The organism is Peribacillus sp. B65 (assembly GCF_058513295.1).
This window is the reverse complement of sequence record NZ_CP195840.1, coordinates 173,014-288,356: the sequence shown is the minus strand read 5'-3', so window position 1 is coordinate 288,356 and position 115,343 is coordinate 173,014. Positions and strand designations below refer to the sequence as shown.

Sequence of the window (115,343 nt, the reverse complement as noted above, 5' to 3'; positions counted from 1 at the left end):
GACAGGGGTGATGATGATTGGATTATCAAGTTTCCTCCCGACATTCGTTCAGGGCGTGATGGAGCGCTCACCCACGGTAGCTGGTTTTACATTGACAGCCATGTCGATTGGCTGGCCGATCGCATCAATGATCTCAGGCAGGTTATTGATGAAAATAGGATTCAAATCAACCTCCCTCCTTGGAGGGTGCTCATTGGTCCTTGGGAGTTTGATCCTAGTATGGATGAAGCCGGAGGCCGGGCCACTGATTGCTGCCATGGGATCATTCTTTGTCGGTGTAGGCATGGGGTTGACTTCTACCTCATTCATTGTCGTCATTCAAAAAACAGTTAGCTGGGAACGCAGGGGCATTGCGACAGCTTCCAATATGTTTATGCGTAATTTAGGTAATACGGTAGGTGCCGCATTGCTTGGAGGAATCATGAATATGAGACTTCAAGCTTATTTGAACGAGCATGCGCCTTCCGGCTCGGGAGTGACGATAAATACGGCTAACCAACTGTTGAACAGTGAAGAACGCATGTCGCTTCCTGAAAATGTGGTGAAGGTTTTACAGGAAGGACTTACATTGTCACTGCAGACGATTTATCTCATTGTTCTAGTCTTCTCTATAATCAGCTTCCTGTTACTTACGAGATTAAGAAAAAATAAGAAGGCATAGGAAAAAAAAGGCAGACTCTTTAAATGGAGTTTGCCTTTTTTTAAGGAAACGCGACTCTGATGATCAATTGAATCAATAATGCAATCGTGACCGAATGTAAAATGAATTTCAATTGTCGAGTGGAGATTTTTTGAGCCACCCGCAGGGCCAGCTGTGATCCGATCAGGGAACCTATCGTGTAATAAATGGCGATCTCCCAGGCAATGTTACCGGCAAGGAAATAGGTGATGAATGCAGCTGTACAGCTAATGAAAGTTTGGAATCTAGTAAAAGCCAGGGATTGAAGGTAGGTGGCCCCATTTCTTAAAAAGGTATACATGAGCATGGTTGCCTGTCCCGGTCCGAACATACCGTCATAAACACTGATTCCGAATAGGGATGGGTAAACCTTTTTTGGGAGATGCCAATCCGCTTCACCGGAAGGTTTCGGTTTTTTTATGAAATTCATGATCAAAGCGACAGTCAAAAGACAGATGGCCAATAGATTCATCGCCTTTTCAGAGAATGAATTAGCAAGCAGCCCGCCACAGAAGCCACCGAAAAGGGCAAATGGGATTAACTGGAGGCCATCCTTCAGTTTTAACTGTTTCTTCTTGAATAAAATATAAAAACTGGAAAAAGAAGAAAACTTATTGGAAAACTTGACTGAACCAATAACCTGGTGGATGGGTAAACCTATCAACAAAAGGGATGGCATGCCGATAAGACCGCCGCTCCCGGCCAATGTGCCGACAAAGGATGCTGCAAAACTGATGACAAGCAATAAAATGATCGTCAAAGGATATCCACTCCGTTTCTTTTCACTTGTATTATAAGCCGACTTTGTTGATAATAAAATTTAAATAAATTAATTCATCATGATAAGATTTGATTATCAAGAGGTTGGTGTGTATGTCATTTTCAGAATTTCATTTATTATCCGTGCTTGCTCAGGAAATGAATATGAGAAAAGCGGCTGAGCGGCTGTTCGTTTCCCAGCCTGCTTTATCTCAGCGTTTACAATCAATAGAAAAGGATTGGGGCTCGAAACTGTTTTTGCGTTCACAAAAAGGGCTGTCACTGACGCCAGCAGGCGAAGCGGTAATTCGTTTGGCCAATGAAGTCATAGAAAAAGAAGAAAAGGTCAGGGAAAGTATCCAAGCTATGGACCATGAAGTATATGGGACCTTGAAGATAGCCTGCGCCTCGATTGTCGGTCAAAATTGGCTGCCGCAAGTATTGAAAAAGTTCGTCCAAAAATACCCGTATGCCAAAATTTCCTTGATCACTGGCTGGAGCAGTGAGATTTTAAAGTCTTTGTATGAAGGGCAAGTGCATATTGGCATCATAAGGGGAGCCCCGGATTGGAAAGGGGTAAAACAGCATTTATTCACGGATATGCTTTATTTGGTGGATACTGAAATGAAGGAACTGAATCAAGTGTTCGAAACGGACCGGCCATTCATTCAGTTTAAAAGCGATTCGAATTATTACCAGGAAATCCAGGACTGGTGGCATCGGCAATTTAAAACGACACCAAAAAACACCATAGTCGTGGATCAAATCGAAACATGCAAACAAATGGTGTTTAATGGTATAGGATATGCAATCCTGCCAGCCATCACTTTACATGATAAAGATACGAATGTTTTTAAAATCCCTCTACTGGATGGGCATAACCACTCAATCGAACGTGATACATGGCTTTGCGGTTATGAATCTGCCTTTCAGTTAAAGCAAGTCCAGGCATTCACGGAAGTGGTGAAAGAGCATATTCGTGACCAAGGAATGTTATAGGTCCGCCTACGAAAATGTCAATAGGGCAGAATAATATATAAGAGTGACATTCAACTTGTCTTGCCGGCTGTTGTCTGGTAAATTTAAAACGAGTAATGATACATATTTAGGAGGTTTACCCGGAATGAATAAAATGGATGCACACGAAATTATTTCTTTTATCTCAAATAGTAAAAAATCTACACCTGTAAAGGTATATGTGAAAGGCGATTTAGAAGGCATGGATTTTGGTCCAGCTTCTAAAACTTTCATTACAGGAAATACAGGGGTTGTATTCGGTGAGTGGTCTGAAGTCGAAGAAGCAATCAAGGCAGCAGGAACAAAAATCGAGGATTATGTAGTTGAAAATGATCGTCGTAACTCTGCCATTCCTTTATTGGACCTAAAAGGCATCAAAGCCCGTATCGAGCCTGGTGCAATAATCCGTGACCAAGTATCCATTGGAGACAACGCAGTCATCATGATGGGTGCATCAATCAATATTGGTTCTGTTATCGGTGAAGGTACAATGATCGACATGAACGCAATACTGGGCGGACGTGCAACAGTGGGCAAAAACTGTCACGTAGGTGCAGGTGCCGTTTTAGCAGGTGTGATCGAGCCGCCTTCCGCACAACCGGTCATTTTGGAAGATGATGTGTTAATCGGAGCCAATGCGGTCGTACTGGAAGGTGTCAAAATCGGTGAAGGTTCCGTTGTGGCTGCTGGTGCAGTTGTAACGAAAGACGTTCCTCCATATTCCGTGGCTGCTGGTATCCCGGCGAGGGTCATTAAACAAATTGACGAAAAAACAAAATCAAAAACAGAAATCATGCAAGAACTTCGTCAACTTTAATTTCTTTAGTGAATATTGCCTGAAGCGTGGATAACTATATCCACGCTTTCTGTATAGGGAGGGAATAACGTGAAAATAAATCCTTTTGCCGAGATCCGGCGTGATTTGCATCAAATACCGGAGATAGGATTCAAGGAATTCAAGACGCAGCAATACCTACTGAATTACATAACGAACCTTGCCCAGGAGCGAATGGAAATCGAAACTTGGCGGACTGGGATATTCGTGAAAGTGAAGGGAAGGAATCCGCGAAAAACTATTGGCTACCGGGCTGATATTGACGGTCTGCCGATAAAAGAGGAAACCGGATTGCCGTTCACATCCAACCACGAGGAATATATGCATGCCTGCGGTCATGATTTTCATATGAGCATAGGTTTGGGGTTATTGACATATTTCACTGAAAATCCGATTGATGATGACTTGCTATTCATTTTCCAGCCTGCAGAAGAGGGGCCTGGAGGAGCTGAACCAATGCTTAAATCGGAAACCATGAAAAAATGGAAGCCGGACATGATCCTTGCTTTACATATTGCTCCAGAGTATCCAGTTGGTACGATTGCCGTAAAAGAAGGGCTTCTATTTGCCAATACATCTGAATTATTCATCGATTTGAGGGGGAAAGGGGGGCATGCAGCCTATCCGCATGAAACAAATGACATGGTCATTGCGGCCTGCTCGCTTGTAGGGCAGCTGCAAACAATCGTTTCAAGGAATGTCAATCCACTTGATTCAGCTGTCATTACAGTTGGGAAGATTACTGGAGGCACCGTTCAAAACATTATTGCGGAGACAGCACGGTTAGAAGGCACAATACGCACCCTTAACCCCGAATCGATGGTAAAGGTCAAGTCAAGAATAAAAGCGCTTGTGGATGGTATACAAGTGGGATATGAGTGCTTGGCTGATATCGACTATGGAGCGATGTATCACCAGGTATATAATGAAGAACGGTTGACCAGGGAATTCATGGAATTTACAGAGAAGTCAAACGCTGTCCATTTGCATTGTTGTACTGAAGCGATGACCGGTGAAGATTTTGGATATATGTTAAAGGAGATTCCAGGATTCATGTTCTGGCTGGGGGTTTCATCGGAATACGGATTGCACCACGCCAAGTTAAGTCCTGATGAAAAAGCGATTGAACTCGCGATCAATCACTTGACGGAATATATAACGTTTAAAGGAAGCGAAGCGTAAAAATGCTTTTCAGTACAGAACATGCTCTAAAGAGAGAACGAATCACGTTGGAGGGCTTATTGTGAAAAAAGAATTTGCGGTGATTGGACTTGGCCGTTTTGGAGGCAGCATAGTCAGGACATTAGCTGAAGAAGGATTAGGGGTTCTGGCCATCGATGCTGACGAAGATCGAGTGAATGAATTTGCCAGGATAGCTTCACATGCCGTTGTAGGGGATACTACGGATGAAAATGTGCTGAGAAACATAGGTATTCGTAATTTTGATCACGTCATTGTAGCGATTGGCGAGAATATTCAAGCTAGTATATTGACGACCCTCATGCTTAAGGAATTGGGTGTCGGAAATGTAACGGTTAAAGCGCAAAATGATTATCATGAGAAGGTTCTCCGAAAAATCGGGGCCGATTTTGTCGTGCATCCCGAACGAGATATGGGAAGAAGGATTGCCCATAATATCGTCTCCAATAATATTCTCGATTATTTGGAGCTTTCTGATGAACACTCCATCGTCGAAATTGTTGCCAGCCAAAAGATGAATGGAAACTCGATATTTGACCTTGATATCCGTGCTCACTATGGGCTGAATATCGTCGCGATCAAAAGAGGGAACGAAATAAATGTCTCCCCGCAGGCGAGCGATTTAATTCATAAGGGTGATATATTGATCGTCATCGGCGCGGATTCGGACATCAATCGCTTTGAAAAAAAAATTGTGGAATAAGCAAGCGTCCTGCTAAAATCGAGCAGCGCTTTTATCAAAGGAAAACAAAAAGGTTTCGGAATGGTCTCATTCCGAAACCTTTTTTGTTTTTTAAATTGGATTTGAAGTAGTTATAGAGAAATAGCCTGCATCGACATTTTTTAATTCCCTTAAGTAGTCCTACGAAAACCATTCTTTTCTTTTACATCTGCAATTACACGCAATATTGTTTCTTTGCGTTTCGCATATATAGATTTTACATCGACATAATGATCTTTACTTTCTGTACACTGTGATAAAAGTGAACAAGTCGTACAAATGGGTTTGGATGATTTATACTCTCTATTTTGGTTTATTTCTTCTTGAAGGCGTACTGATAGGCTCGTGTTTCCGGCACTGCTTTCCACAGTGTGGAATCAACAAATACATGCTTCTTATCAGTTTACTTTCGGAAGCTTTCCATTAAGATGCGATAGAAAATCTATTCAAGCATCCTTATCACCTCAAGTTTTAATACTGTTTTTTTAAAACAAAAAAGACTGTAGGCAAAAAGAGTTCTATCTAACTGTTAAAACAAAGTTGATTGGTGCGGGGGTTCGAGACTCCTGCGAGAATACGCGGCCAAAGGGAGACCCCACAGGCGCTAAGACGCCGAGAAGGCTCCCGGACCGCCCGCGGAAAGCGAGTGCCTGTAGTGGAATTCAACGTTCGATATTTACACAGCTAAACAAAAAAAGCCCAGCCAAATGATGGCTGGGCTTCTATTATTTATTGCACTTCCATGATGATTGGTAGGATCATCGGACGGCGTTTAGTTTTTTCATATAGGAATGGAGATAGAGTGTCTGTAATTTCATTTTTGATTTCAGACCATTGTGTAGTTTTGCGATCCATCACCTTATTTAGATGCTTGGTGATCAAGGATTGAGCATCGCTGATCAGGTCTCCTGATTCTCTCATATAAACAAATCCGCGTGAAATGATGTCAGGACCCGATGCGATTTTGAATTCCTTCATATTGATGCTGACAACAACGACGACAAGACCTTCCTCGGAAAGAATCCGACGATCTCGGAGAACGATATTACCGATATCCCCGATGCCGCTTCCATCGATATAAACCGAACCTGAAGGGATTTTACCAGCGATTTGTGCTGTGTTTTCACTTAAGGAAAGAACTTCACCATTATCCATGATAAAGCAATTTTCTTCCGGAACTCCGCAATCGACTGCATGGCGGGCATGAAGTTTTTGCATACGGTATTCACCATGGATTGGCATGAAGAATTTTGGTTTTATCAGGCGAAGCATTAGCTTTTGTTCCTGCTGTCCTCCATGCCCCGATGTATGAATGTCATTCAAAGGACCTGAAATGACGTCTGCTCCTGCACGATATAATTGATTGATCGTTCTGGAAACACTGATTGTGTTACCTGGGATAGGTGAAGAAGAAAATACGACAGTATCACCAGGGATGATTTGAATTTGGCGGTGAGTGCCATTCGCTATGCGCGACAGCGCTGCCATTGGTTCACCTTGGCTGCCTGTACAAAGGATGGTTACTTTATTCGCAGGCATGCGATTCAATTGCTGTACATCAATAAATGTATCTTTAGGCGCTACGATATAACCAAGATCTTGTCCAATTGATATGGCTGAATCCATGCTCCGGCCAAAAACGGCTATTTTACGTCCATTAGCCACGGCTGCTTCCACAACTTGCTGAAGGCGATGGATGTTCGATGCAAACGTTGCAAAAATGATCCGGCCGTCAACCTTACGGAAAATGTCTTGAATGGTATCGCCGACACGGCTTTCGGACATAGTAAAGTTCTGCACTTCACTATTTGTGCTATCCGAGAGTAAGCACAATACGCCTTCTTTACCGATTTCCGCCATCTTGGTCAGGTTAGCAGGCTCGCCCACTGGTGTGAAGTCAAATTTAAAATCACCAGTATGGACAATTTGTCCAGGTGGCGTTTTAACGACGATCCCATAAGAATCAGGGATACTGTGAGTTGTGCGGAAGAAAGAAACGGACGTCTTCCGGAACTTGATCACTTCATCTTCACTGATTTCAATCATGGTTGTCTGACGTAAAAGGCCGTGTTCCTCCAATTTATTACGAAGCAGTCCAAGTGCCAGCTTCCCGCCGTATACAGGGACATTCACTTTTCTAAGTAAATAAGGAATCCCGCCAATATGGTCTTCATGACCATGGGTAATGAAAACACCTTTAATTTTATCTACATTTTTCTCTAAATAGCTGTAATCTGGAATCACATAGTCAATACCGAGAAGTTCATCTTCAGGAAATTTAATTCCAGCATCAATGATGATGATTTCATCTTGAAACTGAACAGCATATGTGTTCTTACCGATTTCGCCTAAACCGCCCAGGGCGAATACAGCTGTTTGATCGTTTTTTACAAATTTCATAAATTATAGCTCCAATACTTTGTAATCTTCATTTTGTTTTTCATATTCTAAATATGCTCCGGTTACGGGTAGTACGATTTCTACGTTATAAGGTTCTTTTTTTAGTTTTAAACGGACGTCACGAACGGATTCACCTTCGACAAACATTGTTTTAGTATTCTCCCTGATGGGAACCTCTGATATGGTTACTTGATAGTATACCTTAAAAACCATTTTAATCTCTCCTCACTTGTTTGCATTGCTTTTTTCATTATATATAAAAACAACAATTTTTTCATGTTTTTCAACATCATGTAAAAATAAACCCAGCTCCGCCATAAAAACGGAAGGGGTTTGATGAATTAAATATACCAATGTCTAAAAGTATATAAAAAAATAGATGGCAGATTTGGTATCAACCCGATTGTAGCTTCCTCTATCTTATATCCTATCCGTTTTTGCCATGTGTAAAACTTAAATCATCTGATCTTTTTTTCGCAAACGATTTCTTTCTAAATTAATATAGTATCACTGTGTACAGCGTTTCATGAAAAGACAACGACTCATATTTTGATTGAAATATGTATTCACCTGACCATATAAAAGCCAAGAAAGAATGCTTAACAAGAACTTTACAACAAGGAAGAAGCCCTCCGCAAGTTTTTGAAGGGCTGTCCGAAAAAAATTCGCATATGGATGACGGCCAAGGCAGGAATGAGTGGCAAATCATGCGATAGATTTTTTTCTTAAAAGATCATTCCACTGTTTAACAAGCTTTTTACGAAGCTTTTTTAACATGGCGATCACGCTCCCTTAGTTATTATTGTATAGGATTATTCAATAATGTAAATACGTCTTTACAGGTACTTGGCCCATTTTTGAAAAAAAAGGCTCATTCAAACAAGCAACTGGGATTTTAGAGGCAAGAAGGGTGGGAGAAGTGTAATCTGGAAAGCCTTAGCTGGTTTCTAATTAAGAATAGTATATGCCCATTCCTGAATAAAAAACGTAACTTTGAGTTGGATACGGTAGAGTTACTTGACTTATCTTGATGACAATTATTAAATGGGTACATATTAAAAAAGGAAAAAATGAATGAATTGGAAGTGAATCGTTAGTGAAAATCGTATTCTTTGATATTGACGGAACATTGCTTGATCATGAAAAAAAGTTACCTGCTTCAACAAAAAAAGCCATAAAGCAACTGCAGGATAGCGGGGTTTTTGTAGCGATTGCCACAGGAAGGGCTCCCTTCATGTTCGAGTCCTTAAGGGAAGAGCTTGGCATCGATACATTCGTAAGTTTCAATGGACAATATGTTGTTTTTGAAGGGAAAGTCGTTTATAAAAACCCTTTGAGCATACCTGAAATAAAACGGCTCCACGAACATGCTGAAAAAAATGAAATCCCGATCGTTTTCATGAATGAGGAGACAATGAAATCGAGTGTTCCTCATCATAGCCGAATTGAAGAGGCATTAAGCAGCCTGAAGTTTCCCCATCCTGAACATGTGGCAGATTTTTATGAGGACCATGATATATACCAAGCGTTATTATTCTGCTCGGAAGATGAAGAAGGGAACTTTGTTGGGAATTATGATGACTTTCACTTCATTAGATGGCATGAGTATTCGACGGATGTACTTCCATTCGGGGGTTCGAAAGCTGAAGGCATTAAAATATTAATGGAAAAAGTCGGGTTTGCTCTGGAGGATGTTTACGCTTTTGGAGATGGCTTAAATGATATAGAGATGTTAAAAGTAGCGGGATATGGCGTGGCAATGGGGAATGCCGGTCAACTTGTGAAGCAAGAGGCCGACTTTGTAACGAAGGATGTCGATGATGATGGCATACTTTTTGGTTTGAAGGAGCTTGAATTGATATAAAAAAAACAAAACCCCCGTCCACCAACAGGCGGGGGTTTTGCTTATTACGTTACCTTTCCACCGCAATGGAATTTTCCGGAATGGCATAAGGGTCTTCCGGGTTGATATGATCATAGAACATGATTCCATTAAGGTGGTCGATTTCATGTTGAAAACAAATTGCTGCGATGCCTTTCAGGCGGAGTTGAACCGATTTTCCTTCCAGGTCCGTACCCACAACCGTTATTCGAGCATAACGTGGCACGTAGCCAGAAACGGGACGATTTACGGAAAGGCAGCCTTCTCCGGATGTCAAGTATGCTTTTTCCACTGAATGGCTAATGAGTTTAGGGTTGAAAAGTGCATAGCTATACAGTTGATCATCTTTTTCTTTCAAATGTACTGCAATCATCCTTTTTGAAACATTCACTTGAGGTGCAGCCAGGCCAATTCCTGCCCTTAACCCATATATAGCAGCAATATCGGGCTTCTGGCTGTTTTGGACATATTCCATCAGGCTGGCTAAAAGTTGTTTATCTTCAAATGATGCCGGAAGCGGAACCTCTACCGCGACTTGCCTTAAGATTGGGTCGTCTTCATTAACAAAATCATCCATGGTTAGCATAATCTCTCACCCCATAAAAATTCTAATAATATGTATAGGGTTATTTTAACAAAAAAAATGCTGAAAGTTAATGGATGGCCTAATTAAAGAAAAATGGAAGGAATGGAATCAAATCGATTAATTCCTATTCCAACCATTATTTTATTGCCTGTTGAGGTCTATTTAAAAAAATAAATCATTTTTTGTGAATCAGGGTAAATAGTTAACATTTTCGGGTAAAGGTAATAGTAATTACCTGCTTAGCATAAACACGCGCCGACAATGATTAGCAGAATGAACAGGACAATGATTATTGCGAAGCCGCTTCCAAAGCCGCAGCCTCCACCATCACCATAACCATAGCTGGGTGCAACGGAAACCGGATAACAACATTCCTGGTTGGAACCTCCATACATAATTTCATACCTCCGTTTTTGTATTATTAAAATGCTGACCACTCTGATTTGAAACGGTCCCTACAGCCTATGCAGTATGGTTTAAAGGGTGTAGGCTAGCGCCCAGTAATGAAAAAAACCTGTTCGGAATATTATTGTAACAAGTGTCAGCGGCTTATAAGGGAATTTAGGGAAATATGAATCTTCGAAGAATTATCAGAAGGAGCTGTCTATTTTGAATCGTTTTGGCCCATATGTTATTTTACTTCTTGCTTTAGTGGTTTTGACTGGTTGTTTCAATGGTTCGCCGGAAGAAAGAATCCACAAAATCCTAGAGAAAACTGCAGAAAAGGAAAGTGATTTCACCGAGAATCAAGAGCCTCTTAATGATTTGGAGAAAAAAGAAAAAGAAAAATATGAGAAAATCATTAAACTTGGATTGGATGATTATGAACAGATCGTCGAGCTATCAGATGAAGCAACCAAGAATATCGACCAAAGGGAAGAAATAATTGAAAAGGAACAAAGCAGTATGCAATCCTCAAAAGAACAATTCAATCAGATTGACGAACAAATCGGGAAAATAGATGATGAAAAGATAAAAAAAGAAGCTACTGAAATGAAAAAGGTCATGAGTGAGCGCTATAGCACCTACGATAATTTATATGATGCCTATCAACAAAGTCTGGCTTATGATCGTGAATTATATGAACTGTTTAAAAAAGAGGATTTGAAAATGGATGAATTACAAGTGCAAATCGAGAAAATCAATACTTCTTATACAAAAGTTTTGAAAGCGAATGAGGAATTTAATGCATTAACGGAAAAATCAAATCAAAAAAAAGAAAGTTTTTATGATAGTTCCGGCATAGAAATGGCTGATTCAACAAAATAATATAAATAATGATGGGCTGTGATCCTCAATCACAGCCCATATTTTATTCCATCCAGTCCGATTATGGACTGAAAATTTCTAGAATGATCTTTTTTTGTGTAACCGGATTGATGTGAGCTTTTATACCTGTACTAAAAAAAATCGATAATTAAAAATCTAACAGCAGCGTTATATGAAAGCGTTTGAACATTTTTTTGGAATATTATTCCGATGCCTCTAATGCCTTTAGTTAAAGCGGTTTTGGAATCGATGGGATATGCGGGGGAATTGAAATGTTATCCTTCGCCAACCTTAAATCGATAAAGACGTGAATTTTAATAGTACAGTTGTAAAGTGAAAACTAATACAGAGAAGAAGTATGAGTGCTGGAAATTGTATTAAATCAAAATTATAAGGAACTCCAAGTGATTGACTTGATGTTAATTCATCTTGTAAACTTAATCTATAAAAATTCTTGTATCATTTTCCTTGATTTTTTTTATGGTACAGAATAAGATTGAGACATATTAAGCATATCCACGTTTGAGGGATTGGTCTTAAGGGGAAAATAAAAGAATGCATTGTGGAAGAAACTAAAAAGCAAACTTTTTTTGCTTTATAGAATAATAATAGCAAACCTTTTTAATGAAAGGATGAGGTGCCAAATGGCTCAAAAAACTAAGCAAGCTAAAATTAATGTTCAAGATCAGCTTAAAAAAGTAGAAGAACAATTTGAAACTTTTCAAATTTTAAATGAAGAGGGAGAAGTCGTTAATGAAGCGGCTATGCCTGAATTAAGTGATGAACAATTGCAAGAATTAATGCGTCGTATGGTTTATACACGTATCTTGGATCAACGTTCCATATCACTGAACCGCCAAGGCAGATTAGGTTTCTATGCACCGACTGCCGGTCAAGAAGCGTCTCAAATCGCTTCCCAGTATGCTTTGGAAAAAGAAGATTTCATTCTGCCTGGTTACCGTGATGTTCCGCAAATCGTTTGGCATGGTCTGCCGCTTTGGCAAGCATTCTTATTCTCCCGGGGACACTTTAAAGGAAATCAAATTCCTGAAGACGTCAATGTCATTTCCCCTCAAATCATTATCGGCGCTCAATATATCCAAGCTGCCGGAGTGGCTCTTGGGTTGAAGAAACGCGGGAAAAAAGCTGTTGCCGTTACATATACGGGTGACGGTGGAACCTCACAAGGTGACTTCTATGAGGGAATTAACTTTGCAGGTGCATTTAAAGCGCCAGCTATCTTCATCGTGCAAAATAACCGTTTCGCGATCTCGACACCGGTTGATTTGCAATCAGCAGCTAAAACATTGGCTCAAAAGGGTGTGGCTGCAGGTATTCCTGGAATCCAGGTTGATGGTATGGATGCGTTGGCCGTTTATACAGCCGTTAAAGAAGCACGTGAACGTGCAATCAATGGTGAAGGCCCTACATTGATTGAAACATTAACTTACCGTTATGGTCCGCATACGATGGCTGGGGATGACCCGACACGTTACCGTACTTCCGAAATGGATAACGAGTGGGAACTGAAAGATCCATTGGTTCGTTTCCGCAAGTTCTTGGAAAACAAAAAGCTTTGGAATGAAGAATTAGAAAACGAAACGATAGAAAAAGCAAAAGACGATATTAAAGAAGCAATCAAATTGGCTGATGCAGAACCTAAACAAAAGGTTACAGACCTAATTGAAAACATGTATGAAGAAATGCCTTATAACTTAAAAGAACAATATGAAATTTATAAAGAGAAGGAGTCGAAGTAAGCCATGGCTCAATTGACGATGATTCAAGCAATTACAGAAGCATTACGTACAGAACTTAAAAATGACGAGAATGTACTCGTTTTTGGGGAAGATGTTGGTCTTAATGGAGGGGTTTTCCGTGCAACGGAAAATCTTCAAAAAGAATTCGGTGAAGATCGTGTATTCGATACACCTCTTGCTGAATCTGGAATCGGTGGATTAGCGGTCGGTCTTTCTTTACAAGGTTTCCGTCCTGTTCCTGAAATTCAATTCTTCGGATTTGTATATGAAGTAATGGATTCCGTAAGCGGTCAGCTTGCTCGTATGCGCTACCGTTCAGGCGGACGTTACAGTGCACCTGTTACAATTCGCTCACCTTTTGGAGGAGGAGTGCATACACCGGAAATGCATGCTGATAGCTTAGAAGGTTTAATGGCTCAGCAACCAGGGTTAAAAGTAGTTATCCCTTCCACTCCTTACGATGCAAAAGGCTTATTGATTTCTGCGATTCGTGATAATGACCCTGTCATTTTCCTTGAGCACATGAAATTGTACCGCTCTTTCCGTCAGGAAGTTCCTGAAGAAGAATATACAATTCCATTAGGAAAAGCGGATGTGAAAAGAGAAGGAACGGATTTATCCATTATTACGTATGGTGCGATGGTGCAGGAATCCATCAAGGCAGCTGAGGAATTGGCTAAGGATGGTCATTCCGTCGAAGTGGTCGACTTACGTACTGTATCTCCATTGGATATCGATACAATCATTGCTTCTGTAGAAAAAACAGGACGCGCTATCGTTGTTCAAGAAGCACAAAAGCAAGCTGGTATAGCAGCGAATGTTGTAGCGGAAATTAACGAACGTGCCATTTTGAGCTTGGATGCTCCAGTACTGCGAGTGGCGGCAGCTGATACGGTATTCCCGTTTTCACAAGCTGAAACAGTATGGCTCCCTAATTATAAAGACATTATTGAAACGGCGACTAAAGTCTTGAAGTTTTAACAATCTTAAGTAATGGAATGAATGTCCTGCTTGGGAAAGTAGTTTTGCATTAACGGTAATGCAAGATAAAGGACTTTATTCAAAGCACTAAGTATGATTTAATATAGGAGGTTGAACTCAGTGGCATTCCAATTTAGACTCCCTGATATCGGAGAAGGTATACACGAAGGTGAAATAGTGAAATGGTTTGTAAAACCAGGAGATAAGATTCAAGAGGATGACGTGCTTTGCGAGGTTCAAAACGATAAGGCCGTCGTTGAAATCCCATCACCGGTGGAAGGTACCGTTGAAGAAATCCTTGTACAAGAAGGAACGGTTGCCGTTGTTGGCGATGTACTTGTAACATTCGATGCTCCAGGTTATGAAAATCTTCAGTTTAAAGGGGATCATGGAGAAGAAGCGAAGGCAGAAGGCGAGAAGAATACGGAGGCCCAGGTTCAAGCAACTGCTGAAGCTGGACAGGAAGTCAAGAAAGAGGCTGCTCCGGTTCAAGAAAATAGCGGAGTAACGGGCGCAGGAGCACAACCACAGGTTGAGGCAGATCCTTCACGACGTATTATCGCCATGCCTTCTGTCAGGAAATATGCACGCGAACAAGGGGTAAACATTCGCGAGATCTCTGGTTCTGGGGATAACGGCCGCATCATGAAAGAAGACATAGATGCTTTCAAAAACGGCAAAACAGCTCCACAGCAACCAGCAGCTCAAAGTGAAGCTTCACAACAAAATGATACGGAAACAACCGAAAAACAAAAAGTTTCAATTCCAGAAGGGCAATATCCTGAAACTCGCGAGAAAATGAGCGGTATGAGAAAAGCGATCGCAAAAGCAATGGTTAAATCCAAGCAGACAGCTCCGCATGTAACATTAATGGATGAAGTCGATGTGACGCTATTGGTTGCTCACCGTAAGAAATTCAAGGAAATTGCTGCAGAAAAAGGAATCAAGCTTACATTCCTACCTTATGTTGTTAAAGCGTTAACAAGTGCATTACGTGAATTCCCTATGCTTAACACATCATTTGATGATGAAGCTAGTGAGATTATCCATAAACACTATTACAATATCGGAATTGCGGCAGACACAGATAAAGGACTGCTCGTTCCAGTTGTAAAAGATGCAGATCGTAAATCAACTTTTGCTATTTCACAAGAAATTAACGAATTAGCGACAAAAGCCCGTGACGGCAAATTGGCTCCTAACGAAATGAAAGGTGCTTCTTGCTCCATTACGAATATCGGTTCCGCAGGCGGTCAATGGTTCACACCTGTAATCAATCATCCAGAAGTTGCCATTCTAGGGATTGGACGCATTGCCGAAAAAGCAATTGTACGCGACGGGGAAATTATCGCCGCTCCAGTTCTGGCATTATCACTGAGCTTTGATCACCGCATGATTGATGGAGCAACAGCTCAACATGCATTGAATCATATCAAAAAGTTATTGAACGACCCAGAATTATTGTTAATGGAGGCGTAAACAATGGTAGTAGGAGATTTTCCAATCGAAACAGATACTTTAGTAATCGGTTCAGGCCCAGGGGGATATGTTGCCGCAATTCGCGCAGCGCAGCTTGGACAGAAAGTAACGGTCGTTGAAAAAGGAACAATCGGCGGAGTTTGTTTGAATGTAGGCTGTATCCCATCGAAAGCTTTGATTTCGGCTGGACACCGTTTCCATGAAGCTCAGCATTCAGAAGATATGGGTATCTTTGCAGAAAAGGTTACTGTTGATTTTTCTAAAGTACAAGCTTGGAAAGGTTCTGTTGTAAAAAAATTAACAGGCGGTGTAAGCAGCCTGTTAAAAGGTAATAATGTTGATGTTGTAACTGGCGAAGCTTATTTCGTTGATGAAAACAGCATCCGTGTTATGAATGAAGACTCAGCCCAAACATATACATTTAAAAACGCAATCATCGCCACTGGTTCATCGCCAATCGAGATTCCGTCATTTAAATATACGAAACGTGTACTTAATTCAACTGGCGCTCTTGCTTTGGAAGAAGTTCCAAGTTCGATCGTTGTAATCGGCGGAGGTTACATTGGAACTGAGCTAGGCGGAGCATTCGCTAGCTTTGGCACTAAAGTGACCATCCTTGAAGGTACGGAAGAAATCCTTTCTGCAGGCTTTGAAAAACAAATGGCAGCACTTGTTAAGCGTAACCTTAAAAACAAAGGTGCTGAAATTGTAACTAAAGCTAATGCTAAAGGCGTGGAAGAAACTGAAACAGGCGTTACAGTTACTTATGAAGTAAAAGGCGAAGAGAAAAAAGTTGAAGCCGATTACGTTTTAGTAACAGTTGGACGTCGTCCAAATACTGCAGAAATCGGCCTGGAACAAGTCGGAATCAAAATGACTGACCGCGGTTTGATCGAAACGGATAAACAATGCCGTACAAGCGTGAAAAACATTTACGCAATCGGTGATATCGTTTCTGGACCTCAGTTGGCTCATAAAGCTTCTTATGAAGGTAAAATTGCAGCTGAAGCCATTGCAGGACATTCATCTGAAATCGACTATCTTGCTATTCCGGCTGTTGTATTCTCTGAACCGGAACTTGCTTCTGTCGGTTACAATGAAAAAGAAGCGAAGGAAGCTGGAATCGAAGCGCTTGCTTCCAAATTCCCATTCGCTGCAAATGGACGTGCTCTTTCCTTAAATAATACGGACGGATTTGTGAAGCTTATCACTCGCAAAGAAGACGGATTGGTTATTGGAGCACAAATTGCAGGACCAAACGCTTCTGATATGATTGCAGAACTTGGTTTGGCTATCGAAGCAGGAATGACTGCCGAAGATATTGCAATGACAATCCATGCACATCCAACTTTAGGGGAAATCACAATGGAAGCTGCTGAAGTTGCCCTTGGAACTCCTATTCACATCATTAAATAATTGTTTTATAAAAGCGTACTGCTAATGCAGTACGCTTTTTTTTGTATTGATTTGATATACAAAAATGAAGGTTTACTGGCCATTCATGATTTTCTTCACACTTGTTAAATGAAAAGGACAAAAAGGGCATAAGCTATAAAAAGGACTTCTTACTTTTTTCCTTGAAAGGGTTTGAAAAAGTTAATAGAGGATAAAAAATAAGATGAGCGATTTGCTATACGAATATTTTTTGCCAATAAAAAGATCATGGCTGATATATTCATATTAAAATGAGGTGGATCACTTGAAAAACTATCTGGTAATCCTCTTTCAACTAATCGTTTGGAGCGGGTATACATTAGTTGAATGGCTGTCTGTTAACGATCGATTCGTTTTTAAAGTATTCATGTTTCTGGTCTTTTCCTATTTAGCCATCTATATTGGAAAGATGATTTTAAAATCCAATAGACGAACCATGCTTGTTACCGTGATAAGTCTATTATGTTACGGGATTTTACAAATCCTTTTAGAAACGCTGGTACCCGTTTATTGAATTTTTAAGTAAGCCGCAATGACACAAGCAACCACGGAGGAGTCATGATTAACAAAGTAGTAGCAATATTTACATTTGTATCATTTTTGTTGATGGCTTGTAATGATCCGAGTTTCGGTCAAACTGAAAATGAGAATCAAAAAAGTGTTGAAACGGCAACAACGATCCAAGATGAAAGCCATCAAGAGAAAGATTTGAAAAAAGAAACGTCAAAAACAATTGGCGAAAGGAATGTAAAGGCAAAATATCGGGTGGATAAAGAGAATTGGTCATTTAAACCCAATGGGGATGCAAATCCGAAAGTTGTGTTGTTAACATTTGATGATGCACCTGATAAATATTCCCTGGCAATCGCCCAAACCCTGAAGCGACTTAAAGTACCTGCAATATTTTTCGTGAACGGTCACTTTCTTGAAAATGATAAAAATAAAGCAATGTTAAAAGAAATTCATGAAATGGGTTTTTCTATCGGCAATCATACTTATTCCCATGTGAATTTAAAAGAGTTGACCGAAAAGGAACAGGAGCGGGAAATCATAAAATTGAACAATTTGGTTGAGGGCATTACAGGGGTACGCCCTAAGTACTTCAGGGCGCCATTTGGATCGAATACCGAGCATTCAAAAAAAGTCGCTGAGAAAGAAAAAATGTTGGTCATGAACTGGACATACGGATATGACTGGGAAAAAGAGTATCAGGATAAAAAAGCTTTACCGGAAATCATGTTGAACAGCCCTTATTTAGGAAATGGCGCGAACTTACTGATGCATGACCGGAAATGGACGAGTGAAGCGATAGAGGATATCGTGAAAGGTTTTCAAAAGAAAGGTTATGAGATCCTTGATCCAAAATTAATTGAAACGCCTGCATGAGCCAATTTCGGCATCTGCAGGTTTTTTTTATTTCCTTGGATAATAATACATCACCCGTTTATTGAAGAGGTGAAGCTGTGCCCGTAATTTCTTTGCAAGGAACTTGCACAATTCATTTGCTTTTCCCTTATCACCGAAAGTGGCTGTTTCAGGGAGGGTGAATTGGATATAGGATTGAATCCGCTCAGATCCATCTTCATCCTTAACGACCTCTTGGTCGACGCCTATCAATATCATGTGATATCGATCTTCTTTGGATTGGAGGTATATTGCCTTATCTTTCATTCTTTCCGGTTCTTTCATTTCATAAGGAAATGCCTTCTTATCGTAGTCCCAATCCAGCTGCTTTCCGGTTTTCGCTGTGATCATTCGATAATAGTTCAGTAATTCTTTCACGTCTTCGATGGTTACAGTCCCTTTCGCGGACTCAGGAACAAGTTTGATATAGGCATTTTCAGTCATGTGGATCCCCCTTAAATAGATAGAATGTAAGAATATATTAACATTTTATGGATGTATTATATACTTATCTATATGTAAATGAAAAGGCGAAATTCCTTTTTCACCTTGCTATGCTGAAGCAAGGCGTGTGATGAAATATGTAAAAGCAGCTACAGGGGGCCCTTCGTTTATAAAAAAATCTCGTGTATTAATAAAAAAGAATATGTCTAACGAACGATTGAAATCGATTTAATCCAACATGAGGTTTCATTAAATGGGAAAAAGTATATATGTTATACTTTTTAGCTTGAAATAATAAATGTGTTATATTATAATTCATGTAAAGCGGTTACATTACGTCATTGATGCATACAATATAGGGGAAGGGGTTGTAAAAATGGGAACTATCGTATGTCAAACTTGCAATAGCACGATTGAACATTTTGAAGATGAAAAAGTAAGTGTACTATATACACATAATCACAACTGCCAAAGCTGTGATACAGCTGCCTCTGAAAAATAAATCGAAAAAAGGTTTTCAAGATTAATAGAATTTAAGGGTGTTTCAGGATTGTAACCTGGAGCACCCTTTTTATAGAAGCCAGTGCTTAATAATAAAAGGTTCAAAAAAACCAGAGCAGTACTCTGCCCTGGTTTGATGGAATCGATCAATTCTTAATAATGCGTAAATATTTTATTTCTGGGTCTTCTGGGCCTTGAACAGGAAGGCCGGCCTCGATGTTTTTCCGGATGTAATTGATATTATCTTCAGTAATCAATTCACCTGGAATGAAGATCGGGATTCCAGGCGGGTAAACCATGATGAATTCAGCGCTGATTTTGCCGACCGATTCCTCAATGGGCACCACTTCGGTTTCTGCATAAAATGCCTCCCTGGGTGATAAAGCCAGTGGTGGTGTATCAGGAAGCAGGACTTCAATTTTTTCATGTTCAGCAGCCATTTCCTTAAACTCATCCGATAAGTCTCTAAGTGCAGCGATCAGCAGATCCGCTTCTGTTTTTGAGTCTCCAGGTGTTATCAGGCAAAGGATATTGTACAAGTCAGAAAGTTCCACTTCGATATTATGCTTTTCACGAAGCCATTTTTCAACGTCGTATCCGGTGATATTCAATTCCTTAATGGATATGATCAATTTAGTCGGATCATAACTATATGCTGCCTTACTCTCGAGAATTTCGCTGCCAACACAGTATAGATAAGGAATCTCATTAACGGCCTCACGGATATACCCTGCGAGATTGATCGCTTCATCGACCATTTTCCTTCCTACCGTCGCAAGTTGTCTTCTAGCCGTATCCAGTGAAGCCAGAAGGATATAGGAGGTTGAGGTGGTTGTGAGCATGCTCAATATGGCTTGAACACGATTTGCGGAAACCAATCCAGTCTTAACATTTAATATGGAACTTCCCGTCAGTGAACCTCCCAGTTTATGAACACTGGTTGCAGCCATATCTGCTCCAGCTTGCATGGCTGACATCGGCAAGTCTTCGTGGAAGTGAATATGGACACCATGCGCTTCATCTACGAGTACTGGGATTTGGTGGGAATGAGCCACTTCCACTATTTTCTGCAAATCAGCCGAAATGCCGAAATAAGTGGGGTTGATGACAAGCAATCCTTTTGCATCGCTATGTTCGCTTAAAGTTTTTTCAACGGCCTCGACGGTGATACCGTGTGATATGCCCAAATCTTTGTCTATTTCAGGAGTGATGAAAATGGGAACGGCTCCAGAAAATACAATGGCAGACATTACGGATTTATGTACATTCCTTGGAACGATGATTTTGTCCCCAGGTCCGCATACTGTCATGACCATCGTCATGATTGCTCCACTTGTTCCTTGAACGGAAAAGAAGGTGTGATCTGCCCCAAAAGCTTCAGCGGCAAGATCCTGAGCTTGTTTAATGATCCCTTTTGGCTGATGGAGATCATCGAGTGGAGCGATATTGATTAAATCTATGGACAATGCATTTTCTCCAATGAAATTACGGAAATCAGCGTCCATTCCTTTTCCTTTTTTATGACCTGGAATATGAAATTGAACGGGATTTCTTTTTGCATGCTGCAATAAGGCAGTGTATAAGGGTGTTTCATTCTGTGACAATTCTTTGTGGCCCCTTTTCAATAAAATAGGTACGAAATATTTGGGAGCATATACTCCCTTTCTATTAACGATCGTATGTTTCTCCGATTCCATTCAAATGGTTTGTAAGCTTGTGGATAGACATAAAACATATGAATTATAGCACGTCTTATAATAAATGCCTAGAGTGACTTTAATGTCCTGACTTAATCAATTTATATATGACTTTGTTGTTAAGGGCTCAATAAAATTATCTGCAGTTTATAAATGTCCATTTTCCTAGTATTTACTGGATTTACTCAAGAATTCTTCTTTTATTAATTTGTATGTGTGAGTTTAAAAATTGAACGGGTAAACAATATTTGCCATAATGAAGCTAATGATCATTCAGCTAAATAAACAAACGACCAGAATGAAAAGGGAGATGAGGAGTTTGAAGTGGAAAACGCGTGTGACCGATTTATTAGGCATTCAATACCCAATCGTACAAGGGGGATTGGCTCATTTGGCATATGCAGACCTGGCTGCGGCAGTATCGAATGCAGGGGGGCTAGGGCAGGTAACGGCCATGTCCTTGGACAACCCGGAGCAATTGGTAGATGAAATTAGAAAAACGAAATCATTGACGGATAAACCATTTGGTGTGAACTTTGCAATCGGTCAGCATGGAAGGCCTTATGAACACATGCTGGAAGCAGCTTTGAAAGAGGATATAGCAGCTGTTTCCGTAACCGGCGGCAATCCTGGCCCATTTCTTGATTACGTCAATGGCACCCAGGTTAAAAAACTCGTGCTTGTTGCTGCAAGAAGGCAGGCAATGAAGGCTGAACAGCTTGGGGCAGATGCAGTGATGGTGGTTGGTCAGGAGGGAGGAGGACATTTAGGCCGTGATGATATTGGAACTTCTGTGTTAATTCCTCAAGTTGTGGACTCCGTTAAAATTCCAGTCATCGCCTCGGGTGGTTTTGGAGATGGACGCGGTTTGATGGCAGCAATGGCACTTGGTGCAGAAGGAATCGAGATGGGGACAAGATTCATAGCAGTCAAGGAATGTGTTCATGCACATGAATTATATAAAAATGCCTTGGTTTCCGGCACGGAAAATGATACCGTTATCATCAAGCGGTCCATTGGTGCACCAGCAAGGGTAATTGCTAACAGCTGGACCGATAAGATCCTTGATATAGAAAAAGAAAACGGCGGATATGAACAATTGAAGGATTACATAAGTGGAAAAGCGAACCAGCGTTATATCCATGACGGTATTGAGGCTGAAGGCTTTGCCTGGGCTGGACAAGTGATGGGGCTGATACATGATGTACCATCGACTGCTGAACTATTCAGTCGGATTATCGACCAGGCGGAAGCAATTCGTTCAAAATGGGCAGACTGATATTAATGGTCTGCCGGACAACATGAAAAACTATCCAGAAGGAGCGTGTTTAGGGTATGGATTATCAATATCCAATGGATCTTGATTGGTCTACCGACGAAATCGTAGATGTGATTAAATTCTTCGAAGCGGTAGAAAAGGCTTATGAAAATAAAATACAAAAGGAAGAATTCATGAAGGCTTACCGAAGGTTCAAGGAAATAGTCCCCGGTAAGGCAGATGAAAAAAAGTATACGGATGAGTTCGAGTCAGTCAGCACCTATTCAGCCTATCTTGTTATAAAGAAGGCAAAAGGAATCGATGACGGAGAATGGATAAAAATGAAAAATTAAAAATATAATTTTTAGAAAACTCCATTGACTTACTGAAAAGATTGTTTTAACATAATAAACAAGAAAAAGATAAAGGCAGTGACGAAGAAGAGTACCTTAATGATGTTCTGCAGAGAGCCAGTGGTTGCTGAAAACTGGTGAACGAATTTAAGCGAATGGACTTCCGAGCCCCAAACCGAAACGGATGAACGGAGTAGGCTTTGGCGATTATCTCATCGTTAATGGAGATAGGCATGTTAATGCCGTAAAGTGAGCTAATTTAGCTAATTAAGGTGGTACCACGGGTTCCTCGTCCTTTGGATGAGGGCCCTTTTTGCGTTTTTTTGGAAATGATAATTAAATCTATGAATGAGAGTAGTAATCTTTTTAGATGCGTCACAGAGAGCCGGAAAAGGTGGAAACCGGTACGATATAAGAAGATGAATGGACTTATGAGTGGTTTCTTGAAATAAGTAGGGAAACTCGGCTGCCACCGTTAAAGGGTAATCGCAAGAATTTTTCATTCTTGCTTGAGAGGGAAAAATGATGCATTTTTCCAACTTGAGGTGGCACCGCGGTATACCGTCCTCTGCAGACACATATTTGTGTTTGCGGGGGATTTTTTTATTGGAATTTCAATATATATACCTTTTAGAGAAGCATCAAAAAATATCCAGAGGAACTGAAAACTCCGGCACTTGGCCAAAAGGGTTTTCCCTTCGGAGGTTTACAAAAAACGTATAAGAATCGGGAGGGAATTGAGATGAATAATTTGGATGAAAAAAAAATACTCCGTTTTAAAATGGACACAATTGAAGGGGATATCCACACACCCATTGCCATATTTCAGAAATTGGATGGTGACCAAAAGTTTTTATTGGAAAGTTCAAATTCGCATCATGACAACGGCCGCTACTCTTATCTAGGTTCAAAACCGTACTTGGAGGTGACATCACTTGCTGACCAAGTATATGTAAAAGACACCGAAACAGGTGACCAAATCGTAAAGAACATCAATATCATCGAGTTTCTAAAAAACGAATTATTAGTGGAAATAGGAGAGGCTCCCATAAATCTTCCTCCTTTTAACGGCGGCGCAATCGGATATATGGGCTATGATATCATTCGTCTATATGAAAATATAGGTCCGGTTCCTCCTGATTCTCTGCAAATGCCTGATGCTCATTTTCTTTTTTATAAAGAATTGTATATATTCGATCATGTTCTGCAGAAAATCCATCTATTGACTGCGGAAGAAGATAGTGAAAAAAGTTTATTGGAGATGAAGGGAAAAATCAATCAGGCAAGCAAGCCGTCAAAGGAAATATCGTCGGAATATTTGGAATTCGATTCGAATTTCAGTCAGGATGAATTCGAGAAAATGGTCCTTGAAGTCAAAGCGGCGATTGTAGCTGGTGAAGTGTTCCAAGTCGTTTTATCACAAAGGTTTAAAGCGGACTTCGATGGGGAGCCCTTCGATGCTTACCGACGTTTGCGATTAGCCAACCCGTCTCCGTATATGTTTTATATAGAATTTGGCGATTATACAATCATTGGGTCGTCTCCAGAAAGTTTAATCAGTGTTTCATCAGGAATGGTTCATGTTAATCCCATCGCCGGCACACGGCCGAGAGGGAAAACGGATGAAGAAGATAAGGGCTTCGAAAAAAGCCTGCTGATGGATGAAAAGGAACTTGCCGAGCATAAGATGCTTGTTGATTTAGGTAGAAATGATCTTGGCAGGGTTTGCGAAATCGGTTCAATCCACCTTACTGAGGAAATGGAAATTCAAAGATATCAGCACGTCATGCATATTGCTTCGAAGGTTAGCGGAAAGCTTAGGGAAGGGTACACGAGTTTAGATGCCCTTACGGTCTGCCTCCCTGCCGGAACAGTTTCAGGTGCTCCTAAAATCAGGGCAATGGAGCTGATCAATGAACTTGAAAATTGTAAACGGGGGATGTATTCGGGCTCGATAGGCTACATAGGTTTTGGAGGGGATCTTGATATGGCTTTAGCCATTCGGACGATGATCATTAAAGATGGCAAGGCCTATGTACAGGCAGGGGCTGGAATTGTATATGATTCAGATCCCAAAACGGAATATGAAGAAACACAAAATAAAGCACGCGCTTTAATGGAGGTTCACACTAAATGATTTTATTAATTGATAATTATGACTCGTTCACTTACAACCTTTATCAATATTTAGGGGAAGTGGAAAAAGAAATCGTAGTGAAAAGGAATGACGAAATCACCCTTGCGGAAATTGAGGAACTGAATCCAATGGCAATCGTCATTTCCCCGGGACCCGGCAGGCCGGAAGATGCTGGTATCAGTATGGAGATCATCCGCAATTTCTATGAGAAGGTTCCGCTTTTAGGCATTTGTCTGGGGCATCAGGCCATTGGTGCAGTTTTTGGTGCGAATGTGGTTGGAGCGAAACAAATCATGCATGGGAAAACATCGGTAATCGAACATGATGGAACAGGTGTATTTGCTAAACAGGACTTACAATTCCATGTAATGCGTTATCATTCCCTTGTTGTTGAAAGGGCGAGTTTACCAGACGAACTGACTGTGACGGCAGTAGCACTGGATGATGGGGAAATCATGGCCCTGAAACATCAGGAATTCCCGCTCTACGGTTTACAGTTCCACCCTGAATCTATAGGGACGAAAATCGGCAAGGAATTATTACATCAATTTTATGAGATTGCCGGAACCTTTCAATCAAAGAAGCAACAATCCATTTTATAAAACAAAAAACGACTGGGGGAGTTAGCGGTGAAGGAATATTTAGCGAAGTTAGCAGAGCGTCAAACATTGACGGAAGAAGAGATGAGCAGAGCAGCCCAATCGTTATTTTCTAAAGATATCACCGAAAGCGAAATGGCAGCATTCATCATTGCCCTAAAATCCAAAGGGGAAACGGCAGGTGAAATAGCGAGCCTTGTCAGGGTCATGAGAAAAGAAGCAAGAAGTGTTCAAACAAGCTCCCTTAATGTAATGGATAATTGCGGAACGGGAGGAGATGGATCACAAAGCTTCAATATAAGTACAGCATCGGCCTTCGTGCTGGCAGGTGCCGGTGTCAAGGTTGCAAAACATGGAAACCGTAGCATTTCAAGCAAAACGGGCAGTGCGGATGTATTGGAAGAGCTAGGTGTTAATTTGTACTTGGAGCCAGACATGTTAAAAGAACTGTTGGAGGTAAATGGGATCGCATTCTTATTTGCCCCATCGGTCCACCCTAATATTGCACGGATAATGAAAGTGAGAAAAGAGCTGAAAATCCCGACGATATTTAATCTCATCGGACCTTTAACGAATCCAGTCCAACTCGATACGCAATTAATGGGAATCAATCGACGCGATATGCTCGAGCTTTTTGCGGAAGTCCTGCATAAATTAGGCAGGAAACGCGCGGTAGTGATAAATGGTGCCGGATTCATGGATGAAGCGAGCCTGCAGGGTGAAAATTCACTCGTGCTATTGGAGCAGGGGGATATTATCCCATTTACGCTGCATCCTGAAGAAGTGGATCTTCCGGTTTATGGAAATGATGCCATTCGCGGCGGTGACGCCAAACAAAATGCCGATATCATGCTCAGGCTTCTCAAGGGGGAAAAAGGGGCCTATCGTGATACCGTTTTATTGAATGCTGGATTGGGATTATTCGCACATGGAACGGCAGCAACGATCAAAACAGGAATCTCTATGGCCAAGGAAAGCCTTGATAGCGGATCGGCTCTTGCAAAGTTAGAAAATCTGATTGCTTATGGCAATAGAAATAAGGTGGTCATGTAATGGAAAATATTTTAACGAAAATCATCGAACAGAAAAAGGTGGAAGTCGCAAATTTAAAAGAAAGGGGCTTAGGTGATTCGGTCATGGTCAACATAGTCAGACCATCTTTGGTGGATCATTTGAAAACGGCGAAATCGATGGCTGTTATCGCGGAAATAAAACGGGCTTCCCCTTCAAAAGGGGACATTAAAATCAATGTTAATCCGATCGAACAGGCCCTTTCATATGAAAGCGGCGGAGCGGCAGCGATATCCGTATTGACGGATGAGGTTTTCTTTAAAGGATCAATTGCAGATTTGAGAAACGTAAGCGGGGCCATACGGATTCCCAGGCTGTGCAAAGATTTCATCATCGATGAAATCCAAATCGATCGTGCCCATCAAGCTGGTGCAACTATCATTCTATTGATTGTGGCAGCACTTTCTAAAGAACGACTTCATGAATTATATCAATATGCAAAAAAGAGTGGGCTTGAAGTATTGACGGAAGTCCATGATGAAGCCGAACTAAAACAGGCTCTCCAGCTGAATGCAGAGCTCATAGGGATCAATAATCGGAATTTAAAGACTTTCAAAGTGGATTTGGCTGTAACTGAACGACTGGCAAAGTTACTTGATCCAACACGCCATATCATTATCAGTGAAAGTGGGATCAAGACAAAAGAAGACGTGATGCGTGTGAAGGAAGCTGGTGCAAAAGCGATTTTAGTCGGGGAGACGCTGATGACTGCATCAAATCTTCCGCACACGATGGCTGAACTGCAAATGAGTATATAAGGAGATTAATATGTTAGTGAAAATCTGTGGGATAAAGACATTGGCTGCCGCTCAGACTGCTGTTGAATCAGGGGCAGACTTCATTGGTTTCATTTTTGCCGAGAGCAGCAGGAAGGTTGAGCCAGAGATAGTGGGAGAATTCGGAGCCAAACTAGCTGGACATGTTAAAAAAGTCGGAGTGTTTGCCAATCAAACTGAACAAGAAGTGATAAAAAATGCCGAAATTGCAGGATTGGATTATATTCAGCTTCACGGTAACGAGTCTGCCAGCTTCGCCCGCAGAATGCCCTTACCGGTGATCAAGGCCTTTGCCGTCAATTCAGAGAAAGACCTTGAAAACCTTCATGAATACCCAGCAGATTATCTATTAGTTGATCTTCCTAAGAGTTCATCTGGAAAGGGATTGACTTTGGATTGGGAAATGATAAGAAAAGCGGAACTGCCACTGGGGAAGGTGATTCTAGCGGGTGGGCTGACTCCGGAAAATGTCGGAAAAGCGATTGATGCCGTATCACCGTTCGCAGTTGACGTAGCCAGTGGTGTTGAAACAAACGGATTAAAAGATGCTGCAAAAATAAAAGCATTTATTAATGAGGCAAAATATACAGCCGGAAAAGAGGAATGAATAGATGAACACTTATACACAGCCTGATAAAACTGGACATTTTGGAGCATATGGAGGCCGTTTCGTTCCGGAAACTTTAATGGCGGCGATTACGGAGCTTGAAGAAGTATATGAACAATCTAAAAATGATCCTGAATTCCAAAGTCAGCTAAGCTATTACCTGAAACAATATATCGGTCGGGAAACACCACTTTATTTTGCGGAGAACTTAACGAGACTGGCTGGTGGTGCAAATATTTACCTGAAGCGCGAAGACCTGAATCATACTGGGGCCCACAAAATAAATAATACGATCGGTCAAGCTTTGCTGACTCAGAAAATGGGCAAGAAAAAGGTGATTGCCGAAACGGGTGCAGGACAGCATGGGGTAGCAACGGCGACTGTGTGTGCATTGCTGAAGTTGGAATGCATCATCTTTATGGGAGAAGAAGATATCAGGAGACAGAAATTAAATGTATTCAGGATGGAGCTTTTGGGAGCCAAGGTCATATCTGTTTCACAAGGAAGCGGGACACTGAAGGATGCTGTGAATGAGGCGTTACGATATTGGGTGGCGAATGTGGATGACACCCATTATATAATGGGATCGGTTCTTGGACCGCATCCATTCCCCGTTATAGTTCGTGATTTTCAAAGCGTGATAGGAAATGAAACAAAGCGTCAATATTCGGAGGCGGTACATTCCCTGCCGGATGCAGTAGTCGCTTGCATAGGCGGAGGAAGTAATGCAATGGGAATGTTTTATCCCTTCATTGAGGATGAAACGGTAAAATTATACGGAGTGGAAGCGGCAGGGCATGGACTTGAAACGCCATTGCATGCTTCAAGTTTGACGAAGGGGAAACCTGGGGTGCTCCACGGGGCATTCATGTATGTGTTGCAGAACGAGGACGGTCAGATCCAAGAGGCGCATTCAATTTCAGCAGGGCTGGATTATCCAGGGGTAGGGCCTGAACATAGTTACTTAAAAGATACAAATCGGGTGGAATATACTTCGGTAACCGATGCGGAAGCCTTAGAAGCTCTAACGTTGCTTTCAAGGGAGGAAGGGATCATCCCTGCTTTAGAAAGTTCACATGCGATTTCCTACGGTTTAAAGCTTGCTAAAGAAATGGAGAAAGGAACAGGACTGGTGATTTGCCTGTCCGGCCGTGGTGATAAGGATGTTGAAACGGTCCAATCGTTGATGGGAGGTAGTAAACATGAATAAATTAACAAACGCGCTTCAAGAATGTCAAACAAAACAGGAAAAAGCATTCATCCCATATATTATGGCAGGAGATGGAGGTCTTGAACGGTTAAAGAGCCAGCTTCTTTTCCTTGAAAACAGCGGGGCGACTGCTGTTGAACTAGGTATCCCATTCTCTGACCCTGTCGCAGATGGACCTGTTATCCAACAAGCTGGCATCCGTTCTTTGGAAAATGGAACAACTTTAAAAGATGTCCTGAAAAAAGTAATGGAAATCAAAAATGATGTGACCATCCCAATTATTTTAATGGGATATACGAATTCAATCCTTGCATATGGACTTAAAGAGTTTACCAATGATTGTCTACAAGCAGGGATTTCCGGGTGCATCATCCCCGATTTACCGATTGAAGAAGAAGCTATCTTTTCATCAATCAAAACAGCAGGAATCGTTCTTATCCGCCTTGTGACACTCACGTCATCGAAAGAGCGTATCACTGAGATTACCGCAGGGGCGGAGGGTTTTATCTACGCAGTTACAGTCAAAGGGATTACAGGTGCCCGTGACGCCTTTGGGGAAGAACTTGGAGGCTATTTAAAGAAGGTAAAAGAGATAAGTCCGGTTCCCGTTCTTGCTGGGTTCGGCATATCAACGCCAAATCATGTACGTGATGCTATACAATACTGCGATGGTGTCATAGTCGGCAGCAAGATCATCGATTGCTTCGAAACAGGTAAGGAAGATCAAATTAGTGACTTGATACAAGCAAGTAAAGGGGTAGTGCAAAAATAGGAATGGAGAGACTCCCAGGCTGCCCGCTGCTGAAAGAGAGTGTCTGGAGGCAACGGTCATATTTTAAAAACCTAAAAAAACTGTAGACAAACTCTATAATGATCGAGTTTGCCTACAGTCTGAGGAGAGCCTTAAGGCTCTCCTTTTATCTTAACCGGTTTTTTGTTGGATCCGAATACAAATCAAATGTGTTTAATTTAATTTATATAAGGGTAAAAGATGTTCAAACGCATCTTGAATGGTTTTAATGAAATCATCATCTTTTAACTTTATGGCGTCATCACGGGAAATTTTTATACCGCATAGAATTTCGGCTTTCTTTACCGTTTGCAAACGAGTGAACATTGAATTCAAATCATCTACTCCAAGACCTTCATGATGGATGACATCAGGTTTTGTATGGTCCATTGACCAAACATAATGGGAGGGAATGCTATTCACCAATCGGTCTGCCTGCTGCTCCAGATGCTTTCCGATTTCCGTTTTATTAGGGGCTTCATAAATGACGGCATACCAGATGAACATATGCGTTTCCCATAAACCGATTTGGAAATGCGGCATCATTTTATATCCTCTGCTGTTGGCAGCGAAGGCAACCCATGTATCATTAGGTGGATTCACTGTCCGTCTAGCATGCTTTGCAACGTGAGGGTACATTTCATCGCCGGTCATAACTGACAGTTTTTGAGAAAAGTGCTCTCCTAGGGCTTGTAATTTGGGCTGGATCCGTTCTTTTAAAGCATCCATGCGGGATTCCAATCCATCAATTTTAAAAACATCAAAATCACTTGCTGTAAAACTTGCTATATTCATTTTCATCTCTCCTACCGTAATATCTGCACATATTGTAGCATAAGTAAAAGTAAAATTTAAAAAATACGATTTGGGTTGGCGATGTAAAATTACTTATAGGTTAAAGCACAAATTAGTTGCTATTTGTTGTAGGAAATCATATGATAATATAAATTCAGAAAATTACGTTAATTGATGAAGGGAGAATGTTAATTATGAAACAAGTCATGAACCAAGCATTAAAAGCTAAAGAAGTTGAAAGACATAGAGCTGCAGTGTTAAGAATGGAAATGGACTATGAATTAGCAACCCTTTTTGAAGCAATTGGTGAAGAGAATGACCAAAAGAGGTCACAATGCAAGCAAAGGCTTGAACGTATCCGCTTGGAATTGTTAAAACTGAAAGCCTTGTAAATGATTGGCTGCAGAGATCTTGAAGGAGAATGAATAAAGGAAATGAATCAATTTCAATACAAGGAATTTTATTATAGATGAACGGACACTTTATTTTATAAAAAATATTGTGTCCGTTTTTCATTAAATGTCCAAAATATATAAGGTGGGTATTTTATTTTGGTTCGGTCCCATTTAATAAGGAAGGGAGACGTTAAGGTAAAGTGGTTTGAAAAGTATTTCCGCGGGCTAACTCTTTATTGCGAAACCGATTAATGGATGGATGGTCAAGGAACCTTCTTTCCACATATGTTTTTAAAAAATGGAAAATTTAAGATGTTAAAAACTTGAAGGCAAGCTATATTTGCTTTAATCTTTAGAAGTGGATCATTTTAATGTAGTTTCTGATCATAAAGGACGGGGATATTATAATGGCATCGGTCAAGGAAATGGATACATATGCTAAGTTATGGATGAAAGAAGCGGGTACTAGGCTTAGGGCGTCCTTTAAAACCAAGTTGAATATTGAAATGAAAACGAATCCGAATGATTTGGTCACTAATATGGATAAGGGGATAGAAAAGTTTTTTTGCGAAAAAATCGGCGAAGTCTTTCCTGAACACCGCATTTTTGGCGAAGAGGGAATGGGCCATGATATTAAAGACCTAAAAGGTACGGTGTGGATCATCGATCCAATTGATGGAACTTTGAATTTCATTCATCAACAGCGGAATTTTGCAATTTCTCTAGGGGTTTATGTGGATGGCATTGGAAAGATTGGCATGGTTTATGATGTCTTCAGTGATGAATTATATCATGCGGTCAAGGGGCAGGGAGCATTTCTGAATGATCAAAGGCTCCCATCACTTGAAGAGGCATCAGTAAGCAAAGCGATCATTTCCATTAATGCTAGCTGGGTAACGGAAAACCGGAGGATTGACCCGAGTCTTTTGGCACCGCTGGTTCGGGATGCAAGAGGGACACGTTCTTATGGCTCGGCAGCATTGGAGCTGGCATTCGTGGCAGCTGGAAGGATTGATGCATACATTACCATGAGACTCATGCCTTGGGACTTTGCCGGGGGAGTTTTGCTGGTTGAGGAAGTGGGCGGGGAAGTTAGTAATATTAAAGGTGACAAATTGAATTATTTAGAAGGCGACTCACTTTTCGTATCTAAACCCGGGCTTCACAAAGAAGTATTCGATAAATACTTGTCAGGAAACTCCAGCCGTTAGCATCAAGGGCCTTATTGCATACAGGATAAATATCTTGCACGGATGGAATCAAATACTCATTTTGAAATAATTAACAAAAAAACTCGCTGTATGTCAGCGAGTTTTTTTTATATTATAATTTCCCGGCTTCGCGTAATTTCTTCTTCTGAGTGAAACCGAACCCCATTATTCCGCAAAGAATAACGATTGCAGCCAATATTCCAATCAAGCTTTTTTCAGCAATGAAGATGCCAATGGAGCCAATGCTGGATGTTGCCAATACCGCTAATATTAAGAAATTCCATTTAATGTTCATTAATATCACCCCTAATATATCTATTGTACATAATTTCTGTATTTGTTTCTAGTATGTTTGTGATATAATATGTAAGTTAATACTAGTGATACGTTATACACAAACTTTTTTAGGAGTGAATTTTTTGAAATTAAGAGAAAATATTCGTAATATAGCCATCATTGCCCACGTTGACCATGGTAAAACAACGTTAGTGGATCAGTTGCTTAAGCAATCTGGTACTTTCCGTGAAAATGAACATGTGGAAGAACGTGCGATGGATTCTAATGCGATTGAAAAAGAACGCGGAATTACGATTCTTGCGAAAAATACAGCAGTTCAATACCAAGATACAAGGATCAATATTTTGGATACACCTGGTCATGCCGACTTTGGTGGTGAAGTGGAACGGATCATGAAAATGGTTGATGGCGTTCTTCTTGTTGTTGATGCATATGAAGGCTGTATGCCGCAAACTCGCTTCGTGTTGAAAAAAGCATTGGAACAAAAGATCACGCCAATCGTTGTCGTGAACAAAATCGATAAAGATTCTGCTCGTCCAAATGAAGTGGTCGATGAAGTAATTGACTTATTCATCGAGCTAGGAGCTGAAGAAGAACAATTAGACTTCCCAGTTGTCTTCACTTCAGGTATTGCTGGTACTGCAAGCTTGGATTCAGATCCTGCTAAACAAGAAGAAGACATGACCCCACTTTTCGAAACAATCGTTGAAACGATCCCTGCACCAATCGATAACTCAGATGAACCGCTTCAATTCCAAGTGGCTTTACTTGACTATAATGATTATGTAGGACGTATTGGCGTTGGCCGTGTATTCCGCGGTAAAATGCATGTAGGTCAACAAGTTTCATTAATGAAACTTGATGGGAAGGTTAAACAATTCCGTGTAACGAAAATCTTTGGTTATATCGGCTTGAAGAAAGTTGAAATCCAAGAAGCTGTTGCCGGTGATTTGATTGCCGTTTCTGGTATGGAGGATATTAACGTAGGGGAAACAGTTTGTCCGACTGAACACCCTGAAGCTCTACCTATCCTGCGTATTGACGAGCCAACATTACAAATGACTTTCCTTGTAAATAACAGCCCATTCGCAGGCCGTGAAGGTAAATTCGTTACAGCTCGTAAAATTGAAGAGCGTTTGAGAAACCAATTGCAGACTGATGTCAGCTTAAGAGTCGAAAATACTGATTCTCCGGATGTCTGGATTGTTTCAGGTCGTGGGGAGCTTCACCTTTCCATCCTGATCGAAAACATGAGACGTGAAGGTTATGAACTGCAAGTTTCTAAACCGGAAGTTATCGTTCGTTTGATTGATGGTGTCCGTTGTGAGCCGGTTGAACGTGTACAAATCGACGTACCTGAGGAGCACACTGGTTCGATCATGGAATCAATGGGAGCCCGTAAAGGTGAATTATTGGATATGATCAACAGCGGAAGCGGTCAAGTTCGTTTACTGTTCACGATCCCAGCTCGCGGACTTATTGGCTATTCAACTGAGTTCTTAACGATTACACGCGGATATGGTATCATGAACCATTCATTTGACAGCTACCAACCAATGGCCCAAGGTCAAGTCGGCGGAAGACGTCAAGGTGTACTTGTATCCATGGAATCAGGAAAAACTACACAATATGGTATTATGCAAGTAGAAGACCGCGGTGTTATTTTCGTTGAGCCAGGTACGGATATTTACGAAGGCATGATCGTCGGGGAACATAACCGTGATAGCGATTTGACAGTTAATATCGTTAAAGCGAAACAAATGACAAATATGCGTTCAGCAAATAAAGACCAAACTTCTTCCATGAAAAAACCAAGAATCATGTCCCTTGAAGAAGCTCTGGAATATTTGAACGATGACGAGTACTGTGAAGTAACTCCGGATTCAATCCGTCTTCGTAAAAAAATTCTAGATAAAAACGAGCGTGAAAGAGCAGCTAAAAGAAAAAAAGTTGCTGTTGAAGAAAAATAAATAGCAAGAGGAGGAGAAAAGATTGGATATCCAAGAGCGATTATCATTTTTTGCAGCATTGTACAGAGTGGATGAAAATCCTGAAGCAGGAATGTGGTATTTATATTTGACGGTCTTTGGATTATGCATCCTTGTCTATCAGTTAGGTTTTGCCAAAAAGTTACCATTGCTAAAAAATGTGGTCATTTATGTGGTAATGGCACTTGGATGTACCCTTCTTTCTTTCTTTGCGGTGTTTCTTCCTATGGGGGAAGCATTAGTCATCGCTTCGCTTGTTCTGGGGATTTATAGGATCCGTCTTCATAATTCGAGAAAAGAAGAACAGGCTTAAGATGATGAAATCATTACAGGATGCTTTATACAATTGGTTGACGATCAAAGTTGTCTGTGATGCAAGGCCTGATGATACAGCTGCACGCGATACAGAAATGTTTTTCATGCAGATGCTGAAAGACGATCATCAGGTGATAATCGATTCGGTTACAAAGACAGAACCTTTTTATTTCGTCGAGTACCTTTTGGGAGACGAAATGAAAAAGCAACGTTATCCGATTGAATTGATTGATATCATGTTAGACCAAATTCAGTTAGAGCCAGAAAAGTATAAAAATATCGAGTAATGATAAAAAGAACCGTGCGATTTACGCACGGTTCTTTTTTTTATATGGCTTTAGGGAGGAAAAGTCCGTAAAAAAGATGTAAGATTGTCCACAAAAAGAAAGCTGTCAAATCAGAAGGAAGGACAACTTCTGTTTTAGACAGCGCAGATAGTGGGAAGTAAAGCATGATGGCGGGAATGATCGTGATAAAAGCAAGTGCGTATTCGTTCCATCTCCTGAAAATTTTCAAAGGATGAAGAATATAAGCGTAAATAAACGTAATGGCAAGTGAAAAAAGGAGATGGAAAAAGAACAATGATGTCTCACTCCAGGAAACAGCTCCAATTAGAGGAAGGAAATCCACATTCAATAAAAGCTTATACACTTGCTTGCCGGAAAACATTTCTACCCACTTCATTATCAATCCAAGCAGAACTCCATTGATGAGACCAATCAGGCAAACTTTATAAAATATTCTACCATTCATCTTCATTTTTGATCGTCCGGTACAGACGGAAGTTTCCGGTTGCAATCCGTTCGTTCGTACGCTCTTCTATGCGTTGGTTGCATGTATTGCACATATAGGTATGTATAGGACGGTTTCGAAGTTTCTTTGCTTCTGGGCTATCGTCAGGTATAGATTCAATTTGATCGCATATTACACATTTAACCTTCATATTAGTTGAACCTCACTTCAATTCGAATATGCTTTTAAGTATACCAATATTTTTATGGTAAAACGAGGATAAAGTGAAACTGACATTTGAAAGTTAATGTTACTTGGTGCATGGCGGGTATAGACAAAAAACCCGAAGATTCACTTCGGGTCAGGAAAATTCATTCTTTAAAGTGATTGGATTGATCATTTTGCTCTTTATCGAGTTCTTTTCTTTCCGTTTCATCATCAAGTTTATTTTTTTCATTTTCAATGTTCTTGGACGGCGTTGGGGTTAAAATATCACCAGGAACCTCAGGAATGACTCGACTTGTGATGTCAGCCAGTTCATTTAGTATCCCGGTTACCGGTTTACCGTCTTTAATGTCTCTGGCCACCTCCCTGATCCGCTCATTTATATCCGGGTCAGCGACGATGAGGGCATTTGCACCTTCAGGATCATGTTTTAAAGTTTCTCCAACAGAGTACTTTATCGTTCCGACCTGTGAACGCTCAATATCTTGGTCAATATCTATTCCGACGATGGCATATTTGCCAAGTACGACTGCGGTGGCATCGTTCACCTCCGGAATGGATTTAGCCAAACCGGTGAGTCTTTCCGCTGTTTGCTGGCCGGTATTTCTGTCTGCCTCCTTAATGGTCGTATTATTGACTTTCGTTATATTGTTTTTCGTGTTATTTTCAGACACTTCGTTATTATTATCCATTGTGCAACCTGACATCAACAGAACCGCAGCGAGCGGCAATATGATTTTTCGCAATGTAAAACCTCCTTAATGCTCTTTTTTTGTTCCAGCCTGTCCATCACTACCAAGTCTGATGCATATAAGTATAAAATGCAGTGAAACATGGTGTTATCAATGTTGGGGATTGCATTCTTTGCTGGAAGTTTTCTTTATAGTCTGTAAATGTTCTTCTATCTTTATGCAAAGGAACATATATTTTATCAACAGTCTCGTCCGCTACATAAATGCTGAGTGTAGTAAATGGTAAGGCATATCCTATAGAGCAGGCAGGAGGCGTCATATTGGGGAAAAAAATCTATGTTTTAGATACGAATGTCCTGTTGCAGGATCCGTATTCGATTTATTCATTCGAAGATAATGAAGTTGTCATTCCAGCAGTCGTATTAGAAGAATTGGATTCGAAAAAAAGGTACATGGATGAAATCGGAAGGAATGCCAGGCAAGTATCGAAATTGATCGATGGCTTTCGGGAAAAAGGGAAGCTTCATCAGAGCATTCCGCTTCATAATGGAGGCAGCATAAGGATTGAACTCAACCATCGTTCATTTCATAAGCTTCAGGAAATTTTTGTGGAGAAAACGAATGATAACAGGATATTGGCAGTCGCGAAAAATTTATCATTGGAAGAAGAGACGAAGGAAGCAGGAAAAACGGTCATTTTGGTTAGTAAAGATACACTCGTCAGGGTCAAGGCTGATGCAATCGGTCTTGAGGCAGAGGACTTTTTAAATGACCGTGTCGTAGAACTGGACCATATTTACGCTGGGCACAAAGAAGTGTTTGTATCGATTGATAATCTGAATAAGTTTTATGAAAAAAGTTTTCTGGCATTGGAAGAACTTACAAAAGATTCATATTATCCAAATCAATTCCTGTTGATGAAGGACACGCTGGGCAGTTCAGCTTCTGCGATAGGGATTGTGGATGAGAATTGCAGGTTCGTTAAGAAATTGATGTATGAAGGGGAACATATTTGGGGAATAAAACCGAGAAATGTCCAGCAGACGATGGCCCTAGATTTGTTGCTCCGTTCGGACATCAAGCTTGTGACGCTCATTGGTAAGGCTGGGACAGGTAAGACTTTATTGGCATTGGCGACAGGATTGATGCAAACTGAAGATTTGTCACAATATAAGAAACTTTTGGTTGCCAGGCCCATTGTTCCGGTTGGTAAAGATATTGGTTATCTGCCAGGGGAAAAAGAAGAAAAATTAAGACCATGGATGCAGCCTATTTTTGATAATCTCGAATTTTTGTTCAATACGAAAAAACCTGGGGAATTGGATGCCATTTTAGCAGGCATGAGTTCGATCGAAGTGGAAGCCCTCACCTATATCAGGGGAAGGAGCATCCCGGATCAGTTCATCATCATCGATGAAGCGCAGAACTTAACGAAACATGAGGTCAAGACCATTTTGACGAGGGTCGGGGAGCGAAGCAAAATTGTGTTAATGGGAGATCCGGAACAAATAGATCATCCGTATTTAGATGAATATAATAATGGTTTGACATATGTGGTGGAAAAATTCAAGACCGAGCGTATTGCAGGCCACGTTAAATTGATAAAAGGGGAAAGATCTGGATTGGCCCAGCTGGCAGCTACGCTTTTATAATGCAATCGGCAAGGGATATCCCTTGCCGATTGCTCTAAAGTTTTTGGCGAGAATGGACTAATTCTTATTTAACAGTGAAAGACCGAACATTTTTTATCGGATCATTGATGTTGGAAGCGTCTCCGAAATAAATTTCCAAAGGACCGCCCTCGGATATTTTAAGCGGCTTTCCTTCCTTGGAAAAGCCCAGGAAAAATTCAAGTGCCGTTTCCAATGGGAATGTAAGCTCCTCATCATCGGTTGTAACGATGACTTCAGTTACCCCATTTTCAGGTTCGGCATTTTTTAAAAAAGGTTCAAAAGGGATGCCGAAAGTCCCTTCCAGCAATCTTTGCTTCTCGAACTTTCGTTCCGTTTTTAATGTGGGTGGCATTATTGCGCCTTCCTGTATTTCTTTTTGCCAATGTTTGGAGGCAGCAATCGTATATTCTTCTAATTCATTGACTTGGACTCTTTCTGCGTGGAAATATGTATTTATTTCAACTTTACGGTCATCAAAAATCCATACTCCGGGATCTAGTGTAATTGGATATTTCACTTTTCCATTTATAAATACGATGGGTTCCAAATATCTCATTCCTTTCTGTTGCTCTTTAATGATTATAATCAATTATAATTGAATTGTCACATCTTCACGATGGTGAACAATTTTCATGGCTGGGTATATTCATTTGAGAGGTGATAGTGTTATCTCAATGGCAAATTGTTTGTCAATGTCCTTGCTTTTTCACAAAACTAAAGGTAGAATTTAAAGATAAGATTTAATCGCTCTGAGCGGGGGGATTTAACATGGCATCTGATATGCTTGTCAATCATCGAGAAAAAGCTTATGCTTTATTAAAAGCAGATGCTGACAAGATTCTAAAACTGATAAAAGTTCAAATGGAAAATCTCACTATGCCTCAATGTCCTTTATATGAAGAGGTCCTTGATACACAAATGTTCGGTCTATCAAGAGAAATTGATTTTGCCGTACGCTTAGGTTTGGTAGAGGAAACCGAGGGTAAATCCCTTTTGGAAACCCTTGAACAGGAATTGTCAGTTTTGCATGAAGCATCATTAAAAAAATAATAGATAAAACATACTAACTCAAACAAATCTCGATGATTGTTTGAGTTTTTTATTTATGTACATAATTAATCAATAGTGTTATACTATATCCAATAGTGACATACTAATTGGTCCTCGGAAGCTCAATTTGAGTTTTTTAATTATTTTGAATTTTTATTTTGAAATTGGCAATTTATGGTCCTGTTCCTTTGCTGCGGCATTGGAGCCTTGGTGGGAAATCAGATTTAATTCCTTGTTTTTATATACGAATATATGCAATTTTTTATTTTTTTATTGTATTCAGTTAATTTTAGTATTATTGTTATATTAATTGAATGTTAAATTAAATTGATAATATATTATTATAGCTAAATTTTCATTTGTTAATGGTATAGGGCTCTTTTTAAACTTTATCGAATGTAAAAATCGAAAATATAAAATATATCGAAATAATTACATCAGCGATAAAATGAGCTTAATCAGATTGGACTCCTTATTTGGGAAATCAATTCATGAATAAAAAGTGGTGGAAATCTTTCACGCTTTTTTTCTATATATTCAATAAAAATACATATTGATTAGGGTGGTAGCAATGGCGAAACGTATAGAAAAAGTACTTGCGGCAAATCGTGGGGAAATAGCGATAAGGATTTTTCGTGCATGTACGGAATTAGACATTCACACAGTTGCAATCTATTCAAAGGAAGATTATGGTTCTTATCACAGATATAAAGCGGATGAGGCATATTTGGTCGGGGAAGGCAAAAAGCCGATTGATGCATATCTGGATATTGAAGGCATAATTGCGATTGCCAAAATGAGCGGAGTCGATGCGATTCATCCAGGTTATGGTTTTCTTTCAGAAAATATTGATTTTGCGAAACGTTGTGAGGAAGAGGGCATAATCTTCATCGGACCAGAATCAAGACACCTAGATATGTTTGGTGACAAAGTGAAAGCCAGAACACAAGCTGAACTGGCTGATATTCCGGTTATCCCTGGTAGCGATGGACCGGTGACCAGTGTTGAAGAAGTCAAGGAATTTGGTGAACAATATGGTTTTCCAATTATTATAAAAGCCTCTTTAGGCGGCGGCGGACGCGGAATGCGGATCGTCGAAAAAATCGAAGAAGTTGAAGAGGCTTATGATCGCGCAAAATCAGAAGCTAAAGCAGCTTTTGGTAATGATGAAGTCTATGTAGAGAGATTCATACAAAATCCGAAGCATATCGAAGTTCAGATTTTGGCTGATACTCATGGGAATATCGTCCATTTATATGAACGTGACTGTTCCGTTCAGAGACGGCATCAAAAAGTTGTGGAAGTGGCACCTTCCGTTTCCCTTTCCGAAGATTTAAGGGAAAGGATTTGTGAGGCAGCCGTCAAGTTGGCGAAAAATATTGATTATGTGAACGCTGGTACGGTCGAGTTCCTTGTCGCAAATGGCGAATTTTACTTTATTGAAGTCAATCCACGGGTTCAGGTTGAGCATACCATTACTGAAATGATTACGGGCATTGATATCGTTCAATCTCAAATCATGGTAGCTGAAGGGCATGAACTCCATGGCAAAAAGATCGGGATTCCCGAACAAGCGGGAATTAAAACTCATGGATATGCGATTCAATCAAGGGTGACGACTGAGGACCCATTGAATAATTTCATGCCCGATACCGGGAAAATGATGGTTTACCGTTCCGGTGGGGGATTCGGTGTTCGTCTGGACGCAGGGAATGGGTTCCAAGGTGCGGTCATCACACCATATTATGATTCCCTTCTCGTTAAACTTTCGACTCATGCGCTTTCATTTGAGCAGGCAGCTTCCAAAATGGTTCGTAACCTTAAGGAATTCAGGATTCGTGGAATTAAAACTAATATTCCCTTCCTTGAAAATGTTGTTAAACATGAAAAATTCATAAATGGGGAATATGATACATCATTCATTGATACAACACCGGAATTATTTAGCTTCCCAATCAGGAAAGACCGTGGGACAAAAATGCTTTCATATATCGGAAATGTGACCGTGAATGGATTCCCGGGAGTCGAGAAAAAGAAAAAGCCGGTTTTTGATCCAGCTCCGATTCCGAATGTTGGTGGTCTGCCGCTTATCTCTGGTACAAAAAATATACTTGAAGAGCAAGGTGCAGAGGGACTGGTCAAATGGATTAAAGAACAGAAAGAGGTATTGATCACCGATACGACTTTCCGTGATGCACATCAATCTTTACTGGCGACGAGAATCAGGTCGAAAGATATCCTTGATATCGCTGAGCCTACAGCAAAACTCCTTCCTGATTTATTTTCAATGGAGATGTGGGGCGGGGCAACTTTTGATGTCGCATATCGCTTCTTGAAAGAAGATCCATGGGACAGGCTGTTAAGTTTCAGGAAAAAAGCTCCGAATGTCCTTTTGCAAATGCTATTAAGGGCTTCAAATGCAGTTGGTTACAAAAATTACCCTGATAATGTCATTCGTGAATTCGTAGAGAAATCAGCGGATGCAGGCATTGACGTTTTCCGTATCTTCGATAGTTTAAACTGGGTTAAAGGAATGGAATTGGCTATTGATGCAGTCCGTCAATCAGGCAAAATTGCGGAAGCTGCCATTTGTTATACAGGGGATTTGAATGACCCATCACGCAGCAAGTATAATATCGAATACTATAAAAATATGGCGGTGGAATTAGAACAAGCCGGTGCCCATATTTTAGCGATCAAGGATATGGCCGGCCTCTTGAAACCTGAAGCTGCTTACCGCCTTGTATCGGAACTGAAAGAATCGACATCCCTTCCGATCCATCTGCATACTCATGATACAAGCGGAAATGGAATTTACATGTATTCTAAAGCGATCGAAGCTGGTGTGGATATCGTTGATACGGCGATTGGTTCTTTGGCTGGACTGACTTCACAGCCAAGTGTACAAACACTTCATTATGCATTGGAGGGGTCAAGCAGACAGCCTAAATTGGAAGTCGATTCTCTAGAGCGTTTAGGAGAATACTGGGGAGAGGTCAGGAAATTCTATCATGACTTCGAAAGCGGCATGAATGCACCTCATACCGAGGTTTACAAACACGAGATGCCAGGCGGTCAATATAGTAATCTGCAGCAGCAAGCCAAAGCAGTGGGGCTGGGAGACCGCTGGCATGAAGTGAAAGAGATGTACCAGCGCGTCAATGTAATGTTCGGCGATATCGTTAAAGTAACTCCTTCATCCAAAGTTGTTGGGGATATGGCTTTATTCATGGTACAAAATAACCTGTCTGAAGAAGATGTTCTGACAAAAGGAAATTCCATCGATTTCCCTGATTCAGTCATAGAGTTATTCGAAGGCTATCTAGGTCAGCCAGTTGGGGGATTCCCTAAAGAGCTTCAGGAAGTTATCCTGAAAGGGAAGAAACCTATAATAGTAAGACCGGGTGAATTATTGGAAGAAGTGGACTTTGCAGCACTTAAAGAAGAATTATTCAAGGAATTGGGACGGGCAGTCACTGATTTCGATGTGCTTGCATATGCCCTATATCCAAAAGTATTCCTGGAGTACAATAAAACGATTGAGCTGTTTGGAGATGTTTCCAACCTCGATACCGCTACTTTCTTATATGGCATGAGGCTAGGGGAAGAAATCGAAGTTGAAATTGAAAAGGGTAAAACGCTCATCGTAAAATTGGTTTCAATCGGTCAGCCATTGGCTGATGGAACAAGGGTCGTTTATTTTGAGTTGAATGGTCAATCACGTGAAGTGATCATCAAGGATGAAAACATTAAATCTTCCGTTGTATCAAAAATGAAAGCAGACCCAAAAAATAAAGAACAACTCGGTGCGACAATGCCAGGTACGGTTATTCGCGTAGTTGTCGAGAAAGGCGATCAGGTCAAGCAGGGTGATCACCTAATCATTACGGAAGCGATGAAAATGGAAACTACCGTGCAAGCACCATTCTCCGGGACCATTAAAGATATTTATGTTAAAGATGGAGAAGCGATCAGTACTGGAGACTTATTGATTGAAATAACTAAGTAATCTAGCTGACTGTGACCTTGTAATGATTTGGGGTATATGGGGTATGCTTGAGATTTCAAGCTGCTCTGTACCCTCTTTTTAGGCAATGTACGGTCATCTTGAGACAAAACAAAAACCACCATTCCCGGGAATGGTGGTTTTTGTTTTGTCTATTTGGATTTGATTGAACAATCAGACATTAACGGGCGGGTACCGTTGGTGTTATATCCTGTTCATCCTGTCCTTTGACTGCGTGCGTGGAGTTCCCTTTTTGCTGAGCTAGGGAATTTTTTTTACTTCTTGATGTCAATAGCATCAAATAGCTCATTACACCAAAAAAGCAGGCAATGAACAATGCGTGTGTCAATGCGATATATAAGTTTTGCCTTGAGAAAATGATAAAGGCTCCAGCGGTGACCTGTAAAAATACGAGAATGAATGCAGCAATCCAACCGCCATATAAAACTTTTTGATTTTTGTAATGTTTTTTGGCGATATAAGCCACATATGATACCCAAATGAAAATAGCGCCTGCCATTGCACGGTGCCCCATCTGAATCCATTCATAAAGGTTGGAGGGGAGTGCAGCGCTGTCATTTACACATAAAGGCCAATCCTTACAGATAAGACTGGATTCTGTATGCCTTACAAGAGCACCCGTATAGACGACTGCCAGACAAAAAATCAATACGCCAATAATATGGAATTTCATACGTTTGTCAACTATAAGTTTTTCGGCTTCGAACTTCTTGTCTACTTCAAAAATCAACAATGTCAGTAAAAAGACGGAAGCAAAGGAAATGAGCGATATGCCAAAATGAAGGGCAAGGACGAAATCGGATTGTGACCAAATGACGGCAGCGGCTCCAATCAACCCTTGCAGTAACAGAAAACCAAAAGAAAGGACGGATAAGAAACGCGCTTCACGAATATGGCCGATTTTTTTCCAAGACATATACGATAAAATTAAAACCAAGAATCCTCCAGCACCTGAAACGAGCCGATGGGAAAGCTCAATGACCAATTCAATCGTGATTTTGTCCGGGATCAATTGGCCATTGCACAATGGCCAGGACCTGCCGCAACCCATGCCGGAATCCGTCTTCGTGACTAAAGCTCCACCAAGTAAGATGAAAAGCATTACAATCGTTGTTAAAACAGCAAACCATTTAAGAGACGATTTCACTAGTAGTCCCACCTTTTTCTCTGTAGCAAATAGGATTGTTCTTAAAATTAATAATAGCATAAGGTTTTTCATAATATTTGTCGAACTTCCTCGATATTACACAAAATAGAATGATTTTACAAGTTCAGTTTATATTATAGCTATTAATTAAAATGCCTGAAATAGTTGAAAGTTGCAAAAGACTTTGATAGAAATAAAGGGAGTGTAAACCTTCAAGTAGGAGCAAAATAGGGATAGAGCCTAGGGGATGATGATAACAGCATACTATTCATGTTCTTGATGAACATCTAATTAACAGCAGTAAATTATTGAGACACAAATTGGTCAAAAATTATCCGAAAAATTTTCACAAAAGCTTCCAAAAATGTGTTTTAATATATTGAAGAAATGATTTTACTAAATTTTACTGTTATTAAGCATGATATTAAGAATGATAGCTCTCGATGGATTCCATTGACAACGGTCATTGGTAAATAATTTACTTTTTGTTTACGCTTCCTTGGTTACAAATATCGAAAAGTATGAAATAATGTTCTATAGCATATGTAAGTATTTTTTTGCATTTGCGTCTGTGCTGAATGATTTAAAGGAGGAAAACAAATGTCAGAAACAAGGGGTTTGTCAGAAGCTGTCATGGAGGACAGTAAAGCCGCCCTTCAATCGGATATACCTGAAACAACAGCTTGGAAGGATTTTCTCGCACTTATAAAAGTGGGGATTGTCAATTCAAATATAATTACAGCTTTTACCGGCGTGTGGTTAGCTCTTCATTTTTCGGGGCTTAGCTTCTTAAACAATCTAGATGTAGTGTTTTATACACTTGCAGGTTCGGCGCTCATTATGGCTGGATCTTGCAGTTTCAATAATTATTATGACCGAGATATCGATCATTTAATGGAAAGAACGAAAAACCGTCCAACGGTAACTGGAAAAGTACAGCCTTCAAAGGTATTGGCGTTAAGTTTCGGCTTAATTGCTGCAGGGCTGATTTTACTTGCATTGACTAATATGACAACTGCCATACTAGGTGCATTCGGCGTCTTCGCCTATGTTGTTTTATATACCATGGTTTTCAAGCGTAGATTTGTATCGAATACGATTATAGGCAGTATATCCGGAGCTGTGCCTCCACTTATCGGGTGGGCTGCAGTCGACCCGGGCCTTGATAAGATCGCCTGGGTCCTGTTCGCGATCATGTTCTTGTGGCAGCCGCCTCATTTTTATGCACTAGCAATGAGGCGTGTCGAAGAATATCGTGCAGCCGGGGTACCTATGCTTCCGGTCGTAAAAGGCTTCAAGGCCGCAAAAAGGTCGATCATGCTATGGATCGTCTGTTTAATGTTTGTACCTTTCTTTTTAACTCCATTAGGAACACCGCTAGTTATTCTTGCTGCATTATTGAGTACGGGGTGGCTTATTTTGGGAATTAAGGGGTATAAAAAGAAAGATGATGTTAAATGGGCAACATCCATGTTTGTATATTCTTTAAATTATATGACCATTTTATTTGTAGCGATGGTTATTGTCACTCTCATCTAGTTTTGGTTAAAATAAGCTGGCGGCCTGTTCTTTTACAGGCTCCAGCTTACTGATATATATTGCACTGACCGCGACTCATACATATTAACGGAACCAACGGGGTCATACATAAGAGCGGTTACATGGATCATCTTAATAATTCCTTAGTTTAGGGATTCTTTCTTTTTAGAAATTGACATAGAGAGAATATTCGCAATTGCGCCCATTTTTATTTTTGTGAGAAAATTTTGACGAAAGAGGGGTTTCTGAAGCTATGAAAAAAAGGCTGCACAAATGGCGCCTAATTGCTCTGCTGGGTATTGTAGGACTTGTCCTTTCGGGCTGCGGCGAACCATTTCTATCCGCGCTGAAGCCAGCTGGCGATGTTGCGCAATCTCAGTATGACTTACTGATATTGAGTACACTAATCATGGTACTGGTTATTATTGTTGTGATTATTTTGTTCGTTGTAGTTTTACTACGCTTCCGTCGGAAGGAAGGCGACGAAACAATACCGAAACAAATTGAAGGAAGTCATAAACTCGAAATTATCTGGACTGTTATTCCTATCCTTCTTTTAATTGTTCTGGCTGTTCCAACCGTCGTCACGACTTTCGACTTAGCCGACACAAAGGCAATGGATAAGAAAGATAAGGATGGAAAAACAAAGGATGCACTTGTCGTGAATGTCAGGGCGAACCTTTATTGGTGGGAGTTTGAATATCCGGACCTTGGCGTTGTAACAAGTCAGGATTTGGTTGTGCCAACCGATCAAAAAGTGTATTTCAATCTAACTGCTTCAGATGTTAAGCATTCATTCTGGGTACCGTCTGCCGGAGGAAAGATGGATACCAATACAGAAGGGGTCAATCAGTTTTTCTTAGAATTCGATAGTAAAAAGGCTGAAGATTCAAACAACTTGTTTTACGGAAAATGTGCTGAACTTTGCGGTCCTTCACATGCTTTGATGGATTTTAAGGTCGTACCGAAGTCCAAAAGCGATTTTGAAGCTTGGACTAAAGATATGAAAGCCGCGAAGGAACCTGTCGTTGAAGGTGATCTAGCCAAACAGGGTGAAGATGTCTTTAATCAAAGTTGTATAGGCTGCCATGCGGTGACACCAAATGACAGCAGGCCTGAAGCTGCTCGTCAGGCTCCGAATCTCGCTACATTCGGTGAACGCCAAAAAGTGGCTGGCGTATTGGATCATACGGAAGAGAATGTGAAAAAATGGATCAAGGATCCTGAGAAGTATAAACCGGGCAACACGATGACCGGTACTTACGGCGAACTTTCGGATTCAGATATTAATGCACTGGCAGCTTATCTATTAGAGCTTAAGGTGGAAGACAAATAGAACATTGATTAAGGAGGTTAAATCGTGAGTACGTACGCTAATAAAAAAGGATTTGGCGCTACGCTTTGGGATTATCTGACGACGGTGGACCATAAGAAAATCGCCATTTTATATCTTATCTCTGGCGGATTATTCTTTGTAATCGGCGGTTTGGAAGCGATGTTTATCCGTATCCAGCTTGCAATCCCAAATAATGATTTCGTAAGTGCCGGATTTTATAATGAAATATTGACCATGCACGGTACAACTATGATATTTCTGGCAGCCATGCCATTGGTGTTTGCTGTAATGAATGCGGTTGTACCCTTACAGATAGGGGCACGTGATGTCGCGTTCCCATTTTTGAACTCGTTAGGTTTTTGGTTGTTTTTCTTTGGAGGAGTCTTTCTGAATCTTTCTTGGTTTTTAGGGGGGGCTCCTGATGCAGGCTGGACATCATATGCATCACTTTCCCTGCATTCCGAAGGCCATGGTATTGATTTTTACGTCCTGGGATTACAGATATCAGGATTGGGAACATTAATTGCGGGGATCAATTTCCTTGTAACCATTATTAATATGCGTACGCCTGGTATGACATATATGCGTATGCCGCTGTTCACATGGTCAACTTTCGTTGTTTCCGCATTGATATTATTCGCTTTTCCTCCGCTTACCGTAGGATTGGTGTTAATGATGTTCGACAGGATGTTCGGCTCGAATTTCTTTGATGTAGCAGCGGGCGGGAATACGATCATTTGGGAGCATTTATTCTGGATATTCGGTCACCCGGAAGTATATATCCTGATTCTTCCAGCTTTCGGTATTTTTTCCGAAATTTTCGCTACATTCTCAAGAAAAAGATTATTCGGATATTCATCGATGGTATTTGCAACCGTTTTAATCGGTTTCTTAGGTTTCATGGTTTGGGCGCATCACATGTTTACGACTGGTTTGGGACCTATCGCGAATGCGATTTTTGCCGTGGCTACCATGGCTATTGCGGTGCCGACAGGTATTAAGATATTCAACTGGATTTTTACGATGTGGGGCGGAAGCGTCAAGTTCACGGTACCGATGCTTTATGCAGTTGCCTTTATCCCTACATTTACCATGGGTGGCGTGACAGGTATCATGCTCGCATCAGCACCAGCTGATTATCAATACCATGATAGTTATTTCGTTGTTGCCCATTTCCACTATGTAATCGTTGGTGGGGTTGTATTGGGCTTACTGGCTGGAATCAATTTTTATTGGCCGAAAATGTTTGGAACGATGTTAAGTGAAAAATTGGGACAAATCACATTTTGGACGTTCTTGATCGGTTTCCATTTAACATTCTTCATTCAACATTTCTTAGGTTTGATGGGGATGCCTCGTCGCGTATTTACATTCTTGGACGATCAAGGTCTTAATACAGGTAATATGATTAGTACAGTTGGAGCCTTCTTAATGGCATTTGGGGTCTTGGTTATGGTCATCAATATAATCATTACATCCGTGAAGAATGAGAAGGTCGGCAATGATCCATGGGGAGACGGCCGTACGCTGGAATGGGCCATCCCATCACCACCGCCGTTTTATAATTTCAAACAACTTCCGCTTGTCCGCGGATTAGATCCTTACTGGGTTGAGAAAATGGAAGGGAAAAAGGAAATGACTCCTGCAGAACCACTGGGGGATATCCATATGCCGAATTCATCCATACTACCTTTAACGATTGCCTTGGGTTTATTTGTTGCCGCATTCGGTGCTTTATATAATATGGATGATAAGACATGGACCCTGCCAATAATTATTGTTGGACTTTTGATCACATTCGGTTCAATGCTTATCCGTTCCGTTAAAGACGATCATGGTTACCACATTCATAAAGAAGACCTTATGGACAATAAAGACAAGGGAGGTAAGGCATAATGCAAGCAGATGAAAGATTCACGGATGCCACTTGGCCTGCTTCTCCCGAGAAAGCGACTTTAGAAGGTAAAAATAAGTATTTGGGATTCTGGTTGTTTCTTGGTGGAGAGACGGTACTATTCGCCTCACTTTTTGCAACTTACCTTGCATTGAAGGATAAAGTTCCAAATGGTGATGCAGCCCTAGCTAAAGACTTATTCGAATTACCGCTGACTTTTGTAGCAACCATGCTTTTATTGACCAGTTCATTAACCAGTGTATATGCGATGTACCATATGAAAAATAACCATTTTAAACAAATGCAAGCATGGCTTGTGATTACAGTTGCACTTGGCTTTGCTTTTCTAGGTCTCGAGATTTATGAATTTAATCACTATGTTCATGAATTCCATCATACATTTACGAGCAGTGCATTCGGCTCCGCGTTTTATACGTTAGTTGGTTTTCATGGAGGACACGTTGCTTTCGGTCTGGTTTGGATCATATCTCTTATGGTTCGTAATGCAAGAAGGGGCTTGAATTTATATAACGCTCCTAAATTTTATGTCGCGAGTCTTTATTGGCATTTCATTGACGTAGTCTGGGTGTTTATCTTTACTGTCGTATACTTAATGGGAATGGTGGGATAACTGATGGCGAATGAACAATCAAATTCAGCGAACCCGAATGTCGATTTAAAATATCGCCGTAAGAAAAATGCTGAAGAGATGAAACACCAAGTGATATCATTTACACTTATGATTTTCTTTACATTACTTGCTTTTGCTGCTGTAGGAATCGAGGGTTTTTCACATTGGTTCATTAAACCAGTCATTTTGCTGCTGGCAGTTGTACAGGTGATTTTCCAATTGTATTATTTCATGCATATGAAGCATAAAGGGCATGGCACCATTGCATTGTTTTTATTTTCGGGCCTTGCAGTCGGCTTGATAACTGTCCTTGTGTTCACAACGATTGTTTGGTTATAAACCATAAAGGAAATCGGCTATTGAATGATAGCCGGTTTTCTTTATGTGTTGATTAGCTAGAAAAAGAATCCAAGTTTATCTATATTTGTTACCATGTTTCATTTTAGGTATAATGAAAGTAAGAAAAAGTTTATGAACGAGGTGATTTTTTTGTCTATTGATATTTTCGGATTTCGCGCTTTGTGGAGTCCTTATTATTTTGCCGTCCTCGTACTTATAACCGTTGGCTATTTTTGGCTGGTGACAAAAAAAAGGGAGAAGTTTTCGGGCAGTTCAGTCCTATCCGTTAAACAGGCAACTTATTTTTTGATAGCCATGTTCCTTCTATATGCAGTAAAAGGATCACCACTGGATTTATTGAGCCATATCATGTTCAGTGCGCACATGTTTCAAATGGCACTGCTCTATCTCGTGATTCCGCCTTTATTTATCATAGCGATTCCAGATTGGCTTATGAGAACTTTCATAAACTCAAGGGGAGTGAAGCCGTTATTTCAATTTTTCACGAAACCTCTTGTCGCCCTTTTACTGTTTAATGTTCTTTTCTCGTTGTACCATATCCCGTTAGTGTTCGACTTTATCAAAACGGGGATGTGGTTTCATGCCGGATACACGGTCCTTTTATTTACCACTGCTGTTTTGATGTGGTTCCCGCTTGTCAATCAACTTCCGGAACGTGAAAGTCTATCAGGTGTGAAAAAAGTAGCTTATATTTTCGGCAGTGGCATTCTAATGACCCCTGCTTGCGCTTTGATCATTTTTGCTAATGATCCGATGTATGATACATTCACCAATGCGGAATCTTGGGCGAGTGCCATGGAGCTTTGCGTTCCGGCTTCAGCACTGTCCGGCTTAACGCTCAGTGGCCCGGAAATGTTCAATGGACTGCCATTGCTTGAGGATCAACAGCTTGGTGGGGTTCTGATGAAGGTGATCCAAGAAATTGTTTTAGGCTATGTATTAGGTGTCATTTTCTTTGCTTGGTTCAAAAAGGAGAATGGCGGCCAAAATGATATCGATCCGATACCTTCGGATTTTCAGACTGTAGAATAATTGTACGATAAAAGACTTGTCTTGGGACGGACAAGTCTTTTATCTGCCTTGCCTGTTTTTTGATTTAAAACAAATAGCCAGTGATTCGACTTGGCTATTCTATAAAAGTGAGCATTCTGTTAATAATCCTTGATTTTATTGAATTTTATGATTGCCTCTTATAAAATGGTAGTTGATTAATAAATATAGAGAGGACTACAATACATATGTCTTTACCAATCCTTCCAACGATAAGTACAGCTTTCATTGTATTAAGTGCAATCACTGTTGCAATAGGCTGGTATCAAATTAAACAACGCAAAATCGAGACTCATAAAAAAACCATGATGGCAGCTGCGGTTTTTGCGGTAATCTTTTTCACTATATATCTTTCCCGGACGGTCTTCATTGGCAGTACGTCATTTGGCGGACCCGATGACATTAAAATTTATTATACAATTTTTTTGATCTTCCATATAACGCTTGCGACAACTGGAGCAGTTTTGGGGATCATCATGCTTACCACTGGTTTTAAAGGTAAATTCGCCATTCATAAAAAAATCGGACCTGCTACAAGCATCATTTGGTTTTTCACTGGGATTACAGGTGTAGCTGTTTACATCCTGCTTTATGTCATTTATCATGGCGGCGAAACAACATCTTTAATAAAGGCGATCCTAGGATTTTAAAATAACGAAAAAGCCTGGTGCAAAAAAGCATCAGGCTTTTGTAATGGATACGAAAAAAAGAGAGCATCACACATGATCCTCTCTCTTTGTACCTCACTTTTAACTTACGGCTTTTACAGGCCGTTGAATTGTGTAAGTTCTTCTTTGATTTGAGAGAGGATTTTTTCACTTTGTTTAACTAGTGATGCAGGGAAATCCTCTCCTTCTCCATATTCAACTCCGTGTGGATAATAGTGTTTTCCTAATAGAGGGACCATAAGTTTAATGACGGCCCTGTGAGAGCCTACATCGCCCTCTGTAGCATAGCCAAGTATTCTCAGGTAAAACGTGCCTTCTTTTAATTCGAACTTACGATCGTAACTGACTCTTTCGTAATCCCATTGTTCTGCACGTATTAAACCATATTGCGGCATTAGGTCATCTAATCGGTTTAAGTCGGCTGTGATGTTTTCGATTCCAAAGCTTTCAAATTTCACGAGTAGTACCTCCTATGTTTACTATTGGGAATTAAAATGACATACCGGGAAAATATTATGTACATGAATATATTAAAAATCTCCAAGTATGTTTATAATATACCATTTTATCCTATATTTTATAATAGTACGAAATGGTGGAAGTTGCAATGAACTCAACCATGGTATTTCAATCATTCACAAAAGTTCCATTTTTAAAATAAATTTAATGAAGGGGCAGTCTATCGTAAATTAGAAAATTATGATTGAACAGTGATATAATCAGGAAAGAAAGGTTTTTTGCATTGGATACATAAATTAGATAGAGAGAGGGAGTGTTCCTCTGCGCAATTTAGGTAAGGTGTTGGTGTTGATCGTTATTTTTTTCGTAATCGGTATTTATCTTAATATCGGCGATGAAGATGAAGGGAACCCTCTTATTGATGGTAACAAAGGTGTTAACCCCAATGGACATATAAATGAAAAAAGCCCTTCCTCTGAAAAGGAAGGGGTTACTAAAGTGACAGAAGGTCTGGCAGTAACAATCGGGAAAAATGCAAAAGAGATAGAAAAGGAATACGGTAAGCCAGATCGAATTGATATGTCCGCATATGGATATGAATGGTGGGTATATAAAAAGAATTATAATAATTATTTTCAATTAGCCGTTGAAAATGGAAAAGTGGTATCTGCTTATGGGATCGGTGATGAGGTCAATGTCGCTCCTTTTAAAATTGGACAATCGATTGATGCCATCTATTCCAGCTTATATGTGGAACCTACTGTTGATATTGAAGTGGGTGACAGTTCCTATCGTTTCGAATTGTCGGAGGAAGACATGAACATGAGACCGTTGATTGATTTAGGGAATATCAATGTTCAGCTTTATTTGGATAAATTCACAGGGACTGTTTCAAGCATCCGATTTTTGAATGATTCGGCCCTATTGAAACAACAGCCGTATGAGTTGACCTATCATGGTGAGCTTGTGACAATTAAGGATCTTTCTGAGGAAGACATGGCGAAAGTGGAAGATGGCAATGAGCAGCAAATATTCGATATTACGAATATAATGCGCAGCCGGTTTGATTTGGAGCCTTTAGAATGGGATGCTCCAACAGCAAGGGTTGCCTACCTTCATAGCCGTGAAATGACGGACACACCTGAAGGAACCCATGTTTCTGAAACAAATGGGGATTTGGAAAAGCGTCTCGATGCAGGTCATGTAAAATACAGGGCAGCAGGTGAAAATATAGCGGCTAATTATGTGGACGCAGCTGCAGTCATGGAAGGCTGGCTAAATAGCAAAGGTCATCGGGATGCGATGCTGAACGAGGAATTTACAGGTCTGGGCGTCGGGGTATATAAAAAGTATTACACTCAGAATTTCATAAAGAGATAAAAAAAACGGATCCGTTTGGGTCCGTTTTCTTGTTCTGGAAATAGCGCAAAGTTCCCCATCCATCCTCGCGCTGGACCTTCCCCTCTATGATAAGTTTGCCTACGTCAATTTGCATTTGCACGCAAACGGCAATGGAAGGTATTACGTAACGAACTTGGATATCCGCAGTAACGGAAGGTTGCCACCATGCCTTCATGAGTCTTGTTCAATCAAGAGGTGTGTCAGGCATGGCCATCGTGAGTGTCGTCCCCTGTTCGCTTACATCCTTATTTAATTGCAGCGGGATTGAAAAATAAGAGCGGTTCCCTTGCTCTACTTTGGCTTTTAACCCTGAAACAATTCCCGATGAATCAGATAACTCTATTTCATCAGCAGCTTCAGCCAGGTTCTGGATGTCATTGATTAAGTCACATTCACGCGCATGAAAATACATCCTTTTTTGCTTTGGAACATCCAATTGGATTTAAAATGGAATGTGATGCACTTTTTATTTACCTTTAGCATATGGTGCAATAGGCGATGTCTAAGTGTGAGGTGAGAGTAATGGCAAAAAGAAAACGGCCCTCCGTGGATCGATTTCGGGAGTTTGTAAAGGAGCATCCTCATTTAGTGAATGAAGTGAGAAGCAAACAAGCAACATGGCAGGAACTTTTTGAAGAGTGGTATTTACTCGGGGATGATCATCCACGCTGGCAGGCTGAAGGCAGTGTGGGTGAGACCAAAGTGTATACAGAATCCCCATCACCGCCGGACGAAAAGGGGGACCAAAGCACTGAGTTGATCGGTTCGTTAATGAGTGCAGTTAAAAATATGGATATGGGGCAGATTCAACAATATATTACGAATGCCAATCAGGCCATCGGTGCAATCCAAGGAGTGCTATCTGCTTTCCAAGGGAATAAATCAGGTGATACAAGTCCTCCCCCAAAAGAAAAAGAGCAGAGAGCTAACCCTTTTTTATTCACAAAAGATTAAGGAGGGTTTTTCATGCGTCAGAATATATATGAATTCATCCAAACAAACGAAGATATGCGAAATTACTTGAGGGTTCAGCCTGGATGGTACAGAAGGTTAATGCGTAATCCCCATGAAGTGGATGTGTTTGAAACCGAGGCGAAATATTATTTTGAAAAGTCGATTCCGCATCGGGTCTCTAAATTTTCGGAAAGCGTTCAGGTCGCCTCCATGATGCTTCATATGTTTCAAGCGATGAATGTTTCAGGTGAATGAAGAAAAAAAGAGTAAATTACTCCTTTTGGCGAACAATAAAGGCAAAAGGGGGACGATGGAATGAGAAAGTTGATATTGGCTCTAACAGTGTTGATGGCAGCGTCGGGTTGTGGGAAGAAAATACCGGAACCTGAGAATTCAGGAGTAGCCATACAAAGTGTTTCTACACTTAAAGCTGCCACCACTGTATCGGGCATCCGAAATTCAGATGAGGACTTTCGGGTAAAAACTTTTGTAAAAGGCAACTCTGTCTATGTAGAGTGCTACTTGAAAAACTATGGTTTTTCTGAATCAAATCCAGAACAGTTGGCAACTGTGTCCGTATTTATTGATAATCAAAAGAAAGTCGATATGAAAACGGCAGCATTTATCTTAAAGGAAGTCCCGAATGGCAAGCATAAAATCAAGCTGGAGATTTTGAATGGTTCAGGTGAAAAAACAGGGCTGCAAAAAGAGATTGAGGTACATATCACTTCCTCGATTTAATCAAACCATTAGCATCTAACAGGGAGAAATGGTAAAATGGTTGTGGAGGTGAGCTTGTTAATGCTTGCTACTATGGAAATCATCGACATTTTACAACAGGCTGATGGATTAGCTGAAATGATCCTTCAATCTGAAATAGGGGAAGAATACCTCCTTAGTTTATATAAATTACAAAGCGACAAAGAGGCTCAGCGGAAAATTTCCAAGTTTACTTCGCTAAAGGATCTATTTGAAGATGTTCAAAGGTTCGGTAAATATCATCCGGATTATAAACGCATCAATTTAGAAACCAGGCAAGCTAAACGAGACATGGATATGCATCCTGCCGTTGCTGAGTTTAAGCGGGCTGAGACCGAATTGCAATCCGTTCTTGATGAAATAAGCGGAAGGATTGGCCGAGCTGTTTCTGAACAGGTCAAAACTCCAGCGGGGAATCCATTTTTTGTTTCATCCGGTGGATGTTCAACGGGAAGCTGCGGAACCGGCGGAAGCTGCGGATGCTCTGCTTAAGGTAATGGCCATATTGTGAACAATAGGCCGGTATATTGAATGCAGCCATCGAAATTCGAAATTACTACGGAGTTCGGTGGCTGTGTCATGTAAGGAACCTTCGTCGAGACATTGTTCAATGAACCGATGAATGTATAAAGATTTTCTTGTTATTTATATTCCGGATACGTGACAAAGGGATTAACTGCGATATAAAATACAATCCGGACATAGGTTGCCGCAGCAAAACATCTTTTGCTGCGGCACATAAAAACGGTGCCGGAATACATATAAATGTTCTTCCTGCCGTACGAAAATGGTTTCACAATGAAGCTGCTTGCCACGCATTGAAAGGCTTGCGGCTTTTTTTATTAAAAAAGAAAGCTTACTATTATTATTTTGAGCCGGATGATAATGGATATATAAAAATGGTATACCTGTGAACTTTTTTATCGAAGCTTGGGTAATTTCTTCATTATCTAATAGATGATCAATAAATTGATGCCAAATTTGGTTTAAATCCATCGTTTGTTAGGCTCCCTTCACAGTGTTTATATTCATAATAGTGAGAGAATTTCGTTTATAATCTTTTTTCTTGGTTGAAAGTAAAGATTCTGCTATGCTACACTTAGTTAAAACCTTTATAAAAGGGAGTTATTGATATGCTTGGAGCGAGACAGGGAATCATCGTCTATTTACATACATTAAAACAAGCCAAAATGCTTAGGAAATTTGGAAATATCCATTATGTTTCAAAAAAGTTGAAATATGTGGTGCTTTATACGAATATGGATGAAGTGGAGCCACTAGTGGAAAAGCTGAATAATTATTCGTTCGTTAAAAAAGTGGACCTTTCTTACAAGCCTTTTTTGAAGGTGGAGTTCGAAAACTCCAAACCGGATAAAGCGAAAGAATATGATTATAAAATGGGAATTTAAAAAAAGCTGACTCATGCGGAGTCAGCCTTTTTCATTTCAGGGCATCAACATTTCTCAACCTAATGGGGGCAGATATCTATTCATTCGCAAAATGCCGATTAAGTGTTGGTAGTACAACTCGATTTCTGCAAAGAGCACCGAAGGTTTCACGTCGATTTCAATAATCGGTCTATCCAGTTCCTCCGCCAAGCTCTCAAAAAGCTCATAGCGTTTGTTTTTGGTGGCATGAGGGTTCGGTATACCTTCGCGGCAAATGTAAAGCGGCTGGAATTTCCCGGGATCTGTTGGGTGCATGACGATTACCAATGACGTTACCTTTTTATCATTTATAGTAGTATGCATGGCCAAAAGCCTTGCAACTCGATGTTTCTGATTGCGTCCTACTTCCAGCAACTCATATATATCGGAATATCCTTGTCCAATTTCAATAAAACGTTGAATCAATTAAACCTCTCCTAACTAACTTATTATTCATTACTTTATCATTATCCCTCATAAAAGAGAAGGACAACTTCATTGATGAAGCATGACAAAGACACTTAGATATCAGAGATTTAACAAAAAAAAGCCCTGCAAAAATATGCAGGGTCCTTCTATGTCTAACTAAGGACCAGAAGGCAAAGGGAGAGGAGAAACCGGAGGAAGAGCTTATGGGGAAACGTAAGCCTTCTCCGCGGTTGGCAACAACACCTAAAAAGGAATGTTGTTATTCACATTATTGCCAAAAACCACATTATTATTCAAAATGTCAAAGATTTATAAAAAGAATCCATGGTCCGAAATGATACTTTGATTTTCATCTTGGAAATGAAGCCAAATGGGTTTAAATATTGGCTAGCTTTTTCTAATATGTTAGGATAGGAAAGTAACAGAAATTTGTCATAAAATGTGGTGAGGATTATGAGGGTCGTTTCCGGAATTTGCAAAGGAAGACCACTTAAGGCTGTACCGGGTACAGGAACCCGGCCGACTACTGATAAAGTCAAGGAATCCATTTTCAATATGATTGGTCCTTATTTCGAAGGAGGGCTGGTCCTCGACTTGTTTGCCGGGAGCGGTGGACTGGGAATTGAAGCGTTAAGCAGAGGCATGGATAAAGCCATATTTGTCGACCGGGATTTTAAAGCAAATCAAACGGTTAAGGCCAATTTGGAACTATGCAAGTTTTCAGACCGTGCAGAAGTTTATAAAAATGATTCAGAGCGTGCACTGAAGGCTTTGGTGAAAAGGGAAATGACTTTTGAATTGATTTTTCTTGATCCACCTTATAAGAAACAAAAGCTAGTCGAGATTCTTGAAGAAATACATAAATACCGATTGCTGAACGATATGGGATACATTGTTTGTGAGCATGGCCATGATGTTACATTGCCAGAAAAAGTTGGTGACTTTACCGTTAAGAGAAAAGAAGTTTATGGCGTCATTGCCGTTACGATTTATCAATGGGGAAATGTACACGAACAGGGGGAACTATGAATGTCCAAAATAGCGATTTGTCCGGGGAGTTTTGATCCAATAACATTTGGTCATCTTGATATCATTCAAAGGGGAGCGAATGTTTTTGATGAGGTATATGTGGTCATCGTGAACAATTCAGCGAAAAATTCACTTTTTACAGTGGAGGAGAGACTGGAATTGATTACTGAGGCGACTGCCCATATGCCGAATGTTAAAGTGGATTTCTATCAGGGATTGACGGTCGACTATGCTGAAAGCGTTTCCGCGAATGCCATTATCAGGGGATTGAGGGCGACTTCCGACTTTGAATATGAAATGCAGGGAACTTCGATGAACCGATTCCTAAACAATAAAATAGAGTCATTCTTTATCATGACGAAAAATCAATATTCTTTCTTGAGTTCAAGTATCGTGAAAGAGGTAGCGAAGTATGGCGGAGATATCTCCGAACTAGTGCCAAACGTCGTCCAGAAAGCCCTGGCCAAAAAGTACGAGGAACTGAAAGGATAGAAAAAAGAGCATTGCCTACGCGCAATGCTCTTTTTTTCGGTTTAAGAAAGGCCTTTGAATAGCCTTTTGGTAAATATGATGATGTATAGGATCAAGAACAAGAGTGTTAAAATGGGGCCGAAATCAAGCATGTTCTGATATAGGGAATTCACGTGTTCACCGGATCCGCTGACTGGGAATGCGTTTAACGGGCTGCCGCTGTACATATTGCCTTTATAGAATGGCTCCCAAAGCAAGATGGTAATAATGGATGCCAAAAGGCCATGTGCTATCCTAGCAAGAAAAAAGGGAGTGAAACGAATGTCTGTTGCGGCTATGATGCTGGCAACCTGCGCTTGAATGCTGAAACCGTTGAAAGCTAAGATGAAACTAGTCATCACAGTTTGCTGAAAGAGTGTCGCATCTTCGACCGTACTGGTTAATTTTGAACCAAGAGTCATTTCAAACATGCCTGATATGAAGGGGAGGCTTAAGGAATCCGGGAAATTAAAAATATGTAAAATTCCTCCGACCCACGATGCTAGCAATCCGGTAATGTTCATGTGAAATAAAAGCTTGTTCACCACCGAAAAGAGAATGATGAATCCCCCGATCATTAATAGGGTTTGGATGGATGAGAGTACCGCATCTCCAAGTAAACTGCCAAATGGTCTTGTTTCTTTTATTCTGGTTCGATGCATTTGGCTAAAAGCTTGTCTTATGGAGGGGAGCTTGGTCATTACTTTAGTATGCGATTTTTCTTCTTTCCAACGGTAAAAACGCATGATGATGCCTACACAAAAATTTCCTAGGTAGTGGGAAAGTGCAAGGATGATCCCTAAATGAGGATTGTGGAAAAACCCTACGGCAACGGCAACGAACAAGAACAATGGATTAGATGAATTAGTAAAACAAACGAGTCTTTCGGCTTCAATGCGGGTCAATTGTTCTTCCTGACGAAGCCTCACGGTGTATTTCGCTCCAGCTGGAAATCCTGATGCAAGTCCCATCGCCCAAACGAAACCGCCAACTCCTGGTACACGGAATAAGGGACGCATAAATGGTTCTAGCATGACACCAATGAACCTGACAACCCCAAAACTGATTAATAACTCCGAGAAAATCAAGAAAGGTAGAAGCGAAGGAAACACAATTGTCCACCAAATATTGAGTCCGCCTTTGGAAGCTTCAAAGGATTCTTGGGGGAAGATGATCAAGCCAACTGCCATCATCGTGACGGAGGTAGCTAACAGTACTGTTTTAGATTTTGATTTTAGCAAAATTCAGCCTCCTCTTGAAGGTTACTAAATAAGGGCAGTTCGTTTCGTATATAATAAAATATGAACTTCCTTTTCTCGAAAAGTAAGCGCATGATGAAATGTGGATTGTTCCGACATGTATAAATGAGGATGTTCCTCACAATGGAATTTCAATGAAACCCTGCACTTTATTGGCTGGCATAGTTTATATCTGCCATGCTTGTTTCACTGTCAATATAAATAATATGCTTCTATAAATCCGTTTAAGACCATAACTTTGAATGAGTGTTATTTCAATATTTTGAACTAGTTATAGCGGGAGGGATATCTTTGTCGAAACCAAAAGTCGGGCTTGCACTTGGGTCAGGAGGAGCTAGGGGGTTTGCACATATTGGCGTGATAAAGGTATTACAGCAAGAAGGCATTCCGATAGATATGATTGCTGGAAGCAGCATGGGAGCTATGGTTGCAGCCTTTTATGGAGCGGGTTCGGATATCGAGAGGCTGTATAAGTTGTCCCGTGCATTTAAGCGAAAGTATTATTTAGACTTCACCATACCTAAAATGGGCTTCATTTCGGGTAAACGGACAAAGGATTTAATCAGGGTATTTACATATGGCAAGAAATTTGAAGAACTTGATATTCCTGTGGCGGTCGTCGCCACTGATATAAAAACTGGGGAAAAAGTCATTTTTCAGGAAGGCCCAATCGCACCGGCTGTAAGGGCAAGCATTTCCATTCCCGGCATTTTCATTCCCGAAAAAATCGGAAACAGACTGCTTGTAGATGGCGGCGTTGTTGACAGGGTTCCTGTTTCAGTCGTGAAGGATATGGGAGCAGACATCATAATTGGTGTGGATGTAGCCCACGTGAAACAGGATATGGAGATAAACTCCATCTATGATGTCATCATGCAAAGCCTCGATATCCTGCAAATGGAACTTGTTAAAAGCAGGGAGTTTGCTTCAGACGTCATGATACGCCCCAGGGTTGAGAAATACAGCTCTAAATCATTTACAAACGTTCAGGAAATAATTAGTATTGGAGAAGAAGCTGCAAGAGGTAAGATAGATCAAATTAAGCAGTGTATTGTTACTTGGAAGGAGTCCTTTGAAGATGAGCCGTAAAATATATGTACGCACTTTCCTGGTGGTGGCTATACTTCTCATAGCATCAGCCCTTTATTCCCTACCTTTTTATGTATCAAAACCAGGAATGGCTAAAGAATTGGAGCCAATCATTGAGGTATCCGGAGGAGATGAAGCAAAAGGAAGCTTTATGTTAACCACTGTAAGGATGGGCCGGGCGAATATATATTCCTACATGCTGGCGAAATGGAGCAAATATCAGGAGCTTTATCCGGAAACCTCCATTCGAAGCGAAGATGAAACAGATGAAGAATATAATATCAGGCAGCTGCACTTAATGGATGGTTCTAAAAATAATGCCATTCAGATCGCATATGAAAAAGCAGGGAAAGAAGTCGATTACGAGTACCTGGGTGTATATGTTTTGGACGTGCTAAAAGGAATGCCGGCAGCTAAAGAACTGAAAGCGGGCGATCAAATCATACAGGTCGATGACGTTAAATTCAAGTCTGCACAGGAATTCATGGACTACATTAACGGAAAAAAGGCTGGAGATGAAGTGAAAATAGTGTATAAGCGGGAAGAGACGGAGAAAACGGCCGTTCTTTCATTGCAGCCTTTTAAAAATGACCCAAATAGGGTCGGAATAGGCATTTCGCTGGATGACAATCGAAAAGTGATCACGAAACCGGCGATTGCCATAGATTCAGAACAAATAGGCGGTCCTTCGGCTGGTTTAATGTTTTCATTGGAGATTTATAATCAATTAACAAAAGGCGATCTTACAAGTGGCTATGACATAGCGGGTACGGGAACGATGTCTGATGATGGGACAGTCGGTCCAATTGGCGGAATTCAACAGAAAATAGTTGCAGCCGATAAATCTGGAGCGGAAATATTCTTTGCCCCAAATGAAAACGGAGCAGCAGGTTCGAATTATGAAGATGCACTCATTGCAGCAAAGGATATCGACACGGATATGAAGATCGTACCGGTTGACAACTTTGATGATGCAATAGCCTATTTAACGAAGCTGAAAGGAAAGGAAAAATGAAAAAAAGCGCAGGCAGTCAACTACTGTTTGCGCTTTTTTTTACTATTAAGGATGGAAGGGCCAAGCTTAAACCTTTCTTCATTTGAAAATGATGGGGGATTCATATTCCCGTTTCATCAAGGCAGCCTGATACGGTTCGGACAAGCCAAGTGCATACACCTGTGCCGCTCGCAAGTCCGTATCGATGTCCTGCTTCTGATAGGACGAAAGTTTAGAGATGAGCGGGAGGGGTAAGCCTTTTTTTACATTGCGAAGGTATTCTTGTCCCCGGCCATTCATGCCAAGAAGTCTGAAATAGGCTGGTTGTTCATTGTGAATCATCTGTTCTTTTAATGTATGGGTCAGTATGTGGACGCACATCCGCTGTAGTCGTGTCCATGTGTAGCGTTTTGTCTTCAGATCTGCCATGAATCCAGAAAAGCTCGAAGATTGTTTGGCCATCTCCTTTATTCGGTGTTCTATGCCTTCCTCGATTTCGTATATCCCTGCCAATTCGATTAAAGAGGAAGAAAGGATTCGGTATTTCAAAAGGGGCCAATACATTTCCCAGTCATGCAAGGCTTGGTAGCGCGTTAAATATTGCTCAAGACCATTCATTGTCGGCTGAGGAATATAACTGGAAACAGGATTTAATTCCCTGTGTTCATGAATGGCTTTACGTATCCCCGTTGCGCTGGCAATAGGGTCTTTGGACAACTTTGTTTCATGGTATCCGGCAGCGACCCTTTGAATCGTATAAGGGCGGATGGAGTAGCCATTTGATAGGGCAGCACTTACATATTCCTTTCCAAGAATATTATTTGGCTTCGTCAAATCCAATGCCGCCTCATCATTGATGATCGAACGATAAGCCTGGGCAGCACTGGCCGGATAACTATTACCGACATCCATAGCCGATTTAATTGCAGCATCGAATGCATCGGAATTATCCGAAAGAATTCTGTGTGCGGTGATGAATGGTTCAATTCGGCCATCCTCGCTTCCGAAGCAAAAGGAGTCACAGCCAAGGGATTCCAAAAGGGAAATAGATCCTTTTGCAAATATCTCCGCCTTCTGTGTCGCGAAAGCATAGGGAAGTTCAATGACAAGATCTATGCCGCCATTCAAGGCCATTTCGGCACGGGTCCACTTGCTGACGATAGCGGGCTCGCCGCGCTGTAAAAAGGGCCCGCTCATGACAGCCACCACTACATCTGCCCCTGTTTTTTCTCTACTTTCTCTTGCATGTAAAACATGTCCATTATGAAAAGGGTTATATTCGACTACTAAACCGCAAGCTTTCATTTGATCACCTCAGAGAAAAACTTTGTATTTTATCAACTTAGTGCTAAAATAGTATTTCAAGTAAAATAACTATAAGTATTCGTCCGGATTTTTTTGTTTGTAATGATTCTTAAACCTAGACAATCAGTTAGGATGACTACATTATAGTGTAAAGAAAAAATATTGACAAACTTATAATTGAAAGCTATAATTATTTTTGTTGCCTTGAGGTGATTTCAATTGAAATGGACGATTAGTCAACTTCAAAAAATTCGGGACAAAGATTTACGGTTTGATGAACTGGTGGATGTCTTGGACATTAGAGAAAGAGACCCGCAAATTCGCGATGTTTCTCCGATCAGAGTAGCAGGAAGAGCTGATATCAGCTCGACCGAGATTACTTTTCACTTGCATCTTTCAGGTGAATTAACATTACCTTGCTCCCGTACACTGGTAGACGTTAAATATCCGATTGATATTGATACAAAGGAAACCTTTCTTTTAAAGGCAGATGGCGCCGATTTCTACGGAGACGATGTCACTGTTGTGGAAGGTGACGTTGTAGACTTAATACCGGTAATTAAAGAAAATTTATTGCTAGAAATTCCGATGCAGGTTTTTTGTGAGGATGTCGATTCGAATGAAGCTGCTCCTCAATCCGGAAAAGACTGGGCTGTTATTTCTGAAGAGGAAAATGAGCATAAGGTTGATCCGAGATTTGCAAAGCTTGCCGACTTTTTTGACAACAATAAAGAATCTTGATTGGAACGAAAAATCGTTAATCCGATTTTTCCAGCTTTTTTATATTTTTTAAGGAGGTGGGAATAATGGCTGTACCTTTTAGAAGAACGTCGAAAACTGTAAAAAGAAAACGTCGTACACACTTCAAGCTTCAAGTACCTGGTATGGTAGAATGCCCGAGCTGTGGTGGAATGACTCTTTCACATCACGTTTGTAAAGAATGTGGAACATATAAAGGAAAAGAAGTTGTCGCAAAATAATTTCTTGACCTACTTGAGAGCTTTGCTTTCTTGATGCAACACGCTAATCAAAGCGCAGGGATTTTTCTCTGTGCTTTTTTTACAAATATATTTGGCAGAATATTTTGAATCATCTATGTTTGCCGATGGTTTCGGAGATGGTGTTTACGTGGATCAAGTAATTAATGTTGAAAAGGATGAACGCGGTTTCATGAAGCTCCTGTTTAATAGACCGGAGAAAAGGAACGCCGTGAATTATCAATTGATGGACGAACTCGAGTCGATATTGTCAGAAGCTGCATGCGATGATGAAGTTAAGTTGCTGGTCCTGACAGGGGCGGGCTCCGAGGCATTCTGTTCAGGCGGGGATCTAAGGGAATTTCAGGATTTGCGTACAGAAGAAGAGGCCTTTGCTATGTTATCGAAAATGGGTGAAATTCTGTATAAACTAGCAGTTTTCCCAAAACCAACAATAGCGCTCATCAATGGAAGTGCTTTAGGCGGTGGATGCGAAATTGCGACAGCTTGTGATTTCAGATTAGCAAAGAGGGAAGTTAAGCTGGGGTTTGTACAAGGTACTCTGGGAATAACGACAGGCTGGGGCGGAGCTTCACTTTTACTTGAAAAAATATCAGGGCAAAAAGCGCTAAAGCTATTATTGGATGCGAAAATACATAAAGCCGAGGAAGCAAAGGAATTGGGTTTCGTAGATGAGATAGTCGGAGAAGGTGCGGATGGATGGGAAAGGTTCGCAGAAGATTTTCTTCGCCATGAGACAGGGGTATTGATGGCCTATAAGCGATTGCTGGTCCATAAATGGCAGGGTAGCGGGCTTAGAGGAAGAATGGATGCGGAAATCCGGGAATGTTCTAAACTGTGGGCGAGTGATGAGCATCACGCTGCAGTCGATCGTTTTTTAAATAAGAAAAAATAAATATTACACGCTCTATATATCTTCTATCTTCCCTAGCATGTGCATATTATGAATTAAAACTTGCTAAGGAGGTAGAGAGATGACGATTGCGAGACAAGATGCATGGACTCATGATGAGGATCTGTTGTTGGCTGAAGTGGTGCTAAGGCATATACGAGAAGGCAGTACACAATTAAAGGCGTTTGAAGAAGTGGGGAAACAGCTATCGAGAACATCTGCTGCTTGTGGGTTCCGTTGGAACTCATTTGTAAGGAAGCAATATAAATCAGGGATAGAGCTGGCGAAAAAACAAAGGAAAGAACAGGTGGTCAATAATCCTGAAATGGAAAGGGATTCGGTTGCGGCGGTGGAAAATGTCACGATTGAAGAAAAGCCCCCCCGGCATGAAGATAAAGAATCTATCACCCTTCAGGAAGTTATATTATATTTAACCAAAATGGATGAATTCTTTCAGGTTGATAATAAGGAAAAAGAACGGATTTCTGAGCGGTCCCTATTTCTTGAACAGGAAAATGTCCGATTGCTGGAAGAGAATGCTTTGCTTCAAGAAAACCTGAAAGCTGTTGAGGAAGATTATCGTGCGTTAATGCAGATCATGGAGCGTGCAAGAAAGCTTAGTGTACAAGAGGACGAAAAGACGAATCCGAAGGTAAGTTTCCAAATGGATAAGAATGGTAATTTGGAAAGGGTCAATAAATGAAAAATGCGGGTGGGAAAATCCGCCCGCATTTTTCTTGGTATTCCTATTCCTGCGTATCTATTTCTTTTTTATCTTGTATGTCAAATGGGCTCCAAATCAGCGGGTTTTCTCCAAGGTCCCTGTCCAAATCATAGGAAACAGCAGAAAAGCCCATCTTTTTCCAAAAGTCTTGTGAATGAACTCTTGGGTTGGTTTTGATAGGCATGTTCAGGCTTTTGGCGAATTCAACCAAAGCTCTTCCATAACCTTTTTTCTGATAGTTAGGCAGGACTTCAAGTTTCCAGAGAACAAGGAAGTCCCTAGAATTGTCAAAGTACCGGTCAAATTTAGCGCTTCTTTTATACAGGCTCATGCGGGCTACAAGTTTGTCGCCATAAAAGATTCCGTAAAAAGGTGATTGGCTGTCATTTTCAATGATGTTAGCCTCTAAATCATCGAGCATGGACAGTTCCTGTATCCCGTATTCTTTGAATTTTTTGAATTCCTCAAGCGTTTTAAAATTTACAAGTAATCGTTCAACCTTGTATTCCATAAAAAAGCTCCCCCTTAATTCTGATAAACCTCTTCCGATAGTACCCTTTGAAAGTCATCCCACTGACCTTTACCATGTGGAATTCCAGCTTAGGTTATATCTAGTATGACATCATCGATTTATCCTAGCTGATTAAATGCTTATAGCCTTTTATCCCCCGCCCTTTTCCCTTCAAAATTCGTGGGTAGAGATTGGAGTTATCTTTTGTTCCTATAAAGTCTTCAAAATGGCTAAGCTTTTCGTATCTAATATACCATTAAATTAACGCTTAAAGAAGAGAATATATCTTCAATGGCTTATTAATAATTCTTTCCATTGATATTTTATGGCGAGCCTTGTTGATGGCGGGTAAACTCCATGCAATCAGGTTGACGGCGTTTCCAAAGTTGTTGATATGAAATTGAGGATAAAAAAGATAATGTGATAAAATAGTTAATATATTTCAAAAAGTAAGGAAGGGTATTATGAGAATTGGAATCATTGGGGGAGGGGCCATCGGGCTGCTGTTTGCGTCTCATTTAAGTGAGAAACATAGTGTGACTCTCTATACTCATACTGCGGATCAGGCGTCCATCATCCAACGTGATGGAATCCGCCTTATTGCGGGTGGTGAAAGCCGGCTGCTGACAAGCATCATTTCTATGGGGCTGGATGAAGGGATATCGGATGTGGATTTTCTTATATTGGCCGTCAAGCAATATCACCTGCCGCAAATATTGCCTAGAATCAAAGGTATTCAGGTTCCATTGCTATTCTTGCAGAATGGCTATGGGCATATTTCTTATTTAAAGCAGCTTCAATCCCCGAGCATATATGTAGGGGTAGTGGAGCATGGGGCATTGAAACATGACGGGAATACCGTCGAGCATACAGGGCTCGGCATAACAAGGATCGCTTCCTTTAAAGGGGAACTTGAGCAACTATCGTTAGTGGATGAAAGGATCGATCATTTTCCTTTTACGAAGAGTGAGGATTTTCACTCGATGCTGATGGATAAGCTTGTCGTCAATGCAGTGATAAATCCATTAACAGCGATACTTGGCGTGGAAAATGGAGGTTTGATCACCAATCCTTTTTATTACCAATTGTTTCAAGACCTTTTTGAAGAAGTCTCCGGTATTTTGGAAGTTCAAAATAAGGATGATTCATTCGGAAATGTGAGGTCCGTTTGTATGGCAACAGCTGGAAATCGATCATCGATGCTAAAAGATTTAGAAAATGGCCGTCAAACGGAAATTGATGCCATTTTGGGTCATATCCTCTCGGAGGCAAAGAGCAAAGGAAAAAGTTATTGCCTGACGTCTTCTCTATATAAGATGGTCAAAGGAAAAGAGTCTCAGGGGGGATGAGGATGTGCCGTACGTAGTTTCAAACCTTGCCGCGATATTTATTACCTTGCCTTTCGCAGGGTATATACTTTTTTTTATTAGTGCAAAACAATTCACTGGGAACCATAGGCGCTCCGTTCAATTTGCAATGGACATGAGTACGCTGCTGTTCGTACTATCCGTCCATTATTTGATCATTACGATTTGGGATAAGCAAATTCTTTGGGTGATCATGCTCATCATGATCGTTAACGCATTCTTGGTGGTCCTTGTCCATTACAAGGTAAAAGAAGAAATCATTTTCCATAAGGTATTAAAGGGTTTTTGGAGAGTGAACTTCGCCTTCTTTTTTGTGGCTTACCTTCTATTATTTTCCATTGGTATAATAACAAGTATTACGAAGATATTGACTACATAACATAGAACATCGCATCAATTTTCTGCTGCTGGGCAACTTCTTTTGTTTTCTTAAACCGGAATGTTATACTCTAAAAAGAATTGTAGTTGCAGAGAAAGGGAGAACAGAAATGGAGATGAAAGATCTCGCGTTACCATCTTTAAACCGTTTTGCATCGGACTATTTACAAAACCGTCTTGAAACGGAGGATTATTTTCACTATGACTTAGCAAAGCCTGACATTTATCACAATAGATATAGTGAATTGATGAACCGCTCTTTTTCACGTGATGAATTGTCGGATTACATACAACAATACATGTCTCGTCTTTCATTCAGTGAGGCAGTTAATGGGAATATTGAAAGGTTGCGCAGGGATGATTCCGTGGTTGTGATTGGAGGACAGCAGGCTGGGTTATTATCAGGGCCGCTGTATACCATTCATAAAGTGATTTCGATCATTAAGCTTGCTGAAGAACAGGAAAAAGAATTGGGGCAGCCAGTCATTCCAGTTTTTTGGATAGCTGGAGAAGATCATGATTTAGCTGAAGTCAATCATGTTTATGTCATGAAAAATGGTAAACCTGATAAAAAAACCTATCCTTCCTATCAACCGTATAAAACAATGGTTTCTGACGTAGAGCTGGAAACGGAAAAGGCAGAGAAATGGCTTGAGGAAATCATTGAAACATATGGAGAAACGGCCTTTACGAATAAACTCCTGATTGATATGAAGGAAACCATTAAGCAATCGAATACCTTCGTCGAATTCTTCGCCAGGCTGATTCATGAATGGTTCAAAGAATATGGACTTTTACTAGTCGATGCCGGAGATCCGGAATTAAGGCGAATTGAGAAGGCATATTTTGAATCGATGGTCAATGAAAGTGGACGGATTGCTGAAATGGTCGAGGAACAGCAATCATTCATGCATGCGAAAGGGTATGCAAAAATGATTGAAATGGATAAACAGGCTGCTAATTTATTTTATTATGATCCAGAAAAAAAAGATCGATGTTTACTCGAGCGTGTAGAAGGCGGTTTCAGCGGAAAAAACGGTGAGGTATCATTTACCGAGCTGGAACTCTTGCAGATAGCCAAAAACCATCCGGAACGATTAAGCAACAATGTCATTACACGCCCGCTTATGCAGGAAATGCTTTTCCCTGTATTGGCTTTCGTTTCGGGGCCAGGGGAAATAGCTTATTGGGCCGAATTGAAAAAGGTATTTGAGTTGTTTTCCATGAAGATGCCGCCAATCATTCCTAGGTTAAACATCACGCTGGTGGAGCGCAGTATCCATAGCGATCTTGAAGAAATGGAACTCAGTTTGGAAACTGTTCTGACTGAAGGAACCGCTAATGCGGTGAAAAGTTACCTTGATTCCGTAAAGGATGAGACGATTGACAATCTGTTTGGGACGCTGAAATCGCAGCTTGAAGAGAACCATGAAAAGCTATTTGTCCATGCTGTCTCTTTAGATAGAGGACTTGAGCCGATGTTGAACAAAAACATCGAATTCATCCAAAAGCAATTGAATTTCATGTATGGCAAAATCGGTGACCGTACAAAGGAAAGGCATTCGGTCATATTGAAGAAATATGAACGGATAGCAAATTCACTTTACCCTCTTGAATCACCCCAGGAGCGGATTTGGAATGTGTTTTATTACTTGAATCAATATGGGCCAGAGTTCGTTCGGGATATGATGAAACTGGAATACCGGTTCAATAATCAGCATAAATTGATTTTCATTTAGAAAATCATCCGTTTTGGGGAAAAGTGGCGGACTAATCATTTTTTTAATGGGTTGCGACTTACCAATCCTGACGGAGGGATTAAAAAGTAAAAAAAAAGACAGGTGCTAAAGCCTGTCTTTTTTTTGTTTCCTGGGCACTTGTCCGGTAGTCCTTCGACAGTAATAGAGGGTCTGCGTCTTAGTCTGAGTCCATTCGAGGGAAACGCGCGGTTCTTTGAATAATTTGCCTAAATAAACTTAAGAAGAAAAGAAGGGAATTTTTACTTGGAAGGAGAAAGTAAAAACAAGTGGAGAAAGGTGGGGGAATGTGGTACATTGAGATTAGAATGTGGGGGTAGTGGGTATGTTCATGGGAGAGTACCATCATAACATCGATATTAAGGGCCGTTTGATAGTCCCGGTGAAATTCAGGGAAAATCTCGGGGAGCAATTTGTTCTTACCCGCGGACTCGATCAATGTTTATTTGGTTATCCTATGGAAGAGTGGAAGCTGCTTGAAGAAAAGCTGAAAGCCCTGCCCTTAACAAAAAAAGATGCCCGAGCCTTTACCCGTTTTTTCTTTTCTGCAGCTACAGAATGCGAAATTGATAAACAAGGGCGAATTAATATCCCCACGCCGCTTACTTCATATGGCCAATTGGAAAAAGAATGTGTAATTCTTGGTGTTACCAATCGTATTGAGATTTGGAGCAAATCCCTTTGGGAAAACTATTTTTCAGCTTCGGAGGATTCTTTCGCTGAGATAGCAGAAAATATGATTGGCTTTGATATTTAAGGCTGCCCTCAGAAATAGAGTCACTCAATAACCGATTGGAAGGATGTCTAGCATGTTTCAACATACAACAGTGTTATTAAAAGAGACGGTTGATGGATTGAACATCAAACCTGATGGAATTTATGTGGATTGTACTTTAGGAGGAGCCGGTCACAGCGAATACTTGCTTTCACAGCTCTCTGATAAAGGCAGGCTTTATGCTTTTGATCAGGACGAAACGGCAATTCGGAATGCTAAGGAAAAATTGGAAAGCTATGGCGAACGTATTGTTCTTGTTCCTAATAATTTTAAATACTTAAAAGAAGAGTTGAATGCCCGGGGAATCGAGAAAGTGGACGGGATCCTTTATGATTTAGGCGTGTCATCCCCACAATTGGATACACCAGAGCGTGGTTTCAGCTATAACCATGATGCACCCTTGGATATGAGGATGGACCAAAGTGCTGCCATTTCTGCCTATGATGTCGTGAATACTTGGTCATTCCATGATTTACTTAGAATTTTCTTCCAATATGGAGAAGAAAAGTTTTCGAAACAAATTGCCAGGAAAATTGAAGCGGCACGTGAAATAAAACCGATTGAAACGACGTTCGAGCTTGTGGAGTTAATAAAGGATGGGATACCGGCCCCGGCAAGACGTAAAGGCGGACACCCTGCGAAACGAGTGTTCCAAGCAATAAGAATCGCTGTGAATGACGAACTTGGTGTCTTTGAAGACTCCTTGGAGCAGGCCATATCGCTTTTGGATAAAGAGGGAAGAATATCTGTCATTACATTTCATTCTCTTGAAGATAGAATTTGTAAAACGGTATTTAAAAAGGCCAGTAGCATTCCTGACCTTCCGCCTGGACTTCCAGTTATCCCGGATGAATTCAAGCCAACCATGAAAATAATTACGAGAAAACCGATTTTACCTTCGGAAGAAGAATTGGAAGGGAATAATCGTTCCCGGTCGGCCAAGCTAAGAATCGCCGAAAAGCAATAATTACAGAAAAAAACAGTAAGGGGGAACATGAATGAGTTCCATAGCCAAAAAAATACAAGAACAGCAATATGAAGACCAACAGCAGCAACAGACACATCAAACGGTGGTCATCCGTAAAGCGAAGATATCCATTGGTGAAGTTTTCTTACTATGTGCCCTTGCTATCATGGTTACCTTCATGGGAGTGAAAATAGTCTCAAATCAAGCGGCCATCTATGAAACGAATAAAGAGATCCAGCTAGTGGAAACGTCGATTGAAGAACAGGGTAAAGTGAATGATGATTTGAAAGTGCAGGTTGCTGAACTTAGTACATACGAAAGAATTTGGAAAAAAGCTGCAGCGCTAGGGTTCAAGTTAAATGAGAATAATGTGAAGGGTGTGCAGTGATAATGCAGAAACAAAAAAATATGAAGCATGGGGCAGCCGGATTATTCTTCTTATTCGGCCTGCTCTTTTTTGTATTAGTCTGCCGCTTTTTGTATATTCAGGTGACGGGAACAGCAGGCGGGGAGGTACTGGCTTCAAAAATCGACAAGAAATATGAAAAAAAACAGGTCATAGAAGCCAAAAGGGGAAGCATACTCGATACAAAGGGGGAAGTCATCGCCGAGGATACTTCCTCCTATATCTTAAGGGCTGTACTCAGTGAAAAGGAGCCCGAGCATGTCAAGGATCCGGAGATGACCGCTAGTAAGCTTGCAAAATATATCGACATGGATGAACAGGACATTTATGAAAGACTTACGAACGGGGCATACCAGGTGGAATTTGGCAGTGCCGGCAAGGACTTGACTCAGGTCGTCAAGCAGAAAATAGAAAAATTGGAACTGCCGGGAATTACATTCGGAAGAACCAATAAACGTTTCTATCCTAATGGGATTTTCGCCTCCCATCTGATTGGCTATGTAGAAAAGGATGAAGAAACGGAAGAAATGGCTGGTAAGTTCGGCATTGAAAGATACCTCAATAAAGAATTGCAGGAAACGGATGGGAAGCTGACATATGACAGTGACTCATGGGGCTTCCTTTTACCAGATAAGGAGGAAAAGGTGGTTGCCCCGGATAATGGAAATGATGTCATGCTGACCATCGATAAGAAAATACAAACGTTCTTGGAAGATTCGATGAGCAAAGTGCAGGAAAAATACGATCCCGAACAAATCATAGCGATTGTCTCCAATCCAAAAACGGGGGAGATAGTGGCGATGGGGCAAAGGCCTACCTTCCATCCGACAACGAAAGTCGGGCTTACGGATACATGGCGTAACCTGGCTATTGAAGAAACTTTCGAACCGGGTTCAACCATGAAAACATTCACCCTTGCCGCTGCTGTTGAGGAAGGGGTCTTTAATCCGAATGAAAGTTTTGTGGCAGGTACCTACAAAGCCGGATCGGGGAAAATCGGAGATCATAGCGGAATCGAAAGAGGGAAGAGCATGACCTTTCTTGAAGGGGTTCAGCGTTCCTCCAACGTAGCTTTCGCAACACTTGCAATGGATAAGATAGGAGCGGATACTTTTCGTGAGTATTTGACTAAGTTCGGATTTGATAAAAAAACGGGAATTGACCTGCCGAACGAGATAACCGGTAAAATTCAATACAAGTATAAGCTTGAAAAAGTGACTACTGCCTTTGGACAGGGTTCGACCGTTACACCGATTCAACAAATCCAAGCTGCATCCGCAATTGCCAATGACGGAAAAATGATGCGGCCATACGTAATAAAAAGCATCTCCGATCAAGATACCGGAAAAACTTTGAAAACGACAAAGCCGAAAGTGACAGGGCAACCGATTTCGGAAGAAACTGCAAAACAGGTACGTGATTATTTGGAAACGGTAATTTCCGCGAAAAAAGGAACTGGGAAAAAATATGCCATTGATGGTTATGAAGTAGCGGGAAAAACCGGTACCGCACAAATTCCAGGTCCGACAGGTAGATATTTAGAAGGGAAAAATAACTATGTATTCTCCTTTTTAGGCATGGCTCCAAAAGATGATCCACAGTTGGTCATGTATGTGGCGGTCAAGCAGCCGAAGTTAGGTGCATCTTATGTTGGGGCTGATCCATTGTCAGAGATATTTAATCCTGTCATGCAAAATAGCCTGCAATATCTAAACATCAAACCTTCTGATGTTAAAAAACAAAAAGCAAATAAAATCAAAGACTATACGAATCAAACCGAGAGTTCAGCTGTCAAAGAACTGAAGGAACTTGGCTATGATGCAAGTACGATCGGAAGTGGGCGTAAAGTACTCGATCAATCCCCAAAAGCCGGGAGTATACTCTTACAGGGTGAAAAGATAATACTTCGGACTGAAGGAGAAATGAATGTTCCTGACATGAAGGGATGGTCCCTGCGCGATGTTATGAAATTGGCTAAGGTTGCAAAACTGGATCTGAAAACTGAAGGTACTGGATATGTGAGTAAACAAAGTCTTGAGGCCGGGAAAAAAGTAAAGGAAGGAGAAACCATCAATATTGAATTATCCCAGCCTGAAGGGGCTGGTGTAGATATACCGACTAAAGAGAAAACAGAGTGAAGATAAAGAGGGGATCCCAAATGGATTCCCTCTTTATTTCTTTCAAGGTTTCTAGTCTAGCATCGATTAGACAAGCATATATTGAAGCATGTATGAAATGGAGGTGCCTGTTTTTGCGTGTTTCGAATGTTACTGTCCGAAAACGGCTGGCAATCGCATTGGCGATCGGTATCGTTGTTTTTTTTATCATTGATATCCGATTGGGAATTGTACAGTTTTATCTTGGGGATAAGTTGACGGGGCTGGCTAAAGATTCCTGGAGCAGGAATATTCCTTTTGAAGCCAAACGAGGAGAAATCCTCGATCGGAATGGTGTCGAGCTGGCAACGAATATATCTGCGCCAACGGTCTATGTCATCCCAAGGCAGATTGAGAATCCAGGGGAGACGGCGGAACAGCTTGCTTCAATATTGGATATGACAAAGGAAAAGGCTTATCAATGGTTAACGAAACAGGCGATGAGCGTCAGGATTCCGGAAGGCAGAAAGATATCTCATGAAAAGGCGAAGGAAATTAAAGCATTAGGGATAAAGGGTGTTTATATCGCTGAAGATTCAAAGCGGCATTACCCATTTGGTGAATACCTTTCGCATGTTCTTGGCTTTACGGGCTCCGATAATCAAGGGTTGATGGGTATTGAATTGTCTTATGATAAGGAACTAAGCGGGGAAAAAGGATTCGTTAAATTTTACTCGGATGCGAAAGGGAAAAGGCTTGAGAATATGGCCGATGACTATAAGCCTCCTGTTGATGGCGATAACCTGAAGCTAACAATCGATAGCAAAATCCAGACAATCGTGGAGAGGGAGCTCGATAATGCGGAGGCGACATATGATCCCGATGGGATAATTGCCATTGCAATGAACCCGAATACCGGGGAAATATTGGCAATGTCCAGCAGGCCGACCTTCGACCCAGCCAATTTCCAAAATGTACCTTCAGAAGTGTATAATCGTAATTTACCAGTTTGGAGTATATATGAACCAGGTTCGACTTTTAAGATCATCACGCTTGCTGCGGCGCTTGAGGAAGGGAAGGTCGACTTAGAAAAGGAACATTTTTATGATTCCGGTCATGTGGAAGTGTCAGGGTCTACATTGCACTGCTGGAAAAGCGGAGGACATGGTGACCAAACTTTTCTTGAAGTCGTCGAGAATTCATGTAACCCAGGGTTTGTTGAATTAGGGAACCGGCTTGGTAAAGACAAGCTGTTTAAATATATAAATGATTTCGGATTTGGGCAAAAGACGGGGATAGATTTAACCGGAGAAGGAAAAGGAATCATGTTCAACATGGATCAAGTGGGTCCGGTTGAGCAGGCAACGACTGCGTTTGGACAAGGTGTTGCCGTTACGCCCATTCAGCAGGTGACAGCGGTATCGGCTGCTGTGAATGGCGGAACTTTGTATACACCTTATATCGCGAAGGAACTAGTGAACCCCAAAAATGGGGAAGTGCTGATGCGAAAGACCCCACAGGCGAAGAAAAAGGTGATTTCAGAAGCAACCTCTAAGAAAGTCCGTCAAGCACTTGAATCCGTTGTCGCCCAAGGTAGCGGTAAAGGAGCTTTCGTGGAGTCGTACCGGGTCGGCGGGAAAACGGGTACTGCCCAAAAAGCTGAAAATGGCCGATACCTTGAAAATAATTATATTCTCTCATTCATAGGTGTCGCTCCAGCGGATGATCCGCAAATCGTCGTTTATATAGCTGTGGATAATCCGAAAGGGACGGTACAATTCGGCGGGGTAGTAGCCGCACCGATCGTTGGGAACATCATGGAGGATTCACTTAGGGCCATGGGCGTCAAGCCAAGGAAAAACCAGATTGAGAAGGAAACGGTCTGGACGGATCCCGTAATGGTCGAGGTACCTGACGTTGTGGGTCTCAGCAAAAAAGAGTTGCAAACCCAGCTCATCGACCTTAAGCTGGATATTGCCGGAAATGGGGATAAAGTCATAAATCAAGCCCCGGATCCAGGCGTTAAAGTAAAACAAGGCTCTACAATAAGAATTTATCTTGGCGAAAATACAGAATAAGTATAATATAATATATGAATAGTTAAAGCGGCTGAAGAATCATCAGCCGCTTTGTTTACGGAGTCGGGATAACCCCGTATAATTGAAATTGGTTTTCTCGACAAGCCGAGGCTAATCACATATAATGAATCCTCAAATTAAGTTGAGAGGGATGGAAAAATGAAGCTTCACAAATTACTATCTTATTTACACTCCTTATTTCCGTATGAAGGAGAGAATCCTGAAATCACCTCCATTGAAAATGATAACCGTAAAGTCATAGACGGAAGTTTATTTGTTTGTATAAAAGGTTATACAGTCGATGGTCATGATTTTGCCCAACTTGCTGTAGAACATGGAGCTGCAGCAGTCATTGCCGAAAGGCCGCTTGACCTCGATGTTCCCGTGATCGTAGTCAGGGATTCGAGCAGGGCGATGGCGGTGCTTGCCGATGCATTTTATGGCCATCCGACTCAAAAGATGCGCTTGATCGGAATTACAGGTACGAATGGAAAGACGACGACCAGTCACTTATTGGAAAAGATTTTCGAGGATCGACAAGAAAAAACAGGCTTGATTGGCACGATGTATACAAAAATTGCCGATACGGTATATGAAACCAAGAATACGACGCCAGATAGCGTTACGCTGCAGAAGGCTTTTCATGAAATGACCGAAGCATCAGTTACAACGGCCATCATGGAAGTTTCATCTCATGCACTTGAGCTTGGACGCGTCCATGGCTGTGATTATGATATTGCCGTCTTTACGAATCTTACACAGGATCATTTGGATTTTCATAAGACCATGGACAGATACAGGCAAGCAAAATCCTTGTTTTTCTCACAGCTCGGCAATGCTTACATAGAAAATCGTCCTAAATATGCTGTGCTTAATGCTGATGATGAGGCAACAGCCGATTTCATTAAAGCGACTGCTGCGACAGTGGTAACATACGGCATAGACAAAGAAGCGGATATCAGGGCAACGGATATAAAAATTGATGCAAATGGCACATCTTTCACCTTGACAGCAGGTAAAGAAGAGCGTTACATTCAGCTGAAGCTAATTGGTAAATTCAGTGTTTATAATGTACTATCTGCCATCTCTGCCGCTCTGTGCGCCGGTAACGATCTGGATGAGACAATTAAATCCATCGAGGAAATAAAAGGTGTTGCAGGCCGTTTTGAGCTCATTACAGCGAATCAGGACTTCCCTGTCATTGTTGATTATGCTCATACTCCGGACAGCTTAGAAAATGTACTCAAGACTGTTGGTGAGTTTGCTAGAAAGAAAATCTTTGTGATAGTGGGCTGCGGCGGGGACCGAGACAAGACAAAGCGTCCCATCATGGCCGAAATTGCTTGCAGATTGGCGACTGACCCGATCTTCACTTCGGATAATCCGCGAAGTGAAGATGCTGCCCAGATCCTCCGGGATATGGAAGCTGGTGTAGCAGGCAAAGAATATACGGTTATCGAAGACCGCAGGCAGGCGATAGCTTACGCTGTTTCCAAGGCGGAAGAGGGCGACGTTATATTAATAGCTGGAAAGGGTCATGAAACATATCAATTGGTCGGTGACGAAGTGCTTCACTTCGATGACCGTGAAGAAGCGGAAAAGGCGATTCAAAGTCGTTTAGGTTCAGTTTGAACCGGCGCTAGATTGCCCTGGAGCAAATAAGAAAAGACATCAAGCAGAATTTTATATTTGAATTGTGTTAGGAATGAGGGAGTAAGGAATGTTGGAACAAGTGATTTTTTATACGATTTTGGTGGCGTTTTTAGTAACCGTTCTTCTTTCGCCGATTTTCATCCCGTTTTTAAGAAGATTGAAATTCGGGCAAAGTATCAGGGAAGAAGGCCCACAATCGCATCTGAAGAAAACGGGAACACCCACCATGGGCGGTTTGGTCATATTATTATCTGTTACCATCGCTACACTGATCATGACTTTGAAATTCTCGGCACCTTCAACCGAAACGTATTTATTACTATTCGTTACTTTAGGTTTTGGTTTATTAGGTTTCCTGGATGATTTCATCAAAGTGGTCATGAAGCGAAACCTGGGACTGACCTCCAAGCAAAAACTGCTTGGACAAATTGTGATTTCGGTCATCTTTTACTTCGTCTTTAAGCAGACAGACCGTTTTAATCCTGAATTGACGATTCCAGGCACTGACTTTGCTTTTGATTTTGGCTGGTTTTATCTGTTTATCGTTATTTTCTGGCTTGTAGGTTTTTCGAATGCCGTCAATTTGACGGATGGGCTTGATGGACTTGTCTCAGGAACATCAGCCATTGCCTTTGGTGCTTTTGCCATTTTGGCCTGGAGTCAGTCACAATATGATGTCGCTATTTTTTCGGTGGCGGTTGTCGGTGCAGTACTTGGATTCTTGGTATTCAATGCACACCCAGCAAAGGTTTTCATGGGGGATACGGGTTCCTTGGCCCTTGGAGGAGCGATCGCAACCATCGCTTTGTTAACGAAGCTTGAAATCCTCCTGGTAATCATTGGCGGAGTCTTCGTCATAGAGACGCTCTCGGTCATCCTGCAGGTAGGATCTTTTAAAACGACTGGTAAACGTATTTTTAAAATGAGTCCGCTTCACCACCATTATGAGCTTTCCGGCTGGTCGGAATGGCGCGTCGTCGTGACTTTCTGGACAGTGGGGCTGCTGTGTGCGGTACTCGGAATCTATTTAGAGGTGTGGATATAATTGAAAGAGACTGCAAAGTATTTAGAGAAAAAGATATTAGTATTGGGTTTGGCAAAAAGCGGAGTGATGGCAGCTTCGCTTCTACATAAATTAGGTGCATTCGTGACAGTCAATGACATGAAGCCATTATCGGAAAATCCTGAGGCTCAAGGACTTCTTGAACAGGGAATCAAAGTCATCTGCGGCAGTCATCCGATCGAGCTCCTTGATGAAGGTTTCGAGCTGATCGTGAAAAACCCGGGAATCCCTTATCGGAACCCTATTATAAAAGGGGCATTGGAAAAAGGGATTCCAGTTATAACGGAAGTTGAACTGGCCTATCAGATAAGTGAGGCACCTTTCATAGGAATCACTGGTACAAATGGGAAAACGACCACGACAACATTGATATACGAAATGTTGAAAACCGGTGAAAAATCCCCGCTGATTGCCGGTAATATCGGGACAGTGGCTTCTGGTGTTGCCCAAAAAGCAAAACCCGATGACTCGATCGTCATTGAATTGTCGTCGTTTCAGCTAATGGGAATAGACGAATTTCGTCCTGAAATTTCAATCGTGACAAATTTGTATGATGCACATTTGGATTATCACAGTTCCAAACAGGAATATGTCGAAGCAAAAGCTGCCATTACAAAAAATCAAATAGCCTCAGATTTCATGATTTATAATGCAGATCAAGATCTTGTTTTATCCATGGCGAAAAAGACCAAGGCTGAACTTGTTCCTTTTTCAGCTGAAGTGAAACATGAAAATGGAGCCTATGTGGAAAATGGCGCCGCCTGTTTCCGAGGAGAAAAAATCATTGAAGTTTCAGAGATAGCCCTTCCCGGAAAGCATAATTTGGAAAATGTGCTCGCGGCCATCTCGGCGGCAAAACTGAAGGGTGTAGCTAATGAAGCCATTCAGACTGTACTGAAAACATTTTATGGTGTGGAGCACCGTCTGCAGTTTGTCGCAACGATTGATAACCGTAAATTTTATAATGATTCGAAAGCGACGAACATTCTTGCAGCTTCCAAAGCATTAACATCCTTTACGGAACCTGTCATCTTATTGGCAGGCGGTTTGGATCGCGGAAATGAATTCGATGAGTTGAAACCGGCGATGAAAAATGTCAAAGCCGTGATAACTTTTGGTGAAACTGCAGAAAAAATTGAACGGATAGCAAAAGAAATAGGAATAGCGAATATAAAACGTGTCGATAATGTAGAAAAGGCCGTGCCGGCTGCATTTGAATTATCAAATGAAGGCGACTGCATTCTTCTCTCCCCGGCTTGTGCAAGCTGGGATCAATATAAAACTTTTGAGCAAAGAGGAGACATGTTTATGGAGGCCGTGCATAAACTTAAGTAAGAGCTTACGCAAAAGAGAAGTGAACCTACTTCTACGTTGACACCTTGGAAAAAAGCGATAATGAGCCGTTATCGCTTTTTTTTTGACTAAAGTGCTGACAAGCAATCAGCATAGATGTTTATATTCGCAGGCTCGAAAAACTTCCTAGAGGTGGATGTCCGTGCCATTAAAAAAATCGAATCCTGATCTCATTCTCATTATCGTCACCTTAAGTCTTTTGACTGTTGGATTAATCATGGTTTACAGCGCGAGTGCCATATGGGCAACATATAAATTTGATGATTCGTTTTATTTTGCCAAAAGACAGTTGCTGTTTGCGTGCGTTGGGGTCATAGCCATGTTTTTCATCATGAATGTGGATTACTGGACGTGGCGGACATGGGCCAAGATCCTTATCATCATTTGTTTCATTATGTTACTGGCTGTACTTGTACCGGGTATAGGGATGGCGAGAAATGGTTCGAGGAGCTGGATTGGTGTAGGTGCCTTTTCGGTCCAGCCTTCTGAGTTCATGAAGCTGGCAATGATCGCTTTTTTAGCTAAGTTTTTATCAGAACGGCAAAAGCTGATCACCTCCTTTAAAAAAGGGATGCTTCCATCCTTGGGTTTAGTGTTTTTGGCATTTGGATTGATCATGTTACAACCGGACCTTGGAACGGGAACGGTAATGGTTGGAACGTGCATCGTCATGATTTTTATTTCCGGGGCAAAGATCAGTCACTTTGTCGGGTTGGGGCTAATCGGGGTAGCAGGTTTTATCGGTTTGATTTTGTCGGCGCCCTACCGGATAAAGAGGATCACGTCTTTCCTGGATCCTTGGGAAGACCCTTTAGGCAGCGGGTTTCAAATGATTCAATCGTTTTATGCAATCGGGCCCGGTGGATTGTTCGGCCTGGGACTCGGGCAAAGTCGCCAAAAGTTTTTCTATTTACCAGAACCGCAGACTGATTTCATTTTTGCCATCCTTTCAGAGGAACTTGGCTTCATCGGGGGCTCTCTTGTCATTTTATTATTTGCGCTCATGCTTTGGCGGGGAATTCGGATCGCACTTGGTGCCCCTGATTTATATGGGAGCCTTGTAGCGGTGGGAATCATTGCGATGGTCGCCATACAAGTGATGATCAATATAGGGGTGGTAACGGGACTGATGCCAGTTACGGGGATCACCTTGCCCCTCTTAAGCTATGGCGGTTCATCACTGACGCTCATGTTGATGGCGATTGGGGTGCTCCTGAATATTAGCCGTTATTCAAGGTTCTGAAATAAGAAAAATATATGGTTGAGCAAAAGGGAAGTCCTGTTAAACGCAGGGCTTCCCTTTTTTCACATTGAAAACCCTTGCCGGAAAACGATTTTGGAGGGAGCCTTGCCGAAATTTAGAAATAAATGAAATGTCGCTTAAATATTACCATGTATGAATGTTGAGGAATCCACAATAAATATTGGCAATACGGCTTTGTTTAGACTATAGTATAAGAGGGTTAGGCCGTACTGGGGCTTGCTTCTGTTCATTTTTCTGCTAAAAGGCGTTATTAATCTTGTAATATAAGGGACCTCATGGAAGAGGAAATGAAAATTTATAACTTGGAATTTTTGGAACAACAAGGAGGTTTATCATGGATAATGTGATAAAGCAATTAACTGAAATGAAAATCGGCAAAGTTCTTGAACAGGAACCGCTTGCGAATCATACAACTATGAAAATTGGGGGGCCGGCTGATTTATTCATCGTGCCGTCATCCATTGAAAATATAGAAAAAACGATGCAGGTCATTAAAGAGCATGGGATGCCATGGAGGGTAATCGGCAGGGGCTCGAACCTACTTGTCAGTGATGGCGGAATTGAAGGTGCCGTTCTTAAATTGGGTAAAGGACTTGATCATCTCGAGATAAATGGGACGGAGATAAAAGCAGGAGCTGGGGTATCACTTGTCAGCCTGTCCGTGCAAATCAGTAAAAAAGGGTATGCAGGATTGGAATTTGCCAGTGGAATTCCTGGTTCCGTCGGCGGAGCAGTCTATATGAACGCTGGTGCACACGGTTCCGATATGAGTGAAATTCTCAAGGAGGCACATGTTCTTTTCGAAGATGGAACTTTAGCATGGCTTTCGAAGGAAGAAATGGAGTTTTCTTATCGAACTTCTCTGCTTCAGAAGAAAAGACCGGGTATCGTACTGGAAGCAATATTTCAATTGACAGAGGGCGATAAAACCGAAATCGTGGAAAGAATGCAGAATAACAAGAATTACCGTAAAGATACCCAGCCGTATAATCTTCCATGTGCCGGGAGCATATTTAGGAATCCACTTCCACATCATGCAGGTAAATTGGTCGAGAATGCAGGCCTGAAGGGACATTCTATTGGAGGAGCCCAGATTTCACCAATGCACGGGAACTTTATCGTTAACACAGGTAATGGAAGTGCAGCTGATGTTCAAGCCTTGATACAGCATGTGAAGGATACTGTGTATGATAAATTTGAAATTGAAATGGAAACAGAAGTGGAAATTATCGGCAGAAAATAATGGATTCATTATATCCAAATATTGTGATATAATGTGTTACCTTTTAAAGTTTGTAAATAGCCAAATATTGAGTTTGTCTTGATTTCACACTTTCAAGAACCATCCATTTTTTCAGGAAGAGGTGAAGGGGATGGAAAAGGGGAAAATCGTTTCCATTGAGGACCGCATCCCGAAATTAAAACAATTAAGAAAAAGCAAAGCAAACAGGCGGCTTGTTCTTTTGCTTTCCCTTTTCTTCATTCTGGTTGCTTGTGTGCTATATTTCTTATCCCCGTTGAGCTATGTGAAATCCGTGCAGGTAGAGGGGAATCGTTATATTACTTCCAAACAGATCATTAAATTGAGTAAGGTGAAGAAGGATCGAAGCATCTGGAAGGTTGATACAGGGGAAGCAGCAGCCAATATCAAAAAAAATCAAGAAATAAAAAGCGTTAAGGTGACTCCGGTATTTCCCAATTCCATTAAAATCACGGTTTCGGAACATAACAGGATGGCATATCTGTCCAATAATGGGAAGTTTGCACCCATTTTGGAAAACGGGTCCGTTTTAGAGGAGCTAGCAACAGGCGAAATTCCAGTATTTGCCCCTGTTTTAATTGGTTTCAAAGAGGGTAAAGCATTAAAGTTGCTTTTAGAAGAGCTGGACAAGCTTCCTGTCGAGATTCAGAATGCCATTTCAGAAATTCATTATTCTCCAACCAAAACCGATGACTATCATATCGTCATGTTCATGAACGATGGGTTTGAAGTAAGTGCGACAAGCCGGACTTTATACGAGAAAATGATTCACTATCCATCGATAGTCAGCCAGTTGGATCCAAATGTAAAGGGAGTCATCGATCTGGAAGTTGGTTCTTATTTTAAAGCATATGAAGACGCTGAACAAAAGGAAGACACCAATGAGGAAAATTAATGGCAAACGGGTGGTTTTACCCCTGGTTTGCGTGGTTCTCGGATTCATGATTGCCTTCTCTTACAATCTGACCAAAGAAGGTGAAGGTGCAGGGAAGGACAAAGCCTGGGATCAGGAATATGAGCTCAGGCAGCAGCTGATCGAACAAGAGAAGCAGAACCGCGAACTTCAGAAGGAACTCCTCCAGAAGCAGGAAAATGTATCCCAAATAGAAAAGGACCTAGCTCAGGAAAAGCAGCTTTTTTTCAATTTGGCAAAGGAAACGGAAAAATACCGAATGTTTCTCGGAAAAGTGAAGGTGAAAGGCTCAGGCCTTCAGGTGACGCTTGAAGATGGTACAGATATGGAGTCGGAAGCCAATGTTAATAACTACCTCGTCCATGAACAGCATGTCTTCAAGGTCGTCAATGAACTATACATATCAGGTGCAGAGGCTGTTGCGATTAACGGTCAAAGGTTAAATCATGATTCATACATAATCTGTAATGGGCCTGTGATTACAATCGATGGCCATCAGCATCCCGCTCCCTTCATCATATCTGCGATAGGGGACCCGGAAGTCCTGGGTGCTTCACTGGATTTACCGGGTGGCATCAAGGAACAGCTGGTTAATGAGAATATTATCTTTACAGTGGAAAAGCAAAAGAATATCATTTTTGATCCAATTATTGGAGGGTGATCGTGACCGCCGGATTCGATGAAAGATTGGTGAGAAACTGGAAATGAAAAAAAAGTTTTCTTTTAGTTTGGTTACGTTGATTGCTGGCTTCATGCTCGCTATTCAATTCAATTTGGTGAATCAGCCTGTCGTATCCGATACAAGGGATATGTGGGAGCTGAAAAATGATTTATTGAAAGAACAGCAGACCCAGGCGGAATTAATAGAGGGTATCAGTAAGCTTGAGGGAAAAATAGCATCTTATGAAACAAAGAAAAATGAGAGTAAGGAAGAAGTCTTGCGTGACACCCTGACCGAATTGAAGACTGATGCAGGTTTGACCGAAATAAGAGGTAATGGGGTAATCGTAGCTATACAGCCTATCAAAGCCGATATCCTTCTTGGTGAGAAGGTCGAGTATATTTCACCAGTATTGATCATTCGGCTCATTAATGAAATGTATAGGTATGGCGCTGACGAAATTTCCATTTCAGGACAAAGGTATATATCAACATCGGTTATTCGTGATATTAATGGGCAGCCGAAAATGGACGGATATCCTCTGGTTCATTACCCGGTCGAAATGCAGGCAATAACCGTGAATCCAAAGAGACTGAAGCAGCGCATTGAAGGTTCCGAACTTATGGATGATTTCTTTATAGACAATTTTGAAGTGCAGATTAAGGTGCCTTCCGGCGAGTTGACATTGCCGGCTTACCAAAATGCTATTAACGTGGAACATATGGAACCCATTATGGATGGGGGGGAATCGTGATGTGGCTTTCAGTTTTTGGTCTGTTGATTGGAATCACCCTTGGTTTTTTTGTGGATTTTGATATTCCCCATGAATATTCAAATTATCTCTCCATAGCCGTGCTTGCTGCTTTTGATACCTTATTTGGGGGAATACGGGCTCATTTGCAAAATCTTTATGATGAAGTTGTATTTGTAACAGGATTCTTCTTTAATATTATTTTAGCCGCAGGTTTGGCTTTTCTAGGTGTACATCTTGGTGTAGACTTATATTTAGCCGCAATCTTTGTATTCGGTGTCAGGCTCTTTCAAAATATTGCCCTGATTAGAAGGATCCTGATTGAAAAATGGTCCATTTCCCGGAAAAAGCAGAAAAAAAATCTATAATTTTAAAGGGAATTAAGTTATAAATGACGAATAGTTTATGGCAGTATCTAGTTTTTTTAGTAAATCAGTCTCGTAGAGAAGCGAACAATATGCACCATAAAGTACGAGTTTTGTTCGGGAAATACAAAATGAAACGCTTATCTATGTAATTCGTCAGTTGTTGTAAACAGTTCTGTTATTCTATAATGTATAAGTCTTCGATATAAAAATGTTATTCTACTAATACATGTATAAAACTGAAGGAGGTGCCATGGAATGAACAGCAACGAAATATACGTAAGTCTTGACATCGGTACATCCAGTGTAAAAGTTATCATTGGGGAAATGGTCAATGACACATTAAATATAATCGGTGTAGGAAATGTTAAATCAGAAGGGCTCAAAAAGGGTTCGATCGTCGGTATAGATGAAACCGTCCAATCCATTCAAAAGGCTATAGAGCAAGCAGAACGGATGATAGGGATGGAGATAACAAAGGTAATCGTCGGCATAAGTGGAAATCATGTGACGCTTCAGCCGTGTCATGGGGTAGTAGCGGTATCCAGTGACAATAAAGAGATTACCGAGCATGACGTTTTCCGTGTCAGGGAAGCAGCGGAGTTAATAACGATACCATCCGACAGGGAAATCATCGACGTGGTGCCGATTCACTACAAAGTTGATGAACTTGATGAAATCAGTGATCCACGGGGCATGATAGGTGTCCGGTTGGAAATGAGAGGGATTTTAATCACAGGTCTTCGGACAATTTTACATAATACGCTGCGCTGTGTGGAAAGGGCAGGATTGGAAATAACCGATATCGCCCTTCAGCCTTTAGCCGCAGGTTCCCTTGTTTTATCCAAGGATGAAAAAGAACTTGGTGTGGCACTTGTCGATATTGGCGGAGGTTCCACGACTCTGGCAATTTTCGAACAAGGCTATTTACAATATACGTCTGTGATACCTATAGGCGGGGAAACACTTACGAAAGACCTTTCCATCGTTCTAAGGACGACTATGGAAGAAGCTGAGAAAATAAAAGTAAAGCATGGACATGCCTTTTATGATGACGCGTCTGAAGATGAAGTATTCCAAATACCGATCATCGGCAGCGATCAGCAGCAGACCTGCAACCAGTTAATGCTTTCGGATATCATTGAAGCGCGGGTGACCGAAATATTCGAGTTGATTCAAGATGATTTGAAGAGACTTGGCTTCCAGGATATACCGGGTGGTTTCGTGTTGACCGGGGGCGTCGTCAAGATGCCGGGTGTCCTGGAGCTAGCTCAATATGTATTCCAAAACCGAGTAAGGACAGCTGAACCCAATTACATCGGTGTCAGGGAACCCCAATACACCACGGCTGTTGGTTTGATTAAACACGCATGCAAGAAAGAGAGAATGCAAAAAAACACCGCTAATAAAACTCCTGTAGCAGCTGGACAAGCTCAAGAAGATAACGACCAGCGCAGCCAGAAGGTTTCTCAGAAAAATAAAGAGAACACGGCTAAAAAACAAGGTGAAAAAGGTGAATCTAAATTCAAAAAAATCCTGGGTTACTTTTTTGAATAACAATCATTAAGAATCGGGAATTTCGTCAAAATAGGAGGATTGTCATGTTGGAGTTTGATTCTAATCTAGAACAATTAGCAACGATAAAAGTAATAGGTGTTGGCGGCGGCGGAAACAATGCGGTAAACAGAATGATCGAGCATGGTGTACAGGGTGTTGAGTTTATTTCAGTCAATACTGACGCACAGGCTCTTAATCTATCAAAAGCAGAAATCAAAATGCAAATCGGTGGGAAGCTTACACGCGGTTTGGGTGCAGGTGCCAATCCAGAGGTAGGAAAAAAAGCTGCTGAAGAAAGCAAAGAGCAGATCGAAGAAGCGCTTAAAGGTGCCGATATGGTATTCGTAACGGCTGGAATGGGCGGCGGTACGGGAACGGGGGCAGCTCCTGTCATAGCGGGCATTGCTAAAGATCTAGGAGCACTTACAGTGGGCGTAGTTACGCGTCCATTTACCTTCGAAGGCCGAAAACGTGCAACACAGGCACAAGGCGGCATTTCATCCATGAAGGAATCGGTTGACACACTGATCGTCATTCCAAACGACCGCCTCCTTGAAATCGTCGATAAAAGCACGCCAATGCTTGAAGCATTCCGTGAAGCGGATAATGTGCTTCGTCAAGGTGTACAAGGGATTTCAGATCTAATTGCTGTTCCAGGTCTAATTAACTTGGACTTTGCCGATGTGAAGACGATCATGTCCAACAAAGGTTCCGCACTTATGGGAATCGGGATCTCCTCAGGGGAAAACCGTGCGGCGGAAGCGGCGAAAAAAGCCATTTCCAGTCCGTTGCTTGAAACATCGATTGATGGTGCCCAAGGCGTACTGATGAATATTACCGGTGGTACGAACCTAAGTCTATTTGAAGTCCAGGAAGCGGCCGATATCGTGGCTACTGCATCCGATCAAGACGTAAACATGATCTTTGGTTCGGTTATCAATGAAAACTTAAAAGATGAAATCGTCGTTACGGTAATTGCAACAGGCTTTAACGAGGTTGAAGCTTCAATACGGCCTACTGGACGTCCAACACTCGGACAACAGCAGCAATCAAGACCTCAGACACAACAACAAACGCCACAGCAAAACGTGAAGCGGGAAGTGAAAAGGGAAGAAGTCAATGAACAGCCTGCACGTAATGCCAATCAAGGTGACGAGGCCTTGGATATTCCAACATTCCTCCGTAACCGTAATAGACGCCGTTAATATCGACGTCACATGCCGTCCCCATTTGGGGACGGTTTTTTGTCGTTTAAATGAATTCCTTAAAAGCAGTAGTGTCCAATCATAATGGGGGCATTCTTCAGCTTTATCACTCTGACCGAAGTGCAGGACGCAATCTGCATAATAGTATCTTTGTTCTTGCCTGCATGTCCCTCAGCGGTATCTGACGGTTCGCCTTGGCAGAAGGAATCCAAAAAGATGAGAGCAATAAATTATTAAACTTTTATAACATAAATCGACAGAAGTAAAAGGGAGCAGGATAGTCTCCATGACTGTAATGAAAATATCAATAGCTGTTTTTCTACAAAAAGGGTAAAAATGACTGAAAAACTCTTAAGTTTTCAGTACAAAAAGTGACACACTTTCTAAGGGCAGGTACGCTATACTTTTTGCTAGTGGAAGGTTAGTTCATAAAAGGAGGGGAGGGTTTTTGACTTTATATTTAGATGTGATCTGGTTGTTGAATTGGTTATTTGACTGCCTCCTTTTATATTGGACCGCAATTATTCTCAAACGAAGGGTAGCTCTTTGGCGGGTATGCATCGGCGGGCTGATTGGTTCCTTCATTATCGTATTGGCATTCACTCCTTTTTATGCAATTGCCGACCGAGTGTATATGAAGATTTTAGTATCCCTGGTCATGGTGCTGGCAACCTTTGGGTTTAATAGGTTAAAACTTTTCATGAAATCGGTGGCCACTTTATATTTCGTGACGTTTTTATCGGGAGGAATCCTTCTGGGACTACATTACCTATTTGAATTCCAAATCGTGTCAAAGGACCCTGGTCAATATGCAGGAATCAACCGTTTTGGGGATCCTGTCAGCTGGATATTCGTAATGATCGGGTTCCCGCTCGCATGGCAATTTTCCAAGCGAACACTTGAAGGAATGGAGATGACAAAACTTACACATGAACAAATGGTTTCGGTCTCGGTTAAAATTTCTGACTTCGAAGGAAAATTTCATGGATTGGTGGATAGCGGCAATCAACTATATGACCCGATTACACGTTCCCCAGTAATGATCATCTCTCTTTCTGGCGGGGAAGCAGGAATTCCGGACGATATGCTGGAGCTTTTTAAAAACCCTGATAACCTGATTAGTCAGGAAGAGCAGCCCGAATATTCATGGACAGGAAGAATGCGTGTCATCCCTTATAAAGTCGTGGGTCATGAACATCAGCTGTTAACCGCAATCAAACCGGATTACATCAAAATCGTTCAAGGAGAAAAGGAATTTCACGTCAAGCAGGGTCTCGTTTCGTTTACCTTTCAGCAACTCTCTCCAGACAATAGCTATCAATCTATCGTTCACCCGAAAATGTTAACCGGGATACCGGTGCAAAATGCCTCCTGAACCATCGATTCACTCTTAAATTTGACCCATAATCCGTTTATTAGAAGGGAGAATTATTTTGAAGAAATTCATTCTTCGGCTCACTTATTTTTGGTACAAACTATTGTTCAAGCTCGGATTGAAAACGGACGAAATATTTTATATAGGAGGGAGTGAGGCACTGCCGCCTCCCCTTTCAAAGGAAGAAGAGGCAATACTGATCAATAAATTACCCAATGGCGATGAAGCTGCACGCTCGATCTTGATTGAACGTAATTTAAGGCTGGTGGTTTATATTGCCAGGAAATTCGAAAACACCGGCATCAATATTGAAGATTTAATCAGCATTGGTACCATAGGTTTAATCAAAGCTGTGAATACATTCAATCCTGAGAAGAAAATAAAACTGGCTACATATGCTTCGAGATGCATCGAGAATGAAATATTAATGTATTTACGCAGAAATAACAAAATCCGTTCTGAAGTTTCTTTTGATGAACCTTTGAATATTGATTGGGATGGGAATGAACTTCTGTTATCCGATGTACTTGGAACGGACGATGACATTATCACGAAAGATCTTGAGGCAAACGTTGACCGTAAGCTGCTGACAAAAGCACTTACACAGTTATCCGAGCGTGAAAAACAGATAATGGAACTCCGTTTTGGACTTGCGGGCGGAGAAGAAAAAACCCAAAAGGACGTTGCCGACATGCTGGGGATTTCCCAATCTTACATTTCGCGTTTGGAAAAAAGGATTATTAAGAGGCTTCGTAAAGAATTTAATAAAATGGTGTAAAAAAATAATTTCGCTTAAATGTCAATCAAATCAATACTTTGGTAGCTATATTGAAAAATAATGGCGGATTTCTATTCTAGCCATGTGCATATTTTTTCCTCCCGCGGAGATACTGTTTTTTGTACAGCGCTCCTGTGAGGAGGGAATAATTTTGTCTCGTAATAAGGTTGAAATCTGCGGTGTGGATACATCAAAATTACCGGTTTTAAAGAATGAAGAAATGAGAAAACTCTTTAAAGAACTGCAAGATGGCGATATTTCAGCAAGAGAGAAACTGGTAAACGGGAATCTTCGACTCGTTCTAAGCGTCATTCAACGCTTCAACAATCGGGGAGAGTATGTAGATGATCTATTTCAGGTAGGCTGTATAGGGTTGATGAAGTCGATAGATAACTTTGACCTAGGTCAAAATGTTAAGTTTTCAACGTATGCTGTACCGATGATTATTGGAGAAATCAGAAGATATCTTCGTGACAATAATCCAATTCGGGTATCCCGTTCTTTAAGAGACATCGCTTACAAAGCTTTGCAGGTAAAAGAGAAGCTCATAAGCCAGACCCTTCGTGAGCCGACAGCTGAAGAAATCGCCAAGGTGTTGGAAGTACCTCATGAAGAAATTGTTTTTGCACTAGATGCTATACAAGATCCAGTTTCACTTTTTGAACCTATTTATAATGATGGCGGGGATCCGATTTATGTACTCGACCAACTGAGTGATGAAAAAAATAAAGATAGTACCTGGATTGATGAAATAGCTATAAATGAAGGCATGAGACGGTTGAATGACCGGGAAAAAATGATCCTTCGTAAACGGTTTTTCCAAGGGAAGACGCAAATGGAGGTAGCCGAGGAAATCGGCATTTCACAAGCACAGGTCTCCCGATTGGAAAAAGCGGCAATCAAGCAAATGAATAAAAATATCCAACAGTAGAAGCTGAGCATGAGAAGTAGTTAGCTGAAGCGGGTAGGGCAAAAATGTCGATACCCGCTTATCAGCTACTTATCCATAGCGGCTTTTTTATTTTGTAGAAAAGCCCTTCCGTGAATCGAATGGACGTTTATTTATCGTATTCTTCATCCTTGAGCGCATCATGTCATATACATAGGAATAGGACCTTCATCTATGATGAAATTTTGAGGAGCTGAGTGATGTGACCAGGATTTCCGAATTTCAAATTAAGGATATCGTCAATATAGCGGATGGTAAGAAATTAGGTAATATGTCAGATCTTGAAATCAATACGGCCACGGGGAAAATAGAGGCCATCGTCGTTTCGAATGGAACCAGATTGATGGGTTTTTTTGGCAGGGATCAGGATATTGTGATTCCGTGGCGCAAAATAAAAAAAATCGGTGCAGATGTCATACTTGTTGAACATCAGACGGTATTTCAAGCAGAACTGAAAGATGAACGGTTTTAAGGTGCATGGCGCAAATATATGATACACTAGACTAAAAATAAAGAGGTTTATAGCATGAAAGAGCCATTTGTTTTAATAAAAGATCAATATATGCTCATTGACAGCTGGAGACAAAAAAATCTCCAGCTCGTAGCGGGCTTCACCACAAAAAATGGGGGAGTCAGTACAGGTGATTTTCAAACATTGAATACCGGTTTTCATGTCGGTGATAAACTTGAAGATGTCCAGGGAAACCGCAGGATCATAGCCGATAAGCTGATGTTTCCGCTTAATGAATGGATAGGTGCCGAGCAGACACATGAAACGAAAATCCGTCAAGTTACCAGCCGTGATGGCGGGAGAGGTGCTATGGATTATGATTCTGCCTTTAAAGCGACTGACGGCTTCTATACGAAGGACCAAAACGCTCTATTGACCCTATGCTATGCAGACTGCGTGCCCTTATACTTTCTTGCTCCGGCGCATGGTATGATTGGGGTGGCACATGCAGGCTGGAAGGGTACCGTTAATGGAATTGCACGAAAAATGGTTGAGGCTTGGCTTAGTGAGGGTATAAAAGCAAGTGAGATATTTGCTGTTATTGGACCGTCGATTTGTTCGAAATGCTATGTAGTTGATGATTATGTCATGGATTTAGTGCAGAATTTGCTGGTAGATATTGACGAAAAGCCCTATAATTTAATCAGTGAAGGACAATATCAGTTAGACCTTAAGCAACTTAATGCATTGATTCTTCAAAAATCAGGAATTCCAAAAAGTCAGATCGACGTTACATCATACTGTACAAGCTGTGATCATGAATTGTTTTTTTCACATCGCCGTGATAACGGGAAGACAGGCAGATTGATGAGCTTTATCGGTTGGAAGGAGGATTTAGAGTAATAGTGAAAGTAGTGGACAATTTAAAAAACATCGAAGAAAAAATAAATAGAGCATGTGAAAATAGTGGAAGGGACCGCGAAGCGATAAAGTTGATCGCAGTAACGAAATATGTTTCGGTCGAGAGAGCGAATGAAGCTTTGGAAGCGGGAATACTCGATTTGGGTGAAAACCGTGACGAAGGGCTTTTGACTAAATATGAAGTGCTCAAGGACAAGCCCACCTGGCATTATATTGGTTCCATGCAAACACGCAAAGTAAAGAATGTCATCGATAAAATCTCGTATATCCATTCATTGGATCGCATTTCTTTGGCAGAAGAAATTCAAAAGCGCGCAAAAGAGCCGATAAACTGTTTAGTGCAGGTGAATGTTTCTGGTGAGGAATCAAAACATGGTCTGGATCCTGACGCGACAATGGATTTCATAAAAGGGTTATCCGACTTTGATAAGGTGAATGTTGCAGGATTGATGACGATGGCTCCATTGACCGATGATGAACAGGTTTTGCGGGAATGCTTCCGGAAACTGAAGGGCATCCAGGTTGAAATACAAAATTTAGCGTTGAAGCATGCCCCCTGCACTGAATTGTCCATGGGAATGTCCAATGATTTCATGATTGCCATTGAAGAAGGCGCTACAATGGTCAGGATTGGTACAGCACTTGTAGGCGAATAATTTTAAGGAGGTACGCAATAGATGTCGTTCGTATCAAAATTTAAATCTTATTTCGCGCTGGATGATGAGTATGAGTACAGGGATGAAGTAGTGGAAGAAGAGGAGGCTGAACCAAAAGTCGTGAAGTCAGCTAAACAGCAGCAGTCAGCTTCTGCAGGGAATAATACAAATCAGAATATCGTAAGTTTGCAAAGCGTACAGAAATCTTCTAAAGTAGTATTATTGGAGCCTCGTGCTTATGCAGAAGCCCAGGAGGTAGCTGACCATTTAAAAAACAGGCGTGCTGTAGTCGTGAACCTTCAACGAATCCAGCATGACCAAGGAAAGCGAATCATCGATTTTCTAAGTGGGACTGTCTATGCAATCAGCGGGGATATCCAAAAAATCGGAACAGATATATTCTTATGTACCCCGGACAACGTCGATGTTTCCGGTAATATTACCGGCTTCGCCGCCGAAGAGGAGTACGAAGAAGCGAGGTGGTAATGGTTAATGGGTTTAGTGCTTCAGGGTTTATATTATTTAATTGAAATTTATTCAATGGCATTAATCGTTTACATATTGATGTCATGGTTCCCCAATGCAAGGGAGACGTCGATTGGTCAATTTCTGGAAAAGATTTGCGAACCATATTTAGAACCGTTCAGAAAGTTCATTCCGACGCTTGGCATGATCGATCTTTCACCACTTGTGGCCTTGCTGGTTCTTAATTTTGCCAGCGGTTATGGGATCTATTACTTACAGACTTTGATAGGATGATCGACAATTAACCTGACATGCATCTTACTACACAGTCGGAAGATCCTCCGCTGTGTAGTAGCAACGCAGAATGAATTTAATTCATTCCTTATGATCGACCATTAATTTGATAACTAAGGAGCATTTATTCAATCATGAGTATTTATCAGCATTTCAGGCCGGAGGAAAAAGATTTTATTGACCAGGCTATGAATTGGATTGATCAGGTTAAAAATTCCTACGCTCCGAAACTATCTGATTTTCTTGATCCGCGTCAGCAGGAAATCCTTACTTCCTTAATTGGGAATGATCCGGATGTGAAACTGCAATTCAATGGCGGAAGCGATTTCGTAGAGCGAAAACGTGTGCTTATCTATCCTGATTATTACTCTCCTGATCCATCGGATTTCAATATCTCCTTATACGATATCTCCTATCCAAAAAAATTTGTAACGCTTGAACATAGGCAAATACTTGGAACCTTGATGTCACTTGGGGTAAAGCGTGAAAAATTTGGTGATATAATAGTGACGGAGGAGCATATTCAATTTATAGCTGCCGAAGAGATGGATTCATATCTCACTGGAAATCTTGAGAAAATAGGTAACGCTTCCGTTTCCATCAAACGGCTTCCAATCGAGAATATCGTTCAAGTTAAGGAAAAATGGGAAGAGCAAGTAACCACCGTCAGTTCCCTTAGACTTGACAGTGTGCTATCGTCCGTCCTGAATATGTCCCGTCAAAAGACGCAGGCCTTGATAACGTCAGGAAAAGTAAAGGTGAATTTCAAGCAAACGGAAAACGTTTCGGAAGAATGCCGTGAAGGTGACACACTTTCCATCAGAGGTTTTGGCAGGTGTAAAATAGCTTCAATCGATGGGAAAACCAAGAAGGATAAGTGGAGAATCTCGTTAGGCAGACAAAAATAATTCAATAAAAAGCAGGATTTATAAATTTATTGTCGAATATAGAGTTTTAACATACTAGAGTAGAAACCGTTCTGGAGGTGCCGTAATGCCCTTAACCCCGATAGATATACATAACAAGGAATTTAACAAAGTATTTCGTGGGTATGATGAAGATGAAGTAAATGAATTTCTCGACCAGGTCATTAAAGATTATGAACTGATTTTGAGGGAGAAGAAAGAACTTGAAGATAAACTGAACGAGACTTTTGATCGTTTGGGACATTTTACGACAATTGAGGGTACACTTAACAAGTCGATTATTGTCGCTCAGGAAGCAGCCGAAGAATTAAGGCGCAATGCCCAAAAAGAAGCGAAACTGATCATAAAGGAAGCAGAGAAAAATGCTGACAGGATCGTCAATGAGTCACTTGTGAAAGCAAGGAAAATAGCGATGGATATTGAGGATTTGAAAAAGCAATCCAAAGTATTCCGGACACGTTTCAAAATGCTTGTCGGTGCACAGCTGGATTTGCTGGATAATGACGATTGGGATCATCTTCTGGATTATGAAGTGGATGCGACTGAAATAGAATTAAATGAGAGAGTGGAAGAGGAAATTTAAACGATTCCTTGACTTTGAACACTTTTTTCGCATATAATTTTTTAACAATACTATTCATTATGAAATTAGACGATGACAGGGAAAGTAAATTCTTCACACACTTATTTTTAGCGAACCGGGGATGGTGAAAGCCCGGAATAAGCGAAGATATTGAAGATCACCCTTGAGTTCTGAGTTGAAACTGCCTAGGCAGCAAGTAAATGAAGCGTTTCATTCACGTTACGAATGCTCGAGAGGTTGGATTCACTATGTGGATCTTTCTAGCCAGGGTGGTACCGCGGGAAGCAAAGCTTTCTCGTCCCTTTTTCAGGGATGAGAGGGCTTTTTATTTTGGCCGGATATCAAGTCATCGGTTCGAATGAATTTTTTTAAAAGACGGATGGAGGATTTTATGATGGAATACAAAGATACCTTATTGATGCCTAAAACTGAATTTCCAATGCGGGGGAATTTACCGAAACGTGAACCGGAAATCCAAGAAAAATGGAAAGAAATGAACATCTATAAAAAAGTGCAAGAACAAACGGAAGGACGTCCTTTATTCATTTTGCATGATGGACCTCCATATGCCAATGGCGATATCCATATGGGCCATGCAATGAATAAGGTTTTAAAGGATTTCATTGTCCGATTTAAATCGATGAGCGGTTTTCAAGCACCATATGTACCTGGCTGGGATACGCATGGGCTTCCAATCGAAACGGCATTGACGAAAAAAGGCGTGAAACGGAAAGAAATGAGCGTTGCCGAATTCAGAAAGCTTTGTGAAGAGTATGCTTATGGTCAGATTGACAATCAACGTGAGCAGTTTAAGAGAATAGGGGTCCGTGGTGATTGGGATAATCCTTATATCACATTAAAGCCTGAATATGAAGCGCAGCAAATCAAGGTATTCGGTGAAATGGCGAAAAAGGGCTACATTTATAAAGGGAAAAAACCTGTTTACTGGTCCCCTTCAAGTGAATCAGCGCTAGCCGAAGCTGAAATTGAATATCAAGACAAACGCTCTGCGTCGATCTATGTTGCTTTTGAAGTCACGGATGGCAAAGGTGTAATCGATGAAGGCGTCAAAATCATCATCTGGACGACAACTCCATGGACGATTCCTGCCAATCTTGGTATCTCATTGCATCCGCAATTAAATTACGTAGTAGTGGCTGTCGAAAATGAAAAATTCTTACTTGCTGAGGCACTGCTTGAATCGGTAACGGAAACATTAGGCTGGGAAAACCCGTCTATCGAAAAAACGGTAAAAGGTAGCGAGTTGGACCGCGCTGTTGCCAAACATCCTCTTTATGACCGCGAATCTTTAGTGATGTTAGGTGAGCACGTAACGACTGAAGCTGGAACGGGCTGTGTTCATACGGCGCCTGGCCATGGTGAAGATGACTTTATCATTGGGCAAAAATATGGCTTGGACGTACTTTGTCCTGTAGATGAAAAAGGAGTCATGACGGAAGAGGCAGGGGAATTTGCCGGATTATTTTATGATCAAGCGAATAAACCAATTACCGAAAAATTAACTGAAGCAGGCGCGTTATTGAACTTGACGTTCATTACGCACTCTTACCCACATGACTGGCGGACGAAGAAGCCGACGATCTTCCGAGCAACAGCACAATGGTTCGCTTCAATCAAAGACTTCCGCAGTGAGCTTCTGGAAGCGATTGAAGAAACCAAATGGGTACCGGCTTGGGGCGAAACGCGCCTATTCAATATGGTTCGTGACCGCGGGGATTGGTGTATTTCCCGCCAACGCGCTTGGGGCGTGCCAATTCCAGTGTTTTATGCAGAAAATGGCGAGCCGATTATTACGGATGAAACCATCGACCATATTTCAAACCTATTCCGCGAACACGGTTCAAACATCTGGTTTGAGCGTGAAGCGAAAGAACTTCTGCCTGAAGGCTATACACATGAAGGCAGCCCGAATGGTATTTTCACGAAAGAAACGGATATCATGGACGTATGGTTCGATTCCGGTTCTTCCCATCAAGCGGTACTTGAAGAAAGAGATGACTTGCAGCGTCCTGCTGACCTTTATTTAGAAGGTTCCGATCAATATCGCGGCTGGTTTAACTCATCACTTTCTACAAGTGTTGCGGTTACAGGCAAAGCGCCATATAAAGGTGTACTTAGCCACGGGTTCGCATTGGATGGAGAAGGCCGTAAAATGAGTAAGTCAATTGGGAACGTTGTGCTGCCATCAAAGGTCATGAACCAACTTGGAGCAGATATCTTACGCCTTTGGGTAGCTTCGGTGGATTACCAATCGGATGTCAGGGTTTCCGATCCTATTTTAAAACAAGTTTCGGAAGTTTACCGTAAAATCCGTAATACATTCCGCTTCCTGTTAGGGAACTTGGATGGATTCAATCCAAAAACCGATAAAGTGGCAGTTCAAGAATTGCCTGAAGTCGATCGATACATGCTGGTTAAATTGAATAAACTGATCAAACAGTCGAAGTTAAGTTATGAAAATTATGAGTTTGCTACAATTTATAATATGGTCAATAATTTCTGTACACAGGATTTAAGTTCATTCTACCTTGATTATGCAAAAGACATTCTTTATTGTGAAGCACCAAATGGTAAAGAGCGTTTGGCCATTCAAACGGTCCTTTACGAATCATTGGTCAGCTTAACGAAATTGGTGTCACCGATCCTTTCGCATACAGCTGATGAAGTATGGGCGTTCATTCCGGGTGTAACGGAAGAAAGTGTACAGCTGACATTGATGCCTGAAGAAATTTCAATTGATGATGCTGAAGTCATTGAAGAAAAATGGACGGCGTTCATGGATGTCCGTGATAATGTACTTAAAGCATTAGAAGAAGCCCGTAACCAGAAGGTCATCGGAAAATCACTGAACGCTAAAGTGATGGTCTATGTTAATGAAGAGACGAAGAATCTGCTTGATGGCATCAAGGAAAGCTTTGAACAGCTATTCATCGTATCCGAATTCGAAATCGCTGGTGATGTGGCAAGTGCCCCGGCAGAAGCGGTTAAACTTGAGGATATAGCGATCCTTGTTACAAAAGCAGAAGGTGAAACGTGTGAACGTTGCTGGAATGTTTCGAAGGAAGTAGGTCAAGTGGAAGAACATCCGACACTTTGCCCGCGTTGTGCTACAGTCGTGAAAGAGCATTATGTGAATCAATAATTCAAAAAAGGAAAGCCGGTCCCTTCATGAAGGGACCGGCTTTTTTGTGTTTAACCTCCATAGGGAATTGCCTTTATTCAATCTGCCCTATATTCTTCAGGTACCGACAGCAGATTCTGCTTTTCGGATTAGTCATTATTTCTAGTTTATGCTACAATTCAAAAGTGAAGATTTGATTAGTTTGGGGGAAAAAATGTGTTTTATTATTTGATTGCCCTTTTGGTCATAGCTCTCGATCAGCTGACAAAATGGATGATTGTGAAAAAAATGGAGTACGGAGAAAGCATTGAAATTATTGAAAACCTTCTATATATCACCTCGCATCGTAATCGTGGGGCAGCATGGGGAATTCTACAAGGTCAAATGTGGTTTTTCTACATCATCACCATCGCTGTCATTATTGGACTTGTCTATTATATTCAGAAAATGGCGAAGGAAAGCGTTTTGCTTGGAGCTGCACTTGCTCTCATGCTAGGCGGTGCGATTGGTAATTTCATCGATCGTGTTGTTCGTCAGGAAGTGGTGGATTTCGTTCATACCTATATTTTCAGCTACAGTTTCCCGGTATTTAATGTTGCTGATGCTGCGCTTTCAATTGGTGTCGGACTGCTCGTGATTCATATGTTTTTAGAAGAAAAAAACGCTAAGGAGAAAGATAATGGATAAAAGGTTATACAGCATCGATGAAACACTAAAAGGAGTCAGGATTGATAAGGCTCTTTCCACTTTGAATGAGGAATGGTCACGTACTCAGGTCCAGCAATGGATTAAGGATGATCATGTTTTGGTAAATGGCACGGCGATAAAGACGAATTACAAAGCTGTTCCTGGCGATACAATCGAAGTGACGATTCCTGAACTTGAGGAATTGGATGCGGTAGCAGAGGAAATGGATTTGGATATCTATTATGAAGATGCAGATGTACTTGTGGTTAATAAACCGAGCGGTATGGTCGTCCATCCTGCACCTGGACATGTATCCGGTACGCTTGTAAATGGATTGATGGCACACTGCAAGGACCTTTCTGGAATCAACGGTGTCATGCGGCCTGGAATCGTCCATCGAATCGATAAAGATACTTCAGGTCTATTGATGGTTGCCAAAAATGATATGGCACATGAAAAACTGGTACAGCAGCTTGTGGACAAAACGGTTACCCGTAAGTATCAAGCTGTAGTTCATGGTGTGATCCCACATGACTTCGGAACGATCGATGCACCGATAGGCCGCGATAAAAAAGATCGCCAAAGCATGACTGTCACAGATTCGAATGCCAAAAATGCTGTCACGCATTTCCGGGTCATCGAACGCTTCAAGGATTTCACTTTAGTGGAATGCCAGCTTGAAACAGGAAGGACACATCAAATTCGTGTTCACATGAAATACATTGGCTTCCCTCTAGCGGGTGATCCTAAATATGGTCCGAAAAAGACCCTGAAATTAGATGGACAAGCATTGCACGCCGGACTTCTAGGTTTCATTCACCCTCGTACAAATGAGTATATGGAATTCGAAGCTCCGACTCCGGAAGAGTTAGAAAATCTAATTAATCAATTGCGTAGAAGTAAGGATTGACAAATTCGTTTTTCTGATATATTATAATAACAACTTAATAAGAACCTTTAACACAGTTCAGAGAGACTGAGAAGGAAACGGATACGCAAAATGGGATAATTATGCCCATGGCGATAAAATCCTCATGCCTTCTTGGCATGAGGATTTTTTGTTGAAATTGACCTATCAGAAAAATGGAATCGGGGTGGCCGACGTGTTGAATGAGAAAGCCATAGTACTTGATGAGAAGGCCATTAGCAGAGCCTTGACGAGAATTGCCCATGAAATTATTGAGAAAAATAAGGGTATAGAAGATTGCGTCTTAATCGGGATACGTACACGCGGGATTTTCCTCGCTGACCGACTTGCAAAGCGCATCAATCAAATAGAAGGCAAGGAAATAGAACTGGGTGAACTGGATATTACGCTTTATCGCGATGACCTTTCGAAAAAGACCAATGATGGGGAACCCATCGTAAAAGGTTCAGACATTCCGGTCAATATCACTGACAAGAAAGTGATTTTAGTGGATGATGTTCTTTTCACAGGCAGAACCGTTAGAGCGGCAATGGATGCTCTGGTGGATTTGGGAAGACCTTCGCAGATCCAGCTTGCCGTATTAGTGGATAGGGGACATAGGGAATTGCCGATTCGAGCGGATTTCGTCGGCAAAAACGTTCCGACTTCCCAATCTGAAAAAATTACCGTTACATTAACAGAAGTAGATGAAATAGATCAAGTTACTATATTAGAAAACTAAACAACATGAAAATTTCATATTACCCTTTTAAAGACAGTCCAGAGAGGCTGGCAAAGGGGAGTCAATCGGGAGAGCTATGCCTATGCAAAGGCATTCGCCTTCTGAGAAACCCTCTTTGTATACCTGCAAAGAGGGTTTTTGCAGTTTTGATGGAATTTTCATGAGGGGGATACGGAAATGGAAGAAACGAAAAGAGACATCGTACTGGATGTTGAGGACGTACCAAAGGCTGGCCAGTGGATTACGTTAAGCATCCAGCATTTGTTCGCCATGTTCGGTGCAACGGTGCTGGTGCCATTCTTGGTAGGGTTAAGCCCAGCGGTAGCGCTGGTTTCAAGCGGGTTGGGCACACTTTCATACTTATTGATAACCAAAGGTCAGATACCAGCTTATCTCGGGTCATCTTTCGCTTTCATTACGCCGATCATCGCGGCAAAGGCATTAGGTGGTCCGGAGGCGGCCATGATCGGCTGTTTTGCAGCAGGGTTCATATATGGGATAGTAGCATTGATTATCCAAAAAGTCGGATTGCGCTGGTTAATGAATATACTTCCTCCGGTTGTGGTGGGCCCAGTCATCATCGTAATCGGATTAAGCCTTGCCGGAACGGCCGTGGACATGGCAATGTATGATCCACAAGATAAATACAGCGTCACATATATAGTTATAGCGCTGATCACTTTAGCGGTAACCATCATCTGTAACGTGTTCTTTAAAGGATTCATTAACTTGATCCCGATTTTAATGGGAATCATAGTGGGCTACGCCTGTTCGGCTGTTGCAGGAATAATAGATTATGAACCGATCAAATCAGCACAATGGTGGGAAATGCCTGACTTCATGTTGCCATATGTAACCTATACACCGACCTTCTCATGGGAGGTCATTGCCATCATGGTACCCGTCGCCATCGTAACTTTATCAGAACATATTGGTCACCAAATGGTTCTGAGCAAAGTAGTCGGCAGAAACTTTTTGGAAAAGCCCGGTTTGCATCGCTCGATTTTAGGGGATGGAGCAGGAATCATGATTGGTTCCTTCATCGGTGGTCCGCCGCTGACATCATATGGTGAAAATATTGGGGTCCTGACGATGACAAAGGCGTACAGTGTGTATATCATCGGCGGGGCAGCATTAACAGCAATCATCTTTGGCTTTAACGGTAAGATTTCAGCAGTGATCAGCTCGATACCCAGCGCGGTGATGGGCGGCATTTCCATCTTGCTCTTCGGTATCATCGCATCAAGCGGGTTAAGGATGCTGATTGATAATAAGGTCGATTTTGACAAGAAAAGAAACCTGATGATAGCTTCAGTCATCCTGGTGTTAGGAATCGGAGGAGCGTTCGTACAACTATCGGAAACGGTATCGCTTTCCGGAATGGCACTTTCAGCCATCGTCGGAATCCTTCTTAACTTGATTCTTCCGGACCGTGAAAAAATATCCGGAGATATATTTGAAAAATAAGATACTGCATCAAAACAATAAATCACCTTTTAAAAGAAGTCCAGAGAGGCTTAAAAGGGTGTTGCTGTAAAGAATGAGAACGGGATAAAGTGTAAACCATTCCGTGACCTCACACTCTTTATGACCTACACCCTGTCCTTAATGGCGGGGTGTTTTTTATGCCCCGCATCACAAATGTGAAAGGAGCAGGTTCGATGAAAAAATTATTGACCATGAATGAATTGACTTTAACCGATATTGAAAGAATTTTACATGAGGCAGAGTGTTTTGCCAACGGATCTAGCTGGAATCCAAAGCAGCAGACCACAGTTGCCAATCTCTTCTTTGAACCAAGTACACGTACAAAATCAAGCTTTGAAATGGCTGAAAGAAAATTGGGACTTGAGGTCATTCCTTTTGATGCGGGTACATCCTCCGTGTTAAAAGGTGAAACCTTATATGACACTGTTAAAACACTAGAAGCAATAGGTGTAAATGCCTTGATCATCCGTCATGAACAGGATAATTATTTTGACGAATTGAATGAGAAGATCGGGATTCCAATAATCAATGCAGGGGATGGCTGCGGAAATCATCCAACCCAATCATTACTGGACCTATTGACGATAAAACAAGAGTTTAAAAGTTTCAAAGGTCTGAAGATTGCCATAATTGGTGATGTGAGGCATAGTCGGGTTGCGAAATCGAATGCAGAAGCATTGACCCGCTTAGGAGCGAATGTCGTATTTTCGGGCCCGCCTGAATGGTTTGACAGAACAAACAGTTTAGGAAGGTATGAGGACATCGATCATGCGGTAGCTACCTCGGATGTGGTCATGCTGCTCAGAATACAGCATGAAAGGCATATTGAAAAATACGATCAGGCAAATGGAGATTATCTGGAAAGTTTCGGCCTGACCAAACAACGTGAAGAAAATATGAAACCGGGTGCGATCATCATGCATCCTGCACCAATAAACCGCGGTGTTGAAATAGACAGTGATTTAGTCGAATGCAGCCGCTCAAGAATTTTTAAACAAATGGAGAATGGCGTGTTCATTAGAATGGCCGTATTAAAAAATGTGCTTGAACAATCCGAAGGGGGAAACACTCATGAAAACAGTAATCAAAAATGGAGTATTGCTAGATAATCAAAACTCATTCAAAAAAGCGGACATTGAAATGGAAGGCAAGGTCATCACAAAAATCGGCGAAAACCTGGCAACGGAAAATTGTAAGGTAGTTGACGCTGAAGGGTTACTTATTACATCAGGATTCGTTGACCTGCATGTCCATTTACGCGAACCTGGCGGTGAACATAAAGAAACGATCGCAAGCGGGACGCTTGCAGCGGCAAGAGGCGGTTTCACTACGGTAGCGGCGATGCCGAATACAAGGCCAGTTCCTGATACAGTGGAGAACCTTGAGGCGCTTAACAGGAAGATTGAAGAAACGGCTCATGTCAGGGTACTCCCATATGCATCCATTACGATAAGGGAAGCAGGCAAGGAGCTGACCGACTTTGCTTCATTAAAACAAACGGGTGCTTTCGCCTTTACGGACGACGGCGTAGGAATTCAAGAAGCCGGGATGATGCTGGAAGCGATGAAACGGGCAGCCGCTCAAGATATGGCCATAGTAGCTCATTGTGAAGACAATAGCTTAATCAATAAAGGCTCCGTCCATGAAGGAAGATTCTCAAAAGAACAGGGAATCAATGGAATTCCGTCGGCATGTGAAGCGGTACATATCGCCCGGGATATCCTTCTTGCCGAAGCGGCTAACTGCCATTATCACGTGTGCCATATATCCACTAAGGAATCGGTAAGGACGGTAAGGGATGCAAAACGTGCAGGTATTCGAGTTACAGCCGAAGTTACACCGCATCACTTATTATTGTGTGAAGATGATATACCGGGACTTGATGCGAATTATAAAATGAACCCGCCATTAAGGGGCCGTGAAGATCGGGACGCGTTGATTGAAGGACTGCTTGACGGAACCATCGATTTCATAGCAACAGACCATGCCCCGCATACGGCAGAGGAAAAGGCGCAGGGAATGCAGCTGGCTCCTTTCGGAATAGTAGGATTGGAAACCGCCTTCCCGCTGCTTTACACCGAATTGGTTAAAAAGGGCATCATAACATTAAAGCAATTGATCGATTTCATGACAATCAAACCATCTGAAAGTTTCTCCCTTCCTTATGGAGAGCTAAAAGAAGGTGCTACTGCGGATATCGTACTCATCGATTTGGAAACGGAAAAAGAAATCAATGCTGAAGAGTTTGCTTCAAAAGGGAAAAATACACCTTTTAATGAAAAGAAATGTTATGGCTGGCCAGTCATGACGATTGCACAAGGAAAAATAGCTTGGGAAAAAGGACGTGTTCAAGGATGAAAAGACAGCTAATTTTAGAAGATGGGACAGTATTCCTTGGGGAAGCATTCGGAGGGTACGTAGAAAAAATAGGTGAAGTCGTTTTTAACACAGGAATGACGGGATACCAAGAGATTCTATCCGATCCATCGTATTGCGGTCAAATCGTTACACTTACGTATCCATTAATCGGGAACTACGGGATAAACCGGGATGACTTTGAATCCATCAATCCAGCCATAGCAGGATTCGTCGTTAAGGAAACAGCAGAACATCCTTCCAACTGGCGAAACCAATTATCACTAGATGAATATTTGAAAATGAAGAACATACCTGGAATTAGCGGAATCGATACGAGAAAGCTGACAAGAATCATCAGGAAATCAGGTGCACTTAAAGGGGCACTTTGCAATATCAATAAAGATGCAAATGAAGTGGTTTCCCAATTGAAAGCAACGGTGATTCCTTCTAATCAGGTAAAACAGGTTTCAACAAAAGCACCTTATTCCAGCCCGGGCAGAGGCCCGCGGGTAGTTCTTGTAGATTACGGCATGAAGCATGGGATTTTACGTGAGTTGACGAAGCGCGGCTGTGATGTCGTGGTTGTGCCTTATAACGTCACGGCCGAAGAAGTGATGCAATATCATCCGGATGGCGTGATGCTTTCAAACGGTCCTGGAGATCCGAAAAGTGTTCTTGAGACGCTCGAAATGATCCGGACAATCCAAACGCAAGTGCCGTTATTCGGAATCTGTTTAGGACATCAATTATTCGCACTTGCAAACGGGGCGGATACAGCAAAATTAAAATTCGGCCATCGAGGTTCGAATCATCCGGTCAGGGACCTTCGTACCGGAAAAGTATCCATCACATCTCAAAATCATGGATATACAGTTGAAGAGCTTTCCATAGAAAGTACAGATCTTATTGTGACACATACAGCATTGAATGACGATACGATTGAAGGACTGCGCCATAAAAAGTATCCGGCTTTCACCGTGCAATATCACCCGGAAGCATCACCAGGTCCGGAAGATGCCAACTACTTATTCAATGAATTCTTACAAATGATTGAAGCTGCAACCAACAAGGGGGAAAAAACATGCCAAAACGCACTGATATAAAAAGCATCCTAGTAATTGGTTCCGGTCCGATCGTCATCGGACAGGCCGCCGAGTTCGATTATGCAGGAACCCAAGCGTGTATAGCCTTAAAAGAAGAAGGTTATCGAGTGATCCTGATTAACTCTAACCCTGCTACAATCATGACAGACACTGAAATGGCTGACGCGGTTTATATTGAACCGATCACATTGGAATTTGTCAGCAAAATCATTCGTAAAGAGCGCCCGGATGCACTGTTACCTACCTTGGGCGGACAGACTGGCTTGAACATGGCCGTTGAGCTTGCCGAATCAGGAATCCTGGAAGAATGCAATGTACAGATTCTTGGTACCAAACTTTCGGCTATCCAACAAGCGGAAGACCGTGACCTTTTCCGTACGCTAATGAACGATCTTGGGGAACCAGTACCTGACAGCGACATTATTCATAACTTGGAAGAAGCCTATACATTCGTTGAACGAGTCGGCTATCCGGTCATTGTTCGTCCAGCCTTCACGCTTGGCGGAACAGGCGGTGGGATTTGTGATAACGAAGAGCAGCTTATCGAGATCGTTGAGGGTGGCCTGAAAAGCAGCCCGGTTCACCAATGTTTGCTTGAGAAGAGCATTGCCGGTTTCAAAGAAGTGGAATATGAAGTGATGCGTGATTCCAATGATAATGCAATAGTCGTTTGTAATATGGAAAACTTCGATCCTGTCGGTGTCCATACAGGAGATTCAATAGTTGCGGCACCAAGCCAAACATTAAGTGACAGAGAGTATCAAATGCTTCGGAATACTTCTTTGAAGATTATCCGCGCTTTGAAAATTGAAGGTGGATGTAATGTTCAGCTTGCGCTAGATCCAAACAGCTATCAATATTATGTCATTGAAGTGAACCCAAGGGTCAGCCGTTCTTCGGCACTTGCTTCAAAAGCGACTGGGTATCCAATTGCAAAGCTGGCAGCAAAGATAGCCGTTGGTTTGACACTTGATGAAATGATGAACCCTGTCACTGGCAAAACCTATGCCAGCTTTGAACCGGCACTGGACTATGTCGTTACGAAAATTCCGCGCTGGCCTTTCGATAAGTTCGAAAGCGCCAACCGTAGACTCGGGACCCAAATGAAAGCGACCGGAGAAGTCATGGCAATCGGCCGTACATTCGAGGAATCCATCTTAAAAGCTGTCCGTTCCCTTGAAGCGGGTATATACCATCTTAACTTGAATGACGAGTTTGAGGATGGAAAAATAGAGAAACGGATCCGAAAAGCCGGAGATGAACGGTTATTCTATATCGGTGAAGCTTTAAGAAGGGGCAAAACGATCGAAACCATCCACGAATGGAGCCAGATCGATTTATTCTTCTTGCATAAGTTGAAAAAGATAATCGACTTTGAAAAGCAGCTTAAAGAACATTCATTTGATTGTGAAGTATTGCAAAAGGCTAAAGAACTAGGGTTTTCTGACAAAACGATCGCGGAAATATGGGAAGTTCCCGAAATTGACGTTTATGAGTACCGGAAACAGCAAGGAATCATCCCTGTTTACAAAATGGTTGATACATGTGCTGCAGAATTCGAATCGGAAACACCGTATTTTTATGGGACATATGAAGATGAGAATGAATCCATCGTGACCGACAAGAAAAGTGTCATTGTCCTGGGATCAGGTCCAATTCGGATCGGGCAAGGAGTAGAGTTTGATTATGCGACCGTACATTCGGTATGGGCCATTAAAGAAGCTGGATATGAAGCGATCATCATCAACAACAATCCAGAAACAGTTTCGACGGATTTCAGTATCTCCGACAAACTTTATTTCGAACCATTGACTATTGAAGATGTCATGCATGTCATCGATTTGGAAAAACCGGAAGGCGTCATCGTCCAGTTTGGCGGACAGACAGCAATCAACCTTGCAGATGGTCTTGTTGAAAGAGGAGTGAAAATCCTTGGTACTTCACTTGAAGACCTGGATAGGGCGGAAAATCGCAATAAATTTGAAAAAGCACTGAAGGATTTAGGCATTCCTCAGCCAAAGGGTAAAACCGCAACATCGGTTGATGAAGCGATCGTCATCGCTGAAGATATTGGTTACCCTGTTTTAGTAAGGCCATCGTATGTTCTCGGAGGAAGAGCGATGGAAATCGTCTATAAACAAGAAGAATTGCTGCATTACATGAAAAATGCCGTGAAAATAAATCCGGATCATCCTGTCCTGATAGACCGCTACTTAACGGGTAAGGAAATAGAAGTCGATGGTATTTCCGATGGTGAAACGGTGGTTATCCCTGGGATCATGGAGCATATCGAACGTGCCGGCGTCCATTCAGGTGATTCGATTGCAGTTTATCCGCCGCAAAATTTAACGGAAAAACAAAAAGAAGTAATCATCGACTATACGACCCGATTGGCAAAAGGCTTGAATATAATTGGTCTCTTGAACATTCAATATGTCATCAGCAATGAAGAAGTGTATGTAATTGAAGTAAATCCACGTTCGAGCCGGACCGTTCCATTCTTAAGTAAAATTACGAATGTGCCGATGGCTAACTTAGCCACGAAGGTCATCTTGGGCCACACACTAGAAAGCCAAGGTTACAGATCTGGGTTAGTGCCAGAACAAACTGGGGTCTTTGTGAAAGTGCCGGTCTTCTCTTTTGCAAAATTAAGAGGCGTGGACATTTCTCTCGGACCTGAAATGAAATCGACTGGTGAAGTAATGGGGAAAGATAGCACCCTCGAAAAGGCTTTATATAAAGGGTTGGTCGCTTCCGGCTTCAAAATTAAGGGGCATGGTTCGGTGTTATTGACGATATCGGACAAAGATAAGCAAGAAGCGTTACTTTTAGCAAGACGTTTCCATAATATCGGATTCAAGCTGATAGCCACCAGCGGAACTGCGGCCCTATTGCAGCAATCGGGCATCCCGACTGCGATTGTCGGTAAAATTGGCGAAGAAGGTACAAACCTGCTGGATGTTATCCGGAACGGGGAAGCGCAATTTGTCATAAATACTTTGACAAAAGGCAAGCAGCCGGCCCGGGATGGTTTCAGAATCCGACGTGAATCGGTTGAAAATGGAGTGACATGCTTAACATCACTTGATACGGCAGAAGCTATTTTAAGAGTGATAGAATCCATGACCTTCTCGGCAGAAGCAATGGGAAAAACGGAAAAAAGTCGTGAGGTGAGCTATATATGATCAAGAAGGAAAGAATGAAGGTGTTAAATCATAAGGAGCTGGCCCCATCCATCTTTGAACTTACCTTGCAAGGTGAATTGGTTTCAGAGATGAAGCAACCAGGCCAGTTTGTCCAAGTCAAGACAACAGAAGGCACTGAGCCATTGTTAAGACGCCCGATTTCAATTTCTTCTTACAACAGCAGTGAAAAACAGTTCACGATGATATACCGGGCTGAAGGGAAAGGGACGACGCTGTTATCACAGCGTAAAGAGGCGGAAGCGGTCGATATTCTTGGACCGCTTGGCAACGGATTTCCCGTTCATGAGGCCAAAAAGGGAGAAACGGCATTATTGGTTGGCGGCGGGATTGGTGTCCCGCCCCTGTATCAACTATCACAGATGTTGGTTGCGAAAGGTGTAAATGTAATCCATGTATTGGGCTTCCAGACCAAGTCCGCCATCTTTTACGAAAAAGAATTCAGTGAATTAGGTGATACCCATATAGCCACGGTGGATGGTTCATATGGGACAAAAGGATTTGTTACGACTGTAATAGACAACCTTGAGCAAGAGTTTGCAACAATCTTTTCCTGCGGGCCTACACCAATGTTAAGAGCGTTGGAAGCGGGCTATCGTGAGAAAAAGCTTTACCTGTCCCTTGAGGAAAGGATGGGCTGCGGCATCGGTGCATGCTTTGCCTGCGTGTGTCATACAGGGGATGATCCAACTGGTTTCAGTTATAAAAAGGTATGCAGCGATGGACCCGTGTTCCGGGCAGGAGAGGTGGTACTATGAGCAGGCTTTCAGTTGAATTACCAGGATTACATTTGAAAAACCCAGTCATGCCAGCATCTGGATGCTTTGGATTTGGCCGTGAATACAGTCAATTTTTCGACTTGGATATTCTTGGGGCGATCATGATCAAAGCGACCACTCCTGAGCCGAGGTTCGGTAACCCTACTCCGCGTGTTGCGGAAACCTCTTCGGGAATGCTGAACGCCATCGGTCTGCAGAATCCAGGTTTAGAAAAGGTCATCAGTGAAGAACTGGCCTGGCTAGGTGGGTATGATGTTCCCATCATCGCCAACGTTGCAGGTTCTCAAATAGCTGACTATGTAAAGGTTGCCAGGGAAATAAGCAAGGTAGGGAATGTAAAAGCACTTGAATTGAATATCTCTTGTCCGAATGTAAAAGAAGGAGGCATAGCTTTCGGTACGGTACCGGAAGTTGCCAAAGAGGTAACAAAGGCGGTCAAGGAAGTATCTTCCGTTCCTGTATATGTGAAGCTTTCACCGAATGTCAGTGATATTGTGGAAATGGCCAAAGCTGTAGAAGAAGGCGGGGCCGACGGGCTGACAATGATAAATACATTAGTCGGCATGCGGTTGGATTTAAAGACTGGTAAACCGATTCTATCGAACAGAACGGGAGGTTTATCTGGTCCTGCAATAAAACCTGTTGCTCTCCGGATGATTTATGAGGTAAGCCAGCAAGTGTCGATTCCAATAATCGGAATGGGCGGCATCGCTACAGCGGAAGACGTCATTGAATTTTTCTATGCGGGTGCCAGTGCTGTTGCGGTAGGAACCGCGAACTTCGTGGATCCCTTTGTTTGCCCGACCATCATTGAAGAATTGCCGAAATTGTTGGATGAGCTGGGATTTGACCATATTTCAGAATGTACTGGAAGGAGCTGGAAGCAGAATGAAACAGTCACTAATTATCGCTCTTGATTTCCCTGACTTCATTCAAACGGAGAAATTCCTAAAACAGTTCCACTCGGAAAAACTGGCTGTAAAAGTGGGGATGGAATTATTTTATCAGAATGGGCCATCAATAATCTCTTTCGTAAAAGAGCAAGGTCACGATGTGTTTTTGGACTTGAAGCTTCATGATATTCCAAATACGGTCAAAATGGCCATGACAGGATTGGCAACTTTAGGTGCCGACATGGTCAATGTACATGCGGCGGGTGGCCAAAAAATGATGGAAGCAGCCATCGAAGGCCTGGATAAGGGAACGTCCGCTGGTAAAAAGCGTCCATTATGCATAGGGGTTACCCAACTGACGAGCACGTCACAAGAACAAATGAATGTTGAGCAAAACATTGCCGGATCTCTGGAGGATTCGGTCCTCCATTATGCAAAACTTACTAAAGAGGCAGGGTTGGATGGAGTCGTATGTTCCACCCATGAAGTAAAGACCATACATGAACGCATCGGTCATGAATTTTTAACGGTCACACCTGGAATCCGAAATGCAGGAGGACAGACGCATGATCAAAAGAGAATTGCCACGCCTGAACAGGCTAGGGAATTTGGAGCGGATGCCATCGTTGTAGGAAGAGCCATAACAGGAGCGGAAGATCCATTAAGGGCGTATTTGGATATGAAAGCAGCTTGGGAGGGAATATCATGTTAAATAATAAGATAGCTGAACATCTTTTGGAAATAAAAGCAGTGTACCTACAGCCGAATGACCCATTCACTTGGGCATCTGGAATTCAATCACCCATTTATTGTGACAACCGTTTAACCCTTTCGTACCCAGAGGTTCGTAATGAAATAGCGGAAGGATTGAAAGGATTGATTGAACAGCACTTCCCTGAGGCTGAACTAATTGCAGGAACAGCAACTGCCGGCATTCCGCATGCAGCTTGGGTAAGTGAAAAATTAAATGCACCGATGTGCTATGTTCGATCCAAAGCCAAGGAGCACGGAAAGGGCAATCAAATCGAAGGCCGTGCTGTTCCAGGACAAAAAGTGGTGGTTGTGGAAGACTTGATTTCAACCGGCGGAAGTGTAATAACTGCTGTTAACGCGCTGAAGGAAGCAGGCTGTGATGTTCTAGGAGTCGTTTCGATCTTTACTTATGAATTGGAAAAGGGAAAAGAAAAATTCGATGCTGAGGGCATTATTAACCATTCGTTGAGTGACTACTCGACTTTGATAAAGGTCGCTAATGAAAAAGGGTACATCACGGCAGATGAATTGGAAAAGTTAAAAAAATGGCGCGAGAATCCGGCTGATACAGCTTGGATTTCAGCATGAAAATAGAGTTGACCCAATCACGGAGGATTGGGCCAACTCTATTTTTTTACTCCTTTACCGCTTCCTTTAAGCGTATGACGGTATCGGCATCAGGTGTAATATATACGGTCTGCTGCTGCTCATAGATCACGAACCCGGGCTTGGAACCATTCGGTTTCTTAACATGGCGAACTTGTGTGAAGTCAACGGGCACTGAACTCGATTGCTTGGCTTTACTGAAGAAAGCTGCTAATACGGCTGCCTCTTTTATCGTTTCTTCACTTGGCGATTCATTTCGAATGACAACATGTGAGCCAGGTATATCTTTGGTATGAAGCCATATTTCATCACGGCGTGCAAACTTATTTGTTAGGTAATCATTTTGTTTATTATTCTTCCCGACAAAAATCTGATCTCCATCTGTAGCATAATATGTTTCAAGCTGCGGTTTTGCATTTGCAGGCTTTTTCATGCCTTTTTTCTTTTTTTGCCGAATGTATCCTTCTTCTTGAAGTTCTTCGCGAATTTCCTCTATATCTCTGGGTGACGCTGATTGAAGCTGCTGGTGCAAGGCTTCAAAATAGGCCAATTCCAATTTTGTTTTTTCGATTTGTTCTTGCACTACTCCGACTGCATTTTTGGACTTTTGGTATCTGGAGAAGTACTTTTGTGCATTATCTGATGGATTTTTTAAAGGGTCAAGCGGGATGGTGACCATATTTTGATCTTCATCATAATAATTGACGACTTCTATTTCCTTCATGCCTTTTTTCATTTGATATAGATTAGCTGTAAGCAGCTCACCGAACAACTGATACTGTTCCCCGCGTTCCGTATCTTTTAATGTACGTTCGAGCTTCCCGATTTTTTTTGTGTTCTTTTCGATTTCATTCGTAATGAAACGTTCTACATCCTGGCTCTTTTGCTTAACCCGATCTCTTTCTGCCTTTCCGAAGTAATAGCGGTCGAGCATCTCGCTCAATGAAGGAAACGTACGTTGATTGCCAGTCAGATGCTCTAGTGAAAGCATATAAAAAACTTCTTTATTTCCATCTTGTTTGATCGTGGCGGCATATTTTTCCTCCGAGATTTCCTGGATAATACTTAAAAATGCTGAAGGAAGGGTCGTGCTGTTGGCAAGCCCAGCCCGGTAGACGGCTTCCTTTGCAACTAATGGTGAAACTCCGGAAAAATGGGCAACAAGCTGTCGATCCAGCTTTCCTGCATTGAAGTCGATATTCTTCCTGATATCGTCCTCCGTAGCATCGAAGGGATTATTCTTTTCTTGTGCTGGTGGAGCCTTATATTCTTGGCCAGGCAGTATCGCCCGATAACTGTTAACTGCATGTGAAACATGCTTAATGCTGTCCAAAATCATATTCCGTTCTTTATCAACTAAAACAATGTTGCTGTGACGTCCCATGATTTCGATGATTAACTGCTTTTGGGAGACATCACCAAGCTCATTGCGGCCCTTCACTTCAAAAATGATCATTCTATCAAGTTCATATTGATAAATATTTTCTATCGTGTAGCCTTCGAGGTGCTTCCTAAGAAGCATGCAGAACATGGGTGCTTCCTTGGGGTTTTCATAGCTTTCTTCGGTCATTTGCACCCTCGAATAACTTGGGTGGGCTGACAATAAGAGCTTATGGTTCTTACCTCCAGCACGAACAACCAGTATTACTTCATTTTTATAAGGCTGATGTACCTTATTGATTCGTCCACCTTTTAATATAGAAGCGATTTCTTCCGTCATCGCTTTCGTAAATAATCCATCAAATGACATTCTATTTTTACTTCCTTTACATAAGATTTTCTAAGATACTCATTTTGCTAAGCGTTATCAGTGCATTGGACTGCCCATTTTAGCTAATCACAAATTTAAGCGAACTGGGTGGAAAGCTGTAGCTGCCGTTCGGGAATATTGAATGGATGCTATTTTTATAGGTTCCTGAGATAAATCCTAAATTAGACCATCCATCATGATTAGCTTTCGTTCATTCATTAAATTATCCGCATCGTTCTTCTTTCCGCAATTCTGTTTAATTATAGCATTATTTTGGACGAGTCTGAATAATCATGGAAGAAGAGCAGGTTGTTTTATGTATCGGTAAGCAGGCAGGTGTTGGATGGGTAAAGCAAAAAGCGCCTGTTGAGATGTATACAGGAGCCTATTTCATTCTATTCAAAGGGATGTGTGATACTTGATGGAGTTCAAGGAAATGAATAATCAAGAAATGGAGAAAGCGCTTCAAACAAACGTTACACACGGTTTGGACGATGATGAAGTAAAGGACAGGCTGCGAAAGCATGGCTTTAACGAATTGAAGGAAGGGGAAAAACAGTCTGCCATTCTTTTATTCTTCGCCCAATTCAAAGATTTCATGGTCATCGTTTTACTTGCCGCGACATTGGTCTCCGGGATATTGGGTGAATATATCGATGCGATTGCCATCATGGCGATTGTTTTTTTGAATGGATTACTTGGTTTTTTTCAAGAACGGAAGGCAGAAAAATCCTTGGATGCCCTAAAGGAAATGGCAGCGCCGCAAGTTTACGTGCTTCGAGGTGGACAGTGGCTGAAGATCCCATCGAAGGAAGTCGTTGTGGGGGATATCCTGAAGTTTTCGAGCGGTGACCGAATTGGTGCCGATTTACGGATCGTCGACCATTCAAGCCTTGAAATAGAAGAGTCTGCACTTACCGGAGAGTCACTCCCGGCCGTTAAATGTTCCGATCCATTGATGAATGAAGTCGAAGGTATCGGTGATCAGGAAAATATGGCTTTTATGGGAACGATGGTGACAAGAGGAAATGGAGTCGGAATCGTAACCGC

At 41.5% G+C, this 115,343-nt stretch carries 120 protein-coding genes and 2 other annotated features (2 of these 122 only partly in view); of the genes, 97 read left to right on the top strand and 23 right to left on the bottom strand.

What is annotated here, in order from left to right; translation table 11 throughout:
- On the top strand, positions 1 to 661 hold the 3' end of the coding sequence (locus tag ACSR9O_RS01425; protein ID WP_230177598.1) for an MDR family MFS transporter. 854 nt of this gene lie to the left of the window's left edge; 661 of the gene's 1,515 nt are visible here — the last part of the coding sequence; its start codon lies beyond the left edge, outside the window; it ends in the stop codon at positions 659 to 661.
- A gap of 40 nt (positions 662 to 701) precedes the next feature.
- Here ACSR9O_RS01425 and ACSR9O_RS01420 read toward each other — a convergent pair whose 3' ends face one another.
- Positions 702 to 1,439: a sulfite exporter TauE/SafE family protein gene (locus ACSR9O_RS01420; protein ID WP_491723808.1), complete on the bottom strand. Its 738-nt coding sequence runs from the start codon at positions 1,437 to 1,439 to the stop codon at positions 702 to 704.
- Between the two features lie 113 nt (positions 1,440 to 1,552).
- On the opposite strand from ACSR9O_RS01420, the gene ccpC reads away from it, so the two are divergent.
- From ccpC to ACSR9O_RS01400, 4 genes are all read left to right on the top strand, one after another.
- On the top strand, positions 1,553 to 2,437 hold the full coding sequence (ccpC, locus tag ACSR9O_RS01415) for a transcriptional regulator CcpC (protein WP_063231999.1): 885 nt from the start codon (positions 1,553 to 1,555) through the stop codon (positions 2,435 to 2,437).
- A gap of 124 nt (positions 2,438 to 2,561) precedes the next feature.
- The gene (dapD, locus tag ACSR9O_RS01410; RefSeq protein WP_230177595.1) at positions 2,562 to 3,272 is read left to right on the top strand and encodes a 2,3,4,5-tetrahydropyridine-2,6-dicarboxylate N-acetyltransferase; all 711 of its coding nucleotides are present in this window, start codon (positions 2,562 to 2,564) and stop codon (positions 3,270 to 3,272) included.
- 75 nt (positions 3,273 to 3,347) lie between these two features.
- On the top strand, positions 3,348 to 4,472 hold the full coding sequence (locus tag ACSR9O_RS01405) for an N-acetyldiaminopimelate deacetylase (protein ID WP_101224731.1): 1,125 nt from the start codon (positions 3,348 to 3,350) through the stop codon (positions 4,470 to 4,472).
- Positions 4,473 to 4,530: 58 nt separating this feature from the next.
- On the top strand, positions 4,531 to 5,193 hold the full coding sequence (locus ACSR9O_RS01400; protein ID WP_284702805.1) for a potassium channel family protein: 663 nt from the start codon (positions 4,531 to 4,533) through the stop codon (positions 5,191 to 5,193).
- A 747-nt stretch (positions 5,194 to 5,940) separates the two neighbouring features.
- On the opposite strand, the gene rnjA is transcribed toward ACSR9O_RS01400, so the two are convergent.
- Together rnjA and ACSR9O_RS01390 are read right to left on the bottom strand one after the other, a co-directional pair.
- Positions 5,941 to 7,611 (bottom strand): ribonuclease J1, encoded by a 1,671-nt coding sequence (rnjA, locus tag ACSR9O_RS01395; protein ID WP_034314071.1) that lies wholly within the window; start codon positions 7,609 to 7,611, stop codon positions 5,941 to 5,943.
- 3 nt (positions 7,612 to 7,614) lie between these two features.
- Positions 7,615 to 7,824 carry a DNA-dependent RNA polymerase subunit epsilon gene (locus tag ACSR9O_RS01390; protein ID WP_034314070.1) on the bottom strand — a complete coding sequence of 70 codons (210 nt, stop codon included), beginning with the start codon at positions 7,822 to 7,824 and terminating at the stop codon, positions 7,615 to 7,617.
- Positions 7,825 to 8,707: 883 nt separating this feature from the next.
- Between ACSR9O_RS01390 and ACSR9O_RS01385 the strand changes: the two genes are divergently transcribed.
- The gene (locus ACSR9O_RS01385) at positions 8,708 to 9,475 is read left to right on the top strand and encodes a Cof-type HAD-IIB family hydrolase (RefSeq protein WP_232782991.1); all 768 of its coding nucleotides are present in this window, start codon (positions 8,708 to 8,710) and stop codon (positions 9,473 to 9,475) included.
- A 49-nt stretch (positions 9,476 to 9,524) separates the two neighbouring features.
- Here ACSR9O_RS01385 and def read toward each other — a convergent pair whose 3' ends face one another.
- On the bottom strand, positions 9,525 to 10,079 hold the full coding sequence (gene def / locus ACSR9O_RS01380) for a peptide deformylase (protein WP_101224532.1): 555 nt from the start codon (positions 10,077 to 10,079) through the stop codon (positions 9,525 to 9,527).
- A 239-nt stretch (positions 10,080 to 10,318) separates the two neighbouring features.
- Complete coding sequence (locus ACSR9O_RS01375; RefSeq protein WP_063231991.1) at positions 10,319 to 10,474, bottom strand: YjcZ family sporulation protein; 156 nt, start codon at positions 10,472 to 10,474, stop codon at positions 10,319 to 10,321.
- 214 nt (positions 10,475 to 10,688) lie between these two features.
- Here ACSR9O_RS01375 and ACSR9O_RS01370 point away from each other — a divergent pair, with 214 nt between their 5' ends.
- The 7 genes from ACSR9O_RS01370 to ACSR9O_RS01340 all read left to right on the top strand — a co-directional run bounded on the left by ACSR9O_RS01370 (position 10,689) and on the right by ACSR9O_RS01340 (position 18,388).
- Entirely contained in the window at positions 10,689 to 11,348 is a 660-nt protein-coding gene (locus ACSR9O_RS01370) for a YkyA family protein (protein ID WP_157831113.1), read from the top strand.
- 644 nt (positions 11,349 to 11,992) lie between these two features.
- On the top strand, positions 11,993 to 13,108 hold the full coding sequence (gene pdhA / locus ACSR9O_RS01365; protein ID WP_101224534.1) for a pyruvate dehydrogenase (acetyl-transferring) E1 component subunit alpha: 1,116 nt from the start codon (positions 11,993 to 11,995) through the stop codon (positions 13,106 to 13,108).
- A 3-nt stretch (positions 13,109 to 13,111) separates the two neighbouring features.
- Complete coding sequence (locus ACSR9O_RS01360) at positions 13,112 to 14,089, top strand: alpha-ketoacid dehydrogenase subunit beta (protein WP_034314063.1); 978 nt, start codon at positions 13,112 to 13,114, stop codon at positions 14,087 to 14,089.
- 120 nt (positions 14,090 to 14,209) lie between these two features.
- A complete protein-coding gene (locus tag ACSR9O_RS01355) occupies positions 14,210 to 15,568 on the top strand; it encodes a dihydrolipoamide acetyltransferase family protein (protein WP_101224535.1) in 1,359 nt (452 codons plus the stop codon).
- 3 nt (positions 15,569 to 15,571) lie between these two features.
- Entirely contained in the window at positions 15,572 to 16,984 is a 1,413-nt protein-coding gene (gene lpdA, locus ACSR9O_RS01350; protein ID WP_101224536.1) for a dihydrolipoyl dehydrogenase, read from the top strand.
- Between the two features lie 274 nt (positions 16,985 to 17,258).
- On the top strand, positions 17,259 to 17,516 hold the full coding sequence (locus tag ACSR9O_RS01345) for a hypothetical protein (RefSeq protein ID WP_306804763.1): 258 nt from the start codon (positions 17,259 to 17,261) through the stop codon (positions 17,514 to 17,516).
- A 44-nt stretch (positions 17,517 to 17,560) separates the two neighbouring features.
- On the top strand, positions 17,561 to 18,388 hold the full coding sequence (locus ACSR9O_RS01340) for a polysaccharide deacetylase family protein (protein ID WP_491723807.1): 828 nt from the start codon (positions 17,561 to 17,563) through the stop codon (positions 18,386 to 18,388).
- Between the two features lie 27 nt (positions 18,389 to 18,415).
- Here ACSR9O_RS01340 and ACSR9O_RS01335 read toward each other — a convergent pair whose 3' ends face one another.
- Positions 18,416 to 18,850 carry a DUF1885 family protein gene (locus ACSR9O_RS01335; RefSeq protein WP_230177589.1) on the bottom strand — a complete coding sequence of 145 codons (435 nt, stop codon included), beginning with the start codon at positions 18,848 to 18,850 and terminating at the stop codon, positions 18,416 to 18,418.
- A 376-nt stretch (positions 18,851 to 19,226) separates the two neighbouring features.
- On the opposite strand from ACSR9O_RS01335, the gene ACSR9O_RS01330 reads away from it, so the two are divergent.
- A complete protein-coding gene (locus ACSR9O_RS01330) occupies positions 19,227 to 19,352 on the top strand; it encodes a GapA-binding peptide SR1P (protein WP_072272684.1) in 126 nt (41 codons plus the stop codon).
- A gap of 145 nt (positions 19,353 to 19,497) precedes the next feature.
- Here the strand turns inward: ACSR9O_RS01330 and ACSR9O_RS01325 are convergent, their stop codons facing one another.
- Positions 19,498 to 20,955, bottom strand: a complete 1,458-nt coding sequence (locus tag ACSR9O_RS01325; RefSeq protein WP_101224539.1) for an aminotransferase class I/II-fold pyridoxal phosphate-dependent enzyme — start codon at positions 20,953 to 20,955, stop codon at positions 19,498 to 19,500.
- Between the two features lie 412 nt (positions 20,956 to 21,367).
- Here ACSR9O_RS01325 and ACSR9O_RS01320 point away from each other — a divergent pair, with 412 nt between their 5' ends.
- The 9 genes from ACSR9O_RS01320 to trpA all read left to right on the top strand — a co-directional run bounded on the left by ACSR9O_RS01320 (position 21,368) and on the right by trpA (position 29,831).
- Entirely contained in the window at positions 21,368 to 22,327 is a 960-nt protein-coding gene (locus ACSR9O_RS01320; protein WP_101224540.1) for an NAD(P)H-dependent flavin oxidoreductase, read from the top strand.
- Between the two features lie 56 nt (positions 22,328 to 22,383).
- A complete protein-coding gene (locus ACSR9O_RS01315) occupies positions 22,384 to 22,659 on the top strand; it encodes a UPF0223 family protein (RefSeq protein WP_063596342.1) in 276 nt (91 codons plus the stop codon).
- Between the two features lie 69 nt (positions 22,660 to 22,728).
- Positions 22,729 to 22,959: a binding site (T-box leader), on the top strand.
- Between the two features lie 35 nt (positions 22,960 to 22,994).
- Positions 22,995 to 23,231 (top strand) — a binding site (T-box leader).
- 170 nt (positions 23,232 to 23,401) lie between these two features.
- A complete protein-coding gene (trpE, locus tag ACSR9O_RS01310) occupies positions 23,402 to 24,796 on the top strand; it encodes an anthranilate synthase component I (RefSeq protein ID WP_101224541.1) in 1,395 nt (464 codons plus the stop codon).
- Positions 24,793 to 25,398: an anthranilate synthase component II gene (locus tag ACSR9O_RS01305; RefSeq protein WP_491723806.1), complete on the top strand. Its 606-nt coding sequence runs from the start codon at positions 24,793 to 24,795 to the stop codon at positions 25,396 to 25,398. Before trpE ends, ACSR9O_RS01305 begins: the two co-directional genes overlap by 4 nt.
- Before the next feature lie 27 nt (positions 25,399 to 25,425).
- Complete coding sequence (gene trpD / locus ACSR9O_RS01300; protein WP_230177585.1) at positions 25,426 to 26,448, top strand: anthranilate phosphoribosyltransferase; 1,023 nt, start codon at positions 25,426 to 25,428, stop codon at positions 26,446 to 26,448.
- Entirely contained in the window at positions 26,448 to 27,224 is a 777-nt protein-coding gene (trpC, locus tag ACSR9O_RS01295; RefSeq protein WP_491723805.1) for an indole-3-glycerol phosphate synthase TrpC, read from the top strand. Before trpD ends, trpC begins: the two co-directional genes overlap by 1 nt.
- Positions 27,225 to 27,234: 10 nt before the next feature.
- Positions 27,235 to 27,849, top strand: a complete 615-nt coding sequence (locus ACSR9O_RS01290) for a phosphoribosylanthranilate isomerase (RefSeq protein ID WP_202190636.1) — start codon at positions 27,235 to 27,237, stop codon at positions 27,847 to 27,849.
- 4 nt (positions 27,850 to 27,853) lie between these two features.
- Positions 27,854 to 29,059: a tryptophan synthase subunit beta gene (gene trpB / locus ACSR9O_RS01285; RefSeq protein WP_230177582.1), complete on the top strand. Its 1,206-nt coding sequence runs from the start codon at positions 27,854 to 27,856 to the stop codon at positions 29,057 to 29,059.
- Entirely contained in the window at positions 29,052 to 29,831 is a 780-nt protein-coding gene (trpA, locus tag ACSR9O_RS01280; protein WP_230177581.1) for a tryptophan synthase subunit alpha, read from the top strand. The genes trpB and trpA overlap by 8 nt, the downstream gene beginning before the upstream one ends.
- A 192-nt stretch (positions 29,832 to 30,023) precedes the next feature.
- On the opposite strand, the gene ACSR9O_RS01275 is transcribed toward trpA, so the two are convergent.
- The gene (locus ACSR9O_RS01275) at positions 30,024 to 30,644 is read right to left on the bottom strand and encodes a YktB family protein (RefSeq protein ID WP_427574009.1); all 621 of its coding nucleotides are present in this window, start codon (positions 30,642 to 30,644) and stop codon (positions 30,024 to 30,026) included.
- Between the two features lie 194 nt (positions 30,645 to 30,838).
- Here ACSR9O_RS01275 and ACSR9O_RS01270 point away from each other — a divergent pair, with 194 nt between their 5' ends.
- The gene (locus ACSR9O_RS01270; protein ID WP_034314018.1) at positions 30,839 to 31,036 is read left to right on the top strand and encodes a YkzI domain-containing protein; all 198 of its coding nucleotides are present in this window, start codon (positions 30,839 to 30,841) and stop codon (positions 31,034 to 31,036) included.
- A gap of 410 nt (positions 31,037 to 31,446) precedes the next feature.
- Positions 31,447 to 32,250 carry an inositol monophosphatase family protein gene (locus tag ACSR9O_RS01265; protein WP_402941692.1) on the top strand — a complete coding sequence of 268 codons (804 nt, stop codon included), beginning with the start codon at positions 31,447 to 31,449 and terminating at the stop codon, positions 32,248 to 32,250.
- 112 nt (positions 32,251 to 32,362) lie between these two features.
- Here the strand turns inward: ACSR9O_RS01265 and ACSR9O_RS01260 are convergent, their stop codons facing one another.
- Complete coding sequence (locus ACSR9O_RS01260; protein WP_034314013.1) at positions 32,363 to 32,545, bottom strand: YlaF family protein; 183 nt, start codon at positions 32,543 to 32,545, stop codon at positions 32,363 to 32,365.
- A gap of 124 nt (positions 32,546 to 32,669) precedes the next feature.
- On the opposite strand from ACSR9O_RS01260, the gene typA reads away from it, so the two are divergent.
- The 3 genes from typA to ACSR9O_RS01245 are packed head-to-tail and all read left to right on the top strand — an operon-like array spanning position 32,670 to position 35,137.
- Positions 32,670 to 34,517: a translational GTPase TypA gene (gene typA / locus ACSR9O_RS01255; RefSeq protein ID WP_048684521.1), complete on the top strand. Its 1,848-nt coding sequence runs from the start codon at positions 32,670 to 32,672 to the stop codon at positions 34,515 to 34,517.
- A gap of 22 nt (positions 34,518 to 34,539) precedes the next feature.
- Positions 34,540 to 34,848 (top strand): YlaH-like family protein, encoded by a 309-nt coding sequence (locus ACSR9O_RS01250; RefSeq protein WP_034314008.1) that lies wholly within the window; start codon positions 34,540 to 34,542, stop codon positions 34,846 to 34,848.
- A gap of 4 nt (positions 34,849 to 34,852) precedes the next feature.
- Positions 34,853 to 35,137 (top strand): hypothetical protein, encoded by a 285-nt coding sequence (locus ACSR9O_RS01245; protein ID WP_101224732.1) that lies wholly within the window; start codon positions 34,853 to 34,855, stop codon positions 35,135 to 35,137.
- A 40-nt stretch (positions 35,138 to 35,177) separates the two neighbouring features.
- On the opposite strand, the gene ACSR9O_RS01240 is transcribed toward ACSR9O_RS01245, so the two are convergent.
- From ACSR9O_RS01240 to ACSR9O_RS01230, 3 genes are all read right to left on the bottom strand, one after another.
- Positions 35,178 to 35,603, bottom strand: a complete 426-nt coding sequence (locus ACSR9O_RS01240) for a hypothetical protein (protein WP_260357024.1) — start codon at positions 35,601 to 35,603, stop codon at positions 35,178 to 35,180.
- Positions 35,593 to 35,793, bottom strand: coding sequence for a YlaI family protein (locus ACSR9O_RS01235; protein WP_072272690.1), 201 nt, complete (start codon positions 35,791 to 35,793; stop codon positions 35,593 to 35,595). Before ACSR9O_RS01235 ends, ACSR9O_RS01240 begins: the two co-directional genes overlap by 11 nt.
- 160 nt (positions 35,794 to 35,953) lie before the next feature.
- Positions 35,954 to 36,553, bottom strand: coding sequence for a YhcN/YlaJ family sporulation lipoprotein (locus ACSR9O_RS01230; protein ID WP_101224549.1), 600 nt, complete (start codon positions 36,551 to 36,553; stop codon positions 35,954 to 35,956).
- A gap of 266 nt (positions 36,554 to 36,819) precedes the next feature.
- On the opposite strand from ACSR9O_RS01230, the gene ACSR9O_RS01225 reads away from it, so the two are divergent.
- A complete protein-coding gene (locus ACSR9O_RS01225; protein ID WP_413243322.1) occupies positions 36,820 to 38,151 on the top strand; it encodes a PhoH family protein in 1,332 nt (443 codons plus the stop codon).
- Positions 38,152 to 38,215: 64 nt separating this feature from the next.
- On the opposite strand, the gene ACSR9O_RS01220 is transcribed toward ACSR9O_RS01225, so the two are convergent.
- Positions 38,216 to 38,719, bottom strand: a complete 504-nt coding sequence (locus tag ACSR9O_RS01220; protein ID WP_101224551.1) for a hypothetical protein — start codon at positions 38,717 to 38,719, stop codon at positions 38,216 to 38,218.
- Between the two features lie 221 nt (positions 38,720 to 38,940).
- Here ACSR9O_RS01220 and ACSR9O_RS01215 point away from each other — a divergent pair, with 221 nt between their 5' ends.
- Together ACSR9O_RS01215 and pyc are read left to right on the top strand one after the other, a co-directional pair.
- On the top strand, positions 38,941 to 39,222 hold the full coding sequence (locus ACSR9O_RS01215; protein ID WP_034313996.1) for an Fpa/YlaN family protein: 282 nt from the start codon (positions 38,941 to 38,943) through the stop codon (positions 39,220 to 39,222).
- A gap of 571 nt (positions 39,223 to 39,793) precedes the next feature.
- Entirely contained in the window at positions 39,794 to 43,231 is a 3,438-nt protein-coding gene (gene pyc, locus ACSR9O_RS01210; RefSeq protein ID WP_491723804.1) for a pyruvate carboxylase, read from the top strand.
- Between the two features lie 178 nt (positions 43,232 to 43,409).
- Here the strand turns inward: pyc and ACSR9O_RS01205 are convergent, their stop codons facing one another.
- The gene (locus ACSR9O_RS01205; RefSeq protein ID WP_101224733.1) at positions 43,410 to 44,396 is read right to left on the bottom strand and encodes a COX15/CtaA family protein; all 987 of its coding nucleotides are present in this window, start codon (positions 44,394 to 44,396) and stop codon (positions 43,410 to 43,412) included.
- Positions 44,397 to 44,996: 600 nt separating this feature from the next.
- On the opposite strand from ACSR9O_RS01205, the gene cyoE reads away from it, so the two are divergent.
- The 7 genes from cyoE to ACSR9O_RS01170 all read left to right on the top strand — a co-directional run bounded on the left by cyoE (position 44,997) and on the right by ACSR9O_RS01170 (position 51,856).
- On the top strand, positions 44,997 to 45,935 hold the full coding sequence (gene cyoE, locus ACSR9O_RS01200) for a heme o synthase (protein ID WP_101224553.1): 939 nt from the start codon (positions 44,997 to 44,999) through the stop codon (positions 45,933 to 45,935).
- 253 nt (positions 45,936 to 46,188) lie between these two features.
- Complete coding sequence (gene coxB / locus ACSR9O_RS01195; protein ID WP_101224554.1) at positions 46,189 to 47,271, top strand: cytochrome c oxidase subunit II; 1,083 nt, start codon at positions 46,189 to 46,191, stop codon at positions 47,269 to 47,271.
- Between the two features lie 24 nt (positions 47,272 to 47,295).
- Positions 47,296 to 49,167, top strand: a complete 1,872-nt coding sequence (gene ctaD / locus ACSR9O_RS01190; protein WP_101224555.1) for a cytochrome c oxidase subunit I — start codon at positions 47,296 to 47,298, stop codon at positions 49,165 to 49,167.
- Positions 49,167 to 49,796: a cytochrome (ubi)quinol oxidase subunit III gene (locus ACSR9O_RS01185; RefSeq protein WP_101224556.1), complete on the top strand. Its 630-nt coding sequence runs from the start codon at positions 49,167 to 49,169 to the stop codon at positions 49,794 to 49,796. Before ctaD ends, ACSR9O_RS01185 begins: the two co-directional genes overlap by 1 nt.
- Positions 49,797 to 49,799: 3 nt before the next feature.
- Positions 49,800 to 50,135: a cytochrome c oxidase subunit IVB gene (ctaF, locus tag ACSR9O_RS01180; protein ID WP_048684534.1), complete on the top strand. Its 336-nt coding sequence runs from the start codon at positions 49,800 to 49,802 to the stop codon at positions 50,133 to 50,135.
- A 141-nt stretch (positions 50,136 to 50,276) separates the two neighbouring features.
- The gene (gene ctaG / locus ACSR9O_RS01175; RefSeq protein ID WP_353616236.1) at positions 50,277 to 51,188 is read left to right on the top strand and encodes a cytochrome c oxidase assembly factor CtaG; all 912 of its coding nucleotides are present in this window, start codon (positions 50,277 to 50,279) and stop codon (positions 51,186 to 51,188) included.
- 206 nt (positions 51,189 to 51,394) lie between these two features.
- Entirely contained in the window at positions 51,395 to 51,856 is a 462-nt protein-coding gene (locus ACSR9O_RS01170; RefSeq protein WP_057278459.1) for a DUF420 domain-containing protein, read from the top strand.
- 113 nt (positions 51,857 to 51,969) lie between these two features.
- Here the strand turns inward: ACSR9O_RS01170 and ACSR9O_RS01165 are convergent, their stop codons facing one another.
- Entirely contained in the window at positions 51,970 to 52,332 is a 363-nt protein-coding gene (locus tag ACSR9O_RS01165; protein ID WP_101224559.1) for a YugN family protein, read from the bottom strand.
- Between the two features lie 346 nt (positions 52,333 to 52,678).
- Here ACSR9O_RS01165 and ACSR9O_RS01160 point away from each other — a divergent pair, with 346 nt between their 5' ends.
- A complete protein-coding gene (locus tag ACSR9O_RS01160) occupies positions 52,679 to 53,713 on the top strand; it encodes a CAP domain-containing protein (RefSeq protein ID WP_230177573.1) in 1,035 nt (344 codons plus the stop codon).
- Here the strand turns inward: ACSR9O_RS01160 and ACSR9O_RS01155 are convergent.
- Positions 53,700 to 53,909, bottom strand: a complete 210-nt coding sequence (locus tag ACSR9O_RS01155; RefSeq protein WP_491723803.1) for a hypothetical protein — start codon at positions 53,907 to 53,909, stop codon at positions 53,700 to 53,702. The genes ACSR9O_RS01160 and ACSR9O_RS01155 overlap by 14 nt on opposite strands.
- Before the next feature lie 9 nt (positions 53,910 to 53,918).
- Positions 53,919 to 54,170, bottom strand: coding sequence for a hypothetical protein (locus ACSR9O_RS01150; RefSeq protein WP_491723802.1), 252 nt, complete (start codon positions 54,168 to 54,170; stop codon positions 53,919 to 53,921).
- An 86-nt stretch (positions 54,171 to 54,256) separates the two neighbouring features.
- Between ACSR9O_RS01150 and ACSR9O_RS01145 the strand changes: the two genes are divergently transcribed.
- Genes ACSR9O_RS01145 through ACSR9O_RS01130 form a run of 4 tightly spaced genes read left to right on the top strand, consistent with a single transcriptional unit; the run spans position 54,257 to position 55,939 of the window.
- On the top strand, positions 54,257 to 54,688 hold the full coding sequence (locus tag ACSR9O_RS01145) for a YlbD family protein (protein ID WP_491723801.1): 432 nt from the start codon (positions 54,257 to 54,259) through the stop codon (positions 54,686 to 54,688).
- Positions 54,689 to 54,700: 12 nt separating this feature from the next.
- Positions 54,701 to 54,943 carry a YlbE-like family protein gene (locus ACSR9O_RS01140; protein WP_101224562.1) on the top strand — a complete coding sequence of 81 codons (243 nt, stop codon included), beginning with the start codon at positions 54,701 to 54,703 and terminating at the stop codon, positions 54,941 to 54,943.
- A 60-nt stretch (positions 54,944 to 55,003) separates the two neighbouring features.
- Entirely contained in the window at positions 55,004 to 55,429 is a 426-nt protein-coding gene (locus ACSR9O_RS01135; RefSeq protein ID WP_101224563.1) for a hypothetical protein, read from the top strand.
- 60 nt (positions 55,430 to 55,489) lie between these two features.
- On the top strand, positions 55,490 to 55,939 hold the full coding sequence (locus tag ACSR9O_RS01130) for a YlbF/YmcA family competence regulator (RefSeq protein ID WP_491725432.1): 450 nt from the start codon (positions 55,490 to 55,492) through the stop codon (positions 55,937 to 55,939).
- A gap of 180 nt (positions 55,940 to 56,119) precedes the next feature.
- Here the strand turns inward: ACSR9O_RS01130 and ACSR9O_RS01125 are convergent, their stop codons facing one another.
- A complete protein-coding gene (locus tag ACSR9O_RS01125) occupies positions 56,120 to 56,443 on the bottom strand; it encodes a hypothetical protein (protein ID WP_101224564.1) in 324 nt (107 codons plus the stop codon).
- Between the two features lie 137 nt (positions 56,444 to 56,580).
- Here ACSR9O_RS01125 and ACSR9O_RS01120 point away from each other — a divergent pair, with 137 nt between their 5' ends.
- Complete coding sequence (locus ACSR9O_RS01120) at positions 56,581 to 56,856, top strand: YlbG family protein (RefSeq protein WP_048684554.1); 276 nt, start codon at positions 56,581 to 56,583, stop codon at positions 56,854 to 56,856.
- 54 nt (positions 56,857 to 56,910) lie between these two features.
- On the opposite strand, the gene ACSR9O_RS01115 is transcribed toward ACSR9O_RS01120, so the two are convergent.
- Entirely contained in the window at positions 56,911 to 57,300 is a 390-nt protein-coding gene (locus ACSR9O_RS01115) for a DUF7147 family protein (RefSeq protein WP_230177567.1), read from the bottom strand.
- A gap of 456 nt (positions 57,301 to 57,756) precedes the next feature.
- Here ACSR9O_RS01115 and rsmD point away from each other — a divergent pair, with 456 nt between their 5' ends.
- A complete protein-coding gene (gene rsmD, locus ACSR9O_RS01110) occupies positions 57,757 to 58,332 on the top strand; it encodes a 16S rRNA (guanine(966)-N(2))-methyltransferase RsmD (RefSeq protein ID WP_034313946.1) in 576 nt (191 codons plus the stop codon).
- Positions 58,333 to 58,824, top strand: coding sequence for a pantetheine-phosphate adenylyltransferase (coaD, locus tag ACSR9O_RS01105; RefSeq protein WP_098865200.1), 492 nt, complete (start codon positions 58,333 to 58,335; stop codon positions 58,822 to 58,824).
- A gap of 41 nt (positions 58,825 to 58,865) precedes the next feature.
- On the opposite strand, the gene ylbJ is transcribed toward coaD, so the two are convergent.
- Entirely contained in the window at positions 58,866 to 60,083 is a 1,218-nt protein-coding gene (gene ylbJ, locus ACSR9O_RS01100) for a sporulation integral membrane protein YlbJ (protein ID WP_101224566.1), read from the bottom strand.
- A 309-nt stretch (positions 60,084 to 60,392) separates the two neighbouring features.
- On the opposite strand from ylbJ, the gene ACSR9O_RS01095 reads away from it, so the two are divergent.
- Both ACSR9O_RS01095 and ACSR9O_RS01090 read left to right on the top strand, forming a co-directional pair.
- On the top strand, positions 60,393 to 61,190 hold the full coding sequence (locus ACSR9O_RS01095; protein WP_101224567.1) for a patatin-like phospholipase family protein: 798 nt from the start codon (positions 60,393 to 60,395) through the stop codon (positions 61,188 to 61,190).
- Positions 61,180 to 62,205 carry a SepM family pheromone-processing serine protease gene (locus ACSR9O_RS01090; RefSeq protein ID WP_230177563.1) on the top strand — a complete coding sequence of 342 codons (1,026 nt, stop codon included), beginning with the start codon at positions 61,180 to 61,182 and terminating at the stop codon, positions 62,203 to 62,205. The genes ACSR9O_RS01095 and ACSR9O_RS01090 overlap by 11 nt, the downstream gene beginning before the upstream one ends.
- A 78-nt stretch (positions 62,206 to 62,283) precedes the next feature.
- Here the strand turns inward: ACSR9O_RS01090 and ACSR9O_RS01085 are convergent, their stop codons facing one another.
- Positions 62,284 to 63,489 carry a nucleotidyltransferase gene (locus tag ACSR9O_RS01085; RefSeq protein ID WP_491723800.1) on the bottom strand — a complete coding sequence of 402 codons (1,206 nt, stop codon included), beginning with the start codon at positions 63,487 to 63,489 and terminating at the stop codon, positions 62,284 to 62,286.
- Between the two features lie 219 nt (positions 63,490 to 63,708).
- Here ACSR9O_RS01085 and ACSR9O_RS01080 point away from each other — a divergent pair, with 219 nt between their 5' ends.
- The 4 genes from ACSR9O_RS01080 to ACSR9O_RS01065 all read left to right on the top strand — a co-directional run bounded on the left by ACSR9O_RS01080 (position 63,709) and on the right by ACSR9O_RS01065 (position 66,082).
- Positions 63,709 to 64,230, top strand: coding sequence for a YceD family protein (locus tag ACSR9O_RS01080; protein ID WP_098371093.1), 522 nt, complete (start codon positions 63,709 to 63,711; stop codon positions 64,228 to 64,230).
- A gap of 65 nt (positions 64,231 to 64,295) precedes the next feature.
- The gene (gene rpmF, locus ACSR9O_RS01075; protein ID WP_034313929.1) at positions 64,296 to 64,469 is read left to right on the top strand and encodes a 50S ribosomal protein L32; all 174 of its coding nucleotides are present in this window, start codon (positions 64,296 to 64,298) and stop codon (positions 64,467 to 64,469) included.
- Positions 64,470 to 64,560: 91 nt separating this feature from the next.
- Complete coding sequence (locus ACSR9O_RS01070) at positions 64,561 to 65,382, top strand: enoyl-CoA hydratase/isomerase family protein (protein ID WP_260357035.1); 822 nt, start codon at positions 64,561 to 64,563, stop codon at positions 65,380 to 65,382.
- A gap of 79 nt (positions 65,383 to 65,461) precedes the next feature.
- Complete coding sequence (locus ACSR9O_RS01065) at positions 65,462 to 66,082, top strand: RsfA family transcriptional regulator (RefSeq protein ID WP_230177558.1); 621 nt, start codon at positions 65,462 to 65,464, stop codon at positions 66,080 to 66,082.
- A 43-nt stretch (positions 66,083 to 66,125) separates the two neighbouring features.
- Here ACSR9O_RS01065 and ACSR9O_RS01060 read toward each other — a convergent pair whose 3' ends face one another.
- Positions 66,126 to 66,614: an N-acetyltransferase gene (locus ACSR9O_RS01060; RefSeq protein ID WP_101224571.1), complete on the bottom strand. Its 489-nt coding sequence runs from the start codon at positions 66,612 to 66,614 to the stop codon at positions 66,126 to 66,128.
- A gap of 464 nt (positions 66,615 to 67,078) precedes the next feature.
- On the opposite strand from ACSR9O_RS01060, the gene ACSR9O_RS01055 reads away from it, so the two are divergent.
- The 43 genes from ACSR9O_RS01055 (at position 67,079) to pyrE (ending at position 112,525) form a co-directional block, all read left to right on the top strand.
- Complete coding sequence (locus tag ACSR9O_RS01055; RefSeq protein ID WP_491723799.1) at positions 67,079 to 67,963, top strand: 2-dehydropantoate 2-reductase; 885 nt, start codon at positions 67,079 to 67,081, stop codon at positions 67,961 to 67,963.
- 4 nt (positions 67,964 to 67,967) lie between these two features.
- Positions 67,968 to 68,360, top strand: coding sequence for a DUF3397 domain-containing protein (locus ACSR9O_RS01050; RefSeq protein WP_101224573.1), 393 nt, complete (start codon positions 67,968 to 67,970; stop codon positions 68,358 to 68,360).
- Positions 68,361 to 68,469: 109 nt separating this feature from the next.
- A complete protein-coding gene (gene bshC / locus ACSR9O_RS01045; RefSeq protein WP_230177556.1) occupies positions 68,470 to 70,098 on the top strand; it encodes a bacillithiol biosynthesis cysteine-adding enzyme BshC in 1,629 nt (542 codons plus the stop codon).
- Positions 70,099 to 70,441: 343 nt separating this feature from the next.
- A complete protein-coding gene (mraZ, locus tag ACSR9O_RS01040; RefSeq protein ID WP_034313914.1) occupies positions 70,442 to 70,873 on the top strand; it encodes a division/cell wall cluster transcriptional repressor MraZ in 432 nt (143 codons plus the stop codon).
- A gap of 52 nt (positions 70,874 to 70,925) precedes the next feature.
- The gene (gene rsmH, locus ACSR9O_RS01035; RefSeq protein WP_101224575.1) at positions 70,926 to 71,858 is read left to right on the top strand and encodes a 16S rRNA (cytosine(1402)-N(4))-methyltransferase RsmH; all 933 of its coding nucleotides are present in this window, start codon (positions 70,926 to 70,928) and stop codon (positions 71,856 to 71,858) included.
- Positions 71,859 to 71,889: 31 nt separating this feature from the next.
- Complete coding sequence (ftsL, locus tag ACSR9O_RS01030) at positions 71,890 to 72,246, top strand: cell division protein FtsL (RefSeq protein ID WP_101224576.1); 357 nt, start codon at positions 71,890 to 71,892, stop codon at positions 72,244 to 72,246.
- A gap of 2 nt (positions 72,247 to 72,248) precedes the next feature.
- Positions 72,249 to 74,402 carry a penicillin-binding protein gene (locus ACSR9O_RS01025; protein WP_491723798.1) on the top strand — a complete coding sequence of 718 codons (2,154 nt, stop codon included), beginning with the start codon at positions 72,249 to 72,251 and terminating at the stop codon, positions 74,400 to 74,402.
- 113 nt (positions 74,403 to 74,515) lie between these two features.
- On the top strand, positions 74,516 to 76,438 hold the full coding sequence (locus ACSR9O_RS01020; protein WP_230177554.1) for a stage V sporulation protein D: 1,923 nt from the start codon (positions 74,516 to 74,518) through the stop codon (positions 76,436 to 76,438).
- A gap of 159 nt (positions 76,439 to 76,597) precedes the next feature.
- Complete coding sequence (locus ACSR9O_RS01015; RefSeq protein WP_434169040.1) at positions 76,598 to 78,070, top strand: UDP-N-acetylmuramoyl-L-alanyl-D-glutamate--2,6-diaminopimelate ligase; 1,473 nt, start codon at positions 76,598 to 76,600, stop codon at positions 78,068 to 78,070.
- 88 nt (positions 78,071 to 78,158) lie between these two features.
- Positions 78,159 to 79,136 carry a phospho-N-acetylmuramoyl-pentapeptide-transferase gene (gene mraY, locus ACSR9O_RS01010; RefSeq protein WP_101224579.1) on the top strand — a complete coding sequence of 326 codons (978 nt, stop codon included), beginning with the start codon at positions 78,159 to 78,161 and terminating at the stop codon, positions 79,134 to 79,136.
- Entirely contained in the window at positions 79,137 to 80,489 is a 1,353-nt protein-coding gene (gene murD, locus ACSR9O_RS01005; protein ID WP_491723797.1) for a UDP-N-acetylmuramoyl-L-alanine--D-glutamate ligase, read from the top strand.
- A 160-nt stretch (positions 80,490 to 80,649) separates the two neighbouring features.
- Positions 80,650 to 81,750 carry a stage V sporulation protein E gene (gene spoVE / locus ACSR9O_RS01000; protein WP_098371083.1) on the top strand — a complete coding sequence of 367 codons (1,101 nt, stop codon included), beginning with the start codon at positions 80,650 to 80,652 and terminating at the stop codon, positions 81,748 to 81,750.
- Between the two features lie 355 nt (positions 81,751 to 82,105).
- The gene (gene murB, locus ACSR9O_RS00995; protein ID WP_101224581.1) at positions 82,106 to 83,014 is read left to right on the top strand and encodes a UDP-N-acetylmuramate dehydrogenase; all 909 of its coding nucleotides are present in this window, start codon (positions 82,106 to 82,108) and stop codon (positions 83,012 to 83,014) included.
- A 130-nt stretch (positions 83,015 to 83,144) separates the two neighbouring features.
- Positions 83,145 to 83,927 carry a cell division protein FtsQ/DivIB gene (locus ACSR9O_RS00990; RefSeq protein ID WP_230177550.1) on the top strand — a complete coding sequence of 261 codons (783 nt, stop codon included), beginning with the start codon at positions 83,145 to 83,147 and terminating at the stop codon, positions 83,925 to 83,927.
- Positions 83,914 to 84,606 (top strand): DUF881 domain-containing protein, encoded by a 693-nt coding sequence (locus ACSR9O_RS00985; protein WP_048684595.1) that lies wholly within the window; start codon positions 83,914 to 83,916, stop codon positions 84,604 to 84,606. The genes ACSR9O_RS00990 and ACSR9O_RS00985 overlap by 14 nt, the downstream gene beginning before the upstream one ends.
- A 43-nt stretch (positions 84,607 to 84,649) precedes the next feature.
- Positions 84,650 to 85,360, top strand: coding sequence for a DUF881 domain-containing protein (locus tag ACSR9O_RS00980; protein ID WP_491723796.1), 711 nt, complete (start codon positions 84,650 to 84,652; stop codon positions 85,358 to 85,360).
- Complete coding sequence (locus ACSR9O_RS00975; RefSeq protein ID WP_491723795.1) at positions 85,360 to 85,725, top strand: small basic family protein; 366 nt, start codon at positions 85,360 to 85,362, stop codon at positions 85,723 to 85,725. Before ACSR9O_RS00980 ends, ACSR9O_RS00975 begins: the two co-directional genes overlap by 1 nt.
- Positions 85,726 to 85,980: 255 nt before the next feature.
- Positions 85,981 to 87,279 carry a cell division protein FtsA gene (gene ftsA / locus ACSR9O_RS00970; protein ID WP_034313882.1) on the top strand — a complete coding sequence of 433 codons (1,299 nt, stop codon included), beginning with the start codon at positions 85,981 to 85,983 and terminating at the stop codon, positions 87,277 to 87,279.
- Positions 87,280 to 87,323: 44 nt separating this feature from the next.
- Positions 87,324 to 88,484: a cell division protein FtsZ gene (gene ftsZ, locus ACSR9O_RS00965; RefSeq protein WP_230177549.1), complete on the top strand. Its 1,161-nt coding sequence runs from the start codon at positions 87,324 to 87,326 to the stop codon at positions 88,482 to 88,484.
- A 50-nt stretch (positions 88,485 to 88,534) separates the two neighbouring features.
- Positions 88,535 to 88,669 (top strand): hypothetical protein, encoded by a 135-nt coding sequence (locus ACSR9O_RS00960; protein WP_260357040.1) that lies wholly within the window; start codon positions 88,535 to 88,537, stop codon positions 88,667 to 88,669.
- Between the two features lie 263 nt (positions 88,670 to 88,932).
- Positions 88,933 to 89,859, top strand: a complete 927-nt coding sequence (spoIIGA, locus tag ACSR9O_RS00955; RefSeq protein ID WP_101224587.1) for a sigma-E processing peptidase SpoIIGA — start codon at positions 88,933 to 88,935, stop codon at positions 89,857 to 89,859.
- 58 nt (positions 89,860 to 89,917) lie between these two features.
- The gene (gene sigE / locus ACSR9O_RS00950) at positions 89,918 to 90,637 is read left to right on the top strand and encodes an RNA polymerase sporulation sigma factor SigE (protein WP_034313874.1); all 720 of its coding nucleotides are present in this window, start codon (positions 89,918 to 89,920) and stop codon (positions 90,635 to 90,637) included.
- A gap of 151 nt (positions 90,638 to 90,788) precedes the next feature.
- Positions 90,789 to 91,568: an RNA polymerase sporulation sigma factor SigG gene (sigG, locus tag ACSR9O_RS00945; RefSeq protein WP_034313871.1), complete on the top strand. Its 780-nt coding sequence runs from the start codon at positions 90,789 to 90,791 to the stop codon at positions 91,566 to 91,568.
- 220 nt (positions 91,569 to 91,788) lie between these two features.
- A complete protein-coding gene (locus ACSR9O_RS00940; RefSeq protein ID WP_101224588.1) occupies positions 91,789 to 92,058 on the top strand; it encodes a YlmC/YmxH family sporulation protein in 270 nt (89 codons plus the stop codon).
- A 54-nt stretch (positions 92,059 to 92,112) separates the two neighbouring features.
- Positions 92,113 to 92,940, top strand: coding sequence for a peptidoglycan editing factor PgeF (gene pgeF, locus ACSR9O_RS00935; protein WP_230177547.1), 828 nt, complete (start codon positions 92,113 to 92,115; stop codon positions 92,938 to 92,940).
- A 2-nt stretch (positions 92,941 to 92,942) separates the two neighbouring features.
- The gene (locus tag ACSR9O_RS00930) at positions 92,943 to 93,614 is read left to right on the top strand and encodes a YggS family pyridoxal phosphate-dependent enzyme (protein ID WP_101224590.1); all 672 of its coding nucleotides are present in this window, start codon (positions 92,943 to 92,945) and stop codon (positions 93,612 to 93,614) included.
- A 21-nt stretch (positions 93,615 to 93,635) separates the two neighbouring features.
- Positions 93,636 to 94,100 carry a cell division protein SepF gene (locus ACSR9O_RS00925; protein ID WP_034313864.1) on the top strand — a complete coding sequence of 155 codons (465 nt, stop codon included), beginning with the start codon at positions 93,636 to 93,638 and terminating at the stop codon, positions 94,098 to 94,100.
- Positions 94,101 to 94,106: 6 nt separating this feature from the next.
- Positions 94,107 to 94,373, top strand: coding sequence for a YggT family protein (locus tag ACSR9O_RS00920; protein WP_101224591.1), 267 nt, complete (start codon positions 94,107 to 94,109; stop codon positions 94,371 to 94,373).
- A gap of 134 nt (positions 94,374 to 94,507) precedes the next feature.
- Positions 94,508 to 95,281 (top strand): YlmH family RNA-binding protein, encoded by a 774-nt coding sequence (locus ACSR9O_RS00915; RefSeq protein WP_101224592.1) that lies wholly within the window; start codon positions 94,508 to 94,510, stop codon positions 95,279 to 95,281.
- An 85-nt stretch (positions 95,282 to 95,366) separates the two neighbouring features.
- Entirely contained in the window at positions 95,367 to 95,882 is a 516-nt protein-coding gene (locus ACSR9O_RS00910; protein ID WP_034313857.1) for a DivIVA domain-containing protein, read from the top strand.
- A gap of 394 nt (positions 95,883 to 96,276) precedes the next feature.
- Complete coding sequence (gene ileS / locus ACSR9O_RS00905) at positions 96,277 to 99,045, top strand: isoleucine--tRNA ligase (RefSeq protein ID WP_101224593.1); 2,769 nt, start codon at positions 96,277 to 96,279, stop codon at positions 99,043 to 99,045.
- 195 nt (positions 99,046 to 99,240) lie between these two features.
- Positions 99,241 to 99,711: a signal peptidase II gene (gene lspA, locus ACSR9O_RS00900; RefSeq protein ID WP_101224594.1), complete on the top strand. Its 471-nt coding sequence runs from the start codon at positions 99,241 to 99,243 to the stop codon at positions 99,709 to 99,711.
- A complete protein-coding gene (locus ACSR9O_RS00895; RefSeq protein WP_101224595.1) occupies positions 99,704 to 100,621 on the top strand; it encodes an RluA family pseudouridine synthase in 918 nt (305 codons plus the stop codon). Before lspA ends, ACSR9O_RS00895 begins: the two co-directional genes overlap by 8 nt.
- Before the next feature lie 196 nt (positions 100,622 to 100,817).
- On the top strand, positions 100,818 to 101,360 hold the full coding sequence (gene pyrR / locus ACSR9O_RS00890; protein WP_230177693.1) for a bifunctional pyr operon transcriptional regulator/uracil phosphoribosyltransferase PyrR: 543 nt from the start codon (positions 100,818 to 100,820) through the stop codon (positions 101,358 to 101,360).
- Positions 101,361 to 101,537: 177 nt separating this feature from the next.
- Positions 101,538 to 102,827, top strand: a complete 1,290-nt coding sequence (locus ACSR9O_RS00885; protein WP_101224597.1) for a solute carrier family 23 protein — start codon at positions 101,538 to 101,540, stop codon at positions 102,825 to 102,827.
- Between the two features lie 194 nt (positions 102,828 to 103,021).
- Positions 103,022 to 103,957 carry an aspartate carbamoyltransferase catalytic subunit gene (locus tag ACSR9O_RS00880; RefSeq protein ID WP_101224736.1) on the top strand — a complete coding sequence of 312 codons (936 nt, stop codon included), beginning with the start codon at positions 103,022 to 103,024 and terminating at the stop codon, positions 103,955 to 103,957.
- Complete coding sequence (gene pyrC, locus ACSR9O_RS00875) at positions 103,920 to 105,206, top strand: dihydroorotase (RefSeq protein ID WP_230177546.1); 1,287 nt, start codon at positions 103,920 to 103,922, stop codon at positions 105,204 to 105,206. The genes ACSR9O_RS00880 and pyrC overlap by 38 nt, the downstream gene beginning before the upstream one ends.
- Positions 105,203 to 106,309: a carbamoyl phosphate synthase small subunit gene (locus ACSR9O_RS00870; RefSeq protein WP_491723794.1), complete on the top strand. Its 1,107-nt coding sequence runs from the start codon at positions 105,203 to 105,205 to the stop codon at positions 106,307 to 106,309. The genes pyrC and ACSR9O_RS00870 overlap by 4 nt, the downstream gene beginning before the upstream one ends.
- On the top strand, positions 106,288 to 109,494 hold the full coding sequence (gene carB, locus ACSR9O_RS00865) for a carbamoyl-phosphate synthase large subunit (RefSeq protein WP_101224600.1): 3,207 nt from the start codon (positions 106,288 to 106,290) through the stop codon (positions 109,492 to 109,494). The genes ACSR9O_RS00870 and carB overlap by 22 nt, the downstream gene beginning before the upstream one ends.
- A complete protein-coding gene (locus ACSR9O_RS00860; protein ID WP_101224601.1) occupies positions 109,491 to 110,270 on the top strand; it encodes a dihydroorotate dehydrogenase electron transfer subunit in 780 nt (259 codons plus the stop codon). The genes carB and ACSR9O_RS00860 overlap by 4 nt, the downstream gene beginning before the upstream one ends.
- Positions 110,267 to 111,208 (top strand): dihydroorotate dehydrogenase, encoded by a 942-nt coding sequence (locus ACSR9O_RS00855; protein ID WP_101224602.1) that lies wholly within the window; start codon positions 110,267 to 110,269, stop codon positions 111,206 to 111,208. Before ACSR9O_RS00860 ends, ACSR9O_RS00855 begins: the two co-directional genes overlap by 4 nt.
- Complete coding sequence (pyrF, locus tag ACSR9O_RS00850; RefSeq protein ID WP_230177543.1) at positions 111,180 to 111,896, top strand: orotidine-5'-phosphate decarboxylase; 717 nt, start codon at positions 111,180 to 111,182, stop codon at positions 111,894 to 111,896. The genes ACSR9O_RS00855 and pyrF overlap by 29 nt, the downstream gene beginning before the upstream one ends.
- A complete protein-coding gene (gene pyrE, locus ACSR9O_RS00845; RefSeq protein WP_101224604.1) occupies positions 111,890 to 112,525 on the top strand; it encodes an orotate phosphoribosyltransferase in 636 nt (211 codons plus the stop codon). Before pyrF ends, pyrE begins: the two co-directional genes overlap by 7 nt.
- Positions 112,526 to 112,571: 46 nt before the next feature.
- Here the strand turns inward: pyrE and ACSR9O_RS00840 are convergent, their stop codons facing one another.
- A complete protein-coding gene (locus ACSR9O_RS00840) occupies positions 112,572 to 114,293 on the bottom strand; it encodes an Rqc2 family fibronectin-binding protein (RefSeq protein WP_101224605.1) in 1,722 nt (573 codons plus the stop codon).
- Between the two features lie 293 nt (positions 114,294 to 114,586).
- Between ACSR9O_RS00840 and ACSR9O_RS00835 the strand changes: the two genes are divergently transcribed.
- Together ACSR9O_RS00835 and ACSR9O_RS00830 are read left to right on the top strand one after the other, a co-directional pair.
- The gene (locus ACSR9O_RS00835) at positions 114,587 to 114,715 is read left to right on the top strand and encodes a hypothetical protein (RefSeq protein WP_260357047.1); all 129 of its coding nucleotides are present in this window, start codon (positions 114,587 to 114,589) and stop codon (positions 114,713 to 114,715) included.
- Positions 114,715 to 115,343, top strand: partial view of a calcium-translocating P-type ATPase, SERCA-type gene (locus ACSR9O_RS00830; protein WP_230177692.1) — the 5' portion only. Its footprint extends 2,050 nt past the window's final position; 629 of the gene's 2,679 nt are visible here — the first part of the coding sequence; the start codon lies at positions 114,715 to 114,717; its stop codon lies off the right edge, out of view. The genes ACSR9O_RS00835 and ACSR9O_RS00830 overlap by 1 nt, the downstream gene beginning before the upstream one ends.

Excerpts from the sequence above, each read along its gene's own strand:
- mraY (WP_101224579.1), top strand. The coding sequence starts at position 78,159 with ATGTTGGAACAAGTGATTTTTTATACGATTTTGGTGGCGTTTTTAGTA.
- ileS (WP_101224593.1), top strand. The coding sequence starts at position 96,277 with ATGGAATACAAAGATACCTTATTGATGCCTAAAACTGAATTTCCAATG.
- ACSR9O_RS01155 (WP_491723803.1), bottom strand. The coding sequence starts at position 53,909 with ATGAAGGCATGGTGGCAACCTTCCGTTACTGCGGATATCCAAGTTCGT.
- ACSR9O_RS01260 (WP_034314013.1), bottom strand. The coding sequence starts at position 32,545 with ATGAACATTAAATGGAATTTCTTAATATTAGCGGTATTGGCAACATCC.
- pyrF (WP_230177543.1), top strand. The coding sequence starts at position 111,180 with ATGAAACAGTCACTAATTATCGCTCTTGATTTCCCTGACTTCATTCAA.
- ACSR9O_RS01265 (WP_402941692.1), top strand. The coding sequence starts at position 31,447 with ATGGCATCGGTCAAGGAAATGGATACATATGCTAAGTTATGGATGAAA.
- ftsA (WP_034313882.1), top strand. The coding sequence starts at position 85,981 with ATGAACAGCAACGAAATATACGTAAGTCTTGACATCGGTACATCCAGT.
- ACSR9O_RS01360 (WP_034314063.1), top strand. The coding sequence starts at position 13,112 with ATGGCTCAATTGACGATGATTCAAGCAATTACAGAAGCATTACGTACA.
- ACSR9O_RS01275 (WP_427574009.1), bottom strand. The coding sequence starts at position 30,644 with ATGAATATAGCAAGTTTTACAGCAAGTGATTTTGATGTTTTTAAAATT.
- ACSR9O_RS01305 (WP_491723806.1), top strand. The coding sequence starts at position 24,793 with ATGATTTTATTAATTGATAATTATGACTCGTTCACTTACAACCTTTAT.
- rpmF (WP_034313929.1), top strand. The coding sequence starts at position 64,296 with ATGGCTGTACCTTTTAGAAGAACGTCGAAAACTGTAAAAAGAAAACGT.
- ACSR9O_RS00870 (WP_491723794.1), top strand. The coding sequence starts at position 105,203 with ATGAAAAGACAGCTAATTTTAGAAGATGGGACAGTATTCCTTGGGGAA.
- ACSR9O_RS00925 (WP_034313864.1), top strand. The coding sequence starts at position 93,636 with ATGTCGTTCGTATCAAAATTTAAATCTTATTTCGCGCTGGATGATGAG.
- ACSR9O_RS01140 (WP_101224562.1), top strand. The coding sequence starts at position 54,701 with ATGCGTCAGAATATATATGAATTCATCCAAACAAACGAAGATATGCGA.
- ACSR9O_RS01375 (WP_063231991.1), bottom strand. The coding sequence starts at position 10,474 with ATGTATGGAGGTTCCAACCAGGAATGTTGTTATCCGGTTTCCGTTGCA.
- ACSR9O_RS01215 (WP_034313996.1), top strand. The coding sequence starts at position 38,941 with ATGGCATCTGATATGCTTGTCAATCATCGAGAAAAAGCTTATGCTTTA.
- ACSR9O_RS01130 (WP_491725432.1), top strand. The coding sequence starts at position 55,490 with ATGCTTGCTACTATGGAAATCATCGACATTTTACAACAGGCTGATGGA.
- ACSR9O_RS01290 (WP_202190636.1), top strand. The coding sequence starts at position 27,235 with ATGTTAGTGAAAATCTGTGGGATAAAGACATTGGCTGCCGCTCAGACT.
- ACSR9O_RS01125 (WP_101224564.1), bottom strand. The coding sequence starts at position 56,443 with ATGGATTTAAACCAAATTTGGCATCAATTTATTGATCATCTATTAGAT.
- ACSR9O_RS01335 (WP_230177589.1), bottom strand. The coding sequence starts at position 18,850 with ATGACTGAAAATGCCTATATCAAACTTGTTCCTGAGTCCGCGAAAGGG.
- murB (WP_101224581.1), top strand. The coding sequence starts at position 82,106 with ATGGATAATGTGATAAAGCAATTAACTGAAATGAAAATCGGCAAAGTT.
- rsmH (WP_101224575.1), top strand. The coding sequence starts at position 70,926 with ATGTTTCAACATACAACAGTGTTATTAAAAGAGACGGTTGATGGATTG.
- ACSR9O_RS01185 (WP_101224556.1), top strand. The coding sequence starts at position 49,167 with ATGCAAGCAGATGAAAGATTCACGGATGCCACTTGGCCTGCTTCTCCC.
- ACSR9O_RS00920 (WP_101224591.1), top strand. The coding sequence starts at position 94,107 with ATGGGTTTAGTGCTTCAGGGTTTATATTATTTAATTGAAATTTATTCA.
- ACSR9O_RS00860 (WP_101224601.1), top strand. The coding sequence starts at position 109,491 with ATGATCAAGAAGGAAAGAATGAAGGTGTTAAATCATAAGGAGCTGGCC.
- ACSR9O_RS01330 (WP_072272684.1), top strand. The coding sequence starts at position 19,227 with ATGGGAACTATCGTATGTCAAACTTGCAATAGCACGATTGAACATTTT.
- ACSR9O_RS00855 (WP_101224602.1), top strand. The coding sequence starts at position 110,267 with ATGAGCAGGCTTTCAGTTGAATTACCAGGATTACATTTGAAAAACCCA.
- pyc (WP_491723804.1), top strand. The coding sequence starts at position 39,794 with ATGGCGAAACGTATAGAAAAAGTACTTGCGGCAAATCGTGGGGAAATA.
- mraZ (WP_034313914.1), top strand. The coding sequence starts at position 70,442 with ATGTTCATGGGAGAGTACCATCATAACATCGATATTAAGGGCCGTTTG.
- pyrE (WP_101224604.1), top strand. The coding sequence starts at position 111,890 with ATGTTAAATAATAAGATAGCTGAACATCTTTTGGAAATAAAAGCAGTG.
- ACSR9O_RS01025 (WP_491723798.1), top strand. The coding sequence starts at position 72,249 with ATGCAGAAACAAAAAAATATGAAGCATGGGGCAGCCGGATTATTCTTC.
- ACSR9O_RS00960 (WP_260357040.1), top strand. The coding sequence starts at position 88,535 with ATGAATTCCTTAAAAGCAGTAGTGTCCAATCATAATGGGGGCATTCTT.
- ACSR9O_RS00985 (WP_048684595.1), top strand. The coding sequence starts at position 83,914 with ATGAGGAAAATTAATGGCAAACGGGTGGTTTTACCCCTGGTTTGCGTG.
- ACSR9O_RS01085 (WP_491723800.1), bottom strand. The coding sequence starts at position 63,489 with ATGAAAGCTTGCGGTTTAGTAGTCGAATATAACCCTTTTCATAATGGA.
- lpdA (WP_101224536.1), top strand. The coding sequence starts at position 15,572 with ATGGTAGTAGGAGATTTTCCAATCGAAACAGATACTTTAGTAATCGGT.
- ACSR9O_RS01015 (WP_434169040.1), top strand. The coding sequence starts at position 76,598 with ATGAAGCTTCACAAATTACTATCTTATTTACACTCCTTATTTCCGTAT.
- cyoE (WP_101224553.1), top strand. The coding sequence starts at position 44,997 with ATGTCAGAAACAAGGGGTTTGTCAGAAGCTGTCATGGAGGACAGTAAA.
- ACSR9O_RS00835 (WP_260357047.1), top strand. The coding sequence starts at position 114,587 with ATGGAAGAAGAGCAGGTTGTTTTATGTATCGGTAAGCAGGCAGGTGTT.
- ACSR9O_RS01270 (WP_034314018.1), top strand. The coding sequence starts at position 30,839 with ATGAAACAAGTCATGAACCAAGCATTAAAAGCTAAAGAAGTTGAAAGA.
- ctaF (WP_048684534.1), top strand. The coding sequence starts at position 49,800 with ATGGCGAATGAACAATCAAATTCAGCGAACCCGAATGTCGATTTAAAA.
- ACSR9O_RS00975 (WP_491723795.1), top strand. The coding sequence starts at position 85,360 with ATGTGGCTTTCAGTTTTTGGTCTGTTGATTGGAATCACCCTTGGTTTT.
- ACSR9O_RS01090 (WP_230177563.1), top strand. The coding sequence starts at position 61,180 with ATGAGCCGTAAAATATATGTACGCACTTTCCTGGTGGTGGCTATACTT.
- bshC (WP_230177556.1), top strand. The coding sequence starts at position 68,470 with ATGGAGATGAAAGATCTCGCGTTACCATCTTTAAACCGTTTTGCATCG.
- ACSR9O_RS01170 (WP_057278459.1), top strand. The coding sequence starts at position 51,395 with ATGTCTTTACCAATCCTTCCAACGATAAGTACAGCTTTCATTGTATTA.
- pdhA (WP_101224534.1), top strand. The coding sequence starts at position 11,993 with ATGGCTCAAAAAACTAAGCAAGCTAAAATTAATGTTCAAGATCAGCTT.
- ACSR9O_RS00915 (WP_101224592.1), top strand. The coding sequence starts at position 94,508 with ATGAGTATTTATCAGCATTTCAGGCCGGAGGAAAAAGATTTTATTGAC.
- coaD (WP_098865200.1), top strand. The coding sequence starts at position 58,333 with ATGTCCAAAATAGCGATTTGTCCGGGGAGTTTTGATCCAATAACATTT.
- rsmD (WP_034313946.1), top strand. The coding sequence starts at position 57,757 with ATGAGGGTCGTTTCCGGAATTTGCAAAGGAAGACCACTTAAGGCTGTA.
- trpE (WP_101224541.1), top strand. The coding sequence starts at position 23,402 with ATGAATAATTTGGATGAAAAAAAAATACTCCGTTTTAAAATGGACACA.
- ACSR9O_RS00880 (WP_101224736.1), top strand. The coding sequence starts at position 103,022 with ATGAAAAAATTATTGACCATGAATGAATTGACTTTAACCGATATTGAA.
- ACSR9O_RS01235 (WP_072272690.1), bottom strand. The coding sequence starts at position 35,793 with ATGAAGGTTAAATGTGTAATATGCGATCAAATTGAATCTATACCTGAC.
- rnjA (WP_034314071.1), bottom strand. The coding sequence starts at position 7,611 with ATGAAATTTGTAAAAAACGATCAAACAGCTGTATTCGCCCTGGGCGGT.
- ACSR9O_RS01060 (WP_101224571.1), bottom strand. The coding sequence starts at position 66,614 with ATGGAATACAAGGTTGAACGATTACTTGTAAATTTTAAAACGCTTGAG.
- carB (WP_101224600.1), top strand. The coding sequence starts at position 106,288 with ATGCCAAAACGCACTGATATAAAAAGCATCCTAGTAATTGGTTCCGGT.
- pgeF (WP_230177547.1), top strand. The coding sequence starts at position 92,113 with ATGAAAGAGCCATTTGTTTTAATAAAAGATCAATATATGCTCATTGAC.
- ACSR9O_RS00910 (WP_034313857.1), top strand. The coding sequence starts at position 95,367 with ATGCCCTTAACCCCGATAGATATACATAACAAGGAATTTAACAAAGTA.
- ACSR9O_RS01245 (WP_101224732.1), top strand. The coding sequence starts at position 34,853 with ATGAAATCATTACAGGATGCTTTATACAATTGGTTGACGATCAAAGTT.
- trpC (WP_491723805.1), top strand. The coding sequence starts at position 26,448 with ATGGAAAATATTTTAACGAAAATCATCGAACAGAAAAAGGTGGAAGTC.
- ACSR9O_RS01390 (WP_034314070.1), bottom strand. The coding sequence starts at position 7,824 with ATGGTTTTTAAGGTATACTATCAAGTAACCATATCAGAGGTTCCCATC.
- ACSR9O_RS01145 (WP_491723801.1), top strand. The coding sequence starts at position 54,257 with ATGGCAAAAAGAAAACGGCCCTCCGTGGATCGATTTCGGGAGTTTGTA.
- trpA (WP_230177581.1), top strand. The coding sequence starts at position 29,052 with ATGAATAAATTAACAAACGCGCTTCAAGAATGTCAAACAAAACAGGAA.
- ftsL (WP_101224576.1), top strand. The coding sequence starts at position 71,890 with ATGAGTTCCATAGCCAAAAAAATACAAGAACAGCAATATGAAGACCAA.
- ACSR9O_RS01065 (WP_230177558.1), top strand. The coding sequence starts at position 65,462 with ATGACGATTGCGAGACAAGATGCATGGACTCATGATGAGGATCTGTTG.
- ACSR9O_RS00885 (WP_101224597.1), top strand. The coding sequence starts at position 101,538 with ATGGAAGAAACGAAAAGAGACATCGTACTGGATGTTGAGGACGTACCA.
- def (WP_101224532.1), bottom strand. The coding sequence starts at position 10,079 with ATGCTAACCATGGATGATTTTGTTAATGAAGACGACCCAATCTTAAGG.
- ACSR9O_RS01340 (WP_491723807.1), top strand. The coding sequence starts at position 17,561 with ATGATTAACAAAGTAGTAGCAATATTTACATTTGTATCATTTTTGTTG.
- pyrC (WP_230177546.1), top strand. The coding sequence starts at position 103,920 with ATGAAAACAGTAATCAAAAATGGAGTATTGCTAGATAATCAAAACTCA.
- ftsZ (WP_230177549.1), top strand. The coding sequence starts at position 87,324 with ATGTTGGAGTTTGATTCTAATCTAGAACAATTAGCAACGATAAAAGTA.
- ACSR9O_RS01055 (WP_491723799.1), top strand. The coding sequence starts at position 67,079 with ATGAGAATTGGAATCATTGGGGGAGGGGCCATCGGGCTGCTGTTTGCG.
- ACSR9O_RS01240 (WP_260357024.1), bottom strand. The coding sequence starts at position 35,603 with ATGAATGGTAGAATATTTTATAAAGTTTGCCTGATTGGTCTCATCAAT.
- coxB (WP_101224554.1), top strand. The coding sequence starts at position 46,189 with ATGAAAAAAAGGCTGCACAAATGGCGCCTAATTGCTCTGCTGGGTATT.
- ACSR9O_RS01120 (WP_048684554.1), top strand. The coding sequence starts at position 56,581 with ATGCTTGGAGCGAGACAGGGAATCATCGTCTATTTACATACATTAAAA.
- ACSR9O_RS01135 (WP_101224563.1), top strand. The coding sequence starts at position 55,004 with ATGAGAAAGTTGATATTGGCTCTAACAGTGTTGATGGCAGCGTCGGGT.
- dapD (WP_230177595.1), top strand. The coding sequence starts at position 2,562 with ATGAATAAAATGGATGCACACGAAATTATTTCTTTTATCTCAAATAGT.
- ACSR9O_RS01315 (WP_063596342.1), top strand. The coding sequence starts at position 22,384 with ATGGATTATCAATATCCAATGGATCTTGATTGGTCTACCGACGAAATC.
- ACSR9O_RS00980 (WP_491723796.1), top strand. The coding sequence starts at position 84,650 with ATGAAAAAAAAGTTTTCTTTTAGTTTGGTTACGTTGATTGCTGGCTTC.
- ccpC (WP_063231999.1), top strand. The coding sequence starts at position 1,553 with ATGTCATTTTCAGAATTTCATTTATTATCCGTGCTTGCTCAGGAAATG.
- ACSR9O_RS00990 (WP_230177550.1), top strand. The coding sequence starts at position 83,145 with ATGGAAAAGGGGAAAATCGTTTCCATTGAGGACCGCATCCCGAAATTA.
- ACSR9O_RS00895 (WP_101224595.1), top strand. The coding sequence starts at position 99,704 with ATGGATAAAAGGTTATACAGCATCGATGAAACACTAAAAGGAGTCAGG.
- ACSR9O_RS00840 (WP_101224605.1), bottom strand. The coding sequence starts at position 114,293 with ATGTCATTTGATGGATTATTTACGAAAGCGATGACGGAAGAAATCGCT.
- trpB (WP_230177582.1), top strand. The coding sequence starts at position 27,854 with ATGAACACTTATACACAGCCTGATAAAACTGGACATTTTGGAGCATAT.